General features: G+C 57.5%; 103 protein-coding genes and 1 riboswitch (2 of these 104 cut by a window edge). Of the genes, 62 read left to right on the top strand and 41 right to left on the bottom strand.

Translation table 11 applies throughout. From position 1 onward, the window contains the following. A protein-coding gene (gene msrB, locus KO499_RS14420) for a peptide-methionine (R)-S-oxide reductase MsrB (RefSeq protein WP_215984450.1) crosses the window boundary here: on the top strand, positions 1-12 show its 3' end. 1,200 nt of this gene lie to the left of the window's left edge; the window shows 12 of its 1,212 coding nt (coding positions 1,201-1,212); its start codon lies beyond the left edge, outside the window; it ends in the stop codon at positions 10-12. A gap of 13 nt (positions 13-25) precedes the next feature. Here msrB and KO499_RS14415 read toward each other — a convergent pair whose 3' ends face one another. The 4 genes from KO499_RS14415 to KO499_RS14400 all read right to left on the bottom strand — a co-directional run bounded on the left by KO499_RS14415 (position 26) and on the right by KO499_RS14400 (position 5,982). Then, positions 26-754 carry a 3'-5' exonuclease gene (locus KO499_RS14415; protein WP_215984449.1) on the bottom strand — a complete coding sequence of 243 codons (729 nt, stop codon included), beginning with the start codon at positions 752-754 and terminating at the stop codon, positions 26-28. Further along, positions 747-2,621, bottom strand: coding sequence for a putative nucleotidyltransferase substrate binding domain-containing protein (locus KO499_RS14410; protein WP_215984448.1), 1,875 nt, complete (start codon positions 2,619-2,621; stop codon positions 747-749). Before KO499_RS14410 ends, KO499_RS14415 begins: the two co-directional genes overlap by 8 nt. A 169-nt stretch (positions 2,622-2,790) precedes the next feature. After that, positions 2,791-3,981 carry a hypothetical protein gene (locus KO499_RS14405; protein ID WP_215984447.1) on the bottom strand — a complete coding sequence of 397 codons (1,191 nt, stop codon included), beginning with the start codon at positions 3,979-3,981 and terminating at the stop codon, positions 2,791-2,793. Between the two features lie 24 nt (positions 3,982-4,005). Beyond that, on the bottom strand, positions 4,006-5,982 hold the full coding sequence (locus KO499_RS14400) for a TonB-dependent receptor (protein WP_215984446.1): 1,977 nt from the start codon (positions 5,980-5,982) through the stop codon (positions 4,006-4,008). A gap of 141 nt (positions 5,983-6,123) precedes the next feature. Further along, positions 6,124-6,355: riboswitch (cobalamin riboswitch) on the bottom strand. A gap of 65 nt (positions 6,356-6,420) precedes the next feature. On the opposite strand from KO499_RS14400, the gene KO499_RS14395 reads away from it, so the two are divergent. The 4 genes from KO499_RS14395 to KO499_RS14380 all read left to right on the top strand — a co-directional run bounded on the left by KO499_RS14395 (position 6,421) and on the right by KO499_RS14380 (position 14,422). Next, positions 6,421-7,317 (top strand): cobalamin-binding protein, encoded by an 897-nt coding sequence (locus tag KO499_RS14395; RefSeq protein ID WP_228339960.1) that lies wholly within the window; start codon positions 6,421-6,423, stop codon positions 7,315-7,317. Beyond that, positions 7,304-8,278: a FecCD family ABC transporter permease gene (locus tag KO499_RS14390; RefSeq protein ID WP_215984445.1), complete on the top strand. Its 975-nt coding sequence runs from the start codon at positions 7,304-7,306 to the stop codon at positions 8,276-8,278. The genes KO499_RS14395 and KO499_RS14390 overlap by 14 nt, the downstream gene beginning before the upstream one ends. Then, complete coding sequence (locus KO499_RS14385) at positions 8,278-9,042, top strand: ABC transporter ATP-binding protein (protein ID WP_215984444.1); 765 nt, start codon at positions 8,278-8,280, stop codon at positions 9,040-9,042. Before KO499_RS14390 ends, KO499_RS14385 begins: the two co-directional genes overlap by 1 nt. A gap of 514 nt (positions 9,043-9,556) precedes the next feature. Then, complete coding sequence (locus KO499_RS14380) at positions 9,557-14,422, top strand: autotransporter domain-containing protein (protein WP_215984443.1); 4,866 nt, start codon at positions 9,557-9,559, stop codon at positions 14,420-14,422. Positions 14,423-14,458: 36 nt separating this feature from the next. Here the strand turns inward: KO499_RS14380 and KO499_RS14375 are convergent, their stop codons facing one another. Further along, positions 14,459-15,451 (bottom strand): AraC family transcriptional regulator, encoded by a 993-nt coding sequence (locus KO499_RS14375; protein WP_215984442.1) that lies wholly within the window; start codon positions 15,449-15,451, stop codon positions 14,459-14,461. Positions 15,452-15,606: 155 nt separating this feature from the next. On the opposite strand from KO499_RS14375, the gene KO499_RS14370 reads away from it, so the two are divergent. From KO499_RS14370 to KO499_RS14355, 4 genes are all read left to right on the top strand, one after another. Beyond that, on the top strand, positions 15,607-16,137 hold the full coding sequence (locus KO499_RS14370) for a hypothetical protein (protein ID WP_215984441.1): 531 nt from the start codon (positions 15,607-15,609) through the stop codon (positions 16,135-16,137). 108 nt (positions 16,138-16,245) lie between these two features. Further along, on the top strand, positions 16,246-16,770 hold the full coding sequence (locus tag KO499_RS14365) for a hypothetical protein (RefSeq protein WP_215984440.1): 525 nt from the start codon (positions 16,246-16,248) through the stop codon (positions 16,768-16,770). A 41-nt stretch (positions 16,771-16,811) separates the two neighbouring features. Further along, entirely contained in the window at positions 16,812-18,026 is a 1,215-nt protein-coding gene (locus tag KO499_RS14360) for a serine hydrolase domain-containing protein (protein WP_215984439.1), read from the top strand. A 56-nt stretch (positions 18,027-18,082) separates the two neighbouring features. After that, a complete protein-coding gene (locus KO499_RS14355) occupies positions 18,083-18,955 on the top strand; it encodes a sulfurtransferase (protein WP_215984438.1) in 873 nt (290 codons plus the stop codon). 31 nt (positions 18,956-18,986) lie between these two features. Here KO499_RS14355 and KO499_RS14350 read toward each other — a convergent pair whose 3' ends face one another. Next, complete coding sequence (locus tag KO499_RS14350; RefSeq protein ID WP_215984437.1) at positions 18,987-19,343, bottom strand: hypothetical protein; 357 nt, start codon at positions 19,341-19,343, stop codon at positions 18,987-18,989. A 218-nt stretch (positions 19,344-19,561) separates the two neighbouring features. Between KO499_RS14350 and KO499_RS14345 the strand changes: the two genes are divergently transcribed. Both KO499_RS14345 and KO499_RS14340 read left to right on the top strand, forming a co-directional pair. Next, entirely contained in the window at positions 19,562-20,287 is a 726-nt protein-coding gene (locus tag KO499_RS14345; RefSeq protein WP_215984436.1) for a response regulator, read from the top strand. Continuing rightward, entirely contained in the window at positions 20,284-21,714 is a 1,431-nt protein-coding gene (locus KO499_RS14340) for an ATP-binding protein (protein ID WP_215984435.1), read from the top strand. Before KO499_RS14345 ends, KO499_RS14340 begins: the two co-directional genes overlap by 4 nt. A 6-nt stretch (positions 21,715-21,720) precedes the next feature. Here KO499_RS14340 and KO499_RS14335 read toward each other — a convergent pair whose 3' ends face one another. From KO499_RS14335 to KO499_RS14310, 6 genes are all read right to left on the bottom strand, one after another. After that, the gene (locus tag KO499_RS14335) at positions 21,721-21,951 is read right to left on the bottom strand and encodes a hypothetical protein (RefSeq protein WP_215984434.1); all 231 of its coding nucleotides are present in this window, start codon (positions 21,949-21,951) and stop codon (positions 21,721-21,723) included. Positions 21,952-22,092: 141 nt separating this feature from the next. Continuing rightward, on the bottom strand, positions 22,093-23,505 hold the full coding sequence (locus KO499_RS14330; RefSeq protein ID WP_215984433.1) for an ATP-binding protein: 1,413 nt from the start codon (positions 23,503-23,505) through the stop codon (positions 22,093-22,095). Beyond that, positions 23,502-24,185 (bottom strand): response regulator transcription factor, encoded by a 684-nt coding sequence (locus KO499_RS14325; RefSeq protein WP_215984432.1) that lies wholly within the window; start codon positions 24,183-24,185, stop codon positions 23,502-23,504. The genes KO499_RS14330 and KO499_RS14325 overlap by 4 nt, the downstream gene beginning before the upstream one ends. A 22-nt stretch (positions 24,186-24,207) precedes the next feature. Beyond that, the gene (locus tag KO499_RS14320; RefSeq protein WP_215984431.1) at positions 24,208-25,755 is read right to left on the bottom strand and encodes an ArnT family glycosyltransferase; all 1,548 of its coding nucleotides are present in this window, start codon (positions 25,753-25,755) and stop codon (positions 24,208-24,210) included. After that, the gene (locus KO499_RS14315; protein ID WP_215984430.1) at positions 25,739-26,746 is read right to left on the bottom strand and encodes a glycosyltransferase family 2 protein; all 1,008 of its coding nucleotides are present in this window, start codon (positions 26,744-26,746) and stop codon (positions 25,739-25,741) included. The genes KO499_RS14320 and KO499_RS14315 overlap by 17 nt, the downstream gene beginning before the upstream one ends. Then, a complete protein-coding gene (locus tag KO499_RS14310) occupies positions 26,718-27,131 on the bottom strand; it encodes a GtrA family protein (RefSeq protein ID WP_215984429.1) in 414 nt (137 codons plus the stop codon). Before KO499_RS14310 ends, KO499_RS14315 begins: the two co-directional genes overlap by 29 nt. A gap of 221 nt (positions 27,132-27,352) precedes the next feature. On the opposite strand from KO499_RS14310, the gene KO499_RS14305 reads away from it, so the two are divergent. The 8 genes from KO499_RS14305 (at position 27,353) to KO499_RS14270 (ending at position 36,650) form a co-directional block, all read left to right on the top strand. Further along, positions 27,353-28,063 (top strand): thermostable hemolysin, encoded by a 711-nt coding sequence (locus KO499_RS14305; protein ID WP_215984428.1) that lies wholly within the window; start codon positions 27,353-27,355, stop codon positions 28,061-28,063. Beyond that, positions 28,047-30,233 (top strand): AMP-binding protein, encoded by a 2,187-nt coding sequence (locus KO499_RS14300; RefSeq protein WP_215984427.1) that lies wholly within the window; start codon positions 28,047-28,049, stop codon positions 30,231-30,233. The genes KO499_RS14305 and KO499_RS14300 overlap by 17 nt, the downstream gene beginning before the upstream one ends. Beyond that, positions 30,220-31,002 (top strand): SDR family oxidoreductase, encoded by a 783-nt coding sequence (locus KO499_RS14295; RefSeq protein ID WP_215984426.1) that lies wholly within the window; start codon positions 30,220-30,222, stop codon positions 31,000-31,002. The genes KO499_RS14300 and KO499_RS14295 overlap by 14 nt, the downstream gene beginning before the upstream one ends. Continuing rightward, a complete protein-coding gene (locus KO499_RS14290) occupies positions 30,999-31,619 on the top strand; it encodes a tetratricopeptide repeat protein (RefSeq protein WP_215984425.1) in 621 nt (206 codons plus the stop codon). Before KO499_RS14295 ends, KO499_RS14290 begins: the two co-directional genes overlap by 4 nt. 96 nt (positions 31,620-31,715) lie before the next feature. Further along, positions 31,716-33,218 (top strand): diguanylate cyclase, encoded by a 1,503-nt coding sequence (locus KO499_RS14285; RefSeq protein WP_215984424.1) that lies wholly within the window; start codon positions 31,716-31,718, stop codon positions 33,216-33,218. An 82-nt stretch (positions 33,219-33,300) separates the two neighbouring features. Beyond that, positions 33,301-34,167: an MBL fold metallo-hydrolase gene (locus KO499_RS14280; protein ID WP_215984423.1), complete on the top strand. Its 867-nt coding sequence runs from the start codon at positions 33,301-33,303 to the stop codon at positions 34,165-34,167. An 8-nt stretch (positions 34,168-34,175) separates the two neighbouring features. Next, a complete protein-coding gene (locus KO499_RS14275) occupies positions 34,176-35,909 on the top strand; it encodes a SulP family inorganic anion transporter (protein WP_215984422.1) in 1,734 nt (577 codons plus the stop codon). A gap of 81 nt (positions 35,910-35,990) precedes the next feature. Next, complete coding sequence (locus KO499_RS14270; RefSeq protein WP_215984421.1) at positions 35,991-36,650, top strand: energy-coupling factor ABC transporter permease; 660 nt, start codon at positions 35,991-35,993, stop codon at positions 36,648-36,650. A 12-nt stretch (positions 36,651-36,662) separates the two neighbouring features. Here the strand turns inward: KO499_RS14270 and KO499_RS14265 are convergent, their stop codons facing one another. The 3 genes from KO499_RS14265 to KO499_RS14255 form a co-directional block, all read right to left on the bottom strand. Then, positions 36,663-38,765 (bottom strand): GGDEF and EAL domain-containing protein, encoded by a 2,103-nt coding sequence (locus KO499_RS14265; protein WP_228339959.1) that lies wholly within the window; start codon positions 38,763-38,765, stop codon positions 36,663-36,665. Between the two features lie 277 nt (positions 38,766-39,042). Then, entirely contained in the window at positions 39,043-39,573 is a 531-nt protein-coding gene (locus tag KO499_RS14260; RefSeq protein WP_215984419.1) for a response regulator transcription factor, read from the bottom strand. Beyond that, a complete protein-coding gene (locus tag KO499_RS14255) occupies positions 39,570-40,841 on the bottom strand; it encodes a sensor histidine kinase (RefSeq protein ID WP_215984522.1) in 1,272 nt (423 codons plus the stop codon). The genes KO499_RS14260 and KO499_RS14255 overlap by 4 nt, the downstream gene beginning before the upstream one ends. A 389-nt stretch (positions 40,842-41,230) precedes the next feature. Here KO499_RS14255 and KO499_RS14250 point away from each other — a divergent pair, with 389 nt between their 5' ends. The 4 genes from KO499_RS14250 to arcC are packed head-to-tail and all read left to right on the top strand — an operon-like array spanning position 41,231 to position 45,883. Next, positions 41,231-42,679 carry a YfcC family protein gene (locus KO499_RS14250; protein WP_215984418.1) on the top strand — a complete coding sequence of 483 codons (1,449 nt, stop codon included), beginning with the start codon at positions 41,231-41,233 and terminating at the stop codon, positions 42,677-42,679. 23 nt (positions 42,680-42,702) lie between these two features. Continuing rightward, positions 42,703-43,932, top strand: coding sequence for an arginine deiminase (locus tag KO499_RS14245; protein WP_215984417.1), 1,230 nt, complete (start codon positions 42,703-42,705; stop codon positions 43,930-43,932). 18 nt (positions 43,933-43,950) lie between these two features. Continuing rightward, positions 43,951-44,952 (top strand): ornithine carbamoyltransferase, encoded by a 1,002-nt coding sequence (argF, locus tag KO499_RS14240; RefSeq protein ID WP_215984416.1) that lies wholly within the window; start codon positions 43,951-43,953, stop codon positions 44,950-44,952. Position 44,953: 1 nt separating this feature from the next. Beyond that, on the top strand, positions 44,954-45,883 hold the full coding sequence (arcC, locus tag KO499_RS14235) for a carbamate kinase (protein ID WP_215984415.1): 930 nt from the start codon (positions 44,954-44,956) through the stop codon (positions 45,881-45,883). 196 nt (positions 45,884-46,079) lie between these two features. On the opposite strand, the gene KO499_RS14230 is transcribed toward arcC, so the two are convergent. Beyond that, positions 46,080-46,529: an ion channel gene (locus KO499_RS14230; protein WP_215984414.1), complete on the bottom strand. Its 450-nt coding sequence runs from the start codon at positions 46,527-46,529 to the stop codon at positions 46,080-46,082. 153 nt (positions 46,530-46,682) lie between these two features. Between KO499_RS14230 and KO499_RS14225 the strand changes: the two genes are divergently transcribed. Genes KO499_RS14225 through KO499_RS14205 form a run of 5 tightly spaced genes read left to right on the top strand, consistent with a single transcriptional unit; the run spans position 46,683 to position 55,163 of the window. Beyond that, positions 46,683-47,921, top strand: a complete 1,239-nt coding sequence (locus KO499_RS14225) for an efflux RND transporter periplasmic adaptor subunit (RefSeq protein ID WP_215984413.1) — start codon at positions 46,683-46,685, stop codon at positions 47,919-47,921. Next, the gene (locus KO499_RS14220) at positions 47,918-51,079 is read left to right on the top strand and encodes an efflux RND transporter permease subunit (protein ID WP_215984412.1); all 3,162 of its coding nucleotides are present in this window, start codon (positions 47,918-47,920) and stop codon (positions 51,077-51,079) included. Before KO499_RS14225 ends, KO499_RS14220 begins: the two co-directional genes overlap by 4 nt. Positions 51,080-51,131: 52 nt before the next feature. Continuing rightward, positions 51,132-51,812 carry an ABC transporter ATP-binding protein gene (locus KO499_RS14215; protein ID WP_215984411.1) on the top strand — a complete coding sequence of 227 codons (681 nt, stop codon included), beginning with the start codon at positions 51,132-51,134 and terminating at the stop codon, positions 51,810-51,812. Positions 51,813-51,819: 7 nt separating this feature from the next. Then, complete coding sequence (locus KO499_RS14210) at positions 51,820-54,090, top strand: FtsX-like permease family protein (RefSeq protein WP_323133352.1); 2,271 nt, start codon at positions 51,820-51,822, stop codon at positions 54,088-54,090. Continuing rightward, positions 54,087-55,163, top strand: a complete 1,077-nt coding sequence (locus tag KO499_RS14205; RefSeq protein WP_215984410.1) for a lipocalin-like domain-containing protein — start codon at positions 54,087-54,089, stop codon at positions 55,161-55,163. The genes KO499_RS14210 and KO499_RS14205 overlap by 4 nt, the downstream gene beginning before the upstream one ends. Positions 55,164-55,183: 20 nt before the next feature. Here the strand turns inward: KO499_RS14205 and KO499_RS14200 are convergent, their stop codons facing one another. The 9 genes from KO499_RS14200 to KO499_RS14160 all read right to left on the bottom strand — a co-directional run bounded on the left by KO499_RS14200 (position 55,184) and on the right by KO499_RS14160 (position 63,280). Further along, positions 55,184-56,392, bottom strand: coding sequence for an ammonium transporter (locus tag KO499_RS14200; protein ID WP_215984409.1), 1,209 nt, complete (start codon positions 56,390-56,392; stop codon positions 55,184-55,186). A 223-nt stretch (positions 56,393-56,615) separates the two neighbouring features. Then, entirely contained in the window at positions 56,616-57,533 is a 918-nt protein-coding gene (locus KO499_RS14195) for a flagellar motor protein MotB (RefSeq protein ID WP_215984408.1), read from the bottom strand. A 2-nt stretch (positions 57,534-57,535) separates the two neighbouring features. Then, positions 57,536-58,306: a flagellar motor protein PomA gene (pomA, locus tag KO499_RS14190; protein WP_215984407.1), complete on the bottom strand. Its 771-nt coding sequence runs from the start codon at positions 58,304-58,306 to the stop codon at positions 57,536-57,538. A 69-nt stretch (positions 58,307-58,375) separates the two neighbouring features. Next, positions 58,376-58,795: a YkvA family protein gene (locus KO499_RS14185; protein WP_215984406.1), complete on the bottom strand. Its 420-nt coding sequence runs from the start codon at positions 58,793-58,795 to the stop codon at positions 58,376-58,378. A gap of 73 nt (positions 58,796-58,868) precedes the next feature. Further along, positions 58,869-59,126: a TIGR03643 family protein gene (locus tag KO499_RS14180; RefSeq protein ID WP_215984405.1), complete on the bottom strand. Its 258-nt coding sequence runs from the start codon at positions 59,124-59,126 to the stop codon at positions 58,869-58,871. A 71-nt stretch (positions 59,127-59,197) separates the two neighbouring features. Continuing rightward, entirely contained in the window at positions 59,198-59,791 is a 594-nt protein-coding gene (locus KO499_RS14175; protein ID WP_228339958.1) for a tRNA-uridine aminocarboxypropyltransferase, read from the bottom strand. A 6-nt stretch (positions 59,792-59,797) separates the two neighbouring features. Beyond that, the gene (locus KO499_RS14170; RefSeq protein WP_215984404.1) at positions 59,798-61,444 is read right to left on the bottom strand and encodes a phytoene desaturase family protein; all 1,647 of its coding nucleotides are present in this window, start codon (positions 61,442-61,444) and stop codon (positions 59,798-59,800) included. Next, positions 61,435-61,941 (bottom strand): DUF6231 family protein, encoded by a 507-nt coding sequence (locus KO499_RS14165; protein WP_215984403.1) that lies wholly within the window; start codon positions 61,939-61,941, stop codon positions 61,435-61,437. The genes KO499_RS14170 and KO499_RS14165 overlap by 10 nt, the downstream gene beginning before the upstream one ends. A gap of 13 nt (positions 61,942-61,954) precedes the next feature. Further along, complete coding sequence (locus tag KO499_RS14160) at positions 61,955-63,280, bottom strand: DASH family cryptochrome (protein ID WP_215984402.1); 1,326 nt, start codon at positions 63,278-63,280, stop codon at positions 61,955-61,957. Between the two features lie 165 nt (positions 63,281-63,445). On the opposite strand from KO499_RS14160, the gene KO499_RS14155 reads away from it, so the two are divergent. Both KO499_RS14155 and KO499_RS14150 read left to right on the top strand, forming a co-directional pair. Then, entirely contained in the window at positions 63,446-64,558 is a 1,113-nt protein-coding gene (locus tag KO499_RS14155) for an S-(hydroxymethyl)glutathione dehydrogenase/class III alcohol dehydrogenase (protein WP_215984401.1), read from the top strand. Then, positions 64,558-65,508, top strand: coding sequence for a ketopantoate reductase family protein (locus KO499_RS14150; RefSeq protein WP_215984400.1), 951 nt, complete (start codon positions 64,558-64,560; stop codon positions 65,506-65,508). Before KO499_RS14155 ends, KO499_RS14150 begins: the two co-directional genes overlap by 1 nt. Here KO499_RS14150 and KO499_RS14145 read toward each other — a convergent pair. The 3 genes from KO499_RS14145 to KO499_RS14135 all read right to left on the bottom strand — a co-directional run bounded on the left by KO499_RS14145 (position 65,505) and on the right by KO499_RS14135 (position 68,107). After that, positions 65,505-66,551, bottom strand: a complete 1,047-nt coding sequence (locus tag KO499_RS14145; protein ID WP_215984399.1) for a peptidoglycan -binding protein — start codon at positions 66,549-66,551, stop codon at positions 65,505-65,507. The genes KO499_RS14150 and KO499_RS14145 overlap by 4 nt on opposite strands. After that, positions 66,548-67,276, bottom strand: coding sequence for a flagellar motor protein MotA (locus KO499_RS14140; protein WP_215984398.1), 729 nt, complete (start codon positions 67,274-67,276; stop codon positions 66,548-66,550). The genes KO499_RS14145 and KO499_RS14140 overlap by 4 nt, the downstream gene beginning before the upstream one ends. A 147-nt stretch (positions 67,277-67,423) precedes the next feature. Then, positions 67,424-68,107 carry a type 1 glutamine amidotransferase domain-containing protein gene (locus KO499_RS14135; RefSeq protein ID WP_215984397.1) on the bottom strand — a complete coding sequence of 228 codons (684 nt, stop codon included), beginning with the start codon at positions 68,105-68,107 and terminating at the stop codon, positions 67,424-67,426. Between the two features lie 193 nt (positions 68,108-68,300). Between KO499_RS14135 and KO499_RS14130 the strand changes: the two genes are divergently transcribed. The 5 genes from KO499_RS14130 (at position 68,301) to KO499_RS14110 (ending at position 74,124) form a co-directional block, all read left to right on the top strand. Further along, positions 68,301-69,053 (top strand): substrate-binding periplasmic protein, encoded by a 753-nt coding sequence (locus KO499_RS14130; RefSeq protein ID WP_215984396.1) that lies wholly within the window; start codon positions 68,301-68,303, stop codon positions 69,051-69,053. Next, positions 69,050-70,432 (top strand): ribonuclease J, encoded by a 1,383-nt coding sequence (locus KO499_RS14125; RefSeq protein ID WP_215984395.1) that lies wholly within the window; start codon positions 69,050-69,052, stop codon positions 70,430-70,432. The genes KO499_RS14130 and KO499_RS14125 overlap by 4 nt, the downstream gene beginning before the upstream one ends. A 49-nt stretch (positions 70,433-70,481) precedes the next feature. Beyond that, the gene (locus KO499_RS14120) at positions 70,482-71,237 is read left to right on the top strand and encodes a substrate-binding periplasmic protein (RefSeq protein WP_215984394.1); all 756 of its coding nucleotides are present in this window, start codon (positions 70,482-70,484) and stop codon (positions 71,235-71,237) included. Positions 71,238-71,357: 120 nt separating this feature from the next. Continuing rightward, complete coding sequence (locus KO499_RS14115; protein WP_215984393.1) at positions 71,358-73,625, top strand: putative bifunctional diguanylate cyclase/phosphodiesterase; 2,268 nt, start codon at positions 71,358-71,360, stop codon at positions 73,623-73,625. Positions 73,626-73,695: 70 nt separating this feature from the next. Beyond that, positions 73,696-74,124, top strand: a complete 429-nt coding sequence (locus KO499_RS14110; RefSeq protein WP_215984392.1) for a hotdog fold thioesterase — start codon at positions 73,696-73,698, stop codon at positions 74,122-74,124. 62 nt (positions 74,125-74,186) lie between these two features. Here KO499_RS14110 and KO499_RS14105 read toward each other — a convergent pair whose 3' ends face one another. Both KO499_RS14105 and KO499_RS14100 read right to left on the bottom strand, forming a co-directional pair. Further along, positions 74,187-75,518: an HD-GYP domain-containing protein gene (locus KO499_RS14105; protein ID WP_215984391.1), complete on the bottom strand. Its 1,332-nt coding sequence runs from the start codon at positions 75,516-75,518 to the stop codon at positions 74,187-74,189. Between the two features lie 179 nt (positions 75,519-75,697). Further along, positions 75,698-75,880 (bottom strand): hypothetical protein, encoded by a 183-nt coding sequence (locus KO499_RS14100; RefSeq protein ID WP_215984390.1) that lies wholly within the window; start codon positions 75,878-75,880, stop codon positions 75,698-75,700. On the opposite strand from KO499_RS14100, the gene KO499_RS14095 reads away from it, so the two are divergent. The 3 genes from KO499_RS14095 to KO499_RS14085 all read left to right on the top strand — a co-directional run bounded on the left by KO499_RS14095 (position 75,800) and on the right by KO499_RS14085 (position 77,654). After that, a complete protein-coding gene (locus KO499_RS14095) occupies positions 75,800-76,258 on the top strand; it encodes a YchJ family protein (RefSeq protein WP_266100646.1) in 459 nt (152 codons plus the stop codon). The two genes, KO499_RS14100 and KO499_RS14095, sit on opposite strands and share 81 nt — an antisense overlap. 123 nt (positions 76,259-76,381) lie before the next feature. Next, complete coding sequence (locus tag KO499_RS14090; protein ID WP_215984388.1) at positions 76,382-76,591, top strand: DUF3565 domain-containing protein; 210 nt, start codon at positions 76,382-76,384, stop codon at positions 76,589-76,591. A gap of 49 nt (positions 76,592-76,640) precedes the next feature. Beyond that, positions 76,641-77,654: a DUF2235 domain-containing protein gene (locus KO499_RS14085; RefSeq protein ID WP_215984387.1), complete on the top strand. Its 1,014-nt coding sequence runs from the start codon at positions 76,641-76,643 to the stop codon at positions 77,652-77,654. Here the strand turns inward: KO499_RS14085 and KO499_RS14080 are convergent. After that, on the bottom strand, positions 77,651-78,025 hold the full coding sequence (locus tag KO499_RS14080; protein ID WP_215984386.1) for a thiol-disulfide oxidoreductase DCC family protein: 375 nt from the start codon (positions 78,023-78,025) through the stop codon (positions 77,651-77,653). The two genes, KO499_RS14085 and KO499_RS14080, sit on opposite strands and share 4 nt — an antisense overlap. A gap of 263 nt (positions 78,026-78,288) precedes the next feature. Between KO499_RS14080 and KO499_RS14075 the strand changes: the two genes are divergently transcribed. Then, positions 78,289-79,965: a methyl-accepting chemotaxis protein gene (locus KO499_RS14075; RefSeq protein ID WP_215984385.1), complete on the top strand. Its 1,677-nt coding sequence runs from the start codon at positions 78,289-78,291 to the stop codon at positions 79,963-79,965. On the opposite strand, the gene KO499_RS14070 is transcribed toward KO499_RS14075, so the two are convergent. Next, complete coding sequence (locus KO499_RS14070; protein WP_215984384.1) at positions 79,966-81,141, bottom strand: response regulator; 1,176 nt, start codon at positions 81,139-81,141, stop codon at positions 79,966-79,968. A gap of 154 nt (positions 81,142-81,295) precedes the next feature. On the opposite strand from KO499_RS14070, the gene KO499_RS14065 reads away from it, so the two are divergent. The 10 genes from KO499_RS14065 (at position 81,296) to KO499_RS14020 (ending at position 92,688) form a co-directional block, all read left to right on the top strand. Beyond that, positions 81,296-82,360: a TRAP transporter substrate-binding protein gene (locus KO499_RS14065; protein ID WP_215984383.1), complete on the top strand. Its 1,065-nt coding sequence runs from the start codon at positions 81,296-81,298 to the stop codon at positions 82,358-82,360. 142 nt (positions 82,361-82,502) lie between these two features. Continuing rightward, positions 82,503-83,624: a spermidine/putrescine ABC transporter ATP-binding protein PotA gene (gene potA, locus KO499_RS14060; protein ID WP_215984382.1), complete on the top strand. Its 1,122-nt coding sequence runs from the start codon at positions 82,503-82,505 to the stop codon at positions 83,622-83,624. After that, complete coding sequence (gene potB, locus KO499_RS14055; RefSeq protein ID WP_215984381.1) at positions 83,617-84,474, top strand: spermidine/putrescine ABC transporter permease PotB; 858 nt, start codon at positions 83,617-83,619, stop codon at positions 84,472-84,474. The genes potA and potB overlap by 8 nt, the downstream gene beginning before the upstream one ends. Continuing rightward, entirely contained in the window at positions 84,474-85,244 is a 771-nt protein-coding gene (potC, locus tag KO499_RS14050) for a spermidine/putrescine ABC transporter permease PotC (RefSeq protein WP_215984380.1), read from the top strand. The genes potB and potC overlap by 1 nt, the downstream gene beginning before the upstream one ends. Continuing rightward, on the top strand, positions 85,241-86,281 hold the full coding sequence (locus KO499_RS14045; RefSeq protein ID WP_215984379.1) for an extracellular solute-binding protein: 1,041 nt from the start codon (positions 85,241-85,243) through the stop codon (positions 86,279-86,281). The genes potC and KO499_RS14045 overlap by 4 nt, the downstream gene beginning before the upstream one ends. A gap of 152 nt (positions 86,282-86,433) precedes the next feature. Beyond that, on the top strand, positions 86,434-87,519 hold the full coding sequence (locus KO499_RS14040; protein ID WP_215984378.1) for an extracellular solute-binding protein: 1,086 nt from the start codon (positions 86,434-86,436) through the stop codon (positions 87,517-87,519). Positions 87,520-87,524: 5 nt separating this feature from the next. Beyond that, positions 87,525-88,619 carry an ABC transporter ATP-binding protein gene (locus KO499_RS14035; protein ID WP_215984377.1) on the top strand — a complete coding sequence of 365 codons (1,095 nt, stop codon included), beginning with the start codon at positions 87,525-87,527 and terminating at the stop codon, positions 88,617-88,619. Next, positions 88,616-89,476, top strand: coding sequence for an ABC transporter permease (locus tag KO499_RS14030; protein WP_215984376.1), 861 nt, complete (start codon positions 88,616-88,618; stop codon positions 89,474-89,476). Before KO499_RS14035 ends, KO499_RS14030 begins: the two co-directional genes overlap by 4 nt. A gap of 4 nt (positions 89,477-89,480) precedes the next feature. After that, positions 89,481-90,332 carry an ABC transporter permease gene (locus KO499_RS14025; protein WP_215984375.1) on the top strand — a complete coding sequence of 284 codons (852 nt, stop codon included), beginning with the start codon at positions 89,481-89,483 and terminating at the stop codon, positions 90,330-90,332. 94 nt (positions 90,333-90,426) lie between these two features. Further along, a complete protein-coding gene (locus KO499_RS14020) occupies positions 90,427-92,688 on the top strand; it encodes a GGDEF domain-containing protein (protein WP_215984374.1) in 2,262 nt (753 codons plus the stop codon). 4 nt (positions 92,689-92,692) lie between these two features. Here the strand turns inward: KO499_RS14020 and KO499_RS14015 are convergent, their stop codons facing one another. The 6 genes from KO499_RS14015 to KO499_RS13990 all read right to left on the bottom strand — a co-directional run bounded on the left by KO499_RS14015 (position 92,693) and on the right by KO499_RS13990 (position 97,991). Continuing rightward, positions 92,693-93,136 carry a universal stress protein gene (locus KO499_RS14015; RefSeq protein WP_215984373.1) on the bottom strand — a complete coding sequence of 148 codons (444 nt, stop codon included), beginning with the start codon at positions 93,134-93,136 and terminating at the stop codon, positions 92,693-92,695. 30 nt (positions 93,137-93,166) lie between these two features. Further along, positions 93,167-94,453: a TRAP transporter large permease gene (locus KO499_RS14010; protein WP_215984372.1), complete on the bottom strand. Its 1,287-nt coding sequence runs from the start codon at positions 94,451-94,453 to the stop codon at positions 93,167-93,169. 35 nt (positions 94,454-94,488) lie between these two features. Further along, positions 94,489-95,082, bottom strand: a complete 594-nt coding sequence (locus tag KO499_RS14005) for a TRAP transporter small permease (RefSeq protein WP_215984371.1) — start codon at positions 95,080-95,082, stop codon at positions 94,489-94,491. A gap of 107 nt (positions 95,083-95,189) precedes the next feature. Then, positions 95,190-96,218, bottom strand: coding sequence for a TRAP transporter substrate-binding protein DctP (gene dctP / locus KO499_RS14000; RefSeq protein ID WP_215984370.1), 1,029 nt, complete (start codon positions 96,216-96,218; stop codon positions 95,190-95,192). A 140-nt stretch (positions 96,219-96,358) separates the two neighbouring features. Beyond that, complete coding sequence (locus KO499_RS13995) at positions 96,359-96,898, bottom strand: YqiA/YcfP family alpha/beta fold hydrolase (protein WP_215984369.1); 540 nt, start codon at positions 96,896-96,898, stop codon at positions 96,359-96,361. 100 nt (positions 96,899-96,998) lie between these two features. Then, positions 96,999-97,991 (bottom strand): LLM class flavin-dependent oxidoreductase, encoded by a 993-nt coding sequence (locus KO499_RS13990; protein ID WP_215984368.1) that lies wholly within the window; start codon positions 97,989-97,991, stop codon positions 96,999-97,001. A gap of 252 nt (positions 97,992-98,243) precedes the next feature. On the opposite strand from KO499_RS13990, the gene KO499_RS13985 reads away from it, so the two are divergent. The 5 genes from KO499_RS13985 (at position 98,244) to KO499_RS13965 (ending at position 103,106) form a co-directional block, all read left to right on the top strand. Continuing rightward, the gene (locus KO499_RS13985) at positions 98,244-99,122 is read left to right on the top strand and encodes a hypothetical protein (protein WP_215984367.1); all 879 of its coding nucleotides are present in this window, start codon (positions 98,244-98,246) and stop codon (positions 99,120-99,122) included. 57 nt (positions 99,123-99,179) lie between these two features. After that, on the top strand, positions 99,180-100,583 hold the full coding sequence (locus KO499_RS13980) for an ethanolamine ammonia-lyase subunit EutB (RefSeq protein WP_215984366.1): 1,404 nt from the start codon (positions 99,180-99,182) through the stop codon (positions 100,581-100,583). Continuing rightward, the gene (eutC, locus tag KO499_RS13975; RefSeq protein ID WP_215984365.1) at positions 100,576-101,406 is read left to right on the top strand and encodes an ethanolamine ammonia-lyase subunit EutC; all 831 of its coding nucleotides are present in this window, start codon (positions 100,576-100,578) and stop codon (positions 101,404-101,406) included. Before KO499_RS13980 ends, eutC begins: the two co-directional genes overlap by 8 nt. A 36-nt stretch (positions 101,407-101,442) precedes the next feature. Beyond that, positions 101,443-102,198 carry a putative 4-mercaptohistidine N1-methyltransferase gene (locus tag KO499_RS13970; RefSeq protein ID WP_215984364.1) on the top strand — a complete coding sequence of 252 codons (756 nt, stop codon included), beginning with the start codon at positions 101,443-101,445 and terminating at the stop codon, positions 102,196-102,198. Between the two features lie 167 nt (positions 102,199-102,365). Then, positions 102,366-103,106: a ParA family protein gene (locus tag KO499_RS13965; protein WP_215984363.1), complete on the top strand. Its 741-nt coding sequence runs from the start codon at positions 102,366-102,368 to the stop codon at positions 103,104-103,106. Between the two features lie 15 nt (positions 103,107-103,121). On the opposite strand, the gene KO499_RS13960 is transcribed toward KO499_RS13965, so the two are convergent. Continuing rightward, positions 103,122-103,898 carry a GntR family transcriptional regulator gene (locus tag KO499_RS13960; protein WP_215984362.1) on the bottom strand — a complete coding sequence of 259 codons (777 nt, stop codon included), beginning with the start codon at positions 103,896-103,898 and terminating at the stop codon, positions 103,122-103,124. A 226-nt stretch (positions 103,899-104,124) separates the two neighbouring features. Between KO499_RS13960 and KO499_RS13955 the strand changes: the two genes are divergently transcribed. The 4 genes from KO499_RS13955 to KO499_RS13940 are packed head-to-tail and all read left to right on the top strand — an operon-like array spanning position 104,125 to position 109,893. Next, on the top strand, positions 104,125-104,964 hold the full coding sequence (locus KO499_RS13955; RefSeq protein WP_215984361.1) for a (Fe-S)-binding protein: 840 nt from the start codon (positions 104,125-104,127) through the stop codon (positions 104,962-104,964). Next, positions 104,961-106,412 carry a LutB/LldF family L-lactate oxidation iron-sulfur protein gene (locus KO499_RS13950; protein WP_215984360.1) on the top strand — a complete coding sequence of 484 codons (1,452 nt, stop codon included), beginning with the start codon at positions 104,961-104,963 and terminating at the stop codon, positions 106,410-106,412. Before KO499_RS13955 ends, KO499_RS13950 begins: the two co-directional genes overlap by 4 nt. Continuing rightward, positions 106,409-107,080, top strand: a complete 672-nt coding sequence (locus tag KO499_RS13945) for a LutC/YkgG family protein (protein ID WP_215984359.1) — start codon at positions 106,409-106,411, stop codon at positions 107,078-107,080. Before KO499_RS13950 ends, KO499_RS13945 begins: the two co-directional genes overlap by 4 nt. Then, positions 107,077-109,893: an FAD-binding and (Fe-S)-binding domain-containing protein gene (locus KO499_RS13940; RefSeq protein WP_215984358.1), complete on the top strand. Its 2,817-nt coding sequence runs from the start codon at positions 107,077-107,079 to the stop codon at positions 109,891-109,893. The genes KO499_RS13945 and KO499_RS13940 overlap by 4 nt, the downstream gene beginning before the upstream one ends. Positions 109,894-109,896: 3 nt before the next feature. On the opposite strand, the gene nfsA is transcribed toward KO499_RS13940, so the two are convergent. Further along, complete coding sequence (gene nfsA, locus KO499_RS13935; protein ID WP_215984357.1) at positions 109,897-110,634, bottom strand: oxygen-insensitive NADPH nitroreductase; 738 nt, start codon at positions 110,632-110,634, stop codon at positions 109,897-109,899. Positions 110,635-110,736: 102 nt separating this feature from the next. Continuing rightward, positions 110,737-111,531 carry an enoyl-CoA hydratase-related protein gene (locus tag KO499_RS13930; protein ID WP_215984356.1) on the bottom strand — a complete coding sequence of 265 codons (795 nt, stop codon included), beginning with the start codon at positions 111,529-111,531 and terminating at the stop codon, positions 110,737-110,739. Between the two features lie 250 nt (positions 111,532-111,781). Here KO499_RS13930 and KO499_RS13925 point away from each other — a divergent pair, with 250 nt between their 5' ends. The 4 genes from KO499_RS13925 to KO499_RS13910 form a co-directional block, all read left to right on the top strand. Then, a complete protein-coding gene (locus tag KO499_RS13925; RefSeq protein WP_215984355.1) occupies positions 111,782-112,597 on the top strand; it encodes an ABC transporter ATP-binding protein in 816 nt (271 codons plus the stop codon). After that, entirely contained in the window at positions 112,597-113,475 is an 879-nt protein-coding gene (locus KO499_RS13920; RefSeq protein WP_215984354.1) for a branched-chain amino acid ABC transporter permease, read from the top strand. The genes KO499_RS13925 and KO499_RS13920 overlap by 1 nt, the downstream gene beginning before the upstream one ends. A gap of 1 nt (position 113,476) precedes the next feature. Beyond that, positions 113,477-114,520: a branched-chain amino acid ABC transporter permease gene (locus tag KO499_RS13915; protein WP_215984353.1), complete on the top strand. Its 1,044-nt coding sequence runs from the start codon at positions 113,477-113,479 to the stop codon at positions 114,518-114,520. A 64-nt stretch (positions 114,521-114,584) separates the two neighbouring features. Further along, positions 114,585-115,343, top strand: partial view of an ABC transporter substrate-binding protein gene (locus tag KO499_RS13910; protein WP_215984352.1) — the 5' portion only. 450 nt of this gene lie beyond the right edge of the window; 759 of the gene's 1,209 nt are visible here — the first part of the coding sequence; the start codon lies at positions 114,585-114,587; its stop codon lies off the right edge, out of view.

Raw genomic sequence — 115,343 nt, 5'->3', positions numbered from 1 at the left:
GTGACGCCGTAATCCGGCCGCCATGCTACAGCCACAGATCCGCTATCCGGGTATCCCGACTGAAATGGTGAAGTATCTGGGCCTGTAGCAACTCGGCTGTGGCAATGGCATCAATCAACGCGTTATGGGCTGCGTAGTGAGGCAGTCCATAACGCAGCCTGCTGTCAGCCAGCCGGATGGATACCGGCTTCTTTCCCATCAAGCGCTGCCAGCGAGAAGGTTGGCGATCCGGGTGCAGGAAGGCTTCGATAGCCATGGTATCGAGCACCGGGAACCGGATTCCCTCGCCAAGTCGCCAACGCAGGGCGACATCCAGGAAAGATCGTTCAATATTGCGGTAATGAACTACCGGGATATGACCATTCAGATAGCTGAACAGCTCTTCCAGAATCTTCTCAAGGTCTGGTGCCTTGTCGATATCGCTGTGGGTAATGCCGTGAATCGTCACAGACGTCTGGTGCAACGGCAGCTTCGGGCGAACCACCCAGTGCCGTGCTTCTGTAAGCAGGATGCCGTCCAGCGTGAAGGGTACCAGCCCGATACTCACTATGGAGTGCTGGTTGGCATCAAGACCGGTGGTCTCGAAATCAATGGCTAACAGCCTGACGTCAGAAACCGGGGTGTCGGGTGACGGACATCCGCTCTCGTAAAACGCTTTCAGGATCGGTGATTTACTTTCTCTGGCCAGTGCCTGGTATTGCTCAGGCCAGGGCAAGCTGTGAACGTGCGAATCGTCAGAAGAGGCATCAGACATTGCGGGCCACCTGAGTGTTGTACCGGAATCTCAGGAATTTCTGGGCATTGTTGACGACCTGAAACGCATCCTTCAGATGGCTTCGTTCGAACGGCGACAGATCCTCCGGCCGAACATTGTTGTCTGGTTCCCGATTGGCTTCGATTGCCAGGGCCTGATGCCGGATCCGGACAATGGAAATAAACTCCAGCGCATCACGCAGATTGCCCAGGTCATCGTCCAGAAGAAGCTTGGTGTTGCCAATGGCTTTGAGGCGCTCGAAGGAATTCTGCGCACGGGAACCACACGCCAGGGCGTGGATCCGGATAAGATCCGACAGCGGCGCCGTTCCCCGGCGTTTAAGGTTGAACGTTTTCTGATGTTTACCGTCTTCCTCAAGCACAAAGGTCCGAAAGAAGCCGATGGGAGGCGTACGGTTCAGGGCATTGCGGGCCATCATCGCAAGGAAGCGCTGGCTGGTACTGGCTTTGTCGGCCACCAGGGCCTTCAGCTGCTCTGCGAACTCGGTTTCTCCGTGGATGCCGTCCAGATCGAAGAAAATATTGCTGTTTAACAGTGCCTCAGCCTTCGGGTTCTCGATCCAGTCGGTAAAATAGTCTTTCCAGACCCGCAGTGGTTGCCGCCACTTCTGGTTGGTGGCCATGATGTCGCCGGTACAGTATGTGTAGCCACATTCGGCGAGCCCATCGCTGACAAACTTTGCGAGCGCGAGGAAGTACTCATCGTGCTTCTCGGGCACAAAGCTGTCATCCAGAATCATGGCGTTATCCTGGTCGGTGACGACCAGCTGTTCGTCTCGTGCCATGGAACCAAGGGCCATAAAACAGTAGGGGACAGGAGCTGGCCCCAATTTCTCTTCACCCAGTTCCAGCAGTCGCTGGGTAAAGCTGCGGCCAATACCGGCCATGGCACTGCCGATCATGTGGGAATTGGCGTCTTCGTTCACCATACGAACGAAGCTGTCGCGGACATCCCGGCTGATTCGTTTCAGGCCTTTCTTGTCCTGTTGGTGATAGATATTACTGACCAGATACAGACTGCTCTGGCTTTCGTATTTCACAATATCCGACAGGGCGATCACACCCCGGACTTCATCCCCATCCATCACCGGCAGGTGGTGCACATTGTTGTGCAGCATGGTGAGCATGGCTTCGAAAATGAACAGATTCGAACGAATGGTGATCAGATCTTCAGACATGATCTCACTGATGGGGGTTTCCGAGGCCAGGGCTTCGCTGAGGGCACGGGTTCGCAGATCACGGTCGGTAATAATGCCCTTGAGTAGCGGCTTCTGGCCTTCCTCATCCGTGAGTAACAAGGCAGAAACGCCGTTTTCAGTCATGATCCGGGCGGCTTCCTGCAGCCGGACGGTGCAGGGGGCAGAAATGGGCTCACGGGATATCAGCCGGGTTACCTTGGAGGTCATCAGTTCGTTGGATTTTTCCCGCCGGGAAAGCGCAGAGCGCAGACGACTGCGGTCTTCAATCTCAACAAAGTCGGCGAAGTTGTCATCGTTTTCCCACAGATGCTGGAAGGTCTCGCCTGGTATTTTATACACCAGGGTGTCCTCCAGCGCCTTTGCCGGAAAGCGGACTTTTCTGTTCATCAGCAGGCCGAACTGACCAAAGACCTCACCTTCGCCAATCCGGTTGTACAGCTCGCCGGAACGCCGGTAGATCTCCACAGCGCCACTACGGACATAAAAGAGAAAGCTGCTTGCTGCACCAAACTCCAGGATCTGGGTGCCGGCTTTGAAATAGACCACCTCAATGCTTGCAACCACAGTGTCGAGAAGGTCATCGGCCATCTCGTCAAACGGCTGGTATTGTGCCATGTGATTGCGGATGTCGATGAGCTCGGCCTGCATAAGTCTCCCGGATAATTGGTGGTTGGTATTGTTGACTGGTGAATATAGCAGGGGTGTTGCGGACTAACCATTCGGCCAGCGACTGAGGCGGTATCGAAACAGGGAAGGGCGTTGCCTGAAATCAGGCCGACACAGGCTCCGGGAGCCTGTGTCGGCCTGGTTGGCCTGATCAGAAAGTGTCGTTGATCTCTGCGAAGCTAATGTCTTGCGGCAGCAAGGACGTTTCGATGAAATCAGCCTCGGTGTTGTCGGATATGTTGATAACGCGAATACCCGGATTGTTCACACGGGCATCGGCCAGCCAGAGTCTTCCTTCAGGGCTGAGCTCAATATCGCGGAAGTCCGCGCCGGAATAGCTTCCGACTGTTGTCAGGCTGGATGCACCCTGAGATGGATCAAAGCTTTGCAGGGAGATGGATTGATAACCGGCGTACTCGAGAATATACCCTTTTGTGGCGCTTACGATCACCGCATCACTGATCTGGGTGTTGATATCCTCATCTGCAATCATTGGCGTGATGGAGTAGTTCACCGGATCCACCAGATCGAGGCTGCTTCCAGCTGCTGTCGAGTAGGAGCCAATGTTGTTTACGATGACACCCGTCCCCTCAAGATACTGAATTCCTGATGGATTGGTCCCGATCAACGGAATACCCTTCAGAGCGTCCGTCGCATCGGCGTTGGTTTCGATTTCTGTGTCTGTGGCGGTATCGAATACGGCGACGTACGAGCGATTTGAAGGCTGGTAGCTGCCGTCGAGGCGTTGCAGGGTAATGAACAGCTTGCCATCCACGACGACGCCCGATGAGATGCCCGGAGCCCCGGTGGTGTCAGCAGGAAGATAATCGGACAAATCCAGGGTTTCACCGGTAAAGAACTCGGAAGCCTGAGTTGCCGAAGGATCTACAATCCAGACAGTGTCTTTGTTATACCGAAGAAGGTAGGCCTTGGTTTCGTTGACGAAGACCAGCTGATACGGGTTGGCACTGTCGGTTTCACCCTGAGCCAGGGCGCTTGTCTGCCAAATCTCGGTGGCCGGGTTCTCGATGTCGATCTTCAGCACCTGATCCGCCCCGAACTTTCTGAGCAGGAAGTAGTTCTGGCCGTATCCCTGCACCGAAATGTCGGATATGCCACTAAAGTAACCGCCAGAGGCGGTCATGCCGGAGTCATCAATGGCGGCAAGCTCTACCTCGCCAGAGGCGTAATCATCCGACGCTGTCGCGATAATGCCGACGCGAGTGGTGATGGTAAGGTCGTCAGAGGAAGACGAATCTCCCCCGCAGCCGGCAAGAATCAGGGACAGACCGAGAGATAAGGTAAGCCCTTTGGTCTTGAAATTGGAGATGGGGTACGTCATGGCAATTCCTTTTTTTTAGGGTAGTCAGAAAGTGTGTTTCAGGTTAACGAACCAACTGCGACCAGGTCCCGGGAAGCGGTTGTAATCCTGGTACAGTTCGTCAGAGAGGTTGCGGACTTCCAGAGCAAGCTCGCTTTGACTGCGGTTTTGCCAGATTCGGACCCAGCGTAAGACCGCATTCAAGGTCTTGCGTGGGTCGGCTGGCAGAATGTTGGCTGAGTCGTAGTAGAGCTTGTCGTCGCGCTGATAGGTCAGTTCGAACGTGAAGGGGCGCAGATGCCACTGACTTCCGATCAGCCATGACTCGTGGTAAATGCCGGGGAGTTGCTTCTGGTAGCGCACCCGGTTCGAGTCATCGGTATTTTCGGATTCCTGGAAGGTGGCGTTGCCGAACACGGACCACCAGTCCGCGATCCGGATTGAACCGTCCAGTTCGACACCGTAGATTTCCGCTTCCAGATTCACATAACGGCCAACCCCCCGCGCGTCATAGGTGGCAACGACCGCCGGATCGAGAGTCCGGAAATAGCCGGTGACTTCCGCATGCCCCCAGCCCCGGTCGGTGCGAAGTGACAGGTCGTAATCGAGCGACTCTTCCGGGTTCAGTTCGTCGTTGCCGACGAACAGGCCCTGTTGTCCATAAAGCTCCTGTAGCGTGGGAATTCGGATACTTCTGGCAACGTTGCCTGAAAGGGTCCAGTTGTCCAACACTATATGACTGAGACCCAGTTGCCACCCGGTGTAATCCGAGTTGGCGGTTGTTGACGTGACGTTGCCATCACCTTGCGCCAGGTTGGAATCGTCACGGGTTATGTAGTGGCGCAGCGCGGCCTGAGTTTGCCAGCGTCCATCGTTGGTTCGCCATTGATGACTGAGCGCCGACGCAATCTGCAGGCGGTCCCGGTTGTCTGGTGAGGTCGTGTTGAGCGTATTGATCTGTTTGAAATCAAAGTGACTGACATCGACACTGGTTGTCAGCGTGTGGTTGGCCAGTAACACGCTGACCGTATTGATCAGACCCAACTGACGAGTATCAGTGCTGACGTCGCTGGAGCCCAGGCCCACCCGGCCGGTACGGTTGTCATAGCGTTCGCTGATGTCACCAGCCACAAGGCGGTGGCTTGAGTGCACGGCGCCATCCAGCCAGCCTTGCTCCCGGTAATGAAGCTGCAGGCGAAGGGTTTCGTTGTCGAGGGAGGCGTTATTGTCCCGCCAGTTTTGAATGGTCGGGATTCCCTGCTCGTGGTGACTGTATTGGATCAGGGCGTCAACCTGACTGGTTTCGGAAAGCTCCCGGCCCAGTTTGGCGCTGAAGGAATCCTGTTCGAACTCTGCGTTGCGTCTTGTGGTTGTGCTGCCGTCGTTAGGGTTGAACCAGTCCAGAGCGTTGGGGTATTCGAAGTCGTTATCGCTGGACTGGCGGTCCAGCGATAACCAGTAGTAGACATCGTCGGTGCTGCCGCTTCTGTACAGGCCGGTTTGGAAGGTGTCAAAAGAACCGGCTCCGAGATTGATCCGTGTTGTATCCTCAAGGTCTTTGCCCAGGGTTTCCAGTACAACGGTGCCCCCGATACCGGTTTGCGCCAACTGGGCAGGCGCCCCGCTTGGATAGACCTGGATTCTTTGAATATCGTTAAGCGACAGCTTGCCGAGATCAACACCGCCTGTGACAGGATCGTTCAGAACCATGCCATCCAGAATGACCTGTACCTGACGAGAGGTTGAACCCCGGATCGAAATTGCGGATGAACTGCCAAGGCCCCCGCCCTGACGAATCTGAACGCCGGTCTGACTGCCCAGGACATCAGCGAGGTTGGCGGTTCGGTTGTCGAAGTCGTTACGATCAACAATACGCACAGGCCCGGTGGACTGTGACGGATCAATATCGGCTGCGTTGTTGATACGAGAACTCTCAACCACAATGAATGGCAGTTCGTCTTCCGCGTGCGTCACTGACGTTGTACAGAGCACAAGCATCACGCATAGAGTTTTTCGATACATCGAAGATAAGAACCCGGGCTGCGAAAGCTATAACGTTCAGCCAAAGAAACCGGCTTTGGCTGCGTGAATAGCTACCAAAGGAGGTTTAGCGCCCGTGAATCGAGGCAGCAAACTCCGTGTCTATGGCCCGCCGCCATGCAACACTGATAGCCGGTAGCAGGCCGGTCTCCGGGCTTGCGGCTGACGACATCGTCGGAGTAGGATGCCTTCCCGCAGTGACTTACTGCAGTGGCTGGCTCTGGGCCTGTCCTCTCAAAACCGCTTACCGTTGCGGGGGCAGCGTCGGGATTGCACCGATCTTCCCTGTTTCACTTGTCCTTCATGGCTAAGCTATTCTGCTCAGAGGACAAGCACCTGCTACGGATAGAAATCTCCCGAGAGTTTACGGTTCGGGTTATCTTCAGTCAATCGGACTGCAGGGCAGCGGTTGCCAGTCTCATGACCACACGCACAGGTTTGCATTGCATGGTTTATCGGTTTTTGTTGTTGCTGTTTCTGGGGATGGCTAATGCGTCTGCACAGACGTGCGTGGTTGATGCGATCAACCGCAATGTGTGCCTGACCGAGCCCGCCCAACGGGTTGTTTCTCTCTCTCCGGGGGCAACGGAACTGCTGTTTTCTGCAGGTGCTGGTGAACAAGTGGTTGCGGTGAGCGCCTGGAGCGACTATCCGGCAGAAGCTGAGCAGTTACCGCAGGTTGGAGACAGTAATCGCCTGGACCTGGAGGCCATTGTTGCTCTGGCTCCGGATCTTGTGGTGGCCTGGGTGGATGGCAATTCCCGCAGCCAGATGGACAGGCTGTCTGACCTCGGCATTCCGGTATTCTGGCTTGTGCCGCGGGAGTTCGAAGACATCGCCCTGGCGGTGGAAAATCTTGCGTTGCTGACGGGTTCGCCTGACGTGGGTCGCCAGCGGGCCGAAGCCTTCCGCAATGAGATTGCAAGTCTGCAGGCCAGGAGCGCCAACGCCAGACCGGTGAGCGTGTTCTATCAAATTTGGGAACAGCCGCTGATGACCGTGAATCAGGACGAGTTGATCAGCAAAGCCATCACACTGTGCGGCGGCACCAATGTGTTCGGCGAGCTGCCCCGGCTGGTACCCCGGATCAGCCGGGAAGCGGTTCTGGAGGCGAATCCCGAGGCAATTGTTACCGCCGGGTCATCGGAGGACAGGCAGTGGCTGAAAGCCTGGGAACAGTTCCCGGGACTTGCGGCAGTGGCCGCTGGCAATCTCTTTCTGGAGCCGCCGTCCCTGCTGGCCCGGCCAACGCTGCGAATGGCCGATGGAGCCAGGCATCTATGCCAGACCCTGGAGCAGGCCCGTGCCAATCTCTAGCCCCTACAAGCCTCTGCTCAGCCTCGCTCTGGCAGGCGTTCTGGCGGCTGTGCTTTCCGTCAGCATCGGCAGCACGGCCATGGGTGTTGACGATATCCTGCGGGTTATAGCCGGTAGTGGCACAGAATTGCAGAAAACGCTCATCCTGGAGCTCCGGCTGCCACGCACCCTGAGCGCCTTTGCGACCGGAGGGCTGCTCGCCGTCGCAGGGGCTCTTATGCAGGTGTTACTGCGAAACCCCCTCGCGGATCCATACGTGCTTGGCCTCTCGGGTGGCGCCGCGGTGGGCGCGTTGCTGGCAATGCTGGCCGGCACTGCCGGTTTTCTGGTTTCCGGCTCCGCGTTTGCCGGTGCCATGCTGGCAACCCTGCTGGTGTTTGGTCTGGCCCACGGAAGTGGCAGCTGGACCCCCTCAAGGCTGTTGCTCACCGGTGTGGTGGTGGCCGCTGGCTGGGGTGCCATTATTACTCTGATTCTTTCGATGACACCGGCCAGCCGGTTGCCCGGCATGTTGTACTGGCTGATGGGTGATTTGTCCCACGCCGCCACCCCCTGGCCCGGCCTCGTGATTCTGCTGGTGGTTTGTCTGGTGGTATTTCCCCTCGGACGGGCCTTGAACGTGTTGGCCCGTGGTTCCCTGCAGGCGGCGGCGTTAGGGGTATCGGTTCGGCCCCTGGAGTGGTCGATCTACCTGATGGCCAGCCTGTTGACAGCCACCGCCGTCACCATGGCCGGGTCGGTTGGCTTTGTCGGTCTCGTGGTGCCACACATGCTGCGGCTGGTGCTGGGCAACGACCAGCGGCTGATCCTGCCGGCCTGCGCACTGGCCGGTGGCACGTTGCTGGTGCTGGCGGACACCCTGGCACGGGTGGTCATCGCGCCGGAACAGTTACCCGTTGGTGTGATCACGGCGTTGATCGGTGTTCCAACCTTCCTGTACCTGCTGTACCGGAGCCGATGATGCCGTGCCTGACCACTGAGAAGCTGATCATCGATATCCCCGGCCGTGCGTCCGGCGTGCCCCTGAACCTGACTGTCGAGCCGGGTCAGGTGTGGGGCGTACTTGGCCCCAATGGGGTTGGGAAAACCACCTTGCTGCATACCCTGGCGGGATTGAGGGCGCCCAGTGGCGGGCGCCTGCTGCTCGATGGAATGCCGCTGGTGGATAGTCGACGCAAAAGCGTTTCGCAACAGTTGGGATTGGTGTTTCAGGATCGACAGGATGGTTTCCCGGCAACGGTTCTGGAAACCGCTCTGATCGGTCGCCATCCCTGGTTGTCACCCTGGCAGATGGAAAGTGGCGAGGATCTCGCGCTTGCGGAGCGGGCTCTGGAAGCCCTGGATGTCATCCATCTGAAGGATCGCCTGGTGAGCACGCTTTCCGGCGGCGAACGTCAGCGCGTAGCCATTGCTACCCTGATGACCCAGGAGCCGAAAATCTGGCTGTTGGACGAGCCCACCAATCACCTGGATTTACAGCATCAGACCTCTGTTATGAGGCTGCTGCGCGAGCAGGCCGCCATGGGCCGGGCTGTCTTCATGTGTCTCCATGACCTCAATCTGGCCGCACGCTGGTGCGATCAGATCCTTTTACTCTACTCCGATGGTCAGGCCTGTTGGGGCCCCGCCCGGGACATGCTGGTAACGTCGGCGCTGGAACGCCTGTTTGGTCAGCGCCTGCTTTGTGCCGAGTTGGATGGCTTCCCGGTGTTTGTGCCAGGGTAGCACCGAATCAATACGGAAAGCTGTAATGCCCTTCAGGCAGGAGATATACGATAGTTGTTGCAAAACTTCGCTCCACCAGTGTCAGAGCTTTCTATCCGACGCTCCCGGGGGCGGCTAAGCAGAAAGCATTTCTACGGTGCGAAAGCCATAAAAGTGCGGAAAAATCATAAAAACCGTTACTTGTGGCATGCTTTGCTCGTCGTTATGCTTTTTGTTGACTGCAATAAAGCTATACCTGCTTGTGAGTCCGGAACAACACAGAGTATGGCTTGAACACGCATTATCCCGATGAGGTGTTTCATCATGACAGTGGACGGACAACCGACACCCTTCCTTGTTGCGCGATGCCTCACTGCAGGCCCTCGCACACTCTGGCCCGTGGCGACACCGGGGCGGCAAGCCGGGCGTTGTTTGCGGAAATCCGATAGTCCCCCCGTCACAGCCCCTTCATACTCGTTGCCAAAAAGGCTGACGCCGGATTGTCGGCCAACACACCTTGCAGAGAGCAGTAACCATGAATCATGCCTATCGCGTCGTCTGGAACGAAGCCCTCAACGTCTGGATGGCGGTTGCCGAGATCAGCCGCCGCAAGGGTAAAAGCAAAGCCTCCGTGCTGCTCAGCGGCCTGCTGCTGGGGGCCTCGCCTGCGGGGGCGGTGGATGAAACCTTTACCGCATCTTCCGGGAACTGGTCGGTTGATGGCAACTGGGCGGACGGCTCGGCACCGGTTCCCGCAACGGACCTGCAGCTGATTTTTGACAATACCTCAGCCACGAATCTCGAGACGACCCACGACCTTGGTGGCCTGACGCTGAACAAGCTGACTGTTGTCTCGCCATTCCCGGGTAGCACTTTAATCAGAATCCATGCTGGTGACCCTGCCACCGACAGACTGGTTTTTGACGGTACCGACGCGGAAATCAGGCGTTCTGCGCCTGGCGGCGCTGCTTCCGATACCTGGATTCACACCAAACTAGAGCTCGGTACGACTGCTACGTTTACAGCCGATAATCCCTCATCGGGCGAGACGTGGCTATTGGGTGGCCTGTCCGGAAGCGGTGGCCTGACCGTCACCAACGGCATGATGCTGGGTCTCGGAAAACAGGGCGAAGGGCACTATAGCGGCGACACCACAGTGGAGCCTGGGGGCGAACTGGCAAACAGTGCCACCGCCCCCAATTCCCTCAGTGCCGCGTCCCGCCACATTATTGATGGCACTCTCCGGATGGCTAATTCCGGTGCCATTGGCAGCCTCGAAGGCGCTGGCACTGTACGCCTTCAAAACAACAGAAGCCTGGAAGTCGGTGCCCTGGATACCAACACGCTTTTCTCCGGGGTAATAAGAGAAGATCAATCATTCGCTCCTGGTAGTCTCACCAAAACCGGCACCGGCACCCTGACCCTGACCGGGGCCAACACCTACACCGGCGGCACCACCATCTCTGGCGGCACCCTGCAGATCGGCGACGGCGGCACTTCCGGATCTATTGCCGGCAATGTGGTCAACAACAGCTCACTGGTGTTCAACCGCGCCGATGACTCGACCTTCGCCGGCGCTATCAGCGGTAGCGGCACCGTCGAAAAGCAGGGCTCTGGCACCACCATTCTCACCGGTACCCATACCTATGCTGGCGAAACCCGTATCTCCAACGGCACCCTGTCGGTACGGGATGGGGGCAGTATCAGCCATGGTGCCGCAGGCATGTTCGTGGGCGATACCCTCGGCCAGACCGGTATCCTGGAGATTGGGGCGGGTGGCTCCGTAACGAGTGAGCGCTCCAATATCGGACTCGGGGGCATCGGGGTGGTCCGTGTCGGCGACAGCGGTGCGCAATGGCAGCTGACAGAGCAGCTCTTTCTTGGAATCCTGGGCGAGGGTACCCTGGAGCTCCACGATGGTGGTGACGTGGAGATTGCCAGCGAGCTGAATGTGGGCAATACCCCGGGCAGCACTGGGCAAGTAACGGTGGATGGCGCCGGGTCGGACCTCAAAGCGTCGCAACTGAACCTGGGACGAGATGGAAGCGGTGCCCTGACTCTGGCGCACGGAGGATCGGCTTCAGCAAATGAGGGTAATGGGAGTGTTATTCTAGGGGAGTCTATGGGTGGCAATGGCACCCTGAATTTTGGTGCTTACGACCTGTTGAACCCGACCACCGCCGGCACCCTGGAGGCAGATGCCATCGAGGTTCAGGATGGCTCAGGCACCCTTAATTTCAACCAGACCGACACCCTGACCCTGCCGGCAGATATCCGGAAGGGTGGCTCGATGGGCAGCGGGGTGGTCAGCGTCAACCAGCGCGGCACCGGTACCACCGTTCTCACCGGCACCAATACCGACTGGGGCGACACGACGGTCTCCGACGGCACCCTGCAGGGCAGCACCACCAGCCTGCCGGGCGATATCACCAACAACGCGACCGTGGTCTTCGACCAGGGCGTTGATGGAACCTATGCCGGCACCATGACTGGGACAGGGGAACTGACCAAGCAGGGTGCAGGCATTCTGACCCTGACCGGCACCAACAGCTATACCGGTGATACCACCATCATTGACGGCACCCTGCAGATCGGCGATGGCGGCACCTCAGGTGCCATTGTAGGTAATGTGATCAACAGCAGCTCGCTGGTGTTCAACCGTTCCGATGATTCCACCTTTGCCGGGGATATCAGCGGCACCGGCACTGTCGCCAAGCAAGGCACCGGCATTCTGACCCTGACCGGCACCAACACCTACACCGGCGGCACCACCATCAATGGCGGCGCGCTGCAGATCGGCAACGGTGGCACCTCCGGGTTTATTGCGGGCAATGTGATCAACAGGAGCTCGCTGGTGTTCAACCGGTCTGATGATTCCACCTTTGCCGGTGAAATCAGCGGCACCGGCACCGTATCCCAGACCGGCACCGGCACCACTATTCTTACCGGCACCAACACCTTTGCCGGCGAAACCCGTGTCTCCAACGGCACTCTGGCCGTGCGCGATGGCGGCAGTATCAGCCATGGTGCGGCACGTCTATACGTGGGCGATACCGCCAGCCAGACCGGCACCCTGGAGATCGGGGCGGGCAGCTCCGTGACCAGTGAACGTTCTTATGTCGGTATAAATGGTGGTATCGGGGTGGCCCGTGTCAGTGGTAGCGGCGCGCAATGGCGGCTGACAGAGCATCTTTATGTGGGTGCTTCGGGCGACGGAATCCTGGAGGTCAATGATGGCGGTGAGGTGGATGTTTCCGGCGTAACGTTGGTGGGTAATGGGCCGGGAGGAAGCGGACAGGTAACCGTGGATGGCGCCGGGTCGGTGCTCAGGGCGGAGGGGCTTACGTTGGGCATTTTAGAAAACGGCACCCTGACTCTGGCGAATGGAGGTATTGCCTCAATAAGTGACGGTAGTGCCCGGGTTAAATTAGGGTATAGCGGGAGCGGCCATGGCACCCTGAATTTTGGCGCCTACGACCTGTTGAACCCGACCGCCGCCGGCACCCTGGAGGCAGATAAGATCGAGATTTGGGATGGCTCAGGCACCGTCAATTTCAACCAGACCGACACCCTGACCCTGGCGGCCGATATCGTACAAGGCGGTGGAACGTCCAGCGTGAACCAGCGTGGCACCGGCACCACCATCCTCACGGGGGCCAATTCCTATTCCGGTGACACCACCATCTCCGATGGCACCCTGCTGGTCAACGGATCGCTCGACAACTCCCACATCCTGGTCAATGGCGGTGCCCTCGGTGGCAGCGGGTCGGTGGGTAATGTGACGGTCAACAGCGGTACCGTCACCCCGGGCAACTCCATCGGCACGCTCTCGGTGGGCGGCGACTGGACCCTGGGCACCGGCTCCACCTATCGGGTGGAATTGATTGGCGGCGGCAGTACCGCCGGTACCCACAACGATCTGGTGGATGTGGGCGGTGTCGCCACCATTGACGATGGCGCCCTGATTCATGTGACACCAGAAAATGGCACGGACAACGGGTCGACCACCTATGCAGACGGTGCCCGCTACACCTTGGTTCAGGCTGGAGGCGGCCTGACTGTCAACGGTCAGCAGGCCGTCACCGACGACTACGCCTACCTTAACTTCAGTACCGACCATGACGGTGATGCCTACTATCTGACCAGCAAGCTGCGACCTGTGACTCCTAAACCACCAGAGCCAGAGCCAGAACCGGAACCGGAACCGGAACCGGAACCGGAACCTGAACCTGAACCTGAACCTGAACCTGAACCTGAACCGGAGCCTGAACCGGAGCCGGAACCGGAGCCAGAGCCAGAGCCTGAGCCGGAACCTGAGCCAGAGCCAGAGCCAGAGCCGCCGATTGAGACCTTTGCCCTGGAGGGCATGAACCGCAATCAGACGGTGGCGGCAGACGCGGCGTTTTCCCTGGGAGCCGGGCAGTGGGTGTATGACCGGGTTCTTAATATGAGCGAGGCCCAGGCCATTGTCGCTATGAGCCGGCTGTCCGGAGAAATCCATGCCGGCACCCGCACCCAGCTGGTAACCAGTGCTGAACAGGTGCGCCAGGCGGCCCTGCAGCGCATGCATGCCGCCGGTGATAATGATCGGGGCCTGTGGTTCTCGGTGTTGGGACAGTCCCGGGAGCTGGAGGGGGGAAGCCAAAGCGCGTCCCTGGACATCGACAATTACGGCCTGGTGGTTGGTGTGGACAGTCGGTTGAGCAATGGCTGGCGTCTGGGCCTGTTTGGAGGAGGCAATTCCGGAGAGGTCACCATTGGCAGCCAGGAGGCTGATGGCGACAGCGACACCCTCTACCTGGGAGGGTATGTCAGCAAGCACTGGGATGGGTTCAATCTGAACCTGGGGTTGGGCTATGGCTGGAGCGAGGCCGAGACCGAACGAAGGCAGGTGCTGGGGCAAACCCTGACCGCTGAATACGATGTTAGCAATTTGCTGGCGTTCTCCGAGTTGGGTTACCGGCTGCCGTTCCAGAGCTACTGGCTGGAACCCTATGCTGGTGTGTCCTGGGTATCGCTGAGCAACGACAGCGCGCAGGAGCAGGGCGGCAACGCGGCACTGAGGATCAAGAGCGAGGACAGCGGCACCGGGTTCAGCATTTTGGGCCTGCGTGGCGGCACCGGGGTTCCCCTGGGTGAAGCCAGTATCAACCTCCACGGCTCAGTGGGCTGGAAGTACGCCTTTGCGGACCGGGGGGCTGAAAGCCGCCTGGCCTTTGTAGACGGCGGCAATGCCTTCACCATCCAGGGCACACCCTTGGCTCGCCATACGGCTGAGGTAGAAGTGGGTGCGTCGGTGCAGGTGTCACCGGATTCGACCCTGGGGCTCAGCTATCAGGGCGAGATGGCACGTGATGCTGACAGTCAGGGTGTAAGCCTGGACTGGACGCTTCGTTTCTGAGGCTCGTCTGTCCCCACATGGCAGGGGCGCAACCCGTTATTGGGTCGCCCCTGTTTCCACTAGCCGCAGAGTTTGCCCTGGTGTCTCACCAAAATGGTCCCGATAGGCCTTGGTAAAGTTGCTGACATGGTTGTAGCCCACGGCATGGGCCGCGGCTTTAACGGGTATGCCCTTTTGATGGATCAGTTCCCGTGCATGCCCAAGGCGCTCCCGCCGGAGGAATTCTTTGGGCGAGCACTGCGCAAGCGTATGAAATAATTGGCCCAACTGACGTTTGGAAATGCCGAACCGTTTGCAGATGTCGTCAGTCTTTAGGGGGAGTGCAAGGTGACTGCGAATGTAGGTCTTGAGATCCTCAAAAATGTGCTCTCCCCAGAGTGAAACTGTCTCTTCCTGGTTGGAATCCCTGGTAAGAACGATACGGCTCATCTCAGCGAGTATGGACAGGGATATTCCTTCCAGGGCGAGCTCCTGAAGTGAGTCTGGTCTGCAGGTTTGCGGCGAGAAAATATTGGCCAGAAGGCTGCGCAACCGGGATTGCACGGGGATTTTTCGGCTGACCACCCCGGTTTCCGGAAATGATGAAAAAGCGGCCAGATCGCCGGGCAGTGTGTCCCCCAGCCTATGATGGAATGTAGGGATGTTAACGGTTACGCCAATGTGCCTGACCGTCTGCCCGCCCCTGAGAATAATGCGTGTACCATTGTCCTGAACCCGGAAAAGAAGCCCGGACTGAGGCGTTATCGGGTGCTGCACTCCATCCGGGGTTTCCAGCAGCACCTCGCCCGTCAGTAGCAGAATGCTGCACAGCAGATTGCCGAGTTCAGTTTCGCCTGCATTGCTGTCGATAATGCACTCGTGTTGCACACGGAATTCTGATCGGTAGAGCTGTAGCCCGTCATTGAAGGCAAACATCTGAATGCGACCCAGGCCAGCTCCTTCAGGCAGAGGGAATTCCTGTGCTTCAAAGTCCCAGAGGATCTGGTGGCCGGGAGCGGAAGTTCCTGAAAAACGACGGGTATTGGTCATGAGGAGGGTGTCAGGTTTAGGGAGCCTTTAACGAATAAGATCAGCTAACGCTAACAGATCTACCCTCACGATCAAGCTGAATGATAATGAGACAGAAATGCGTTGTGCCCGAAATTGTGTTTTATTAATGTTGGTGCAAAATCAAAAGGTATCGAATGTTTAAGTACGAAACGCCTCCCTGGGGCGCCAGGTTAATTTGTTTTTCTTATTTTATTGTATCTTTTTGTATGTTGATTGCTTTTTATACTTATAATAATTGGTCTGGTAATTCTCCGGTTATATTTAAGTATGTTTTTTTAATGTTAGGTTTGGTGTTTTTGGTGCCTGCGTTAAAACCTGGAAATTGGAAAGGTTGGGTTTACTTTTCGGCGGACAATAATGGCTTGAGTTTCCCGGCTTCGTTTAATGAGTCTAAAAATAAGTTATCTCTTGGTGTTCCATGGGAAAATGTTGGCATTATAAAGAGTGAAACTTTGTATGGGAACGTAAGAGGAATTTCAATAGAGCTGAAGATCTCTAAAGATGACATTGAGTCACACTTTGGAGAAGTCGATCGTACAAATAAGTTTTTAGGTTTTGATCAAAAAAGAGGCGATTATTTTGTAGTTGCATACGCAAACAATGCGTTTCAACGTGTGTCAAGCGTGGTAGATTCGTTAAATGCAATTAAGCGCCAAAACCTATAACACGCAGGTCAAGCAGAGCTCGTAACGGTTGGTTCGGTTCAGCAGCACGTTTTAGCCAACAATCACACGTCGCTTGGTAAGTTGTTATGCCCTTGATAGGAGCCCGGAATGAGATTCTCGATATTGATAGGCGGTCTGCTTATGGCTTTCGTTGCTGCGGCTGCAGCCGCCGCGCCACCGGACTGTGTCATTGGGAAATATCAAGCCTACACGCAGACGCAGAAAACCTGGCAGGGCAGCGTCACCCAACTGGTTGTGGAGATGGCCCCGGAGTACGAAGACGTAGCTAAGTTGTATCTGGAAAACCAATTGCGATCGGTCGAACGCCGCGAGATTGAGGTGGCGTTCTTCGCCCATGCCGAGCCCGCCAAATTGCGCACACAAATGCCATTGAACAACTGGCTGAGCCTGTCCGAAGCGGACCGTCAGCGCATCGCTTCCGAGAACCAACGGTATGCACAACTCCGCGAGCAGGCTCGTGCCGCCCGCTCCGAGCCCGCACATCCTGACGGTAACGGTCTTCGCGACGTCATGCAGACCGAGGTCATGCAATCTCCTGCCTACAAGAAGCTAATGCAGAGGTATCTTGAGTCCATGAAAGCGGCTGAAGGTATCGAGTGTGCAAAGGCATAGCACCTCAACAAATCCAAATACCATAACAAGGTACCTTCTCAATGACGGGACCCGCACTGACTGCCGGCCTCTCACCGGATCATCTTCAAAACATCGAAGCCCTCCTTGACCGTCGCTATATTCAGCCGGGGAAATTACCCGGTGCCCTGACACTGGTTGCCCGGCGAGGGGAGGTTGCCTATGTGAAAGCTCAGGGGTTGATGGATGTAGAGCGCAACAAGCCGGTTCGCCGGGATACGGTTTTCCGTATTTACTCCATGACCAAGCCGATCACGTCTGTCGCCATGATGCAGCTATATGAGCAGGGGCGGTTCTTGCTGGATGATCCGGTACACAGGTACATTCCTGCCTGGAAAAACCTGCGCGTTTATAAGAGCGGTGTCTATCCCCATTTCCTGACGACACCTGCCTCCAGCGTCATGACCATTCGCGACCTGTTCACGCATATGTCAGGCCTGACCTATGGATTTATGAACCGCACCAACGTTGACGCAGCCTACCGGGAGCTGAAGCTGGATGGCAGCCGGAGTCTGACGTTGGAAACCATGGTTGATCACCTGGCGGAACTGCCGCTGGAGTTCTCACCTGGCACCGCCTGGAACTATTCGGTGAGCACGGATGTCCTGGGGTATCTGGTGCAGTTGCTGGCGGATCAGCCTTTTGATGAATACCTGCGAGAGCATATCTTCGAACCTCTGGACATGCCTGACACTGGCTTCCAGGTTCGTGATGACCAGCTTGACCGTTTCGCCGCCTGTTATCAGTACAAGGCCTGCGATCAGTTCATGCTGCAGGATGATCCGGAAACGTCTTCTTTCCGGCACAAAAGGGCGTTTTTGTCTGGTGGTGGCGGGCTGGTTTCCACCATTGACGATTATTTCCACTTTGCCCAGGCACTTTGTGAGGGCGGCGAGTTTCGGGGGCGGCGGATTATTGGTCGAAAGACTCTGGAATTCATGCGTCGCAACCACCTGCCGGACAATCAGGACCTGCCAGGCCTGTCTGTTGGAGCGTTCAGCGAAACGCCTTATGCCGGGAGCGGGTTTGGCCTCGGCTTTTCGGTAAAGACCGATGTCGCCAAATCCCAGACGAACGGCTCGGTCGGAGAGTATGGCTGGGGTGGTCTGGCGAGCACCAACTTTTTTATCGATCCCGTCGAGGAGTTGGTGATGATCTTCATGACGCAACTGATCCCCTCCTCAACCTACCCGATTCGCCAGGAATTGCGGGCCATTGTGAACGGGGCGTTGGTTTGACCAGCAGGTCCGTGTGATGGTTGTTTTACTCTCATAATTCCAGACCGGAGAACACTATGCATTCCCCCCTTGTGACAACCGACTGGCTGCAGGAAAACCTGGATAACGAACGGTTGGTTCTGGTTGACGCGAGTATGGCCACGGTCATTGGTAAGGCGCCGCTTGTTTATGACCGCCCTGTGTGGATACCGGGTAGCTGCCAGATCGACCTGGAGGGAACGCTTTGCGATACCGGGTCTTCCCAGCTCCACGCGTTTCCGACCGAGGAACAGTTCACGAAAGAAGCCCGCAGACTGGGCATTACACCAGAGAGCCAGGTGGTTCTGTACGATAACCAGGGCATCTATTCAGCACCCCGGGCCTGGTGGATTTTTCGGGCGATGGGCGTCAACCAGGTGTTTGTTCTGGATGGTGGCCTGCCGCAGTGGCTGGCCGAGGGGCGGGATGTTGTCTCTGAGCCGGTTGCCAAGGCCGGCACATCCGGCAGCGTGAGGGGCAACCTTGATTGCAGCCGGGTTCGGGATTCCGCTTACGTTCTTCGGCATCTGGAGGATGAGGGGGTAACCGTCATCGATGCGCGATCCCGTGCGCGCTTCCTGGCAAAGGCTCCAGAACCCCGCCCCGGTGTGCGCGGCGGACATATCCCCCATTCGCTCAACCTGCCGTTTACCGAAGTGCTGGACGGCTACCGGTTCAAGTCTTCCAGTGAGCTGGCCGCGACGTTTGCCGGGCTTGCACCGTCTCTTCAACCCGGTAACGGGCTCCAACTGGTGTTTTCCTGTGGTTCCGGTATCACCGCCTGCATCATTATGCTGGCGGCCGGGCTGGCGGGGTATGACCAGCTGTCGCTGTACGACGGCTCCTGGGCAGACTGGGGCAGCGACGAATCACTGCCCCTGGCGTCCAGCCACTCTCCCTATGGGCCGTAGCCAAAAATTGTCTCCTACTGGCTGTTTGCTATCAGTCCCGGCGTTCGCCGCGAACCGGATGTCCAAATCGGTTGATCTCCTGTTCCCGGATCAGATTCTGTTCGGCATCGCGAAGCTGTATCAGGTAAGTACCATCGGGGGTCTCCTCAACGGCAACCTTCACGCCAGGGCCAAAGCGTTTGAGCGCACGGCCGTAGGCCATGATGCGCATTTCCTCGGTGCTGTACTGCTCGAAATCGGCGCCCATGGGTTTACCCTGGTGGCGATGTTCGTGGTGATGCTCCCGGTCGTCTTTCCTGTAGTCGTCATCTGCAGAGGCAAGCAGAGGCGTAGCGCTGAGCAGGGCGGCGACAGAGAGAGCAGCAATGGTGGTGGTGGTCTTTTTCATGGTTGAACTCCTTGCTAGATGAAACCCATGACGCAGTGTCATGGTTGGTCGGGATCTATTGCAGCAAGGAAACGTCGCAGAATTGTCTCGGCCACCGGCCCAATTTGTCGCAACTTGTCGCAAGCGCCGGAATTGTGATGGTTTTTGACAAGATTGCGCCCAGAGAAGAGAGCGACTCCCCTATAATCGGGGCAGACGATACACACACGGAGTAACGAGTGAGCGACTCTCCCACGGTTCTGGTAGTCGATGATCATCGAGACATTCGCGATCTTGTCGGGCGCTATTTGCAGGAGCACGGCCTGCGGGTGTTGCTGGCGGATGGCGGCGATGCCATGAAGCGCCAGTTGAGACTGCACTCTGTCGACCTTGTTGTTCTGGACATCATGATGCCTGGCGATGATGGCCTCACCCTCTGCCGTTACCTCCGTGAGCACACGGGGCTGCCGGTGATTCTTCTGACCGCCATGAGCGAGGAAACCGACCGCATCGTCGGCCTGGAAATGGGTGCCGACGATTACCTCACCAAACCCTTCAACCCCCGGGAACTGCTGGCCCGTATCAAGGCAGTGATGCGTCGGACCACGGCGCTGCCTCCACAACGCAGTCCTATGGCAGGGCAGTGCCTGAAGTTTGAAGGCTGGACGCTGAATGTTGATCGTCATCAACTGGTTGATCCGGAGGGTGTCGAGGTTTCCCTGAGCACCGCCGAGTACAAGCTGTTGCTTGCTTTTCTGGAGCATGCCGGTCGGGTCTTGTCACGGGATCAACTCATGGATCTGACGCTTGGCAGAGAAGCGGATGCCTTTGACCGCAGTATCGACAACCACGTAAGTCGCTTGCGCCGCAAGATTGATCCGGATGCCCGCAGTCCCAGGCTGATCAAGACTATCTGGGGTGGTGGCTACCAGTGGATTGCATCGGTCGAGGGGGCAGAGCAATGAGGCTCTGGCCCCGGCGAGCCGGCGGACAATTGGCGCTGTTGCTGATTCTGGTGTTGTTGCTGGCACAGATCATCACCATCTTCATCCTGGCGGGCGAGCGCCAGGGAGCCTTGCGCAGTGCCAGCCTTGAGCACGAACTTCAGAGGGTGGCCGATGGTTATACTCTGGCAGATACCACCGATCCCGAACGCCAGCAGCGCATCCTGCGGGCGCTTTCCAGTGCCACCCTTCGGCTTTCTATTGATGCTTTACCCTACCTGTCTGAAGACCGGGCCTTCGGCATGACACGCCGGCTGGCTGAGGAGCTCGGCCTGCCTCCGGAGCAGGTGAGAACCGCCATGGGCTCTGGGGCAGGCGACTGCCTGCCGGATCGGGAGCTGGATCACGATAACCGCCGGGACCATGAGCGACACCACGATGCAGATGATGAACGTCACGAGGATGAGGAACACCGTGACGACGATGAGCATCGGGACGACCGCCATGACTGCCCACCGGTTCTGGGGGTTTCTCTGGAACTGTCTTCCGGGCAGTGGTTTAACGCCTGGGCTCAGCCCCCAGCGCCCTCATGGTTGTGGCTGAAGGCCACGCTGACCAGTGTGGGTATTACCGCCGTGCTGCTGATGTTGACGTTATTGCTGGCAATCCGTCGAATCATGCGCCCGATGAGTGAGTTGAGCCGTGCGGCTCTTGCCTTTGGGCGGGGTGAAAAAGTCTGGATACCGGAAAAGGGGCCGGAGGATGTTCGCGAAGTCACCCGCGCCTTCAACCAGATGCAGGACCAGGTTGGCCGGGCCCAGGAAGACCGTGCCCGGCTGCTGGCGGCCCTGGCCCATGACCTCAGAACCCCTATCACCTCCATGCGGTTGCGGGTGGAAATGCTGCCTGAAGGCGAGGACAGGGACCGTCTACTCGATTCGCTCAGAGAGATGCAGCACCTGGCCGAAGCCACCCTTGATTTCATCCGGGGCAGTACTACCGAACAGCACCGTCGCTATGATCTGGCCACCCTGCTGGACAGTCTTTGCGGAGATCTGCAGGAAATGGGGCTGGCGGTGCACTGCAATGACAGTCCGAGATGCGTTCTGCAGGGGCAGCCGGAAGCCGTCAAACGCGCTCTGCGGAATCTCATCGAGAATGCGGTCAATTACGGTGTGCAGGCGGAGGTGAAACTGGAAACCACAGACAAAGAAGCAGTGATCACCATCGTCGACCAGGGGCCGGGTATTCCCGAAAGCGAACGGGACCGGGTTTTCGAACCCTTCTACCGACTGGAACAATCCCGCAGCCGTGATACCGGCGGCGCTGGTCTCGGCCTGGCGATCGCTCGCACGCTGATTCGAAGCATGGGCGGCGACATTCGTCTTGCTGCCGGTCCGGAAGGTCGCGGATTGCAGGTGTCGGTGACCCTGATCAAAACCGGATAGGGCCTGTCAGAACAGCACTTCCGCTCGTGCAAATCCCAGCGAATCCAGGGTCTCGACGGCTGTATCCAGCGTCAGGTAACTGCACACCTGGTCATCGTCGGAGACCAGGAAAAAACTCTTCCCGTCTATCTCTTTGAAGAGCACAACCCACTTGCTCGCATCGGAAGGGGATCGCACGATCTTTACGGAGTCAACACGGTTGTCTTCCCTGAGTGCTTTAATTTCCTGTTTTTTCATGGCGTTTCGTTCTTGCTAACGTCCCTGACTGGTTCCTGAAAATAGCGATTCCGATGGGCTCCTCCCAAGGGATGTCTATTTTCCCTGTTAAAGGACTACAACTCAATCGCGTTGAGGTAACCTTGTCACTGCTTTTGAGGTCTAGGCCTGCCTGTGCTGTGAAGCAGGGCGAGCCGGAAGCCAGATACTGACACACAGCCCGGATTGGCCATCCGGTCGTTCTCCCAGAGTAAGCTGACCACCATGCAGCTCGGCAATTCTCCGGGCAATGGCAAGGCCCAGGCCCGCACCACCACCGAGGCGCTGATCCAGACGCACAAAACGGCTCAGTGCCCGTTCCCGCTCCCCGGCAGGAATGCCCGGCCCCTGGTCGCAGACAGTGATGTGGTACCCCTCTCCAGAGGGCGTGAGGCGGGTTTCAATGGCTGTATGGTCCGGGCTGTACTGGATGGCATTGGCCAGCAATGATCGCATCAGGGTGTTGATCAGAGCACTGTGGCAACACACAAGGGCTTGTCGGGCATCGTCCTGGAGGACAGGCTCAATGTCCTTTTTCAGGGCCAGTGGTGCCACGTCGGCGATGCTCTGCTCCACAATTGCTGACAGGTTGTGGTATTCGGGCGTGAAATCGGCACCGGAATCGACCCGGTTCAGCAATAACATCTGCTCCACCAGATGCACCATGCGATCGACGGATCGGATCAGATCCTCGTACTGCTCCGGGTTGTCCTCGCAGACTTTTTCCAGATTCAGGCGGAGTGCCGTCAGAGGGGTTCGGAGTTCATGAGCGGCGTCTGCAGAGAAGCGACGTTCCCGCTCCAGGGCCTGGTTGAGGCGCCTGAGCAGACCATTCACTGCCTGCACCAGCCCGGCGACCTCCTTCGGTGCCTGGCGGTCGTCCAGGGGGTGGATGTTTTCCGGTGCCATGTTGCGAACCGGATTCTCAAGTTTCCTCAGGGGCTGGAAGCCAACCTGTATGGATACAAGCACGGCAATTGCGAGCAGAGGAAGTACGACCAGGAAGGGCAGTACGTTGCCCAATGCAATTTCCTGGCTGAGTTCGTCCCTGACATCCTCACGCTGGGCAGTGCGAATCCAGAAGCCGGTCGCGGGATCCCGGAGGGTAAAGGTTCGCCATTGAAAACCCGTTACTTCCTGCCAGCCGAACCCCGGCTCCAGTCCTTGCGAATCATTGGCCCTGAGGGTGTCCAGAATCGGCTCCCTGTCAGGTGACCAGACCTCAAAGGCAATCTTGCGTTCGTATTTGTGGCCTGCTCCGCCCGGCAGAATTTCGTCTTCCTCTTCATCTCCCTGGTAGGCGCTCTCCGGAAGTTGCAGGGTTTTTGCGAGGGTGTGGGACAACTGGTCGGTAGACTGGGTAGAAGAAAGGTGTTCAACCAGCCCCTGGACAATGCGGGTGCTCTGGGCGAGCTCGGCATCAAAAACTTCTTCCAGCTGATGGTCGCTGACGAAGAAGCCCCAGCCGGCTGCAATCAGGGTGATAAAAAAGACGGTACTGGTGATCAGCAGGATCAGTTTGCGGGTCAGGCTCATTCCGGGGAAGCCTCCGCAGCCGCGTTACTGTCGAGCATGTAACCGACCCCGCGAACCGTGCGAATGGTTTGCTTGCCGACACGCCGCCGCAAGTGATGCACATGCACCTCAAGCGCATTGCTCTCGGCGCCCTGTTCCCAGCCGTATAGCTGCTCTTCCAGTCGGCGCCGTGTCGCGACCTGGTCGGGATGGCGCATCAGGTAATGCAGGATCTGGAATTCACTGCGTGGGAGGGCCGTGGTGGTGGTGCCCACCTGAAGCTTGCCTGAGTCTGGATCCAGTATCAGCCTGCCGACTTGCAGACCGGCGGTCCGGACGTTGGAGCCGCGTCGGGTAACGGCCCGGATCCGGGCCTTCAGTTCTGCCATGGCGAAGGGTTTGGTCAGATAATCGTCCGCTCCAGCATTCAGCCCCTGCAGTTTTTCATCCAGATCTGCGCGAGCGGTGAGGATGATAACCGGCGTTTCGACACCCTCGTTGCGGACCTTTTTAACGATATCCAGACCGTCCACCCTGGGCAGTGTCAGATCCAGAATGGCCAGTTCAAAGCTGTCGTTGAGCAGGGCGTTCAGGGCCTGTTGTCCGTCATCCAGCCAGTCGACGGTATTCTGCTCGTCGCGCAGCATGCCCAGCATGGTGTTGGCCAGGTGATGGTCATCTTCTACCAGTAGTATTCGCATCTAGCAGGAATCCGGTTGGTTTTCAGCTCAATGGTCGGTCGTTGGTTGCATTGTAATCGATACCGCCGGTTTTGCTTTTTCGATCCGAGGTGTGGGCGGTGCTTTCAGGCAGGGTTTTCAGCAGGAAAAGGCGATAGCGCCGGTTTTCTTCGATGGGTGCGGTCAGGGCTTCCAGCCGCCGGAGCATCGGTTTATTGCCCTTCGCTACCGCCAGTGCCATGGGTTCTGGCAGGATTCCCTTCTCCAGTCGATGGATAACGACGGCCTCATCAATGGCATGGACTTCGCCCTGGCTATAGAAGCGCGCTGAGTAGGGTGCTTTGTCCAGATACACAAGGTTGTGTGCCGTCATGCCGGGGAGTTGATCGACCCTGGCCACCAGATCCCGTTCGGTTTTCAGTTGCTCAGGGTGAATGGCAATCCAGCCACCGGCAGCGGTTCCTGTCATGGGTATCACCAAGACAGCGGCAAGAGCCGAAGCCGGCACTGGCCGGGTGAACCCATCGGGCCAGAGGCTCGATACCAGTACCGCGAGAAACGGTAGACCCGGAAGCACATAGGTCCAGAGAATATTGCCCGACAGTGTAAAAAAGAGGGCCGGACTCAGCGCGGACGCCAGAACCAGTCCACCAACGCCTTTTTCCCGAGGTTGCCATTGGTGCTGTGGGGTGCGTTTGTGCCAGCGGTTCCTTGCGAATGCGGCAATGGCGATCAGGCCCCATGGAAAACTGGCCGCGATCAGGTACAGCCAGATGGTGCCCCGGGTGAACTCGTGGGCGTTGCCATACAGATCGCCTTGCCAGCTACTGACCAGAAACCGTTTGATGTGCTCTCCCACGATAAAGTAATCTAGAAAGCCGGGTGTTTTCAGCTCGGCCAGGACATACCAGGGAACGGCAATAGCAAGGGTCAGAAGGGACCCGCGCAACCAGGGCAGTAACTGCCAGAGGGTTAGCCAGCGCCGGGTGAGGACAACCCAGAGAGATACCGGTAGCCCGGTCAGCACCAGGGCCAGCGGGCCTTTGGCAAGCAGGCCAATGGCAAGGCCCACGAAAAACAGCCAGCCCCACAGTTCCGGGCCGCCCTGGAGGCGGACAATCAGGCTGGTCAGCACCAGGGTGCAACCCAGGGCGAGGAACGAATCGGTCATGATGGTGCCAGCAGTCAGAAATCCGAGGGCAGTGGTCGCATAGATCAGAGCCGCCCAGAGCCCGGATATTCTGGATGCCTCACTGCCGCGATCGGGGTGCAGGTAGCGACGCAGCTTATAGACCAGAAACACGGTGACAACGCTGGCCAGCCAGGAGGGCAGCCTGCCGGCAAATTCAGTCACGCCGAGCAACCTGAAGGACATTGCCTGCGCCCAGAACGACAGTGGTGGCTTGCCCCAGAATGGCACGCCGTAATCAAACCAGGGTGTTATCCAGTCGCCGGTTTCGGCCATGATGCGGGCTATTTCTGCGTAGCGGGGTTCTGTGGTGTCGGCCAGGGGCAATATGGCCGTCAGGCCAAGCCGTACGGCCATCACCGTAACAAGCAGCCAGAGCAGGGTATTAATGTTTCTGGTCATTACCGGCCACTCGCAGTTGGGGCAGAATTGGTTGGGCGAACTCATCGCTGTCTTCCGCAACAATAAAGACCGGCCGCTGTTTGGTTTCCATGTAGATGCGTCCTACGTATTCCCCCAGTAGCCCGACACAGAGTAGCTGGACGCCAGAGAGGAAGGTGACCATCGCTATCATTGAGGCGTAGCCTGGGGTGGATATGCCCAGAATCAGGGCCCGGAGGACTTCCCAGGTGCCAAAAAGGCCGCCGGCGCCAGCGGCAAGCAGGCCGAGAACGAGGGCAAGGCGCAGGGGGCGGGTCGAGAAAGACGTGATGCCTTCCATGGCCAGATGCATGAGTTTCAGGTAGTTCCACTTGGTTTTGCCTGCCGCTCGCGGATCCCGATCGAATTCGAGAGTCACCGTCGGCATGCCGACCCAGGCGAACATGCCTTTCAGGTAGCGATTGCGCTCGGGTAACCGGTTCAGGGCATCTACCGTGCGGCGGCTCATCAGCCGGAAATCCCCGGTATCGACCGGTATTGACGCGTCACTGATATGGTTGATCAAACGGTAGAACACACTCGCCGTCATGCGCTTCAGCCAGCTCTCACCTGCGCGTGAGCGGCGCTTCATCAACACCACATCGGCCCCTTTCTGCCACGCCTGAACCATGCCGGGTATCAGTTCCGGAGGATCCTGCAGATCCGCGTCCATCAGTATCACCGCATCGCCCCTGGCGTTCTCCAGCCCGGCAGTGACCGCCGCTTCCTTGCCGAAATTCCGAGAAAGCTGGACCACGCGTATGCCGGGCTGGCGATGCCTTGCCCGAAGTAGTTGGGCAACGGAATTGTCATGGCTGCCATCGTCCACGAACAGAAGCTCTACCTTGCCTGTCAGTTGCCGGCATACCAGATCCAGCCGTTTCAGGAGTGTAGGGATAACATCGGCCTCGTTGTGGACCGGAACGATGATGCTGAGCATCGGGTTACTGAACGTTGATTGTCTGTTCTTCATGGAACACGAACCTCCGGGCAAAGAGATAGTTGGCAAAGGCAACCAGGCCGGTCGCAACAAGTTGGGCAGGGGCTACGCCGACACCTGCCGCCAGCAGCAGAGAAAAACCGAGCAGGTTCAGGGCCCAGCTCAATCCTGCTCCAGTGAGATAGCGCGGGAATGCGATTCGATGCGGCAGGTCGGAGCAGAATGCATAGCGATGCTGGGCAACATAGTTCGCCAACAGACCGAGGGTTGCTCCGATGGTTGTTGCGAGCAGGGCGGCCACGCCGAACCCGATCAGAATCAGCATGGCCGACCAATGGAGAAGAGTGGCCGTGCCACCGGCAAGCAGGAAACGGGGCAACCTGTCCCAACTACCTGACCGCAAATTCGGGAGTCTCATACAGCCTCACTTCAGCACCCGGGCGTTTCCGGAGGATTCCGGACCATGGTTGCGCACCTTACTCGGACATTCTTAAGCAAGTCTTAATCGCCCCTGTGGCAAAACCTTAAGGCCGTCTTAAGGTTTTCCGCCCGCCACCTTAAGGCTGATTTAAGACTTCCCTCCTAATCTGGCATACGTGATCAAAGCGCCCGGCAAAGGGGCCAAACTGGAGAGCCCACATGACAGACCCGTTGATGATGTCCACAAGTTGTCCCCCGGATTCCGGGGAGGTGGTTCCGGTTATCCGTTGTGCCGGTCGCTGGTTCAACGAGATCTGCCCGGATACGCCAATGGCCGGGACAGTGGCGGACTTTATTCGCCGCCGCTTCCTGCACGCCTACGGCGCGGAGCCTTCGCTACGTATACCGGCGCTTCTGGCACTGACCACCGCACAAGGAAGCCTGCTGGCGGCGGTGGGAGTGCGTAATGCAGCCCTGGAAAAGCTGTTCCTTGAAGACTACCTCTCGGTGCCGGTGGAGTCGGTGATGCCGGTAACGGGTGTCGAGCGCCACCGGATTGCAGAAATTGCGCACCTCGCCGGCGTTGAGGCCGGCGTCAGTCGCTTCCTGTTTGCTTCTTTGTCGGTCTGGCTGGATAGCGCCGGCTATGACTGGGTGGTGTGCACGGGCACTGATCTGCTGCGCAACAGTTTTCACCGGCTGGGCATTCCCACACAGGTTCTGGCGAAGGCTGATCCTTCCCGATTGCCCGATGATGGTGCCGGCTGGGGACGATACTACGACCATCATCCCGTGGTGATGGCGATCCGGGTCGCTGATGGCATGTCTGCTCTGCGGAGCGCCGGTTTGCTCAGACGGATTCAGTCTGTCGAGGCTGAGAGTGTCGAGGATAAGACGATGTCAGGAGGTTCCTATGGCCACATTGCCTGAACTGCTGGCACGTCAGGCGGCAATCCATCCTTCCCGCACTGCGCTCCGGGGGCCGGAGTCGGCCCTTAGCTACGCCCGGATGATGGAGGCTGCAAGGGCTCTGGCCGATCAGCTCACCCGACGGGGTGTGCGCCGGGCCGGCTTGTGCGGTGACAATTCCGTGGCCTGGATTCTCGCGGATCTGGCCTGTTTACTGGCGGATGTGGTCTGTGTACCGGTGCCGGTGTTTTTCTCGCAGGCCCAGACTGCCCATCTCACTGAGCGGGCGGGTCTGGACTGTCTGTTGTCTGCCGATGCCAGTACGGGCGGTGAACACCTGGGGCACGATGTGTGGTTGCGACACTTGCCGGTTACGGCCGCAGGTGCCTGGATGCCGGAGCAGACCGCGAAGATCACCTTCACTTCTGGCAGTACCGGTACGCCCAAGGGTGTGTGCCTGTCGGTGGCGCAGATGACAGCAACCACTCTCGCCCTGAAGGCGCATTTGGCCGGCGTCGAGCTTGAACGGCACCTGTGCATCCTGCCGCTGGCGACCCTGCTGGAAAACATCGCCGGAGTCTACCTGCCATTGCTGATGGGAAGCACCGTTACCGTCGCGCCCCTGGGGAGTCTCGGCATGACCGGCAGCAGTGGCCTGGAGCTTGATCGGCTGGTGCAGGGTATTCACGAACACCAGCCGCACTCGCTGATTCTGGTGCCGGAACTGGCGATGGCCCTGGTGGCCGCCGCAGAACAACAGCAGTTGAACAGTGATGCTCTGCGTTTTCTGGCCGTTGGCGGCGGCCGGGTCTCATCGGATTTGCTGGCCCGGGGCCGCGCCGCCGGATTACCCCTGTATGAGGGGTATGGGTTGTCGGAGTGCAGTTCGGTGGTGGCTCTGAACGTGCCCGGAAGCGAGCGCGGGGGCGCGGTAGGCAAACCGCTTTCCCATGTTCAGGTGAGGGTGGATAGCCGAGGTCACATTCTGGTTCGCGGCAACACCCACCTCGGTTATCTCGGCGATGAACCTGCCGGTGAGGAGTGGCTGGATACCGGGGACCTGGGCGCACTGGACCCGGCTGGATTCCTGTCTGTAAGCGGACGCGCCAAGAACCTTCTGATTACCAGCTTTGGCCGCAATATCAGCCCCGAGTGGCTGGAGAGTGAACTGACTCAGGCCATAGGGGCTCGTCAGGCGGTGGTGTTTGGCGATGGTGAGCCGAATCCTTCCGCGTTGCTGGTTGTACAGGATGGCCGTTCACCGGAGCAGCTGCGGGCAGGACTCGCCAGGCTCAATGCTGGTTTGCCGGACTATGCCCGTTTGTCAGCGGTGTACATCCGTCGTCAGCCACTGACTCAGGCCGAGGGCTACGTGACCGCGAACGGTCGACCCGTGCGGGATCGGTTCGAGGCCGATCTGCCAGCGCTGCTGGCAGGTGCTTTCCCCATTTTTGCACATCTTTCTGTTTCCCATACCGCTTCTTCAAACCCGCCAGGAGGATCTTTCATGGCATTTTTTGACCGACTGCAGTCCGAGACTGCCGAGGCCCGGGCCCATGTTACCGGTGCTCCGGTGATTGAGGCTATTCGCGAGGGGCGTTTTGACCAAACCGCCTACACCTGGTTCCTGACCCAGGCCTACCATCACGTAAAGCACACCGTGCCTCTGATGATGGCCTGTGGCGGGCGCTTGCCGGAGCGCCTGGAATTTGTTCGCAAGGCATTGGTGGAATATATCGAGGAGGAATACGGCCACCACGAATGGATACTGAATGATCTTGAAGCCTGTGGCGAAGACAAAGAAGCCATCCGTCATGGTGATCCGGATACCTCAATCGAGTTGATGGTGGCGTACCTGTACGACCGGATCAATCGGGGTAACCCGGCGGCGTTCTTCGGTATGGTTCAGGTGCTTGAGGGCACATCGATCGAACTGGCAACCCCGCTGGGCGAAGCCATCCAGAAACAGTTGGGCCTGCCGGATAAGGCCTTCAGTTACCTGTATTCTCATGGTGCCCTGGATCAGGAGCATTTCGAGTTCTTCCGCAATCTGATGAATGACATCACCGACCCCGATGACCAGCAGGCGATTATCCAGGCTGCGCGTATGGTCTATCGACTGTACGGCGACATGCTGCACAGCATTCCTCTGCCGGCCAATCAAAAGGAGCAGCGTCATGAGGCTGCATGACCGGGTATTCCTGTTGTTGGGCGGCACCGGTGGCATTGGCAAGGCGTTGGTGGATCCGCTGGTGATGGCCGGTGCCCGTGTGATTGTCGCCTCGCGGCATCCGGAGCGGCTTGGGCACCGTGAGGGGGTGTCCCCGGTCCATCTGGATCTGGCGGCATCGGATCTCGATCAGCAGCTGGTACGCCTGAACGACGCTTACCCGGATATCGACGGGGTGATCCATTGTGCCGGCCAGAACCGGTTCGCCAGCGTGGGTAATATGGCCATCAGCGAACTGGATGCCCAGATCACCGTCAATCTTCGGTCAGCGATGCTGTTGGCCCGGCATTTTGCACCGCGATTCGAGAAGGCCGGTCAGGGAGCTCTCATCTTTGTGGGCTCCACGTTTGGCAGTATCGGTTTTCCCGGTTACACGGCCTATTGTGCGAGCAAGTTCGGACTGCGCGGGTTCACCGAGGCGTTGCGGCGGGAGCTGGCCGATACCCCGATACAGGTGGTGTATGTGGCGCCCCGGGCTACGGCCACAGATATGAATCCGGAATCGGTGAACGAACTGAACCGGGCGCTCGGTAACACCATGGACGCGCCGGAAGCAGTGGCTGCGCAGATTCTTGCCGCGATGGAGAACGACGACCGTCGGCGCTTCCTGGGATGGCCGGAGAAGCTGTTTGTGGTGATCAACGGCATCCTCCCGAGGGTGGTCGACAAGGCGATGCTGAAACAATTGCCGGTGATCCGGCGGTTCCTGAATTCGGGGGTGTTGTCATGAAACGGGTGCTTCTGCTGGTGTTCTGCCTCGCTGCTCAGCCACTCTGGGCTGGGGCGCTGGAAAGTGAGCTGGCGGATATCCAGCATCGTTGGGCGGAAATTCAGTATCAGCTGCCAGACAATGAAAAAGAGGAAGCCTTTGAGAAGCTGTCCGGTGTCGCGGAACAGTTCGTCGCGCACTATCCGGATCGGGCAGAACCGCTGATCTGGCAAGGTATCGTCCTGAGTACCTACGCGGGGGCCAAGGGTGGCCTGGGTGCGTTGGGGCTGGTCAAGGCGGCCCGGAAGTCATTGGAGGCGGCATTAGCCATTGATCCAGAGACCCTTGAGGGTTCGGCCTATACCTCATTGGGCAGTCTCTACTACCAGGTGCCCGGTTGGCCATTGGGTTTCGGCGATGACGACAAGGCGCGGGAACTTCTGCAAAAGGCACTTGCAATCAATCCTGATGGTCTTGATGCGAACTTCTTTTTTGGCGATTTTCTGCTGGACCAGGGTGAAACGGGCAGGGCCAGAACCTATCTTCAGAAAGTATTGCAAGCGCCGGGCAGGACCGGACGGAGCGTCGCCGATGCCGGTCGGCGGGAAGAGGCCAGAAATCGCCTTCAAGCGCTCTGAATTACTGTTTCCGGGAAGAAGCCCGCTTCCTGTCAGCTTGGGCTACACTCTTATTGATGCAAGGGGGAAATCGTCCGGCAGGAGGATAGGGTGTCCATGGCGGCAAGGTCCGATATTGGGGTGAATGCCAGCTTTTTTCAAAAGCTGGCCTCGGGCGTTCCTGGCGTCCTGTTTATCTATTGGCTGAGCGCCGACGGAGAGTCTCACCGCTGCCCCTACATCAGTGAGCATGTGCAGGGGCTCTTCGGTATCGCCCCCACGGATCTGAATGAAAACGCGGATCCAATTTTTTCGATGATCCATCCGGAAGACTATGATGCCGTCGTGCAGAGTATCCGTGAGTCTTCAGAAACCTTGAGCGTATGGAACTATCGCGCTCGCGTAAGGCTGCAGAGCGGCGGTTACGAGTGGTTTGAAGTTACCTCGGAGCCGGAGCGACAGCCAGATGGCAGTACTCTCTGGTACGGCCAGTTCCACAATATCCAGCATTACAAGAACCTGGAGCAGAGCCTGCGCCAGAGTGAGGCAGAGTTCTCCTTTCAGGCGGGTTTCCAGCGCCTGATTGCACGCCTTTCCACGGAATTCATCAACCTGGGGTTCGGCACCATCGATCAGTGCATTGATGAGCTGCTGAGAACCATCGGGCAATTTTTCCAGGTAGACCGTGCCTTTCTGTTCAGCTTTTCCGAAGACTACGGCGTCATGACCAATACCCATGAATGGTGCAGGGATGGGGTAGAAGGACTGATTGATACTCAGCCGCAGATATCGACAGAGAAGTTTCTCTGGTGGCGAAAACAGATAGAGGGGATGGTCAGTGGCAGTCGGGTGGTGTTTATTGAGGATGTAGACAGGTTGCCCGAGGAAGCGGAATCCGAACGACTCTGGCTTCAGGAACAGGGGGTATCTTCCCTGTTTTCCGTACCCATTCGGGTTCGCGGACGGGTGACCGGATTCTTTGGCGTTGTCTCAATGCGGCGAAGAACCTGGCGACTCGATCAGGCCGATCTGTTGATTATCGTCTCGGGCCTGTTGTCCGGAGCGCTGGAGCGTAATCGCCTGGAAGAAGAATTGCTGAGTCAGTCCATTCGCGACCCGCTGACCGGTCTGCATAACCGTCGTTATCTGATGCCAAGGCTGGATGAGATGCTGGCCCGAAGCAATCGCCGTGGTGAACGCTTTGCTCTGGCCATATTCGATATTGATCACTTCAAGAGCATAAACGACTCCATCGGGCATCTGGGCGGTGATTACGTGCTTCAGCGCTTTGCTGCGATTCTGGTCAGCCATACCCGTTCAATGGATGTGGTGGTTCGCTTTGGAGGTGAAGAGTTCATTGTTGTGTTCAGTGCGCTGGAAAGCACCGATGTGCGGCGTTTCGTAAAGCGCATTCTGGAAGCCGTACAGGAGGAAGCGTTCGTTTTTGATGACGCGGGCATAGAGGTAACGGCAAGCGCGGGTGTGGCCGGGATTGACGAGTTTGTGGATTGCCCCGCTTCGCCCGATGCGCTTATTGCCGCGGCCGATCATCGGCTGTATCTGGCCAAGGAGGCAGGTAGAAACTGTTTCGTCGATGCATCAGGAACATTGCGCATATAAAAAAAGATCATTACACCTCATATTACCAAATGGTATATGCTTATACTTAAAGTGGCATTTGGATCAATCAGAGGTGACCGTGATGAGCAGCCCGATCGTTCAACATTTTTTTGATGAACCCACCAACACCTTCAGTTATGTGGTGCGTGACCCGGACAGCCAGGCCTGCGCCATTCTCGATTCGGTTCTGGATTTTGATTACGCTGCCGGCCGCACCGATGTGCGCTCGGCCGATGAGATAATCGACTATGTCCGCGGCAATGGCCTGACCGTTGAGTGGATTCTGGAAACCCACGTACACGCTGATCACCTGTCGGCCGCGCCCTACCTGCACGATAAGCTGGGCGGCAACACCGGTATTGGTGCCCATATCCGGGACGTTCAGGAGATTTTTGGCAAGGCGTTCAACGCCGGAACAGAATTCCAGCGCGACGGCAGCCAGTTCGACCGACTGTTCAGGGAAGGCGACACCTTTGCCATTGGCGGCCTGGAAGGGCGGGTGCTGCACACCCCCGGCCACACCCCTGCCTGCCTGACCTATGTCATTGAAGATGCCGCATTCGTCGGCGACACCCTGTTCATGCCCGATTACGGCACAGCCCGCTGTGATTTCCCGGGTGGTGACGCCCGCACGCTGTACCAGTCCATCCAGAAGGTACTGTCGCTTCCGGCAGAAACCCGTATTTTCCTGTGTCACGACTACAAGGCGCCGGGCCGGGATGAATATCAGCACATGACCACGGTGTCGGAGCAGCGCGAAGCCAATGTTCATGTCCACGAAGGCATCTCGGAGGAGGAGTTCGTGAAAATGCGAACCGAACGGGACGCCACTCTGGATATGCCACGGCTGATTCTGCCATCGGTCCAGGTCAACATGAGGGCCGGTGAAATGCCACCTGCCGAGGATAACGGTCAGGTTTACCTGAAAGTACCGATTAACCTGTTCTGAGATTCCCGATGAATCTGAAACGTTATCTCCCCGTTCTTCAGTGGGCGCCTCAATACGGGCGGGATCAGGCCACCAGTGATCTGGTTGCTGCGGTCATTGTGACCGTGATGCTTATCCCCCAGTCACTGGCCTACGCGCTGCTGGCGGGATTGCCTGCCCAGGTGGGTCTATACGCCAGCATCCTGCCCCTGGTGATCTACGCCGTGTTTGGAACCAGTCGGACCCTGTCGGTGGGGCCGGTGGCCGTGGCGTCGCTGATGACGGCAGCCGCCCTGTCGCCTCTGGCCGAAGCGGGCACGCCGGAGTACGTTGCTGGTGCGGTCCTGCTGGCAGTGATGTCAGGTCTGATGCTGACACTCATGGGCGTTCTCAGGCTCGGTTTTCTGGCCAATTTCCTGAGCCATCCGGTGATTTCCGGCTTTATCACGGCCTCCGGCATTGTCATTGCGGCCAGCCAGCTGAAGCATATCTTCGGGATTCAGGCCTCCGGTCACAACCTGCTGGAGATCGGTCAGTCCCTGTTGCTGTCGATTGGCGATACCAACCTGGCAACCCTGGCGGTTGGCATGGGTGCACTGGTATTCCTGTTGCTTGCTCGCAAGCACCTGAAGCCGCTCCTGTTGGCGTCAGGCCTGGCGCCGAAGATGGCGGATATCCTGACCAGAACCGCGCCGATTCTGGCAGTTGTAGTGACGACGCTGGTGGCCTGGCAGTTGCAGCTCGATGCCCAGGGTGTGCGACTGGTCGGCGATGTGCCCCGTGGCTTGCCCGAGTTCACTGTGCCGAGCCTGGATGTGGGGTTGTGGCAGCAACTGGCGGTTAGTGCCTTGTTGATCAGTGTTGTGGGTTTTGTGGAATCGGTATCGGTGGGGCAGACGCTGGCCGCCAAGCGGCGCCAACGGATTGACCCGGATCAGGAACTGATTGGCCTGGGGGGTGCCAACCTGGGGGCCGGTTTTTCCGGTGGTATGCCGGTAACCGGCGGTTTTTCGCGGTCTGTAGTGAACTTTGATGCCGGCGCTGAAACTCCGGCCGCTGGCGCCTACGCGGCTGTTGGTATTGCGCTGGCTACCTTGTTCCTGACGCCGGCCATTGCCTATCTGCCCCAGGCCACTCTGGCAGCCACCATCATCGTGGCCGTTATCACGTTGATTGACCTCCCGGCCCTGGGCCGGACCTGGCGTTATTCGCGCACCGATTTCGGTGCCATGCTCGCCACCATTGTGCTGACTCTGGCACACAGCGTTGAGGTGGGCATCATCACCGGGGTCGCCCTTTCTATTGGCTTGTTCCTGTATCGTACCAGCCGTCCCCACAGCGCGGTGGTTGGCAGGGTGCCCGGTACCGAGCATTTTCGCAATGTGCTTCGCCACGATGTGGAGCTGTGCCCGAAGGTGACCTTTTTACGTGTCGATGAAAGTCTGTATTTTGCCAATGCCCGTTTCCTGGAGGAGACGGTGATGGATCTGATGATCCGGGAGCCAGAGTTGACCGATCTTGTGCTGGTTTGCCCGGCGGTGAATCTGGTGGATGCCTCGGCGCTGGAAAGTCTGGAGGCGATCAACGAGCGTATGAAAGATGCAGGGGTCAGACTGCATCTGGCCGAAGTCAAAGGGCCGGTGATGGACAAGTTGAGAGGGACCGATCTGCTTTCCCACCTGGGTGGAGACGTGTTCTTGAGCACCTTTGAAGCCTGGCGGAGCCTGACCGACCTTGGCAAACTCGAGAAACAGGTCGCCTGAGTCATTCAGGTCCGCTTGCACCAGGGGTAGGGCGGGCGATTATGATGTCATTCCCGACCCGGTTACTGCGGTGCGATCATTATGGGCATGACTGAAAACCTTCTATCCACCAGCCAGTGGATCATTACGCTACTGCTTTTTCTGGTGATCCTTGTGCATGCGCTGCGTTCGATAGACTGGCAGGCGTTTCGCAAGGACAACTCACTCCAGCACTCGTTTTTTGGTGCCGCCGTGGTGCTCGGTTTTGTCTGGCAACTGCGGGCGGGCATTTCCCCGGGGCTGGCTATCCATGTTTTCGGTATCACGGTCATAACACTGATGCTGGGGTGGGCGCTGGCGGTGCTGGCGGGTTTGCTGGCCCTGATTATCACGGTCATCACCGGCCGCGAGCCTCTGATGATGTTCGCGGCCAACGGCCTGATCTCCGTGATGGTGCCGGCCATTGTCAGCCACGGCATCATGCTCTGGGAGCGCCGCCGGGATTTCCGGAATTTCTTCGCCTATATCTTTTTCTGCGGCTTTTTCGGGGCGGGTATTGCGGTGGCGGCGGCGGGTATCGTCATGTGCCTGATGCTATGGACCAGCGGCGTTTATACGTTCGACGAGCTGGTGCATGAATACATCCGGTATCTGCCCCTGTTCATGATTCCGGAGGGGTTTGTGAACGGTAGTTTCGTGACCGGCCTGATGGTATTTCATCCGGATCGACTCACGACGCTGGACCAGAGACGGTACCGATAGAGCCAGTCTGGTTCAGATACCCTCGCCGGGGTAAACGGCGGGCTCAAGAAGGTCTTTGGATTTTGCGGACGTCGCTCTTTTCTGCCAGTCATGAGCCCACCCAAGCACTCTGGTCGCCGGCATAGGACGGGCAATGCCGAAGCCCTGCACAAAACTGCATCCCATCTGCCGCAGGACCCGGGCGTGCTCCATGGTTTCTACACCCTCGGCCAGCACCGGGTGGTCGAACCGTTGAGCCAGGAAGATCACACTCTCCACGATGGCATGGTCGTTGGCATCTTCAAGCATGTTGCGAACAAAACTCTGGTCAATCTTGATGATGTCTACCGGAAGAGTGCGCAAATAGGTCAGCGACGAAAAACCGGTGCCAAAATCATCCAGCGCTACCCTCAGGCCAAGGTCCTGACAACGTTGCAGAACATTGCTGGCACGCTGCGTGTCCGCGAGGGCCGTTGATTCGAGAACTTCCAGAGTGATCTGCCCGGGCACAATTTCCGGATGGCTGCGCAGATAGCTTTCCAGATAGTCGGTAAAGCTGTGGTCCATCAGGTGAGCCGGGCTGATGTTGATGCTGATCGTCAGGTTTTCTCCTGCCTGCTTCCAGGTGTTCATCTGATAGATCGCTTCTTTCAATATCCACTGCCCCAGTGGCACCTCCAGGTGACTGTTCTCGACAATGGACAGGAAATCGCGCGGCGAGACCAGACCTTTATCGGGGTGGTTCCAGCGGATCAGCGCTTCAAATCCGAGAAGCTCAAAGTCGCAGAGGCGTACTTGTGGCTGGAAGAAAAGTTCGAATTCCTGGTTTTCCAGTGCCCGAGAGATTTCCATCAACTGGTTGCGTCGGTTCCGGCGATCCTTGTCCAGATCAGGATCAAAAAAGTGGTACTGATTGCGTCCTTTTTCCTTGGCCGAATACATGGCCTGGTCGGCATGGCGAATCAGGCCTTCGGCATCTGACTGGTCTTCCGGGTACCGGGTTATGCCCAGACTGGCTGTCAGGGTGAAGCTTTGTTCCCCGGACGCCAGCGGTTCGCCAATGCAGGCCATGATGCGCCGATAAAGCGGTTCGTGGTTGCCGTCGCCCTGAAGCAGGAGTACGAATTCGTCACCACCGATACGGGCCACAGTGTCGCCGCTGCGCAGTGCCAGGGTCAGCCGTTCAGCGAGAGTGCGCAGGGTATAGTCTCCCGCTGAATGCCCCCAGGTTTCGTTGATTGACTTGAAGCCATCAATATCCAGATAGCACACTGACACGCTGCGATGTTGCCGGTCAGCGTGACAACAGGCGGTGCTCAGTCGTTCTTCCAGCAACTGGCGGTTGGGCAGACCCGTCAGATCATCATAGTTGGCAGCCCGGTTCAGTTCCTTGGCGTGGTTTTTCAGGGCAGTGACATCGGAAAACGCTGCGACATGGTAATACTGTCCTGGCTTTTCCAGATGTACGCGGCTTATCGAGAGCAGTTCCACATACTCGTCGCCGTTCTTCCGGCGGTTCCAGATTTCACCCCGCCAATGATCGGTTTTCTCGATCGTCTGCCACATGGAGCGGTAGTACTCCCGGGAGTGACGGCCGGAACTGAGGATCGACGGGTTCAGACCAAGCACTTCCTGACGGCTATATCCGGTAATTCTCGAAAACGCAGGGTTAGCATCCAGAATCCGGTTGGCCGGGTCGGTGATCAGAATGGCTTCGTGGCTGCGATCGAACATGCTCGCGGCGATGCGCAGGCCCCGTTCGCTGTTTTTTCGGTCCGAAATGTTGTTCAGAATGGCAATAAAGCCCTGTTCACGGCCGATTGGAACGCAGTAGGTATGCACCCAATAGGGTTCACCCGCTTTCGTATAGTAAAGAACCTCCTCTTCAATGACCTCGGCACGACTCAGTTTCTGGTTGATTCGTCGGATGGTTTCAGAGTCTGTATCTGGTCCATACAGGACGTCCTTTGGAAAGCTTCCACGCACGTCCCGAAGCTGATACCCCGTATGTCGTTCGAAGCCGGGGTTCACCCATTCAATGCGGCCTGCATCATCGAGCATCACCACACAGTTGGGTGTCACCGCCGCAACCATGGCAAGGCGTCGGGGATCAATATCCGGGGAAGGGAGAGTCATTGTCGGGGATCTGTGCATGGGAGTCAGGGACTTGAACACCGGTCTGTCAATTTAGGAGCTCCCCTGCTTGAGAGGCCTTGCGAGATCATAAAAGCCAGTCCCGGATTCCCTGCCTTCCACGTTGCCATGACGGCAAGTAACTGGTCAGGCTCTGTGCGGATCCTGAAATCGGGATTGGTGCCACAGCATGCTACTGGAATAACTCTGGAAAACCATGGGTAATAGTGGGGCTGAATTGACGGGGGTCATTTTTTTGCCCGATCGTCATGGGTGTCTGTTAGCGCCAGCGAGAATGTTTCTGGAGTTTTCGTTGCAGGGTGCGGCGATGCATGTTCAGAGCCCGGGCGGTGGCTGAAACGTTACCTTCATTTTCGTTGAGGATCCGCTGAATGTGCTCCCACTCCATTTCTTCAACCGAGGGCGGCTCGGCCCGGAGGTCCGGTGGGGCATCAATGGGCTCGAAGCCGGCCAGCAGTTGGTTGACCGTCACCGGTTTACAGAGGTAATTGACGGCGCCCCGACGCATGGCTTCGACCGCCGTTGCGATGCTGCCATAACCGGTGAGCACCAGGATTTCCAGTTCCGGGCGCATGTCCAGTAGTTCTGGCAGCAATTGCAGGCCACTCTCGCCGGCCAGATTCAGGTCAAGCACGCACCGGTTGACCGGTCCTTCCATCAGGGCGTCTTTTGCTTCCCGATGCCCGTGGGCAAGCCGGGCTTCAATACCCTGGCGGCTGAGTGAACGTTGCAGTATCTGCAAAAAGGCGTCGTCGTCATCAATAAGCAACCAGGCCTGCTGTTCGTTCATGCCTGGACCTCCATTGCACCATTGGTGTCTTCTGAAATGGGCAGATCAATAATGATGGTTGTACCTTTCGCGCTGGCTCGGGCTTTCAGGGTGCCGCCAAGGCGCTGAATGGTGGCGTTGGACAGGAAGAGACCAACTCCGAGACCGCTATCCGAACTGACTATCTGGTCACCGAGCGTACCCTCAGGGGTGGATTCCAGGCCATCGCCATGATCCTCAACAACCAGTTCCAGACGATCGTCGGAACCCTCCCGGGCCGTGACAGCGACCCACGAAGGGCTGGCGGTTACCGCATTGGCGAGTACATTCAGTACAGCCTGATCGAGAGTGGCGTCTACGGCGACCGGGCAGTCCGGTGCCGACTGGTGCCATTCGATTGCGGCCCCTGGCCAGAGCAGTGTGGCGGACTCACGCAATCGTGAAACCCAGTTTCTCGCGGTCAGAATTTCCAGCTGTGCGGTCTTGCCCTGTATGGCCGCTGTGGAGAGCTGTTGAAGATGCCCGCTGCACAAAGCCAGTTGTGTTTCCATCAGCGAAAGATCCTCGGCAACCGGATCGTCGACGGGGACTGCCGATTTCATTTCGTCCACCAGCAGGGTCATGGTGTTCAGCGGTGTGCCGAGCCGGTGAGCGACAGCGGCGGCAGAAAGCCCGAGAGCGATGATCTGCTCGTCACGCAACCGGGTTTCCCTTATCTGGGCAAGCTGTGACTGCTGCTGACGCAGGCGGCGGGCCAGTGCTCCGACGACCAGAAGCAGAATGGCGGCAGTTGTGGCAAAGGTCACCCACATGCCGACAAGGTGCAGCTGAGCCAGATTGGTGCCGTGATGTTCATGGGTAACCGGGGTATGCCAGATCACCAGGGAGGTGTACACGCCCACACCGGCAACGGTTATGGCAATGCTCTGGCCCAGCGGCACAAGCACAATGGCAACGGCAATGGGTAGCAGTAACAGCGAGACCAGAGGATTGGTATAGCCACCGGTCAGGTATAGCCAGGCGCCGATCATAAGCAGATCGACGATCAGTACCAGGCTGACGACCTGTGTTGAACGCGGTGGTCGTCGGGTAAACCACAGCCAGGTGAGGGTGGCCAGCACCCCGTACGCCAAGGGCAGGATCACGGCTTCTGCGTGATGCGCCAGCGCCACCATGGTTTCCGCCACAGCGATCGAAATCAGCTGCAAGGCAACAATAGTCAAGCGCATGCCCAGCAGATAGCGGGCAGCCTGTTGAAGGCCGGTTTGTGAGTGGGTTCGCCATTCCATGGACTGCATTCTAACGGTTTTTCTGCCATCGGTATCCGGGGAATACCCTCATGGGGATGCGGCATTTGGTCTCAGGCACGACGATTGGGTGAGCTTTATGATTGTTGGCATCGAAACGGACAGATCAGGTTGAACTGCAATGGGAGTTGCCCGCTTCTCATAGCCGGCGGGTGACATTGTGCCCCGGGTGGAGCTAATGCCTTCACCCGGGGCTTTTTTTGAGGACGAAAATTGCTCTACCTCAAGTAGCGATATGGCCTGATGAACTAATATCTGGCGCAGGCTGGTCGGAGTCAGTGGTGAGAGAGCATCAAGGACATGCCCTGGCCTACCTCGACGTCCCTTAAGGGGGCTCTGCACTTTGCGATTTTAAGGAAAGGAGGCGCATTGTGAGTGAAGACCAGAATCCGTCAGAAAATCCCGAAAACGATCTTGCTTCTCGATTCCCGACTGCCTACACCATTCTTTTCTGTCTGATCGTTCTGATTGCAGCTCTGACCTGGATCGTTCCGGCCGGGCAATATGAACGGGCAATGAATGAAGAGGTGGGCCGTGAAGTTGCCGTTCCCGGGACCTACCAGACAGTAGACCCCAACCCTCAGGGCTTTGTGGATGTCATGCTGGCGCCAACCGCCGGTTTTTATGATCCGGACAGCTACGTTGCCAATGCCATTGATGTGGCTCTCTTCGTGCTTTTTCTGGGCGGTTTTCTGGGAGTCATGAACGCCACCGGCGCTATTGATACGGGCATTCGCAGTGCCATGCGACATCTTGAAGGCCATGAAATATGGATGATTCCGATCCTGATGACGCTGTTTGCCATCGGTGGCACAACCTATGGCATGGCCGAGGAGACGCTCGCATTTTATGCCATTCTCATTCCGGTGATGATCGCTGCCGGCTATGACGCCGTTACCGGCGTTGCCATCATTCTGATTGGTGCCGGTATTGGTGTGCTGGGTTCGACCATAAATCCGTTTGCCACTGTGATTGCGGCCAATGCTGCGCACATTCCGTTTACCGACGGAATTGTGCTGCGCTTCGTGATCCTGATTGGTGGATTGATTATTTGCGCGGCCTACGTGATGCGTTACGCCCACCGGGTCAGGCAGGATAATTCGCGGTCGGTCGTAGCGAAACAGTGGGCGGCGCACCGCAAGCTGTTCCTGCGAGGACATGAAGAGGGTTTCGAGCACGCCACGCTTACCTCCACTCAGATCATTGCGCTGATTATTTTTGTCCTGACCTTCGCTGTCATGATCTGGGGAGTGTCTTCCCAGGGCTGGTGGATGGCGCGCATGGGGGCTCTGTTCTTTGGTGCGGCAATTGTTATTGGGCTGATTGCCCGTCTGGGCGAGAAAAAGCTCACAGCCAGTTTCGTCGATGGGGCCAGAGATCTGTTGGGTGTCGCACTTGTGGTCGGTTTGGCAAGAGGCATCGTGGTGATCATGGATCAGGGCATGATCGCTGACACGATTCTCCACAGTGCTGAAACCTCTCTCGGAGGCCTGCCTGAGCTGGCGTTCATTAATCTGATGTTCTGGATTGAAGTGGGTATGAGCTTCTTCGTGCCTTCCTCTTCCGGATTGGCGGTGCTTTCGATGCCTATCCTGGCGCCACTGGCCGACTTTGCGAATGTCGGGCGCGATCTGGTTGTCACAGCGTTCCAGTCAGCCAATGGCCTGGTTAACCTCATCAATCCGACCTTTGCCGTGGTTGTCGGTGGTCTCGCCATCGGGCGGGTATCTTACGATCGGTGGATTGCCTTTATCTGGCCGCTGTTGCTGATTCTGACGGTGTTTATCAGCCTGGCCATCAGCATTGGCACTTTTCTTTGATGCCCTGGTAAAAGGAGCCTGGCATGTCCGAACCTACACTTGGTGTTCATTCCGAAACCGGCACTCTGCGGCAGGTTATTGTCTGTCGCCCCGGCCTTGCCCACCGGCGACTGACACCCTCCAATTGCGATGACCTGCTGTTTGATGACGTATTCTGGGTCAAGCAGGCCCAGAAGGACCACGATGTGTTTTCCGGCCTGATGCGGGCCCGGGGCGTCGAGGTGCTGGACGTCAATGACCTGCTGGCAGAGACTCTGGATAGCGCCGAAGGGCGGGCCTGGATCCTGGATCACCGTATTAACTGGAATCAGATCGGTGTCGGCATGGTTTCCGACCTGCGCGCCTGGATGGACCAGTTACCGGGCACCACACTGGCGGAATTCCTGATCGGAGGCCTGGAGGTCGGCGATCTGCCCTTCGATCCGGTGGGGCTGTTTGGCAACCACCTCGGGCGCTATGGCTTTGTGTTGCCGCCGTTACCGAATTTCCTGTTCACCCGGGATAACAGTGCCTGGATTTATGGTGGCGTGACCCTGAACCCCATGTATTGGCCGGCCCGAAAGCCGGAAACCCTCCTGATGGCCGGTATTTACAAGTTCCACCCCAAGTTCGCCGGCAAGGTCAGTGTGCACTGGGGTGACCCGCTGCAGGATCACGGACTGGCCACGCTGGAAGGCGGTGATGTCATGCCGGTGGGCAATGGTGCGGTGTTGGTGGGCATGGGTGAGCGGTCATCACCTCAGGCCATCGGTCAGTTGGCCAAATCCCTGTTTGACAGTGGTGCCGCTGAGCGGGTGGTTGCCTGCCAGATCCCCAAAACCCGTTCCGCCATGCACCTTGATACCGTGTTCACGTTCTGTGGTGGCAACGTAGTCACCACATTCAAGGAGGTGGCGGATGAAATGGTGTGTTACGACCTGCGCCCCGGAGAAGGCAAGAAGCACCTGGCCTTCCGGCAGGATCCGCGCCCGTTGTTTGAGGTCGTGGCCGATGTGCTGGGCTACAAAAAGCTGGAGATAGTGCCAACCGGGGGTGATAGCCCGGCCGAGCGTGAACGGGAGCAGTGGAACGATGGCAACAATGTGTTGGCGCTGAGTCCGGGGGTGGTCATTGGCTATGATCGCAATGACGATACCAACGCCGCCCTTGAGGCCGCAGGTATCGAGGTACTCTCGATACCTGGGGCAGAGCTCGGGCGTGGCCGTGGGGGTGGCCGGTGCATGAGTTGTCCGACGATGCGCGATCCTGTTTAACCGGAAAGGATAACCGTTATGGCTTTCAATCTGAAAAACCGTCATTTTCTGACACTGCGCGACTATACGCCGCGTGAAATCGGTTTTTTGCTCAAACTGGCAGCAGACCTGAAAACAGCGAAATATGCCGGTACCGAAGTACCGAAACTTCAGGGTAAGGATATCGCGCTGATCTTTGAGAAAAACTCCACTCGCACCCGCGTGGGTTTCGAAGTGGCTGCGTTCGATCAGGGTGCCCGGGTGACCTATCTTGGGCCGACTGGCACCCACATCGGCCACAAGGAATCGGTCAAGGATACTGCCCGGGTGCTGGGGCGGGTCTATGATGCCATTGAGTATCGAGGCTTTGGCCAGGCGGTGGTGGAAGAGCTGGCCCAGTATGCTGGCGTGCCGGTCTATAACGGTCTTACCAATGAGTTTCATCCGACCCAGATACTGGCAGATTTCCTGACCATGCAGGAGCATGTGGAAAAGCCTTTGCGTGATATCGCCTACGTATTTATTGGCGATGCCGCTAACAACATGGGCGACAGCCTGCTGATCGGCGGCGTAAAGATGGGGATGGATGTTCGTTTATGTGCTCCCAAAGCCTGCTGGCCGGGACAGGCCATCCAGGATGAGGCCCATGCCATCGCCGCCGAGACCGGCGCCAGGATTACCATCACCGAGGATATCGATGCCGCCGTTGCGGGTGTTGATTTCGTGTACACCGATGTCTGGGTGTCGATGGGGGAAGCCAGGGACAAATGGGCCGAGCGGATCGAGTTGCTGATGCCCTATCAGGTAAACGCGAAGTTGATGGAAAAGACGGGTAATCCGCGGGCACGTTTCATGCACTGCCTGCCGGCGTTTCATTACACTGAAACAACCGTGGGCAAAGAGATCCAGGCCGAGTTCGGTATCGATGCCATGGAAGTGACCGATGAGGTGTTTGAAAGCCCGGCCTCCATTGTCTTTGATCAGGCGGAGAACCGCATGCATACGATCAAGGCGGTCCTCGTCGCCACGCTGGGGAGCTGACATGCTGGTAGTTGCTGCTTTGGGTGGTAACGCCCTGTTGAGACGCGGAGAACCGCTGACCGCAGAGGTTCAGCGTAGCAACGTAAGAACCGCGGCTGCATCGCTGGCGGAGATTGTTCGTGCCGGCCATGATCTGGTGGTGACCCACGGCAACGGTCCGCAGGTGGGTTTGCTGGCTCTTCAGGGCGCCTCCTACAAACCGGAAGAGGCTTACCCGCTGGATGTCCTTGGCGCCGAGACCGAGGGCATGATTGGCTACATGATTGAACAGGAGCTGGAGAATGCGCTCGGGCATGACCGGCCGGTCGCGACTCTGCTGACCCAGATCGTTGTGGACCCGAAAGATCCCGCTTTTGCCAAACCGACCAAGTTCGTCGGACCGGTGTACGAGCGCGAAGAGGCAGAACGCCGGGCCAAAGGTGCGGGCTGGAGTATTGCGCCGGACGGCGACAAGTGGCGTCGAGTCGTACCGTCCCCCAAACCTCTGGAAATACCGGACATGCGCGTTCTGCAGCTGTTGCTGGAGCAGGGCGTGGTTGTGGTCTGCGCCGGTGGCGGCGGGATACCGGTTCTGCGTCTGGAGAATGGCAGTCTGATGGGCATCGAAGCCGTCATCGACAAGGACGCCGCCAGTGCTCTGCTGGCCAGACAGTTGGGTGCGGATGCGTTGCTCCTGCTGACCGATGTGGATGCGGTCTATCGGGATTTCGGCACCGATCAGTCGACACCGATTTCTTCCCTGACCACGGCTGAAGCGCGGGCACTCGATCTGCCTGCCGGCTCCATGGGGCCGAAACTTCTGGCGGCCTGTGAATTTGCGGAGGCCGGCGGGCTAGGCGGCATTGGCAGGCTGCAGGATGCCCTTGCCATCATCCAGGGGACTGCAGGCACTCGTGTGATGGCCGGTTCGGGCGACCGGTATCAGAAATAACATCCAGCCATTGCCATTCCTGGCGTTTTCTCAAACGCTAACCTTGATCACCTTGTGATGGCCACTGATTTCCAGAACGTCGGAGCCCCGGCACAGCGGTAATGAAAACCGCTGCCGGTGTCTTCGTCATTGTGGGACAGCTGGTCGATTTGGTGATGCCTCTCGTGTACTACACTTTGCTTCACAGTCGATGGATCTATCGGGTGGGCCAGAAGCGTTGCATTTCCACAAACAGGAATGAGGCACTCCAGGTTATAAGAACCAGTCCGGCCAATGCTTCGATTCCAGTGAGAAGGCGCAGGATACCGAAGCCTACTATGTCCCCGTAGCCAACGGTGGTGAAGGTGGTGAAGGAGAAGTAGAAGCAGTCGAGCAAGGTGCCATTGAAGTTGCCGGAAAGTTCGCCCCAGCCGTCGGTGTGGTGCATGACATAAAACGCAGTGGCGAAGATCAGGACCTGAAACGTGTGTATGGCAAGGATGCCAAAGACCGAGACAAGCAGGCGAAACTCGTGGTTCTGGCGCATCTTTGAAAGCAGACGGCTTAAAAGGATCAGGGCCTCATGGTGAATCAGAACGGTAACGGCGACGATCAAGCTGTTGATAAGCGCTGCGTTCAGAAAATTGACATGGTGTTCTGCTGCCAAGGCTGAAGGTCTCCGTTGTCTTGAGAGGGCGGTCACTGCGTTAAAATGACGCAGGGCATCAATAATGCGCGATCCGATTCGTTGTTCCGATTGTATAGTAGTCTGAACCTAACAGCCCGAAGGGCTTTATTTACCTTAGCTGGCCAGCAAGCAATGTCCAAACGACTCATCCCCGTATTGATTCTCGCTGTCGGTATTGCCGGCTTCATGATTCTGAAGATGACCCGTCCCGAGCCTGCAGAAGTCACGACCACTGAACGTAGCTGGCGTGTTCAGGTTCAGAAGATCGAACCGGGTACTCATACTCCGGTCCTGCCCTTGTATGGCGAAGTACTGGCGCCGGAGCAACTGACGGTAACGGCAACCCTGGCCGGTCGGATTGGCGCCAGACCGGTGACTGAGGGGCAGCGGGTTAGTGAAGGCGAGCTTCTGGTAGCGCTCGATGATGCCGACATTCAGCCTGCGCTGGCTCAGGCCGAAGCCCAGGTAAAAGACCTCGAAGCCCAGATTCGATCGGAACAGGTGCGTTACCGCAACGATCAGTCAGCGCTGGCCAGCGAGCAGGCCATCCTGGCAAATGCCCGTCGGCAGCTTGAGCGCACAGAGTCGCTGGTTAACCGGAATCTGTCGTCCCGGGAGGCGCTGGAAACGGCAACCGATGTTGCTGCCAGGGCGGAATTGACCGTCAATACCCGGCAACGGGCGATTGATGAGCACCCGGCGCGATTGCAAAGTCTGGAAGCAAAACTGGCCCAGGCGCAAGCGAGCCTGCTCAGTACCCGGCGGGATGCCGGGCGGGCCAGGATGACAGCACCGTTCGAAGGTATCGTTACCGATATTCAGGTGGCCGAGGGTGACCAGGTCAGCCGCAATGAGCCACTGTTGTCGCTTTATCCCGTCGATGGTCTGGAGCTTCGGGCGCGGGTGCCCGAGATGTTTAGGGCCGAGTTGCTGGATGCGCTGGCGCGTGGCAACACCCTGGCGGCCACCAGCGAAGGTGCTCAGCATCGGTTCCGGCTCTCGCGTTTTGCCGGTACCAGCGATCCTTCCGGTACCGAAGCCATTCTTGAGCTGGAGGGTGAAGCCAGGGGATTACGGCCGGGTGGCCTGCTGCCTGTGACTCTGGAGCGAGCGCCGCGTAGCGATACATTGTCGATTCCGTTCAGTGCCCTTTACGGTGCTGACAGCGTATATCTGCTGTCATCTGACGGCCGGATGAAGCGAGTGCGAATAGAGAGGATTGGTGAAGGGCGGGGCAGCAACGGCGAGCGTCGTCTGCTGGTGACCGGTGAAGCCCTGATATCCGGTGCCCAGCTGATTACCACCCACCTGCCGAATGCGGTGACCGGGCTCAAGGTCGATGTGGCTGATTCCGGAGCCATGGCGCAATGACTCGGAAAAAGGGCGTCATCGGCTTCTTTGTCCATCATCGGGTGGCCGCCAACCTGGTGATGCTGGTCATGCTGCTGGGTGGGGTTCTGGCGCTGACTCGCATGAATATCCAGTTCTTTCCCACCTTCGCCCTTGATGTCGTCAGTGTTCGCGTGGTGTGGAGTGGGGCGTCTGCAGAAGACGTGGAGCAGGGCATCACCAACCCCCTGGAGCAACGCCTGCGCAGCGTGGACGGTCTGAAAAAAATGACCTCCACATCGGCCCAGAGTGTGTCCTCCATTACCCTGGAGTTCGAGGAAGGCACCAACCCTATCCAGGCTCTGGACGATGTTCGCCAGCAGGTGGATGAATTCACCAACCTCCCCGCCGAGGCGGAAGAGCCCCAGGTGACCCGGATAGAACGTTATGAACCGGTCGCCCGGTTGTTGGTGTTTGGGGATGTCGATCGTAGCGAGTTACGACAGCTGGCCCACCGTTTTGAGGATGAACTGCTGCAGCGTGGTATCGACAGGGTGTCGATTCGCGGCTTGCCGGAGCAGCAGATCAGCATTGATGTGCCGGTAGAGCGGCTGGAGACACTGGGCCTGTCACTGGACCAGATTGCTGAACGGGTTGCTGCCATCTCACAGGACCTGCCCGCAGGAATGATGGCGCAACAGGATGCCGCCCGGGAACTGCGGGCAGTGGAACAGCGCCGAAGTCCCCAGGAATTCGAGAATATTCCGGTACTCAGTGGACAACGGATCCAGTTGAACCTTGGCGATGTCGCCGTCATCCGGCAGGAGTCCCGCGAGAGCCCGGTAACGTTGGACAAGGACGGCAAGCCTGCCGTTGAGCTGCAATTGCAGCGGTCAGAGAATGGCAACTCGCTGGCGGCGGCCAAGGTTCTGGAGACCTGGCTGGCGGATACCCGGCCGGTATTGCCACCGACGCTGGAACTGGAGGTATACGATGAAACCTGGCAGCTGCTGGACGATCGGATTTCGCTGCTGGTGAAAAACGGGCTGGGCGGTCTGGTGCTGGTGGTGTGCCTGCTTTACCTGTTTCTCCCCGGGCGTGTGGCCATGTGGGTTGCCATCGGTATTCCGACCGCCTTTCTGGCTGCGATGGGGGTGCTCTGGCTGATCGGTGGTTCCATCAACATGATTTCGTTGTTTGCCCTGATTATGGCGCTCGGCGTCATCGTTGATGATGCCATTGTGGTTGGCGAGGATGCAGACGCCCATGCGCGAATGGGGGAGGAGTCGATCTACGCCTCTGAAGGGGCGGCCAAGCGCATGGTATGGCCGGTACTGGCGTCATCCCTTACGACGGTTGCCGCCTTTATGCCTCTGCTGGTGGTTGGTGGCGTCATTGGCAATATCCTCGGTGACATTCCACTGGTAATGATCTGTGTGCTGGTCGCTTCGTTGCTTGAGTGTTTCATCGTGCTGCCGGCTCATCTGCGCCATGCCTTTGTGCCCCGACGCAAACTGAAGAAGGAAGGCTTGGAACCGAAAAAGCCAGGTCCTGTCGAGCGCTTTCGTCAGGGTTTCGAGCGACGATTTGATCAGTTCCGTGAGGGCAGATTCCGGCGTTTTTCCCGGTTCAGCCTCAAGCATCGTGGTGCCACGGTGGCCAGCGCACTGGCCCTGGCCATTGTGACCGTCGGTCTGCTGGCCGGGGGGCGGCTTGGTTTTAACTTTTTTCCGACACCGGAGCCGTCGGTGTTCTACGCCAACGCCAGCTTTGTTGCCGGCACCGACCGCGGCACGGTAGACGACTTCCTGAGCCAGATGCAGCGGACGCTCAATGAAACCGAAGAGGCGCTGGGCGGTGATTTCATTCTCCATGCTGTGACCACCCGTGGCGCCACTCAGGGTGCCGAGGGCAGTTCTCGCAGTGGAGACGAGCTGGGATCAATGATGATTGAGCTGGAGCCCTCAGACCGTCGCACCGTGCGCAATCCGCAGTTCATCACTGAGTGGCGCAGCCGACTGGAGACACCGGCCGGGTTGGATAACCTCACGATTTCTGAACGCCAGGCGGGGCCGCCGGGCCGGGATGTCAACGTCCGGCTGACCGGTGAGGATGCCGAGCGACTGAAGCAGGCTGCCGAGGAACTGGGCCAGGCACTTTCCACACTGCCAGGCGTGCTCGATGTGGAAGATGACATGCCCTGGGGGCGGGAGCAGCTGATATACCAGGTCAGTGCCTATGGTGAGGCGCTGGGATTGACCACGTCAGACCTCGGGCGTCAGCTCAGAGCGGCCTTTGATGGTCGGATTGCCCAGATCTACCAGGATGGCCGTGATGAAGTCGAGGTCCGGGTGCAGTTGCCCCGGGATCAGCGTGAGAGGCTGTCGACCCTTTCACGTATCACGGTCCGGGTTCCGGATGGTCGTTTTGTGCCGCTGACCCAGGTGATGAATCTGGATCACCGCCAGGGCTTCCAGGCCTTGCGTCACGCTGAAGGCCGATTGGCGGTTGAGGTAACCTCCGGGCTGAACACTCGGGTAAGTACCACGGATCAGGTTCTTACCAGTCTGGAAGCCGAGGCTCTGCCCGATATTGCCAGCCGCTACAACGTGCGCTACAGCTTCGAAGGAAGGGCTGCCGATCAGCGGGAGACACTGGGTGACATGCAGACCGGGCTGGTTATTGGCCTGGCGCTGATGTACGTGGTGCTCGCCTGGGTGTTCGCCTCCTGGAGTCTGCCGCTGATTGTGATGGCCATCATTCCGTTTGCCCTGGTGGGCGCGTTGCTGGGCCACTGGTTGATGGGGTTACAGCTGACCATCCTCTCGCTGTTTGGCCTTTTCGGACTTTCCGGGATTGTGGTCAATAACGCCATTATTCTCGTCGCCTTCTACAACCAGCAACGGAAAAAAGGGCTGAGTATTACCGATGCCCTCAATGAAGCCGCAGTGCAGAGAGTTCGGGCGGTCATGCTGACATCATTGACGACGATTGGCGGTCTGCTGCCGCTGTTGTTCGAGACTTCCCTGCAGGCTCAGTTTCTGATTCCGATGGCTACCTCGATTGCCTTTGGTCTGGGGCTTTCGACCCTGCTGGTATTACTGGTCATTCCGGCGCTTTTGTCCTGGCTGGAACAGTTCCGGGAATGGCGTGCAGAGCGGCGTGGCTCAATGGCCGGTCCCATCGGCGCTCCGGACTGATCAGTGAGCCGTTGAAGCGATTGGTCAAACTCAAGCAGACAGGAAGGATACAGTGGACTCTTTGCTTTCGGCCCGGGGCCTGAACAAGCAGTTTGTCAGTGGTGGTGAGCCAGTGTCAGTACTCACGGATCTTTCTCTGGAACTTGCCAGAGGTGAGTCTCTGGCTCTGACCGGTCGCTCAGGTTCCGGGAAAAGCACCCTGCTGAACATTCTGTGTGGCCTTGAAACACCGGATGCAGGCCGAGTGGAGGTGCTGGGAGAGAGCTTCGACAGCCAAAGGCCGGAAGCCGGGGGCAAAACCGGCACGCGCTGGGGCAATCTGCGCCGTCAGCAGATCGGTGTGGTATTCCAGGAAGCCAACCTGATGCCTGCCCTGTCCCTGCTGGATAATGTCCGTCTGCGGGCCCGGCTTGCCGGCCATGAACAGCGCAACTGTCAGGACTGGCTTGAACGGCTGGGCATTGGCGAGCTTGCGGCCCGGTATCCGGACCAGATATCCGGTGGTCAGCGCCAGCGGGCTGCTCTGGCCATGGTGTTTGCCATGAAACCCGCCCTGATTCTGGCCGATGAACCCACTGGCAGCCTTGATCGTCATACCGCAGGGGCTGTTATCGGACAGTTGTTCGAGTTGCAGGCCCGCCATGGCTGCGGCCTGATCCTTGCTACCCACGATCCGGAGCTGGCCGCCCGCTGCAGCCAGCATCTGGATCTCGGGCATCGGCCTGAAGTCTGAGTTCCCTGTGATTCTTCCGGCCGCCCTGTTCAGCCACTATCGCCGCCACCCACTTCAGCTGCTGGCGCTTGCCGCCATGATTGTCCTGGCAACCATGCTCTGGACCGGGGTCCATCACCTGACCAGCCAGGCCCGGGTGAGTCTCGACCAGAGCGAGTCGGCGGTGGCTGAGCGCCAGCAGGTAAAGCGCACAGACGGCGATCGTGTTTCAGTGGCTGACTTTGTCGAACTCAGGCGCCGGGGCCTGTGCGTGATGCCCTGGATGGAAGTGGCCGATCCGGATGCCGGACGGTTGGTTGGCGTCGATCCCCTGGCCGCCGGATGCTTTGGCGATCCTGGTCAGGACCAGGAGCCCTGGCAGCGGGAGCTGGATGGCCGGCCTTTCATGGACATCGCTGAAGCGGCTGAACTGGCCGGTCAGCACGGAAGTGCACTGTCTTTACTGGTGTCGGATGCGCACAGTGCGGCTGACCTCCCTTCAGGCTACCAGTTGGCGCCTTTCCGGGTTGGCCCTGAGACCGGAGAGCTGGGCGACAGTTTCCTGCTCAATCTGGATGCGCTGGGCGTTCTTGTGCTTTTGATTACCGCTCTGCTGGTACGCAGTGTCTATCTGCTCGGGTTGGCCCAGCGCCGCGACAGTTTTGCCCTGCTACATCGGTTTGGTGTTTCCAGGGGGCGTATCAACGGCCTGCTGGTGGTTGAAATCCTGCTGTTGGGCCTGGTGTGCATTGTGCCCGGGATCTGGCTTGGCCGCTGGCTGGCCATCGGCCTTGGCAGTGGTTTCGGGCGGGCGCTGGAAGGACTGTTTGATCAGCCCCTGTACGCCGGGCAGGGAGGAGGCTGGCTGAAGCCGATGGTGACTATGCAGGCGGTGGTTCTGGTGGCTTGCCTGACAGACGTCCTTCGGCCGCTGGGCCGGCGGCTCTCAGGAGGCAGCCGCGGGTTTGCCGGGCTGTTGTTGCTGATGTTGATCACCGGTCTTGCCTGGTCGGTTTGGGCGTCCGCCCTGGTCTGGCTTTTCATGGCCGTGGCCATGGTGTTCGTAGCGGCCGGGGCTCTGGCGCCAATGCTGATTTCCCGGCTCGCCGACGGGCAGGCCGGGCGTGACAAGGATCCACTGGCACGCTGGCGCCACCGGGAGCTGTCGGTGCTGGCCCGGCGCCTGGCCTTGCCATTGGTGGCCCTGCAGTTTGCCCTGGCTATGGTGTTGGCTGTTCAGGCCCTGGTCACTACCTTCGAGAGCACCTTCGACCGATGGCTGGCGCAACGGCTCGCGGCCGGTTATTACATTGAGGTGCCCGACGCTGTGGATCCGGGGCCAGTACTGGACTGGCTGTCGGAGCAGCAGGCGCTGGCATCCTCCGGGGTGTGGCATCAGGTGGTTCGGGGGGAGGCAACGCTGATGGGCACCGCCGGCAAGCAGGATACGGTTGTGGATGTGTTTGCGCTGGGTCCTGTTGGTCCTCTGGTGACCGGATGGCAACTGTTTGAATCCGTTGCCGAGCCCTGGCAGCGGCTGCGTCAGGGCCAGGGTCTGATGGTCAATGAGCAGCTCGCCCGGCGCCATGGAATTAACCCGGGCGCGACCTTGCCGGTGCAACTGGGTGGCGGGAGGTTAGATCTTCCGGTACTGGCGATCTACCCTGACTACGGGCGTCCTGCCGGTGAAATTCTGTTGGATGTTGCTGTGTTGCCGCCGGGTTTTGTTCCCGATTTCCAGAGCCTGTCGATATCGCCCGGGACCTTCTCTATTGAGGCGATCAAAGGCCAGTTGGAGCAGATGTGGCAGGTTGACGAAGTCGTCGTCCGGGACAATCGGGCCATTGAAGCGCTGGCTTCTGCCATCTTTGATCAGACCTTTCTGCTGACCCGGGCCATGACAGCCCTGACCCTGATACTGGCAGCGATTGCCTTACTGATGATGGGCTGGGTGTTTTTCTCCACCCGGGCCTGGTACTTCGGTCTGCTGGTGGTGTGGGGGCTTTCACGTCGACAGGCTTCAGCACAGCTGACACGCCTGGCAGTCGCCCTGACCAGCATGATTGCAGTGCTGGCTTTACCGCTGGGAATCTGGCTGACCTGGGTGCTGGTGCATCGTATCAACCCGCTGGCGTTTGGCTGGTCCCTGCCGATGGCCGTTTATCCGCCGTTCTGGGCAGAACTTGGGGTGCTGAGCCTGCTGGTCGGCTTCAGTATTGCGCTCCTGATGCACCGGCAGCTGCAAGTTCAGGCTTCCGCTCCGGCGAGCGCCAGTGCGCTGGCAGGAGGTGAACGATGAGGCGGCGTTTCTGGCTGTTTCTGGTCGCTGCGTTGGCGGGCTGCTCGGAACCACAGCAAGAAGCCGGGTTTGCCGGCCTGGCCGGTGTCTCGGAGAGTGATTCGGGGGTGGCGTTCCTGCAGCCTGGCCCCGGTGACCGCCTGACCTTTCCCGAAGATTTCGGGCCTCATCCGCAACACCGCATAGAGTGGTGGTACCTGACTGCCAACCTGAAGACTGAAGAGGGAGAGCCTCTGGGCCTGCAATGGACCCAGTTTCGCCAGGCAATCACACCGCGGCTGGCCGACGCTGAGCCTCCTGAGCCCGGCACCTGGCCTCTGGAAGCGGCCTGGATGGCCCACGCTGCCGTGAGCTTTGATAGCCAGCATTACTTTGGCGAGAGGCTGGCCCGAGGCGATGTTGGTCATGCCGGTGCCCGGGCAGAGCCACTGGCTGTGTGGCTGGATGACTGGCAGCTTGAGGCATCCGGTAATGACGCGTGGCAGTTGCAGGTGGCGGCCGATGGCTGGTCCTATGACCTGACCCTGCGGATCAACGGCAAACCCGTTGCGCACGGCGACAATGGGTTCAGTGCCAAGGCCGCCGATGGCAAGGGGTCCATGTATTTCAGTCTGGTGAACCTGCAGATAGACGGCACGGTTACTCTGGGCGATCAGGCGCTGGCGGTGACCGGACGGGGCTGGTTCGACCGGGAGTGGAGCAGCCAGTTTCTCAAAGCCGGGCAGCAGGGTTGGGATTGGTTTGCGCTGCACCTGGAGTCCGGAGACAAACTGATGGCCTTCCAGCTACGGGAAGAAGAGGGTGATTTTCGTGCCGGTACCTGGATTCCAGTCCATGGTGAGCCGATGTCGCTTGGCGCCGATCAGCTCAGGATGTCGCCATTAACGACCAGTGAGGGGTATCCGCGTAGGTGGCAACTGGCGGTGCCAGACGTCGGTCTGAATCTGGACGTGGCCGCGCCCCCGGGGGACTATCGGAATACCGGGCTCTACCCCTACTGGGAAAGCCCGGTCTCCGTATCCGGCAGCCATGGCGGGGTGGGCTACATGGAGCTGACCGGATACGGTGACTGAACCCCGGCCAGACCGAGTGGCTATTCGACGGCGTTGGCACCAATGCGGTGAATGCTGAGGTCGGCTCCGTTGAACTCTTCCTCTTCTGTCAGGCGCACGCCGGACACCGCATTGATAATTCCATACACAGCCAATCCACCGGCGAAAGCGACGACAACCCCGGCGATGGAACCGATGATCTGGGACATCAGGCTGACGCCGCCCAGGCCGCCAAGTGCTTCCTGGCCGAATATGCCGCAGGCAATAGCACCCCAGACGCCACACACACCGTGCAGCGGCCAGACACCCAGGACATCGTCCAGGCGTTCGATTTTTGCCTGGGCCCACTCAAACAGATAGACAAAGATGGCGCCGGCTACGCCACCGGTGATCAGAGCGCCAACCGGATGCATCAGATCAGAACCGGCACATACGGCTACCAGGCCTGCCAGAGGGCCGTTGTGGATGAAACCCGGATCTTTGCGGCCCAGCAGCATGGAAACCAGAATGCCGCCCACCATGGCCATCAGACTGTTGACGGCTACCAGGCCGCTGATGCCGTCCAGGGTCTGGGCAGACATCACGTTGAAACCGAACCAGCCAACGGTCAGGATCCAGGCGCCGAGGGCCAGGAACGGAATATTCGAAGGAGCAAAGGCGATAACTTTTCCATTACGGTAGCGCCCTTTCCGGGCTCCCAGGATAAGCACGGCTGCCAGAGCGATCCAGCCACCGACCGCATGCACCACAACGGAGCCGGCGAAGTCGTGGAAAGATGCACCAAACTGGTTCTCAAGCCAGCCCTGGAAACCGTAGTTGCCGTTCCAGATCATGCCTTCAAAGAACGGGTAAACGAAAGCCACGATCAGGCCGGAGGCAATCAGCATTGGATAGAATCTGGCGCGCTCGGCAATGCCACCGGAGACGATGGCGGGAATAGCGGCTGCGAAGGTCATCAGGAAGAAAAACTTCACCAGATCATAGCCGTTGGCAGCGGTCAGTTCGGCGGCGTCACTCATGAAATGGCTGCCGTAAGCGATGTAATAGCCAATAAAGAAATAGGCCACAGCGGAGATGCCGAAGTCGGTCATGATCTTGACCAGCGCATTGACCTGATTCTTGTGACGAACGGTGCCTACTTCAAGAAAGGCAAAGCCGGCGTGCATGGCCAGGACCATGATGGCGCCGATGAGGATAAACAGCGTGTTGGCGCTCTCTGTCAGGGTGTGCACTGCACTCGTGATGTCCACGGGGTTTCGCTCCTGATATTGTGTATCAGGCCTCTGATGGGCCCTTTTTGTTGGGTTGTGCATTCATGAGGTGCAGGATAAGCAAGATGTGTTCCAAAATAATGCACATTAAGAGTGGTTGGCAGGTTAGCGAGGTATGGCGAAGGGGTAACAGGTTCTTTGGTGAGATTATTGCACTAGATATGTGCGATATTTGAGCCGGCGCACCAATCTGGTGTGAGCTCTACCAGCTGATTTCGCCTGACGTGGCAGTGCTGGATTCGATGTCCAGGGGCGACTGCTCGTCGTCGGATTCCGAGTGGATAAGCTCCCGAAGCCGGATTTCCTGCTCCTGCAGCGGACCGGAAAGGTCGATGATGATTTCGACTCGGCGGTTCTTTGCACGATTGTCGGCGGAGCTGTTGGGCACCCTGGGCTGGGTATCGGCGAGCCCTGTAACCGACAGACGGGTAGGTTCTACCTGGTCTCGTGCTACCAGAACGTTGGCCACGGCTGCTGCGCGGGCGGCGGAGAGATCCCAGTTGCTGTAGAACCGGTCGGTACGGATGGGAATGTTGTCGGTGTGACCCTCAATGGTGAGATCACCCGGAATACCCTGAATGACCTCGGCCATGTCCAGCAGCAGGCCTTCGAATTCCCAGGTCAGCTGGGCCGACCCGGAAGGGAAGGAGCCTTTTTCTTCCACCCGGATCACGATGTGCCTCTGGTCTTCACTGACATTGATGCGGCCGTCAGTAATGGCAGGCTCCAGAACCTGCAGAATCTCGTCCATGGTCTCCTGCATCTGCTCGTCCATCGCGGATTCTACCGCCGCATCGGTCGGGCTTTTCAGAGTCTGAAGTTCGGGATTCTCTTCAGTGGTGGTCTGTTTCACTTCGTTGATCACGGTGGGCTCCGGTGGAGCCGGGGAAAACTTGTCGAATATCGGGCTGGTGCCTTTTGGAATTTCCAGAGACGGCACGTCGCGCTGCACACCGAAAGCTTTGGAGAGTTCGCCGGCAATCTGCTTGAATTTCTGGGCGTCGATTTCCGAGAAGGACAGCAGTAGCACGAAGAAGCACATCAGCAGGGACATAAGATCGGCGAAGGTGACAACCCACGCCGGAATCCCCGGTTTTTCTTCTTCAGGCAATTCGTCCATGGTCAGGCGCCTTCGGCTTCAGCCACTTTCTCGCGTTCCTTGGGCGGCAGATAACTTGAGAGCATCTGCTCAATGATGCGGGGGTTTGTGCCTTCCTGGATGGCCACGAGAGCGTCGATGTACAGCGATTGCATCCGGGCTTCTTCCGTCATTCGGAGGGATAACTTGTCCGCAATCGGTGTGGCAAACATCGTCGCAATCATAGCGCCGTAAAGAGTTGTCAGAAGAGCGACCGCCATGGCGGGACCGATGGATTTCGGATCCTCCATGTTTGACAGCATCTGAACCAGACCTATCAGGGTTCCAATCATGCCCATGGCCGGTGCAACGTCTGCCATGGCCGTGAAGACTTTGGCGCCGGATCGGTTGTGGTCAAGGGTCATCAGGCGCTCTTTGTTCAGAAGCTCCTTGATCGTTTTGCCGTCCTGTCCGTCTACCAGCATCTGAATACCCTGGGCAAGAAACGGACTGCTTATCTCCCGGCCCTCAAGACCCAGAACGCCTTCTTTCCGGGCCACGTTGGCAATCTCTACCAGCTCTTCGATGCTGGCCTGAGTTTCCGGCAATTTGAACTTGAAGGCCCGGACCGCTGCTTTGAAGGCTCCAAGGAATTGGCCAACACTGAATTTGGCCAACACCACGAACATGGTGCCCCCGACAACGATCAACAGGGATGCGGGGTTGATGAAAACCGTTGGCGAAACACCAAGAATAATGGCGGACGCAATAAGCAGCGTTGCGCCAGCAAGGCCGATGAGGGTGGCTAAATCCACAGCAACTCCAAGTAAGATGCAGGTGTTTCGATAGCAGGGGCGAGAGAATACCGTCAGTTCAGAATTTAATCAATTGGCGCTGACCTGGTTTTCGCGTTCTTCCTTCTCCTCTACCCATGCAGCATAGCGGAGTAGATCAGACTCCACCAATTTCAGACACATAGCGACGACGCCGGCGTCGTCCAGAAACCCGAAGCCGAGAATCAGATCCGGTATGACATCGATAGGGTTGAGGACATACAGCAGAGCCCCGGCAATGGCTGCGATGCTTTTCCAGGGCACGTTTCGGTAGTTGCCATTCCAGTAATCCCTGATCATGGAAAACATGAGCTTGATATCGGTACTGAAGCGGGCCAGCTTGCCGCTGCCTTTCACTTTGTCTTCAATCTTGCGCTGGCGTTCCAGCAGCTTTTCCAGGTCTGCCGGATTTACCTTGCCGGCCTCGGCATCCAGCTGCTTCCGGGCATTTTTCTGGTTGAACAGTGGCATGGACGGCGTTCCTTGATTGGTTAATGCCTTGATATCATCGCGCAGCCCCGACCAAATTCCAATGGCAAGGCCGCTATCGATGCTTGTACTGGGTTGGGCAATACCCCCTGGTGATCCCTGCAGGTCGGAGTTCACGGTGTTTTGTGTCGCGGCCGCTCACCCGTTTGCGCCAGAGCCGGAAACTGGCGGCTTTCAGTTCCCGACGCATGACTCTGATGACATCCTTTTCCCTGAGGCCGTACAGGTCCTCAATCGCCTCGAAGGGAGTGCGATCCTCCCAGGCCATTTCGATGATGCGGGAGAGGTCTGCAGGGCTGAATTCTTCGGGCATGGGCTGCTCCTGGTTGCAATTGTGTGTCAGGAGCTTACGTCCGGAAACGAGGGTCGTCTCACCGGGTGGTGTTACTGGTAGTGTTTGTGCAGTCGGGTCGGGATCTGGGCAAGCTGTCTGGTCACCAGCGCGTGCAGGGCGGTGGTGATCGGGCGGGTATCCAGTTCCGGTTCAATCACGTTCAGCAGATAGGCCACCGCTTCGGCTGTCGCGAGCTTGTGTTCCCCTGGCGCCTTGCGGATGGCGTAGGCGGAAGCCGGAGGGTGAGAGAAGTGAAAACGGGGCAGTGCGGCCAGTGTCGGATTCTGGTGCAGGATCCGGGCGGCCTTGCGCCAGGTGCCATCCAGTACTATCCAGTGACGGATGTGGCTCAGATCCGCCGATTCGAGCGCGCAGCTGCCCGGGCCGGGGAACAGCAGCGCCGAGCCCGGGGCGTGGACTTCTGTATCAAAGCCGGCCTGGCGGAACTCGGCCGGTGTCTCGCCGTGGACTACCTGTAACCGGGCAAGACACCGGGACAGGATGCGAACCGTGCCCTTTGCGTGACCGATCTCGCCCGGGTGCTGGAGCACGGACACCGGGGTGCTGTTCAACACCGGTGCGCAGGTGTCGCACACGCAGATATTGGGATGCACGTGGCAGGCGGGGCAGATTGGCCTGGGCAACGCCTGTTACCCCACGAATATGCGTTTTGCCAACCCGGCGCCGCGCCAGCCCCGAATGGCAAGGGTGCTGACCAGACCACCAATCATGGCACCTACGACACCACAGGTAAGGATGTCCTGACCGGTGAGATAGAGCCCGGGAATGTCGGTTTTCGGCTTCAGCCAGTCCTGTTCGAAACGCTCGGGGTTGTGATCCAGGCCGTACAGTTCGCCCCGCCCATAGCGGCAGAACCACGCGGTGGAGAGTGGCGTGGAGGTCTCGACGTAATCCACCTTGCCCCGAAGTTGAGGCAGCTTTTCATACATGACGTCGAGCAACTGGTCGGTGATCTTCTGTTTCAGGGTCTCATAGTCTTCGCCGCGCTTGCCCCAGATGGTGTCCTGCCAGGGCTCGAACATCTCCCAGGTGGTGGGCGCTACAATCTCGATGGTGGAGGTGCCCGGCCAGCGATTCTGGTAGTCCGGGTCCTTGGCCGCCGGGAAGGAAATGTACACGACCGGGAAATCCGTGTGTTCCGGGTCGTCCATGAATTGCTGCACGTTGCCATCGTGGTCGGCACTGGGGTAGATCCAGAAATTGGTTCTGGGCAGACCCAGTTCGTCGGGCGTGCCCTTCAGGCCGATGTACAGGCCGATGTGGGGCATGGACGGTATGATGTGCCGGCGTTTGCTTTCATACCCGACCTTCCTGGCGACGTCCGGCGGAAGCAGCTTTTCAAAGGTATTGATCACGCCCGCATTGCTGATCACCAGCGGTGCGCGGATGTCTTCACCATCGGCCATACGCACACCGGTCGCCTTGCCTTTTTCGATCAGGATGTCGGTAACGTCGGCGTAGGTGAACACTTCACCGCCCGGCTTCTGGATAACAGGGATTATCGTGTTCGCGATTTCTGATGCCCCGCCAACGGGATAAAAACCACCGTACAGGTAGTGTTTGGCAATCAGGGCGTGGACCATGAAACTGGACTGTCTGGGGGTGACGCCGCAATCGCCCCACTGACCTGTGATCGCGCCGATCAGTTCCTGATTGTCAGTCAGTTCACTCAGAACCTCCCACGTGGTCTTGTTGAAGCAGTCCGGCAAGGCAACATCCAGCCCTTTGTTAACAATGGAACTGAGCAGGCCGGGCGTCAGCTTGGAGAGTGTGTACCACTGCATGCCATCGGCCACTTTGCCCAGCAGTTTCAGGTACTGGTCGATAGCGTCCTGTTCGTCGGGAAAGGCCTGCAACAGAGAGAGACGCAGGCCTTCCCGGCCGGCTCGCAGGTTGATCACCTTATCGCCAAGGAAGAACCGGTCGTAGTTCTCATCCATGGGAGCCCATTCCAGCTTGCCGTCGGTAATGTAGTCGAACAGCCTGCGGCCAAGGGTGTGAGAAGAGCCCATATCGCCGATGTAGTGAACACCAACGTCCCATTCATACCCGTTGCGGGCGTAGCTATGGGTATAGCCTCCGGCGGTGTAATGCTGTTCCAGCACCAGCACCTTCTTGCCGGCTTTTGCCAGGCACGCAGCCGTGGTCAGGCCGCCAATGCCGGAGCCGATCACGATGGCGTCATAGGGACCTTTCAGGCGACTGGCCCGGTATCGGGTGCCGATTCGAAGAGTACTGGGTTTGAGTTTTCTGGAAGACGGACTGTTCACCACCATGCTTTTCCCCACATTTCCGGATTGGCCCATTTCTCTGGATTGTTCCAGGCGCGTTTATGGTTGTAAGTATCCAGATTGTAGGTGTAGAGCGTGAGTACGCCGTTATCATTTTCCAACTCTGCATGACGCCGGAAACCGAGGCCAATGAAATCGGTAAATGCCCAGTCCGGCGTTTCACCCACCAGTACTGCAATCTGGTGGGTGCCGTAGTTCCTGAGCTGACCCAGCAGCAGTGCGCCTTCACCGTGGGGCAGGTGTTCAAGCGTGTCGGTGATCAGTGCAAGGTCTGCGACCCGATCCAGAAACAGACTGGCATTCGGATCGGCGGTGTCCAGAGTACGGACGTTGACCCCGTCCTGGTGTTCCTGCCAGATCCGGGACATTTCGGTGGCCAGAGCGCCGCAGCTCAGCAGGCTGGCGGGAGAGCTGGTGTCGATGATGCGGGCCAGGGTTTCCCGCGCTGTGCTGGTGTTTTCGTTGTTCGTCATAGTGCTCATGGCTGTGTGCCTTTTACAACAGGGGCCAGTCTGCCGCATCTACTGTGTGTAATCCCACGGGCTGTTCCGCGTGTCCGCCCCAACGATCTACAAAGGTGCCAACAGGGTCGTATTGTTGCGTCTGCTTGTCGAGGTTGAACTGCCGCAGGCCTCGGGGGTCCGCGCCTACGCCAGCCAGGTACTGCCAGTTGCCGTAGTTGCTCCCCACATCATAGTCGATCAGCTGTTCTTCAAACCACGCTGCCCCGTAACGCCAGTCCAAGCCCAGTTCATTGATAAAACAGCTTGCTACCAGCTGCCTGGCCCGATTGCTCATGTAGCCGGTTTCCCGCAGCTGGTTCATGGCTGCGTTCACGATCGGATATTCCGTGTTGCCGTGACACCAGGCCTGGAAACGGTGGCCGTAGAAGGTGCCGTGTCGGTGCTTGCGCTGGACGCCATCCCGGCGAAACAGGCTGGCGCCATGTTTCAGAGCGTACCAGTAGAAGTACTCGCGCCAGAGCAGCTCAAACCACAGCCAGTAAGTGGACTCGTTCCTGGTCTCGCTGGCTTCGTACTCGGTGATGGTTTCCGCCACTTCGCGGACCGAAACACAGCCGTTGGCCAGCCAGGGCGAGAATTTGGAGGAGGCATCCCAGCTGTCCAGGGCATTTCGGGTCTCTTTGTAGCGATCAATGCTGTGATTGTCGTAGACAAACGCCTGCAGTCGCTTCAGGCCTGTGGCTTCACCGCCCACGAACTGTAACGGGTGCACGGGCTCCGATATGCGCGGGCAGGCGCCCCGGTTGTCCTCTGGGAAGCCCGGCGGCGGGGGTAAGGCGGTAAGCGTGCGAATCCTGAGCCGTTCTGAGCAGCGTTCACCGGTTTTCTCTACCTGTTTGCGGAATTGTGAGAAGGTTTCCGGCAGATCCTGCAAGGCCATCGGCAGCGAACCCTCGGTAAACAGACTGAGGGTTTCGAATTGCTGAAACAGGGTGTCTGGCAATTGTTCCTTGAGAGTTTGCCATTGACTGGCCTCCCGGGTACCGGGTAACCGCGAGCGGATTACCCGGCCAATTTGGTACGCATGGACCAGTGCCGGAATCACCGTCTCCGGTTCGCCATAGGCAATGTGCAGGCGCTGTCCCAGTGGTCTCAGGCTTCGCTCCAGTGCCATCAGGCTTTGCCAAAGGAAACGCCACCGATGATCCCCCATGGATTTACTCTGCAGAGGTCCGGGCGAGAACCAGCGCGGATCCACCACATACACGCACAGCAGCATGTCGGATTTCGACGCAGCCAGCAGCGTGCTGTTATCGTGCAGGCGAAGATCCCGCGTAAACCAGTAAAGCGTGCGCAACGTTATGGCTCCTCAACCTTTTGATTCTGCCTTCTAGATACGCTCAAGATTCAGAAAAGATTTTGAGCAACATGGTTATCACCAAGTCGAGTAGAATGATTCAAACACGTGAGGGCTGAAATGTCGCCGCCCGTTAACAGCGACCGAGTAATCAAGGAGCCGAAAGTGATCAAATCCCGTGCCGCGGTGGCCTTCGAAGCCAACAAGCCGCTCGAAATCGTTGAAGTTGATGTTGCTCCGCCCCAGGAAGGTGAGGTTCTGGTGCGCATTGTGGCCACCGGCGTTTGTCATACCGATGCCTACACTCTGTCGGGAGCCGATCCGGAAGGCCTTTTTCCGACCATTCTAGGTCACGAAGGCGGTGGCATTGTGGAGGCGGTTGGGCCAGGCGTGAAGAACCTCGAAGTGGGCGATCATGTGATCCCCTTGTATACCGCCGAATGCGGGGAGTGCAAATTCTGCACCTCTGGCAAGACCAACCTGTGCGGCGCCGTGCGTGCAACCCAGGGTAAAGGTGTGATGCCGGACGGCACCTCCCGTTTTTCCTACAAGGGTGAACCGCTATATCACTACATGGGTTGCTCTACGTTTTCCGAGTACACGGTGCTGCCGGAAATTTCCCTGGCCAGGATTCCCAAGGAAGCGCCTCTGGACAAGGTCTGTCTGCTCGGCTGTGGCGTGACGACCGGCATTGGTGCCGTGCTGAACACCGCCAAGGTTGAAGAAGGCGCTACCGTGGCCATTTTTGGTCTCGGCGGCATCGGCCTGGCGGCGATCATTGGTGCAAAAATGGCCAAGGCTGGCCGGATCATCGGTGTTGACATTAACCCGGGTAAATTCGACATCGCAAAACAGCTGGGCGCCACTGACGTAGTGAATCCCAACGACTACGACAAGCCGATCCAGGAAGTGATCGTCGAGATGACCGACGGTGGTGCCGATTACACCTTCGAATGCGTGGGTAACGTGAAACTGATGCGTGCAGCGCTTGAGGCCTGTCACAAAGGCTGGGGCGAATCCACCATCATTGGTGTTGCCGGAGCCGGTGAGGAAATCAGCACCCGACCGTTCCAGCTGGTTACCGGTCGGGTATGGCGTGGTTCGGCCTTTGGTGGAGTGAAAGGTCGCACCGAGCTGCCGGGTTACGTTGAAAAGGCCGGGAAGGGTGAGATTCCGCTGGATGTGTTCATTACCCATGAAATGCCTCTGGAAGACATCAACAAGGCGTTTGACCTGATGCATGAGGGCAAGAGCATCCGGACGGTTATTCATTTCTGATGGCCAGCAAGCTCAGATTGTTGATCGTTGGCGCAGGCGGCATCGGTGGCTACTACGCCGCCCGCCTGTTGCATGCCGGACACGACCTTGTTCTCACCGCGCGCGGTGCACACCTGGAGGCGCTGCGGGAACGTGGTCTGACGGTCCAGTACGGGGAGGAGGTCTGGTCGTTTCCGGTTCAGGCAATGGATCATTCGGGGGTGGTCTCCCGTTACCGGCCGGATGATTTTGATGTCGTTGTCGTCACCCTCAAATCCACAGCAAAGGAGGCAATGCTGGAGGAGTTGGGACCCTGGCTCGGCCACGGCAAGGTGCCTGTATTGTCACTGCAGAACGGAGTGGATAATGAGCCTGCCCTGGCATCGCTTCTGGGGGAACAGCGGATTCTGGGTGGCCTGGCGGTGAGAATCGGTGGGCACATTGTTCAGCCGGGGGTGGTTGAAGCGGAAGGGCCTGCGCAAATTGTCATGGGTGAATGGCCGCTGGCCGCAGCGCTGGATGCACGTCGCCCGTTGTTGCTGCAATTACAGACCGAACTCGAAGCGGCCGGTATTCCGACAACCGTTTCTGACAACATCCGGTACGAGCTCTGGCGCAAGCTGGTGATCAACAACGGCGTAAACCCGCTCTCGGCCCTGACCGGACTGGATACCCGGAGTCTGACTCATCATCCGGAGTTCCAGAAGATGGTTCACGGCATGATGGCGGAAACGGTGGCCGCGTCGAAAGCCGACGACGTCAATCTCGGACCCGAAGATCTGGACGAAATGTTCGATCTGATCAGTAACTTCAATGCCATCAAGACCTCCATGCTGGTCGACAAGGAAAAAGGCCGGCCCCTGGAACTCGACAGTATCGCCGGTGCAGTGCTGCGCCGCTGTGACCGTTTGGGCATAGAGGCTCCTTACACCATGACGGTCAATGCCTTGCTGTCTCACTCTCGGGACTAACGATCCGTCAGCTTCAGCTCAATCCGCCGGTTTTTTTGCAGTGCTTCCGCTGAGGTGCCTTCCGCCACCGGGAAGAACTCGCCAAACCCGGCGGCCGCCATGCGCCGATCCGGGACACCCTGGCCGGCAAGGTAGCGAACCACGGCAACGGCGCGGGCAGTGGACAGCTCCCAGTTGGAGGGGAACCTCGGGGTATTGATGGGCAGGATGTCAGTGTGACCGTCGATCCTCAGGATCCAGTCGACGTCGTCGGGTATTCTGGCGGAGACATCCAGCAGGATGTTCGCCAGTTTATCCAGCTCCTGCCGGCCTGCTTCGCCCAGCTCGGCAGAACCCGAGGCGAACAGAAGCTCGGACGGCAGCAGGAATCGATCACCGACGATCCGGACATTCTCATTACCGGCGAGAATATCCCGCAGTCGGGCAAAGAATTCCGACTGGTACTGTTCCAGCTGGTTAACGCGCTCGGCCAGCAGGGTATTGAGCCGTCGGCTGACCTGCTCCAGTTCCTGCTCTTTGTCCGCCGTCATCTGTTCCTGCAATTCCAGCGCTGAGGCGATCTGCCTGAGCTGTTCCCGCAATGAGGCGATCTGATTGGACAATCGCAGGATCATTGCCTGCTGGCTGGCGGACATCTCGTCTTTCTCATCAACGGATGCTTCCAGATTTGCCAGTCGTTCCGTCTGGGCTTCAGCCATGGCAGTCTGACGCATCAGTTGCTCGCGGGTGGATTCCAGCTGGTTCACCAGAGCGTCGTTGCGGTTCAGGCTGGCGCTGTAGTCATCCTGCAGACTGGCCATCTGGTTTTCCAGCGCGTCGGTCTTGCTCTGCTCAAGACCCAGAAGTTCCGATAACTCGGTCAGCTGGGCATTGAGCTGTGCCAGTTGGGTATCCCGGTCTGACAGGGTCTGGGAAAGGTAAAGCTGGCTGACCACGTACACCAGCAGCATGAAGATCACCAGCATTAACAGGGCGGAGAGCGCATCCACGTACCCTGGCCAGACGTTGGTGGTGCTTCGGCTTCGGCGCCTGGATCCGATCATGACAGGTCTTTCTCGTCGTCAACCCGATCTACCAGATTGGTAACGCCTGTGAGCCACTCTTCCAGGCCATCGTAGAAGCGGTTCTGGGCATGACCGGCCTGGATATCGAGGAAGCCGAGAATCAGTGAGCCGCCCAGGCCAAGCAGGGAAGAACTGAACGCCGTACCCATGCCCTCAAGAGGCGTAAGCAGGCCTTTCTGGAGCTCCGCAAACACCTTCCCGAAATCTTTCTGGCTCATATCCAGGCCGGTAATAACCTGGCCGACCGAGTTGATGGTGCCCAGCAGCCCCCAGAAGGTGCCCAGCAACCCGAGAAATACCAGCAGGCTGATGAAGTAGCGGGTGATCTCCCGCTGTTCATCCATGCGGGAATGAATGCCGTCGAGCACGGTTCTCAGTGACAGGGTTGAGAGGGTAAACCGGTCCCGCTTGGCGTCTTCCCCCAATTGGCGGGCCAGAGGCTTGAGCAGTCGGGGTTCCTGTACCACGGAGAGTCCCGCGTGGCCGGTGCGGAACTGTGCGATCCACTTCAGTTCCGGAAACAGGACAAATACCTGCCGGTAAGTGAGTGCAATACCAACGATCAGAACCCCGACGATCAGCAGATTGAACACCCAGTTGGCCATAAAGGCGGAGATCAGGGGTTTGTGGATCAGGGCGCCGACGATGACGACCACGCCGAGGAACAGCGTCATCCAGAAAAGCGTGTGTTTCGGGTTGCTCATAGCGTTGGCCAGCTTTTTTGAGATATTCCTCAAAACGTTAGCACAGATATGAGACGCTGTTGTGAACGGTAAAGGAAGTTTAATCGAAGGGTTTCGTGACTGACGGGACCGGATGAGAGCACTCATCCGGTCCCGGGATTTCTCGGGTCAGGCTTCCTGGAGAGCCTGTACCACGGCCTTTGCGGCACCCTCCGATGAGGCTGGGTTCTGACCGGTGATCAACTTGCCGTCCACCACAATGTGCGGTGCCCAGTCGTCACCCCGGGTGTAGGTGGCTGTATTGGCTTTCAGCATGTCTTCGAGGAGGAAGGGGACGACGCCGCTCAGGCCTACCGCGTCTTCCTCGCTGTTGCTGAACCCAGTCACATTTCGACCACCAACAATGTTCTGGCCCGGCTTTACCTCCACATTCTTGAACACGGCGGGCGCATGGCAGACCGCGCCAATGATCTTGTCCTGTTCATAGGTGCTTTTGATCAAGGCAACGGACTTGTCGTCGTTGACCAGGTCCCAAAGCGGGCCGTGACCACCCGGATAAAAAATGGCGTCGTACCCGTTCATGTTCACATCGGTCAGTTTTTTGGTGCTGGCAAGAGACTCCTTGGCGTGGGCATCCTGTTGGAATCGACGGGTGGTTTCGGTGAGTGCTTCTTCCGTCTCGCTGTTCGGGTCTACGGGTGGCTGACCACCCTTGGGCGACGCGATGGTGATGTCAGCACCCGCATCCCGGAACACGTAATAGGGCGCGGTGAACTCTTCGAGCCAGAAGCCGGTCTTGTGGCCAGTGTCGCCCATCTGGTCATGGGAAGTTAGAACCATCAGAATTTTCATGGTGTACGTCCTTTTGCATTGACGAGTGAATGGCACTTCTTGACGGGTCTGGAACAGAACCTTGTGTCATGGGTGACCAAATTCAACCGTGAGTACGTAATCCAGACTGTTGTGGATCTTGAACCGTCTATACTGGAGACTGATGATCAGACTGTATGAAAACGCCACGAGTTCTCAGACAAGGATTACAGGAATGCGCGTGCTTATAGCCGCCCTTCTGACAGCATTGATGTCCCCGGTCTCAGCCCAGCAGGGTACGGAAACCGTGGAGGCACTGACCGTTACCGTAGGCGTTAGCCATGCGCCACCCTACTGGATTGTTCAGGGGCACGAGCGAGCTGGCCTGTACGTGGAGATCTTCGAGGCCATAGCCGATCGGCTGGGGTGGGACGTTCGCTACCGGGAAGCGCCATTCAGGCGGATCTTGAGGATGGTCCAGCAGGGCGAGGTCGATGTCATGCTTGGCCCTACCCAGACCGAAGACAAAGCCAATCTAATGGAATTCGTGGCGCCTGCGTTTCCTCCTGAACGACGGCTGTTTTTCTATCTGAACGAAGAGCACAGTATTCAGCGCTATGCCGATCTTCATGACAGAGTGGTTGGGGTGCTTGAGGGCGCGTCTTATTTTTCCCGGTTTGACCATGATGAAGAGCTGCTCAAAGAACCGGCGCCCCGTTACGAAAACCTGATGCTGATGATGGAGAAGGGCCGGGTGGATGTTGTCATCGCGCCAGAGCTAGTCGGTTTGTACGTCGTTAAAAGGCTTGGACTGGACGCTAAAGTCTCACCGTTCTTTATGCCGGGTGAGCGCTCCTACATCGCAGTGGCAAAGAACTCGCCCGCGATTCAGTACGCGGACGATATCCGGGCCGCATTGAAATTGATTGAACTGGAAGGCATACACGAGGACCTGGTGTTGAAGTATATGGACCGGAACGCGGAATGATTCCCGAAGAGCCTGATCTGTGGTTTTTACCGCTGGGTGGCACCGGCGAAATCGGTATGAATCTCAACCTCTACGGGCACAATGGTGCCTGGTTGATGGTGGATTGTGGGGTTACTTTCCCAAAGCCCGGGCGTATGGCTGCCGATGGCACAGTGCATCATCGGGGTGAGCCTCCGGTGCAGATGGCCGATCCGGCCTTCATTGCCGACCGCCGTGACCGCCTGACAGGACTGGTTATCACCCATGCCCATGAAGACCACGTCGGGGCTGTGCCCTATCTCTGGCCTCTGTTGCAGTGCCCGATATACACCAGCCGGTTCACCGCCGAAATTCTGCGCCGCAAACTGGCAGAGTTCGATCTGCTGCACAGGGTGCCAATTATCGAAGTGGAAGCCGGGCAGAGTAAGCAGATCGGCCCGTTCAGTGTTCAATGGCTGGCGTTGACGCACTCCATTCCGGATCCGAACGCACTGATGATTCGCACTCCTGCCGGCAACATTTTCCACAGCGGAGACTGGAAGCTGGATGAGCAACCACTGGTGGGGCATGGCTATTCTGTCAAAACCTTTACCGACCTGGCACAAGAGGGTGTGAACGCAATGGTATGCGATTCCACCAACGCCACCGTGTCTGGTCATTCGGTGTCAGAGGCGGCCCTGCGTGCAGGGCTCCTTCAGGCAGTCCGTTCCGCCGAGGGGCGTGTGGTGGTTACCTGTTTTGGCAGCAACATTGCCAGGCTGCATACCCTGGCCTCGGTCGCACGGGAGACAGGACGTTACATGGGGTTGTTGGGGCGGTCCCTGATCAATATGAGTGGCGCGGCCAGGGCGGCCGGTCTGTGGGATTCGGCAGATCAGTTAATCAATTCGTCCCATCTGGGTTACCTGCCCCGGGCGGAAGTCCTGGCAGTGGCAACGGGCAGTCAGGGTGAACCGAGGACGGCGTTGCGCCGGTTGGCGGCTGGCAGTCACCCGGATTTCGAACTGGAGGCGGGCGATACGGTTATCTTCAGCGCCCGCGCCATCCCTGGCAACGAGGAACTCATCGAGGCGTTAATCACCAGGCTGAAGGCGCTGGGCGTCAAAGTCATTACCGCCGAGGACGCGGAATTGCCAATCCATGCCTCAGGCCATCCAGCCCAGGAAGAGCTGGAGTTGATGTACCGATGGGTCAGACCCGCCATTGCCATCCCGGTTCATGGGGAGGCTGAGCATATGGAAACCCATGCGGACATAGCTAAGGCAACGGGCGTACCCCGTGCTATGGTGGGTCGAAATGGTGATCTTTTCATGGTCCGGCCTGTCCCGGGTATACGTCGCCAGATCGCTGAAACCGGCCGTTTGGGCTGGCAGAAAGAGGTTCTTGTCAGAGTTGAATAAATCATTCGCGTCTACAGCGGGCAAACCCTTTGTCTTTTTGGTTGCCCTAATGTTTCAGGCGACTGCGGCTGCCTTGCCGGCCACCTCATGCACTACGCTGACGGTAAGCGGAAACCCTGAATACCCACCGTTGCTTTGGCGGGATGATGATCGTCCGGGATACCTCATTGGTGCGGTACCTGCGTTGCTGGAGGAAATCACTGAGCCCCTTGGCGTAACCATTGAAGTGAGAGACATCGGCTCCTGGGCCCGGGTCCAGCGCATGGCGCGCCAGGGTGACATTGACCTGGTGGCGGGGGCGTTCATTACCTCGGAGCGCATTGGTTATCTGGACTATCTGCTGCCTCCGATTACGTATATGCCGACGGCTGTTTGGGTTCCCTCGGGCCAGGAGTTTGTCTACCGGCACTGGCCGGATTTGTTGGGCAAGCGCGGCAGTACATTGATTAACAACAGTTTTGGTCAGAATTTTGACCGATATGCGGACAAGAACCTGAACATTGAAGGGGTGAGGTCAATTGAGCAATCCTTCCAGATGGCGCTGGTGGATCGGGTGGATTACGTGCTTTATGAAGTTTTGCAAGGAGAGGTGAAGCTGGAGTACCTTGGTCTTGCTGACGAGTTTGTTGCCCTGGAAACCCCGATTAGTCGTGAAGGTCTGTTTTTCGCCTTTTCCAAGGCATCGTCCTGCAACTCCTTCGAACTCAGGGAGTTGATTGCCGACGCTCTGTATAAACTGGTGAACTCGGGTCGGGTCGATGAATTGATCAGGCAGTACAAAACGATCTACAACGACGCATCGTGACAAGACCGCCCCGGTCGTAGCCACGTGGGCTATAGTAGGAGGGCAATTGAACACCAGTAATGGCTTGTCAGCAGGTTTGGCTGGCAAAAAGAAGTACTGCTGGGAAGGAGCCCTCAGGCGATGGTAGACGCAGTTACCCGGGATCAGCAAGAGTTTGTTTACAGACTGGCTCTGAGCCTTGCCCGGTCGACCATTGACCAACTGGATGGCAGTATCCACAAGTTCCTTTCCGAGCTTGGACACCGGCTCCGGGCAGATCGGTCTTATCTGATCATGTTCGACGACGCCACACAGACCATCTCCATAACCCATGAAGCCTGTTTGAATGGCGCGCCACCTCAGCGAGATGCTATCAAGCATACGCCTATGGCGCGTTTTCCCTGGCTCCTGGACCAGCTTCAGCGCTTCCCGGTTCTGGTGATCCCCGAGGTAGAGCAACTGCCGCATGCGGCGGAAGAAGAGAAACTGGAATTCCGTCGCGAAAGCATCCGAAGCCTGATGCTCGTTGGCTTGCAGCTAGAGGGGGAGAATCGCGGCATACTGGGTTTTGATTTTCTTGACTTGCCTACCACACGGGATCCAGAGACCGAACGGTTTCTCCTGCAGATTGCTGATGTCCTTGGGGCCTCGGTGCACCGACAGATCCTCGCCAGCAGTAATGTGCGCTTCGAGAACAGTCTTTACCGCTATTCCGAGCAGTTTCCCGGGGTCATATTCCAGTTCAGGGTATACCCTGACGGGCGGGCGACCTTTCCGTTTATCAGCGACAAAGTAAGCGATATGTTTGGGCTGACTGCGGATATGCTTCAGCCGGATGCGAGGCCTTTGCTGGATCTGATCGATGAACAGGACAAGGCATCTTTCTCGGAAAAGGTCGATGAATCGCGCAGTCAGATGACACCGTTCGAAACCCATTTCAGGGCCCTGAGACACGACGGTTCCACGGCCTGGATGGAAGCGCGATCGATGCCGGCCCGATTGGCCGATGACAGCATCATCTGGCACGGTTATTTCTATGATGTGACCGACAGGAAACGTTCCGAATCCGAAATCGAGCAGCTGGCGTTCTATGATGCCTTGACCGGTTTGCCGAACCGTCGTTTGCTCAGAGACCGCCTGGCGCAGGCGTTGAACAGTAGTACCCGAGACCAGAGCCACGGAGCCCTGGCCTTTATCGATCTTGATAACTTCAAGAACATCAATGATTCGGCAGGTCATCTGATTGGCGATGAGCTGTTGATACAGGTCGGGCAAAGGTTGCAGCAGACGGTTCGTGAATGGGATACGGTTGCCCGGCTCGGTGGGGATGAATTTGTTCTTGTTCTGAAGGGGTTTCCGACCGAAACGCCCAGTGCAGCAGCCTGTGTGGACAAGGTCTGCGAAAAAGTGCGGAGCGCCTTGAACGAACCCTATTGTCTCAATGGCATCGAATACACAGGGACCCCGAGCATTGGCGTCACCCTGTTCTTTGATCATGATACTTCGCTCGAAGAGCTACTGGGCCAGGCTGATATGGCAATGTTTCGCGCCAAAGAGGATGGCCGAAACTGTATCCGTTTCTATGACTCGATGATGCAGAAGAAGGTGTCTGAGCGGCTGGCCATGGAATCCGACCTTCGGTTGGCCGTGCGTAAGAAGCAGTTGGAAGTCCACTACCAGGTTCTGGTAGACCAGAATGGCCAGCCAGTAGGCGCCGAAGCACTCCTGCGGTGGTGCTGTCCGGGGCGCGGCATGGTGTCTCCCGCTGAGTTCATTCCTCTTGCGGAGGAGACCGGTCTTATCGAATCGATTGGCTATTGGGTGCTGGAAGAAGTCCTTTCACGGATTTCCAGCTGGAAAACGCTGAACAGCCCATTGGCCAAACTTCCGGTATCGGTCAACGTGAGTGCAAGGCAGTTCCATCTGCCCTCGTTCTGCTCCACTGTGATGGCGCTGCTAAGAAAAACCGGAGCCTCTCCAAGAAACCTGAAGGTGGAAATTACCGAAAGTGCGCTGGCTTACGATCTTGAACTGGTGGAAGAGACCCTTGGTATCCTGAGAAGCATGGGCATCAGGATCTCGTTAGACGATTTCGGCACGGGCTATTCATCCCTTGGTTATCTCAAACGTCTCTCGTTGGACGAACTTAAGATTGATCAGGGGTTTGTACGGGACATCCTGGATGATCCGAATGACGCTGCCATTGCAGAGACCATTCTGGCCCTTGCCTCGGCACTCAGGCTTTCAGCCGTAGCGGAGGGTGTGGAAACGAAAGGGCAGCTGGACCGGCTCGTCAGAATGGGGTGCACCCGGTTTCAGGGCTACTATTTCAGTCGGCCACTGCCTGCACAGGAGTTTGAGAGGTTCATCGAGAAAGCCGGACGAGACCGCCAAAGAAGGGCTTGGTAGTTCGTATCCTATCTGTATAAACTGGGTCCTGCCTTTTCCTACTTCAAATAACATCGAGAGCAGTATCTCTATGGCAATCTGGACCCATACCCCGAATCTTGAACACCTTGCCAACGCCAGCGCAAACACCGCGGTCAGCCACATGGGTATTGAATACCTTGAAATTGGGGATGACTATGTGAAAGGGCGTATGCCTGTTGATGAACGTACGGTCCAGCCGTTCGGCATATTGCACGGGGGGGCATCCGTCCTGTTGGCGGAAACCCTCGGCAGTATGGCGGCCAACTGCTGTCTGAAAGATCCGGAAACGGTGGCGGTTGGACTGGATATCAACGCCAACCACATTCGGCCGGTTTCGAAGGGCTGGGTGTACGGTACAGCAAGAGCCATACACATAGGCAGTGCGACTCAGGTCTGGGAAATCCTGCTTGAAAATGAAGCCGGTAAAACCACCTGTATTTCCCGGTTGACCATGGCGGTGACCAAGCGGCCCGGGTGATGGCTCCGGGTTTTGCTCAATGTTGGCTGCGCACCCGGAGACAGTGATTTGCGCCCCCTTTTCTATGGAGCAGAGGGGGGCGGGGATGGCTTGGTGACGATCAGTCCCTGTTCAACAAAGTCCTGAAGCCTGATGTCATAAGTGCCCTCCGGAACCTCCTTCGCAATGCAGTAGACCCTACCCGCCGCGTCCTCCGGGGAGGCCATCAAATCAACGACACGGTTCGGAGGCATGATGGTTTTGTCGGACTCTCTGACCAGCAGAACGCGGGGCTTAAGCTTGTGGGTCGGATCACTCTCCACAACAATCCCGACCTCGCCATTCACCATTTCAACAATTGAGCCTGGCGGGTATATGCCGATGAGCTGGATGAACTCATCGGCCAGTTCGGCGTCGAACTGAGTGCCGCGATGCTTGTGAATAATCTCCAGGGCGTGCATGGAGGCGCGGCCTTTGTCGTAAACACGATCACTGGTGATGGCATCGTAAGTATCCACCAGACCAATAATCTTGGCGAAATAGGGAATCTGATGCGCTTCCAGGCCACGCGGGTAACCTGAGCCGTCCATTCGTTCATGGTGGCTGAAAGCAACGTCGACGGCAGTGTTGAGTGAATGGCTGGTGCCCATGAGAATCGTGCGGCCGTGTGTTGTGTGGTGTCGCATCAACTCGAATTCGTTGGGGGTCAGGGCTCCCGGTTTGTTCAGTATTTCATCCGGAATCTTTGTTTTGCCAACGTCGTGCAACAATCCGCAAAGGGCGAGTGTTTCAATTTCACCTTGCAAGAGCCCCAGATGTTTACCGAAAGCGGCGGACAGTATGGCGACATTGATGCAGTGTTCGGCGGTGTATTCGTCCTGATTTTTGATTTTGGTAAGCAGCATTAGGGCGTTTTCGTTTCTAAGCACGCTCTCAACGCATCCCTTTACTACTTTGCGGGCCTTGTTGATGTCCAGCGTACGGCCCACCCTGAGGCCTGACATGATCGATTTTGCCGTCTCCTGAGCCTCTTCAAACCGAACCTTGCCGGCGATCATTTCACGGCCAGTATCGACCTTGTTGATGTAGGTTACCCGCTTGCGTGGCACTTTGGCGCCCTGGGCAGCCGGTTCGGGGGCGGGTTTGGACTTGAAGCGTCGCAGCAGTCCGGACAGTCGTTTGTTGCCGTTGCGTTTCTCACGAACGGAGTGCGCCTTCTGGATTCGTCCCTCAATGAAAACGAAATCGCACTGGGCCCGAAGCGCATCCAGCTCTGACGGATCCTTGATGACAAACCCCTGAATCAGAAAACTTGTTTCCTCCCAGGGACGATCCAGGCGGGTAACGTGCATACCAAGGGCAAGCTCCGATACATCCACCTGGGTTTCGATAATCTCCTGATGCCCTGCTTTCATCACGTGACCCCGTTTTTTCTGCACCATCTTGACGCAGTTTGGTGCGGATTGGGTGGTCTGAATTGAAAAATTTGGTTAATTCGTGTTCGTTTGGTGTGTCGGCGACGCTTGAGAAAGCATAGTTCATGCGCTGGCCGGTCACACGAATGACAAGGGGTGTTATCGCAGCGATAGCCTGGTCAAACGGGCTCAACAAAAGCGCGATAAACCGTGCGCCAGAGCAATGCCTGCTTGATGTTGATACACTGCCGGGCCACGACCGCAACTGAAACAGACGTTTGATGAATCTTCAGCCTGAACATCAGAACTGCCCCTGCGGGCACGGTAAAACCTACGCTGAATGCTGTCAGCCACTTCATCATGGTCAGCCTGCGTCATCTCCTGAGGCTCTGATGCGTTCCCGATACGCGGCATTCGTTCTGGGGCTTGCGGACTACCTGCGGGCAACCTGGCATGACAGTACACGGCCAGAGACGCTGTCACTGGAAGACTCGCCCGACTGGACGTTGTTGCAGATTCTGAATTCAGACCAGACCGGCGATACCGGGTCGGTTCATTTTCGTGCGATCTACCGAGTGGGCAGTGGCTGGGGGTTTCTCGAAGAAAACTCCCGGTTTGTCCGGGAACAGGGTCGCTGGTATTACCTGCAAGGCGAGACCAGCGAGGGCCAGTTAAAGCCCGGTCGCAATGATCCCTGTCCCTGTGGCAGCGGCAGAAAGTACAAGGCCTGCTGCCTGTAGGCAGGAGTTACTCAAAGGCCGGATCATGGCTGAACTTGAACTCCGGCAAGCCCCGGGAAATGTTCACGGCGACCGGTATGTGACCGGCCCGGTGTTACCCGCCCAGAGACCAACAGAGGCCCGATGAAACAACCCATCACCGGCTACCACAAGGACGAAGACAATCACTGGGTTGCCCAGTTGGCGTGTGGGCACAACCAGCATGTTCGCCACACACCGCCCTGGGTGAATCGGCCCTGGGTAGTGACGGAAGCAGGTCGGGCATCGATGCTCGGGTTTGAACTTGATTGCCGGAAATGTGAGGAGGATGCAGCGCCGGATGAGAGGCCCTGAGCTATACTGTGGTTAAAATATGACCACCTGTCTGGCAAGGAAGTTTGCCATGGTAAAGCGCCTGGTTGTCTGTGCTGACGGCACATGGAATCGTCCCGAAGAGGATCTGCAGAAAGATGTTCCCACCAATGTTCTGAGAGTTGCCAGAGCCATTCGCCCCATGGCGTCTGATGGTCGGCCCCAGCATGTATTTTACGACTGGGGCATCGGCTCATACCACAATGCTGTGGTCGGCGGTGTGACCGGGCAGGGCATCCACAAGAACATCATGGATGCCTACCGCTATATTGTTCAGAACTTTGCACCGGACACCGATATTTACCTGTTTGGTTTCAGCCGCGGCGCCTACACAGTACGTTCTCTTTGTGGATTGATTTACAACTGCGGGATTCTCAAGCGGCCTGATGCCCGGCTGATCCAGCAGGCCTTTGAACACTACAAAAAAGCAGGGGCCGCCTGGGCGCCGTCGGGCACCGAATCGGTAAAATTCCGCAAACAGTATAGCTACGAGTCCAGAGAGATCCGGTTCGTGGGGGCCTGGGATACCGTCGGTGCTCTGGGGGTGCCCTTTTCGCTGATGGGGCTGTTTGACCGCAAAGATGAGTTCTACGACACCAAGCTGGGCAGCAATGTCCGAATTGCCCGCCACGCGCTGGCCATTGATGAACGACGGGAAGATTTTGAACCAACCCTATGGGAACCGAAAGAGGGTCTTGATCTGCAGCAGGTCTGGTTCGCTGGTTCCCATAGCGATATCGGTGGAGGTTACCCGGCAGACGAAAAGGGTCTGCTGGCGTCCGACATCGCCCTTGACTGGATGGCGGGGCAGGCCAGGGATGCCGGCCTTGATCTGGAAGAACACCTGCAAACGGGGGTCACTCCGAGTCCCCGAGCCAAACTGCATAATTCACGCCGTCATATCTTTCGGTTTTCCAGACCGCTGGTCCGAAATCTGAAACCGAAAAACATTGAAACGATGATCCATACCTCCGTGGCGGAACGATGGCGGCTTGATGCCGGTTATCGCCCGCCCAACCTGCAAGAAATCGGTGTGATGGACTAGGTTGTCCGGTTGTCGCCAAGAGCACATGCGTATTTGCGTGCAAAGCGCTTGTCGGCCCAGGTCCCGTAGATGCGCGAAGCAATCTGGGTAATGCCGGGCCAAAGCAGGGGCTTGAACAGGAAACCGAAAGGCGTGTGGGACCAGGCGCGAACATTCGCAGGCAGGCCGATGACCCACTGCCCGGTCGGGGTCATCAGATGCAGGCGTTTCAGGAACATTTCACGGCTTGGCAACTCGGCGCTGCCGTCACGCTGCTGGTGAATATCTGCAAACACCAGGTTACCTCGCTGAAGTTTGCGTAGCGTGTTGATCTCTCTCGTGCATAAAGGGCATTGGCCATCATAAAACAGGGTGTCGTAGTGGGGTTCCATTGGGTCCTCCAGGGGCCAGACTCATTTCCCGTATACGACACTTCACTGCTTTTCGGATGTCTTTCGTTCGGTCGCCCCTCAAGACAACCAGGTTACGGCCGATACGCTATATAACTAAAACAATGGCGGAAGAACCGGTTGTTCAAAGGGGTACGGGCGTGGTGACGCGTCTGTTTCATTTCTTTTTAACAAACTGGAACAGATCATTTGCCAAGGTCTGTGGATAATCCGCATCAACAGCTACTTCCTGGGAGTCCGGTGTAATGAATATTCTGAGTCGGTTGAAAATAAGAACCCGTCTGCTCGTATCCGTAATGGTCCCGGTACTCCTGACCGCAGCAACCATAGCCTGGATTACGGTCAGTCAGATTCAGGCAGCTGGTGAAGCCGAGTTAAAGCGGCTTGAAAGCAATCTTCTGGATGCGCGGAAGGCAGGTCTGAAGAGTTTGATTGATGCCGCAGAAGCCGTGGTTCTGGAAGCCAAGAACGATCCATCGATGACCGACGAGGAAGCGAAGGAGGCAGCCGCGTCGCGTCTGCGTTCCATCCGCTTTGATCAAACCAACTATGTATTTGCCTATACCCGCGACGTTTATAACCTGGCCTATGCGCCAGACCCTTCCAAAGAGGGGCCGACCAATAATTCGACGCTGAAACGCCTGGTGGGGGATCTCTTTGCTGCAGCGGGTAAAGACGGCTTTTACGGTTACGACTGGATGAACCCGGCTTCCGGCAACGAAGAACCCAAGATGTCCTATTCCACCATTATCCCCGACTGGGACTGGATGATTGGTGCCGGTGTCTATATTACGGACATCGACCGGCAGGTGGCGGCCACCCGAGAGGACATAGAATCCGGTGTCGCCGAAACACTGGGTTTTATCCTTCTGGTAACGATTGTGGTCGTTGTGATTGCCCTTGTGATCGGTATTTTTGTCGGTCGCAGTGTGACCAGGCCGCTGAATGACGTCAGTAACATGATGCAGGAGATTGCCGACGGCGAGGGCGATCTGCGCCATCGTCTGCCAGATGAGGGCAATGACGAACTGGCTGAACTCGGCCGGCGCTTTAACGCCTTTGTCATCAAAATCCAGAACACCATGCGCGAAGTGGGTGCGACCACGGATCAGGTTGCTTCGGCGGCGGAAGAGCTGAGCCGGGTCGCCAGTGAGACCCGGGCATCGGTTCAGGAGCAGGGCTCCGAGACCGACCAGATTGCCTCGGCGATCAACGAAATGGCTGCAACCATTCAGCAGATTTCGGGCAATGCCAATGAGGTTGAGAGTGCAGCTTCGGACGCCGATCGCATGGCCCGTGACGGTGGCGAAACCATCAGCAGTGCCCAGGGTGCGGTGAACAAGCTCTCTGAGGAAATGGAAGACACCGCCTCAAGTATCAATGCCTTGGCAGAAAAGTCTGATGAAATCCAGCAGGTGCTTGACGTCATTCATGCGGTAACCGAGCAAACCAACCTGCTGGCATTGAACGCGGCGATTGAAGCGGCGAGGGCTGGCGAGCATGGTCGTGGGTTCTCTGTCGTTGCTGATGAGGTTCGTCAGCTCGCGAAACGCAGTGCTGAATCCGCCGACCAGATCCGCACCATGATCGATGGCTTTGTCACCGAATCCCGGGCGTCTGTTGAGCGGATGAGTCAGTCTCGCACGCGGTCAACCGAGACCGTGGAGCGGATAAATCATGCCACCGCGGCGCTCAGAACGATCGAAGCATCGGTTGGCCAGATTCATGATCAGGTCACGCAGATTGCGACAGCCTCGGAGCAACAGAGTCAGGTTGCCGAGGAAATCAATCAGAACGTTGTACGCATCGTGGATGCTGCGCAGCGAAGCGATACCGGCGTGACCCAGACCAACGAAGCCAGTCACGAGCTGGCGCGTCTTGGCGAGAGTCTCCGGGAATTGGTAGGGCAGTTTAAGGTCTGATCAGTCTGCCGCGGTTGTGTTGAGCAGTTCGCGTAATCTGCGGGAGCGTTTCGCTCTCGCGCAGACCGTTGCCGTCAGATAATCGGCATCAAAAGGCTTCAGGATATAGTCGTCACCACCGAGTGCGACACTCAGGGTTTTCTCGTCCGGATGAGTTTGTGAGGTGAGGAATACGATGGGGATCGCATCGAACTGCCGGTCCTCCCTCAGAATCGCGGCAAGTTCGGTTCCAGAGACCTCGGGCATCATGATGTCGAGAATAATGACGTCAGGTTTGGTCTCGCGGGCGACACCTAGGGCTTTCAGGGGTTCCTCAGAGGCGTGCACCTCAAGCCCGACCTGCTCCAGCTGGATCTTTGCGGCCTGCAGTGCGATGGGGTCATCATCGACAATCAGTACGCGGTATTTTGGTGTGTTTTTGCGTTCGGCAAACTCGTGGGCAATGTCCATCAACTGGCGTTTGCTGATTGGTTTGACGATGTAGCGGGACGCACCGGCCCTGAGTGCTGCGAGCCGCGTTTCCATTTCATCGTGTATCGAGAGAAACACGACCGCGGGCATTCGCCCGAGCCTGTTTCTCAATTGTCTGATGATGTCCGGGCCTGCCGCCATATTTTGGCCGAAGGCGACGTCCATAATGATCATGTCCGGTCTGGATAAGGTCTCGAAAATGTCAAGATAGACCGATGACGAAAAGAAGACTTCGGCGTCAAACCCGGCCTCAAGTAGCCAGGTAAGCATTTCCTGGGCGACCAGTTCATCGTCCTCCACGATGTGGATCTTGCGGGTTCCTGTTCGGGATGGCTCAGTTGTCTCTGGCGTCGGATGCATATCACAGTCGCGCATTGTGCCGACCAGTTGCAGCATCATGTGTTTCTTGGTGATGGTGTCCAGTGGGTGGGTGTACCAGTGCTCGGCGAGCGACAGAAGCTGCTTGGCCGCCACTGACACACAATCCAGCCCGAGAGAACCGGACGAGCCGGCCAGTTTGTGAACTTCCTGGGAGAGCAGTGTCAGAGTCGAGGTCATGGTGTCGAGCTCAGAGGGCTCGCCTCGAAAGGGAATCGACTCTATGAGGGCTTCCAGGCGCTGGAACGTTTCAGGCATTTTTTCAACGTATGCGTCCCTGAGAGCCTGCAGTTGCGCTCGCAGCTGGGAAAGATCCTTTTCTGGCATTAGCGTTGTACCGATTCTCCGAGAACAATAACCTTCCTGAACAGTAGTAAAAAAAAGACAAACATGCCAGCATTTGGCCTTTTATAGCCGGGCAAGCTAAGATTCGGTGGTTAAGAAAATCACTGCATAACAACGAAATAGAGGTTCAACAACAATGACCCGTTTGCTTAAAGCATTAATGGCGTCGGTGCTGCTTCTGACGAGCAGCGTCAGCTTCGCCGAAGACACTTATACTTTGCGCCTTGCGCAAACCTGGGGGCCCAACTCTCCGATACTGGGAGAGACTGTTCAACACATGGCGGACATGGCGAAAACCATGTCAGACGGGCGACTGCAGATTCGCATTGATCCGTCCAACAAACACAAGGCGCCCTTCGGCATTTTTGATCTGGTGCGCAATGGTCAGTATGACATGGGGCATACCGCGTCATACTATTACAAGGGCTCGATCCCCAATGCCATGTACTTCACCACCATTCCCTTTGGCCTGATTGCGCCTGAGATGTACGCCTGGTTCTATCATGGCGAAGGCATGGAGCTGATGCAGAAGGTGTATGAGCCCTACGGTATGCTGTCCTTCCCGGGAGGCAATACCGGCAACCAGATGGGTGGCTGGTTCCGCAAGGAGATCAACTCTCTAGAGGACCTTCAGGGCCTGAAGATGCGTACCCCAGGGTTTGCCGGTGAGGTGATGTCTGAACTGGGCGTTGCAGTCACCAACCTGCCGCCGGGTGAACTCTACACAGCCCTTGAGCGTGGCACTGTAGATGCCGTTGAGTGGGTTGGACCGGCTCTGGATTTCCAGATGGGTTTCCATCAGATCGCCAACTATTACTATTCAGGCTGGCAGGAGCCGGGAGCCGAGGTTCAGTTCCTCGTGAACAAGAAAACCTGGGATAGCCTGCCCAAAGACCTTCAGGAAATACTGCGGGTTTCGATGCGGATTTCAGCCTATGACATGTATATCCAGAGCACCCACCAGAGCGGTGTGGCCTGGGATCGCATGAAAGAAGACTATCCGGATGTCACCCATAAGGTATTCCCGCCGGAAGTCATCGATGCCCTGCGCACCACGACCAACAGGCTCCTTGCTGAGGCTGCCGAGGAAGATGAGCTGGCGAAGGAGATCATTCAGTCCCAGCGTGACTACCTCAAGCAGGTACGTCAGTGGACCAACATTTCAGACAAGGCCTACCTGAACAGCGTGGCCGAGGACTGAATTCTGAAAAAGGCGTTCTGAAGGTCTGAAGGCCGGAGCGCCATATCAGACGAGAGGCACCGGGGCTGGATAAACTCCGGTGCCTCTTTCTGTTTGTGTCGGTTTCTGGAAAAATAGGCCGCTCATTCTTTGGGCAGCGCCGATGAAACAGACACTGCTATCTCTGACCAATCTTTCCAAGCAATTCGGTGGCAAAACAGTACTTGACGGTCTGGATCTTGAGATCTTCGACGGCGAGTTCATTACTCTGTTGGGGCCGTCAGGTTGCGGTAAAACCACTTTGTTGCGCCTGATGGCAGGTTTTGAACATCCTGACGAGGGTAAGATCACCCTGGCGGGCGATGATCTCACGCACACCGCCCCGGAACACCGGCCACTGAATACCGTATTTCAGCATTACGCCTTGTTTCCCCATATGTCGGTATTCGACAACGTGGCTTATGGCCTGAAAATGGAGAAGCGTCCCAAAGACGAGATTCGTCAGCGTGTCGATGAAGCGCTTGCCATGGTTCAGTTGCAGGATTTCGCCCGTCGTAAACCCCATCAGCTTTCCGGTGGGCAGCAGCAACGGGTTGCGATTGCCCGTGCCGTGGTCAAACGGCCGCGTCTGTTGCTGCTGGATGAACCACTGTCTGCTCTGGACTACAAGCTGCGCCGAACCATGCAGGTAGAGCTCAAACGACTGCAGCGGGAGCTGGGGATCACCTTTGTTTTCGTGACCCACGATCAGGAAGAGGCGCTGTCGATGTCCGATCGTGTGGTTGTGCTCAAAGATGGCCTGGTACAGCAATTGGGAACACCCCGGGAGGTCTATGAGCGGCCGGCCAATCTGTTTACGGCCCGTTTTGTGGGCGAGACCAACTTTTTTCCGGGAACGGTGGATTCGGTTCAGGATGGTTTTATTTCGGTGGATGTTTTTGGGCTCAAACGAACCCTGCGCCGTCCGGATTTCCCTGTGCACGAAAAGCAGAGTTTGCACGTGCTGCTTCGACCGGAGGATATCCGGGTTCTGGAACCGGATAATGCGCAGGGTGTTGCAGGCAAGGTTGTCGAACGCAACTATAAAGGGAGTACTCTGGATTCGGTGATCAATCTCGACGACGGCACCGAAGTTCTGGCCAGTGAATTTTTTGACGAGGATGACCCTGCCTTTGATTATCGGCTCGGAGAACCGGTCAAAGTGAGCTGGGTTGATGGCTGGGAGTGGCTGCTTCCCCAGGAAGCCGGCCAGGGTGGCGACGCGGATCTGTCGACCGATGCGTAGCGTTATGCAGCAGCCGTTCAAAACGGCTGTCCTGATCCTGGTCTGGGGCTGGCTGTTGTTCCTGGTGTTGGCACCGAACCTGCTGGTGGTGGGTGCCAGTGTGATGACCCGGGATCCGGTTTCGTTTCTGTCCCTGCCCCTGAATCTTGATGCCTATGGGCAGCTGTTTGATCCCCTGTACCTGGAAGTATTCCTGCACTCGTTGTACATGGCCGGAATGACTACCCTGGTATGCCTGCTGATTGGCTATCCTTTTGCCTGGGCGTTGTCCAGGGTGGGCAGGCAGAGGCAACTGATATTGATCTTTCTTCTGATCGTACCCTTCTGGACCAACTCCCTGGTGCGGACGTACGCTCTCAAGCTGATCCTGGCCACCAACGGTTTGCTCAACAGCGCGTTAATGTCGGTGGGGCTGATCGACGAGCCTCTGCAGCTGCTCTATACCGAAGGGGCGGTCATTATTGGTCTGGTGTATCTGTTGCTGCCGTTCATGATCCTGCCGCTGTATTCGGTGTTCGAGGATCTCAAGCAGGAAATTCTGCTGGCCTCCCATGATCTGGGTGCCGGCCGGTTGTCCACCTTTGTTCATGTGATTGTTCCACTTACGTTGCCGGGCGTTCTGGCTGGTGTGATGCTGGTTTTGCTACCAGCCATGGGGCTCTTTTTTGTCCCGGATATTCTCGGTGGTTCCCGCAATCTGCTGGTGGGGAATGTCATCAAGAACCAGTTCCTCGATGCCCGTAACTGGCCCTTTGGTGCTGCGGCCAGCATCGTTCTCACGGTGACCATGGCGCTACTTATATTTGCGCACCGGTTGAGCAAGCAGCGTATCGGCGAAGAGGGCGCGTGATGACTCAATGGCTACCCCGCACCTACCTGACCCTCATCTACATCCTGCTTTATGTGCCTGTCGTGGTGCTCGTGGTGTTCTCGTTCAATGAATCGCGTACAGGCTATGCCTGGGGTGGGCTCAGCCTGCGCTGGTATGAGGCGCTTTTCAATAACCGGGCCATGGTAAACGCCATCTGGAATTCCCTTTGGCTTGCCCTGTCTGCGGCAACTGTGTCTACAGTGATTGGCGCCCTGACGGCTTTGGCTCTGCATCGTTACAGGTTTCGAGGCAAAAAACTGCTCAACGGAATGCTGTTTGTGGTGATGATGTCACCGGAGATTGTGCTGGCCATTTCGCTACTGGCCCTGTTTCTGCTGGTGGGGTTGCAGCTCGGGTACGTATCCCTGCTGTTGGCCCATGTAACTTTTTGCCTGCCCTTTGTGGTAATCACGGTGCTGGCCCGTTTAAGCGGCTTTGACGATAGCCTGCCTGAAGCGGCACGGGACCTTGGTGCTTCGGATTTTACCATGACCCGAACCGTGCTGATTCCGGTGATCATGCCGGCGTTGCTGGCAGGCTGGCTGCTGGGGTTTACCCTGTCACTCGATGATGTCGTGGTCAGTACCTTCGTCAGCGGGCCCAGTTACGAAATCCTTCCTTTACGCATCTACTCGATGGTGCGTGTGGGTCTGAAGCCGGAAGTGAATGCCCTGGGCGCACTGTTGCTCGTGTTTTCACTGGTTATGCTGATGTTGTCTCAATGGATTCTGATAAGGAGTAAACGATGAAGAAACTGGCACTGGCCGGCATGCTGGCAGTGGGATTAACGGGTTGCAGTTCCGAGGAACCTCAGGTTCTCAACCTCTATAACTGGTCAGAGTACATGCCCCAGGAAGTGCTTGACCGGTTTACCGAGGAAACCGGCGTTCAGGTGGTCTACACCACCTATGATAGCAACGAAGCGATGTATGCCCGTCTGAAGCTGCTGGATGACAGCGCAGCCTATGACCTTGCGGTGCCGTCAACATACTATGTCAGCAAGATGCGTCAGGAAGGCCTGCTGCTGCCGATTGATCGCAGCAAAATCGAGGGCTTCGATAACCTGGATCCGGAGCTGGTCAATCTGGATATCGATCCCGAGAACAAATTCTCGGTTCCCTATCTCTGGGGCACTACCGGTCTGGCGGTCGACGCTTCTGATATCGAAGGTGAACCTGTGACGGCCTGGGAGGATCTTTGGGACGATCGCTTTGATGGCAGGGTAATGCTCACTAACGACATGCGGGAAGTCTTTCACGTTGGCCTGCGGGTGCTGGGATACTCTGGGAACAGTACCAACCCGGATGAAATCGAAGCAGCCTATGAAAAGCTCTCCGAGCTGATGCCTTCGGTACGCACCTTTAACTCGGATGCACCTCGCATGCCGTACCTTGAAGGCGAGACTGATGTCGGCATGATCTGGAACGGTGAGGCGGTGATGGCCAAGGACACGATGGCGTCTCTTGACTACGTCTATCCGGAGGAAGGCATCATCGCCTGGCTCGACAGCTTCGTGATTCCAAAGAACGCCAAAAACCCTGAAGCCGCCCATCAGTTCATCAGTTTTGTGCTCCAGCCTGAGATTTCCGCACTGATCAGCGAGGAAATCGGGTATGCCACACCGAACCTGGCGGCGCGGGCACTTCTGCCGGACGAAGTCGCGAACAACCGGGCAAGCTATCCGAATGCCACGGATATGATCAACGCGGAGTTTCAGACCGACATTGGTGACGACGCTCTGCAGGTATATGCCAAATACTGGGAAATGCTGAAGTCCGGGCGTTAAATGCTCTGGTACTTCATGGCATGAGTGAATACGGAGGCTGCGGTCTCCGTTTTTTTTGACCGGGGTTTCACAAAACTGTAATACATGGTGTATAACTTTCTGATAACCAATGGTTAGCAAACTTCTGAACTTGCCATCAGTAAGGACACGTTATGATCAAGCCCTCACGTTTGATACGGAACCACGCATTGTTGCTGTCTGCAGCGCTTGCCACTGCAGGCTTCTCGGGGAGCGCTCTGGCTGAAGAGCTGCGCCTGATCACCTGGGGTGGCTATGCCCCGGACGATGTTGTTGCCCAGTTTGAGGAAGAAACCGGCATCGATGTGCAGGTCACGCTGTCCAACAACGAAGATATGATTTCCAAACTTCGTGCCACCGGTGGTGCCGGGTTTGATCTGGCCCAACCGAGCCAGGACCGCATCGTTGGTGTCCAGCGCCAGTTCAATATTTATAAGCCCATCGATTTCAGTCGCGTGAACACGGATCAGCTGCAGTCATCGATGGTCAAGGCCACTCAGGATTCCACCGAGCTGGATGGCAAGTATTACGGGGTACCCTCGGTTTGGGGTACCAGCGGTCTGATTGTCCACAATGATGTGGCGGATACGGTGACCGACTACACCGATCTTTGTGACGCCGGCGTTGAAGGCCAGGTCAGCTATCGACTCAAGCGGCCAACCCTGATCGGCTTTGCCTTCGCTATGGGCATGGATCCGTTTGCGGCCTATTCTGATCGCGATGCCTACCAGGACATCATGACAAAAGTGGAAAGCAAACTGATTGACTGCAAGAGCAATGTGAAAACCTACTGGACCGGTGGTGATCAATTGCTGTCTCTGCTGCGCACAGGTGAGGTGAAAGCGGCTATGGCGTGGGATGCCGGTGGCTGGAAGCTGAATGCCGAGAACCCTGATATCGGATTTGTTGCTCCGGAATCCGGAGCACTGGGTTGGATTGATACCTTCGCCATCCCCCGTCGCAGTGAGAATGAAGAGGCCGCCTACAAATGGATCAATTTTGTAATGCAGCCGGAAATTGCCGCCCGTATCACCAATGCGTCGGGCAACTTTACCGCCTCCAAGGGTGCGGACGAGTTTGTGAAGGCGGATCTGCGGGACGCCTATCGAGACAGTTTCAATGACGCTGCGATCAGTAATATCAAATGGTATCCGCCGGTGCCGCCGGGACTGGAAACCATGGAAGGGCAGGTGCTGGACCGCGTCCAGGCAGCGAACTGATTCATATGGGAATGGATTCAGACCTTTTTTGTGAGGGGTTGGTCCGCCGTTTTGGCAATAATGCCGCGGTGGATCATGTATCCTTTGACGTGCCTGCGGGCACGTTTTTCTCCATTCTGGGCCCCTCAGGCTGCGGCAAGACGACCCTTTTACGAATGCTGGCCGGATTCGATAAACCTGACGACGGGAATATCCATATTCGCGGGCAGCGCATGAACGATGTGCCTCCGAACCACCGGCCGGTGAATATGGTCTTTCAGCATCTGGCCCTGTTTCCCACCATGTCCGTGGGTGACAATATCGGGTACGGCCTGAAGCGGCGCAAGATTCCGCTGGCAGAGCGCCGGAAGCGAACCGCACGGGTACTGGAACAGGTTGGCCTGCCAGATCTTGAACACCGTAACCCACAGGAGTTATCCGGTGGCCAGCGGCAGCGGGTGGCTCTGGCTCGCTGCCTGGTGCTGGAGCCCACGCTCCTGCTGCTGGATGAACCCCTCGGCGCCCTCGACCTGAAACTCCGTGAGCAGATGAAGGTGGAACTCAAACACCTCCAGAAGCAGTTCGGGACCACCTTCGTGTATATCACCCATGACCAATCGGAAGCCATGGTGATGTCGGATCAGGTCGCCGTCATGCGGGATGGCCGGTTTGATCAGGTGGCGCCGCCGGAGGAGCTATACCGGGAGCCGGAAACCCCCTTTGTGGCCGGCTTTGTTGGCGACAATAATCGCCTTTCGGGGGAGTTGTTGGCCGTTAGGGACAATCTGGCGGACGTTCGCCTGGATGACGGTACCCTGGTCCAGGGCAGGGTGGCATCGGACAATCTGAAGCGTGGTCAGAGAGCCGAGCTCTACATCCGTCCTGAGTCGCTCGTGCTCTCGGGGGATGCCCTCAATTCGGGTTATTCGGCGATGCAGGCCACTGTGCGTACCACTCTGTTTGACGGCGCCAATAGCCGGGTCGAGGCAGAGTGTGGCGGTCAGCCAGTCTATGCCCGGCTGCCGCAGGATGGGTCGGCGCCGAGACTGTCTGCCGATTCATCAATCCGGCTGGCCTGGAACCCGACTCTTGCCAGGGTCTTTGGAGCCGACAGCCTGTGAAGTCGTCTGTCAGCCGTTTATCTCTCTGGTTGTTGCTCACACCTTTCCTGCTATGGATCGTGTTGCTGGTGCTCTTGCCTCATCTGCAGATGCTCCGGGTCTCGTTCCAGGTCCGGGAAAGCTGGGACACCATTGCCTGGGGGGTTGAGCAGTATCAGAACTTCTTCACCGAGTCCTACTACTGGCGAACGTTTGTCCGTACCGGGGTGATGTCACTGTTCACCACCTTCCTGACCCTGCTGATTGCCTTCCCCATTGCCTGGTACATTGCCCGCCTTGCGCGCGGCCGGTCAAAGGGAATTCTGTTTCTGGCCTGTCTGATTCCTTTCTGGGCCAGTGAGTTAGTGCGTACTTACGGCTGGATGATTCTGTTGCGCGAGAGCGGCCTGTTCAGTTCCTGGCTTCAGGCTCTTGGTTGGGCGGATGGCCCCGTGGAGATGCTCTACAACGATGTCGCGGTGATCGTCGGGCTGGTCTACAACGGGCTCTTGTTCATGGTGGTTCCGCTGGTTACAACCCTGGACGGTATGGATGAGAACCTTGTCGAGGCTGGCTATGATCTGGGCGGTGGGCACGGAACGGTGCTGCGCGAGATTGTCGTTCCCTGGGCGATGCCGGGCATCGTGTCTGGCTGTATTGTTGTGTTCATGCTGACCCTCGGCAGCTACCTGACGCCAATATTGATGGGCGGCAAGGACAGCGCCTGGTTTACTGAACAGATATTCACGCAGTTCATCACCCGCTTCAACTGGGAGCAGGGCGCGGCACTTGGCGTTCTGTTACTGGTGCTGTCTTCGGTTATTGTCTGGTTGGGGCTGAAGATCTCAGGCCAGTCGTTGCGTAAGGTCATGGGGTGAGATCATGATTCGCTCGGTTCCCCGGTCCCGCCTGTTTGATGGTTTATATCTGGCCTATCTGGTGGCATTTTTTGTTTACCTGGCGCTGCCCCTTCTGGTTACGGCGGTTTTTGCGTTCAACGATGCGCCGTTTCCCTCCCTGCCCTGGAAGGGCTTTTCTCTGGACTGGTTCTTTGCCGATGGCAGTGAAGGGCGCACCGGACTGTTCCATGATGATGGCCTTCTTACTGCACTCTGGGTCAGTGGCAAGATCGCCTTCTGGGTGACACTGGTAAGCGTGGCTCTGGGGTGCGTCAATGCCGTTCTGTTTGAACGGGTGCAGTTTCGTGGCAAGGAATTTCTGTATCTGTTTATGTTGCTGCCGCTGGTGATTCCCGGTGTCATTTTGGGGGTGTCCATTCTGGTGTTCTACAGTGGCATGGCCAATGATGTGTCCGCGGCCTGGGGCATCGAACTGGATCTGTTCCGGCCTGGTATGACCCTGGTGGTGATGGGGCAGGTAGCCTTCATCGCGACCCTGAGCACCTTGGTGATCGCCGCCCGTCTGAGAAAATTTGACCCCCAACTGGAAGAAGCTGCTCTGAATCTGGGCGCTACGCCACTGGTGGCATGGTTTACCGTTACGTTGCCTTGGCTTTTGCCATCCATTTTCGGAGCCGCTGCCATGGCATTTCTGATGTCCTTTGAGAACTTCAATACCACCGTTATGCTCACGGGCAGTGATACGCCCTTGACGGTGGCCCTGTTCAACCGCCTTCGGGAGGGGTCAACGCCTGTGCTCAACGCGGTGGCGCTTATGCTGATGGTCGGTTCTGCCTTGTTGGCACTGCTGGTGATGGGGCGTTCTTCACGCTGACCGGGTGGCGCCGCGATGACATGAGTGTCCGGAATTCCCGGGGACTGGGCTATAATCAGATCTGGTTTCACAAAAACGCAGGTTTCCCATTCTGATGCCGCTGATTAGCCTGCTACGTCTGCTTACAGTGCTGTTTCTGGCACTTGCAACTCCAGCGCTGGCCCATGGCACATCGCAGCCAGTAACTCAGGGATGGGAGTATCGCTGGGGTGATTCGCCCTTCAATGCCGCTGGGGTGCCAGAATGGGTGTTGGAGGAAGCGCCCGAAAAATGGAGAAGCATTGGTTTTCCCTCCAATCCACCCGGCCGGGATGGCCGTGAAAATATCTGGTTTCGGGTAACTCTTCCTGTTGGCGATTGGCAAGAACCGGTCCTGTACATTTTCAGCGTTGATCTGATCGTCCAGGTCTGGGTCGATGGCGAAAACATATACCAGTACGGAGCGTTCGATAACCAGGGGCGGGGCAAGTTTGAAGGCTGGCCCTGGCATAGTGTTGTGTTGCCAGAGAATTACCGGGGCAAGCCAGTGTATTTCCGGGTGTTCTCCAACTATACGGACATCGGCCTATGGGGTGAAATCTCCATTATGGATCACCCCGATCTCGTAGTGTATGTCCTGAGAAATTCCCTGGAAGCCCTGGTGATCGCAGGGTTTGCCACGTTGATTGCCTTGCTGTCTGTGATTTTTGCGCTGCTGCAGACAGAAAAGAGAACCTTTGCCAGCCTCTCCCTGTTCACCATCGCCTCCGCTTTGATGCTGGTTTCCGAAAGCCAGGCGAGTTTGCTGATTGCCTACAAGCCCTTGATGTGGGACTTCCTCGCCGCAGGCTCCTATTACGTGCTTCCGGTGGCCATGGCCCTGTTGCTGGAACAATGGTTGGCCAGTCATCGCCCCTGGGTGATCAACCTGATCTGGAAAGTCCATCTTGTGTACCTGGCTGGGGCAATGCTTGGCGCCCTGACTGGCGTGTTTGATTTATCGTCGACGTTTCCGCCCTTTGATGCCTTGTTTCTCGCCTCTCTGATCATCATCTTTGCCGTGGTGCTGCGCAGTATCCGTCTTATGCTGCTGGAACAGAAGATTCTGTTCCTGGCTTTCGGTTTTTTCTGTGCGCTGTTGATTGCGGATATGGCCGTGGCTCACGGGGTGATTCCCTGGATGCGGGTTCCTGTCAGTTGGGGGATGCTGCTTTTTTCTCTGGCAGTGGTGATTATTTCATTGTGGCACTACGCGCGGACACAAGAGGCACTCAAGCGATTGAACGTGTCACTGGAAGAACAGGTTGCTGAACGTACCGAGAAAGCCGAGGCTCTGGCTCGCCGCGAGCAGTCCAGGGTACGGATGCTGACCTTTGAAAACGAGAAGAACCGTATTCTGAGCGATGTGATAACCGAGTTGCAGGACTGCCTGGGACTCACGCAGGCCTTCACGTTGCTGGTCAGGGCGTTTCCGCATCTTTGCAGCCCTCTTGAGGGCGCATTTTATCTGCGGAGCCCGGATGACCGGTACTATCGGGAGTCAATCTGGGGGTTCGACAGCCCGACTTCGCTACCTGAATTGTTGGAGGTCAGCGCTGGCCTCCCCACACCCTCGAAACTGCCGGAACTCAAACCGTGGCAGGGTACTGAAGGCGAAGCGCAAGACATTGATTGTGGCACTCTGTGTTTCTGGCTGACGGTGGAATCCGCCAGCGAAGGCAATGTTACCGAGGGTATTTTGCTGCTAGAGGGTGGTGACGTCTTCGGAAAGGTAGCGTCCGAGTATAGTGCGGCACGCTTGTTTTCGGTACTGGAACAGGCAGTTCAAAGAATCAGTATCACGCTCTCAAGCATTGCTCTTCGGGAAGAGCTGCATAAGTTTTCCTACGAGGATGCTCTCACCGGATTGAAAAACCGTCGCTACTTCGATCAGCTGTTTCAGCATGAAGGTGCGGTTGCACAGCGCAACGGCTTGCCGCTTTCATTGCTGATCGTCGACATCGATCACTTCAAGCGGTTCAATGATACTCACGGTCATGAAGCCGGGGATCATGCCCTGAAGATAGTTGCGGGCATTCTCCAGAAGGCATTCCGGGAGAGTGACATTGTATGCCGGTATGGCGGTGAAGAATTTGTAGCTGTTATGCCGGGAGCGGCATCGGATGCCGCCAGGGACAAAGCCAACCAGCTCTGTGCCGCAGTCAGGGAGGTGCCGATTGTCTATCGGGGTCGGGATCTTGGGGTGTTGACGGTTTCTGTGGGTGTTGCCAGCTGGGCTGGCAGTGACGAGGAGCCGATACAGATCCTGACGTTGGCCGACAAGGCGCTCTATCGCGCCAAGGAAGCCGGCCGCAATCGGGTCGAACCGTCCGATTAGACGGTCATACCACCAGAACCGGGCATTTGGCGTGGGTTGCCACCCGGTGGGAAACACTTCCGAGGAACATACCGTCCTTGTCGCTATTGGTGCCTTTGGTGCCTACGACGATCAGGTCTGCTTCCTTCTCCTGAGCAAACTTTATGATCACCTTGGAAGGCTTGCCGGCTTTAACAAAGCCCCGCACCTTGGTAGCGCCATGGTCTTTTGCCACTTCCTTGGCGTGATTGACGACACCCTTCGCATACTCTGAAAGTACCTTGTCGGGAATATCCATATCTGCGGGCCGCCCGATCGAGAGTGACGCCTCGAACAGGCTGTGGTGCTTGTATACGCAGATAATAAAAATCTCGACGTCAGGAATAAGTTTCTGAAGATCAATGGCCTTGTCCAGCGCCTTGAGTGACGTTTTGGAGCCGTCCACCGCGACCAGGATTCTTTTAAACATGGTTTTCTCCTTAAGATTCCGGTCCGTTCATCAATCTCTGAAGGCCACGTCACGCAGGAACAGGGCGATGTCCGGGAAGGCGATAATCAGGCCTGCTGCTGCAATAAGCATGAAGATAAACGGTGGCGTTCCTCTGATCACTTCAAGGTAAGGACGTTTGAAGATGGCTATTGCCGTGAATATGTCGCAGCCGAATGGTGGCGTGGCGGAACCAATAGCCACCTGCAGGGTGATCAGTACCCCGACCAGAACAGGATCGAGCCCGGTGGATTCGATGGCCGGTGCAAAGATCGGTGTCAGCACCAGAATGACCACAATGGGGTCTACGAACATACAGGCGATGAAAAAAGCAACACAGATCGCGACCAATACCCCGACCGGGCCGGCTTCATTTACGCCAACCGCCTCGAGAATTGCCTGAGGAATCTGGGCAAAGGAAATGATCCAGGAAAACCCGTTGCCGACGGCAACGAGAATAAACACCACCGCGGTAATCAGGCCCGTTGATTTGGCAATCTTGTAGATATCGTTCAGTTTCAGGGAACGGAAAACGACGAACTCCAGCAAGAACGCATAGAGTACGCACACCGCGGCTGCTTCGGTAGGGCTGAAGATGCCGCCGTAGATGCCGCCAACGATAATCACAGGGAACATCAGAGGCCAGAGAGCGTCTCTGACAGACAGAGCCCGTTGTCCCCAGGTCGCCTTTTCCTCGGTCGGCACGTCATTCTTGTAGGCGTAGATCAGGCAGTAGATCGAAAACATGACCAGAATCATGAGGCCGGGCCCGACACCGGCGATGAACAGCTCTGCAATGGAGGTCTCCGAAATGACCCCGTAGATAATCATGCCGATGCTGGGAGGAATCAGGAAGGCGATATCACTGGCGTTGATAATCAGTGCCAGGGTAAAGGGATCCGAGTAGCCTGCTTTCAGCATTTTGGGGCGTAGCGGAGAGCCCACAGCCACAACGGTAGCCTGAGTTGAACCGGAAACCGCGCCAAACAGAGTACAGGAAGTGGCGGTACTGATAGCAAGGCCGCCCTTCACATGGCCGATGAAGGCCATAACCATATTGATCAGCCGGTCGGCAGACTGGCCACGGGTCATGATGTCCGCGGCAAGAATAAACATGGGAACAGCAATCAGGGAGGCGGGTCGGATGCCGCCCATCATTTGCTGGATGAACGTGCCCATCTGGCCGAAGCCATCAAACATCATTACAAATCCGACCACAGCGCCAGTGATCAGCGGAACCATCATCGGGAAGCCCAGCAGCAGCAACCCGATCATGATCAACATCATTATAGTTGCCATGATTTCTTATCCTTCCTTAACGTCAGCTGCAGGGTTCATACTTCCGATTCAGTATCCGCGTAGCCGTCCACGACCCCGGTCGAGAGGTACACGTCCTTGCTGGTGAAATTCTTGATGGCCGTCAGGAAATACTGAATGCCGGTAATGGCAAAGCCGACCGGTGCCCAGATATAGATCCACCAGATTTCAAAGCCCAGAGCTGGCAGGATACGGCCCCGACTGTGCAGGGTCTGGATGTACTCGAAGGAGTAATAACAGAGAAATAGCATGACCACGGACGTGAACAGGGCGATGAAAATCATCAGCACCTTCCGTCCCTTGGTCGGTACGGCATCGTAGATGGCGGACATTCGTATATGTCGGCCGTGCCGGGCGGCATACCCGATACCTGCGAACGTAATCAGGATGATCAGGATTCGATTGATTTCGCCGGAAAAGAACAGGCCTTCGCCAAACACGAAGCGGGCAATGACGTTCACGCAGGTGTTCACGGCCATGAGAATGACGCCCATCGCCAGCATGACAGCTTCAACCTTGCTGATCCAGACGTCGATTGTTCCCAGAAATCCGGGCAGGCCGGACTCGTAGATGCCGGTATCGTCTTCAAGATCCGGAGAATTCTCGGACATGGGGTCTGCTCCAGAGAATGTCGCTCCCGACCGGTAGGAAGCAGCGGCGGGGCGGGATTAGCACAACGTCCCGCCGGCAGGTGCCGGCGGGAGAGGTGACTTCAGTTTCAGTTTTTCTGAACGTTTTCCAGGTCTTCCTTGAACTGGTTCAACAGTTCTTCACCGCTTTCGCCAGTCATTTCGATGAACTTCTCTTCCACCTGAGGCGCACGGGCCTTGAACGCTTCGATCTGCTCGTCATTCAGGCGAGTAACCGTAACGTCATCGCTGGCTTTCTGGATTTTGGCGAGGGCTTCATCGGCCAGTCCGTCAATGTGAACAATGATTTCTTCAAATGCGAAGTCAGCCGCATCCTGAACCAGCTTCTTGTCTTCGTCTGACAGGCCGCTGTAGAAATCCTGGTTGGCCATCATGGCTGTGGTGAACCAGCCGTGTTTGGTGAAAACAAGGTTCGGGGAGACTTCATACAAGCCGCCGGACTCGATCCAGAAGATCGGGTTTTCCTGGCCCTGGATCATATTGGTTTGCAGGGCACCGTATACTTCGCCCCAGGGCAGCGGGGTCGGTGTAGCGCCAAAGGCCGAGTAGGTTTCAGACAGAAGTGGGTTGGTCATGACCCGGATTTTCTTGTTGCTGAAGTCCGCAGGCTCGGTAACGGGCTCGTCAACCGTAACAACCATTTCCCCTTCCGGGTACATCTTCAGAAGCTCAAGACCTTTCTCGGAGTATAGCTCGGGGAAGTCTTCGTTGATTGCATCACTGGACCGGAAGAACTCGATAACCGTATCCATGTCAGTGGGCATGAGGTAGGGGATAAAGAAAATCTGGGCTTCCGGGATCAGAGAGCCGGTAAAGCCGGGAGACTGGTTAACAAAGTTCAGGATGCCAGCCTGGGTCTGTTCCATGATGTCATCAGATTCGCCCAACTCGCCGAAGCGGTATACCTGCAGGGTGTGATCGGAATTTTCCTCGATGTATTCCTTGAACTTGTATGCGAACACATCCTGAACGTCACCTTCATACTCTTCGTGGGCATACCGCCAGTTAGCGGCATTCACGGAGTTTGCTGCGGTCATGGCCGCAAATGCGAACGCTGAAATTCCGGCCAGTTTCTTGACCTTACTCATCCTGCTCATCGGGTTTTCTCCGTTCGTTTTTTTCATGAAGTGTATTGTTTCGTTATTAAAGACTGGCAAAACAAAGTGGTTTTCGCAAGAAAATGGCCAAAACAATAACGGCAGGAGTGGCGTTTTCCGGGTTTTGCAAGTTCATGAAATTATGGTCTATTCATGTTCGCAAGGCAGGTTTGGAGAAAAATCCGGAACTCGCTGACAACCCGTTCGAGGCTGTTTTCCAGTCGGTGACCGTCGGGAAGGATCAGGATCGGAAGGCCCTGTTCGCGCGCCAGATCGAGCACAGGAATCACCGGCACCACGTCGTCATCCCAACCGTGGATGATCTGACAGTGCCGAGCCCGGATGAGCGGACTGGATTGCGGGTATCTGGCCATTGCCAGGGCTGGCGCCAGCATAAAACAGCCCAGGGTCGGGGTTTCGGTGCTTGTCTGGGCACACACCCAGCCCCCCATGCTGGAGCCGGCAAGAATGGTCTTGCCCGGGCTGGCATCGTATTTCGTCATGGCCTCGCGCATCTGTGCAAGACGGGTAGCAGGATCTTTGGTGCTTCGGTGGTCAATCGCATGGGCCTGAACGTTCGCGAAGCGTTCGGCCTCCTGTTTCATCGCCTGAACTTTGGTGCTGCCAGGCCCGCTTTCCAGGCCGTGTGAGAGAAAAACGTGAATCGGGGAATCAGTCATTAGGCCGTTGGCTCCCGTTCTGAAGACTGTTGTCCCCGAATGATGGGCAGCCGTACCGATTCTGTCCAGCGCGCCGAATTCGGCGTGCTGGAAAAGGCCACTACGAGGTTCTGGTCTGATTCAGGATGTCCAGGGCGTGTCGGCGTTTGCCGGGGTCGTAGATATCGACGGTGAACATCAGCTCATCAATCTCAACGGTTGAGAGAATCTGTTCAAGCTGTTCCCGCAGGGAAGCCGCATCGCCCAGTAACTGCAACCCGAGAAAATCCTTTACGCTGGCTTGCTCGCCGGCATTCCACAGGCCTTCCATTGAATGTACCGGAGGTTTCATCCAGAGCGGCTGGCCCCGGAACAATGCGAGGATACGCTGGTAGCTGGTTGTCGCCAGATACCTTGCCTCTGCCATGGAGTCGGCCGGAACGGCCGGTAGTGCCAGCATGGAGTAGGGGGTTTGGAGCTGTTCCGAGGGCTGGAAACTGTCTCGATAGACTCTCAGTGCCTCCCGGTACAACCGTGGTGCGAAGTGTCCTGCAAAGGCGTAGGGCAGACCCCGCACGGCGGCAAGCTGAGCGCTGTAGAGGCTTGAGCCCAATAGCCAGATGGGCACGTTTGTGTCAGCTCCGGGAATGGCTTTGATGGGCTGGCCGGGCTGAAGCGGGCCGAGCAATGACTGCAGTCGGGCTATCTCTTCCGGGAACTGTTCCGCGCCCAGACCATCCCGCCTGAGGGCTCGGGCAGTTACAGGATCTGTGCCGGGTGCCCGGCCCAGGCCAAGATCAATGCGTCCCGGATACAGGCTTTCCAGGGTTCCGAACTGTTCGGCAATGACCAGTGGCGGATGGTTGGGCAGCATGACACCGCCGGAACCGACCCGGATAGTCTCTGTTTGGCCTGCGATATGCCCGACAAGGAGTGAGGTGGCGGAGCTGCTGATGCCTTCCATATTGTGATGCTCGGCCAGCCAGAACCGTTTGAAACCAAGCCTTTCAGCCCGTTGGGCATAGGCCACGCTATTGGCCAGCGTGGTGCCTACCGAGTCGCCCTCGCGAACAGAGGCCAGTTCGAGAAGTGAGTATTCAGGACAGTCAGGCATGGAGCTCCCGGTGCAAAAGTGGAATGCGCGAGGTAGCAAACATGGTGTCGGCAGGCGCCTGTTTCAAGATGAGCCGGAACCGGGTTCAGAGATCGATCCCGATCAGCGGATTATGCGGTTTCAAGCGGCCGGTGCAAATACCGACGATTCTCATGGCGTTGGGGTGCTCAGTTCAGTGGCAGGCGCGCATTCGTGTGATTTCTGCGATAGCATTTACGGCCCCTTCAGCCTTCATGTTTTTCGAGTGTTGTCATGCGACTGATCCTGAGCCGAAAGGGATTCGATTCTTCTGCCGGCGGTTGTCCCAGTCCGGTTTTAACGGATGGGTCCCTGTGTGTATTGCCCATTCCGGACCCTCAGTCCCGAATCCGCTATGACGATGTTCTTTTCAAAAACCGCAGATTGGGCAAGATCGTCAGGGATCTTACGGGGGGGCGGATTCGTGGCCGGCATGGTGCGCACCTGGATCCGGACCTGGTGGCTGATGCCTATCCGCGTGAAGCAGGTTGGCGGCCGGTATTGGGTCAGACCGGTGCTGCACAGGGGCATCTTCGGAATCAGGGGGTTGCGGCGGGTGACCTGTTTCTGTTTTTCGGGGTGTTCAGACACGCCGAAATGCATGATCGCTGCTGGCGGTTTGTGCCTGGATCACGTCCTTTCCATGCCATTTGGGGCTGGCTGCATGTTGGTGGTGTTCATGCCATTGACCAGCTGCCACCGGATGCCTTGCCGTGGGCGAGGTATCATCCACACTTCCACGGCCAACCGGACACCGGCAACACGCTCTATGAGTCTTCTTCTGGCGGCCAGTGGCCTGTCGGAACGCACATCTTCCCTGGAAGTGGTGTTTTTCCGAAGCTCCGGGATGATCTGATACTGTCCGATCCGCAAAGCCGCCTGCCCACCCGGTGGCGCCTGCCCTCGGCGTTCTATCCCGGTGAAGATCGTCAGCCCCTGAGTTATCACGGCAACCAGAACCGTTGGGCTCTGAGCGAGCCATGTTGCTATCTGAACTGCGCCGCCCGGGGCCAGGAATTCGTGCTCGACCTGAAGGCCTATCCTGACCTGACTGACTGGCTCGCCGGTTTGCTCAGAGTCGGGCGGGCCGATGAGAAACTCGCCGGTTATTGATCTGTCCGGGTGATAATCACTTAAGATAATAGAATAACGGGTCGCAGGGAGAGGGCAATGTATCGGTACAGTCTGGGTGATAGGCGCTGGCAGTTTGCCACGCTGGCTGAGTTGATGGCCAAAGCCACGCCGGCACGGTCCGGTGACCGGCTGGCAGGCCTCATCGCGCACACCGCCGAGGAGCGAGTGGTGGCCCAGATGGCGCTGGCGGACTTGCCGTTGAAGACCTTTCTGACCGAAGCGCTTATCCCCTACGAGCAGGATGAAGTAACCCGGCTGATCCTGGATGACCATGATCCCGTGGCGTTTGAGCCTGTCTCTCATCTGACCGTCGGCGATTTCCGGAACTGGCTGCTCAGCGATCTAGCCACGCCAGAGATGCTTGTGAGAGTCCGGGCGGGGATTACCCCGGAGATGGCTGCGGCTGTGTCCAAGATCATGCGCAACCAGGACCTGATTCTGGTGGCGGCCAAATGCCGGGTTCAGACCGCTTTTCGCAGCACTATCGGCTTGCCAGGCAGGATGTCTACCCGGCTCCAGCCCAACCACCCTACCGACGACATTACCGGCATAGCGGCCAGCATTCTGGATGGTTTGCTCTACGGCAGTGGCGATGCGGTTATCGGGATCAATCCTGCCACAGACAATGTGGCCCAGAGTGTCCGGCTTTTGCAATTGATGGACGAGGTGATGCACACCTACGACATTCCCACCCAGTCCTGCGTGCTGACCCATGTGACCAATACCCTGGAAGCCATCGAGCAGAACGCTCCGGTGGATCTGGTGTTTCAGTCCATTGGTGGTACCGAAGCCACCAACCGCAGCTTCGGCTTCGATCTTGCAACCCTCGCCGAGGCCCGTGATGCAGCCCTTTCGCTCAAGCGCGGTACCGCCGGCAATAACGTGATGTATTTCGAAACCGGTCAGGGCAGTGCACTGTCTGCGGATGCCCACCACGGGGTGGATCAGCAGACCTGCGAAGCCCGGGCCTATGCCGTGGCCCGCAAGTTCGAGCCACTGCTGGTGAACACCGTGGTGGGCTTCATCGGCCCGGAATACCTGTTTGATGGCAAGGAGATTACGCGGGCCGGACTGGAGGATCATTTCTGTGGAAAGTTGCTGGGCCTGCCCATGGGCTGTGACATCTGCTACACCAACCACGCCGAGGCGGATCAGAATGATATGGACAATCTGCTTACCTTGCTTGGCGTAGCCGGCTGTAATTTCATCATGGGCATACCCGGCTCGGATGACATTATGCTGAACTACCAGACCACATCCTTCCACGATGCCCTGTACCTGCGCCGGGTCCTGAATAAACGACCGGCGCCGGAATTCGAACAATGGCTGACGAAGATGCAGATTTTCCGGGATACCGAAGGCAAGGTGCCTGCGGAGGGCTTGCCCGAGGCCTTCCGGGAAAGCCTGGCCCGTTTACCGGAGGGGCCGGGTCATGACTGAGCACCAACCGGTTGTAACCGAGAATCCATGGCGTCGGCTGTCGGCCTGGACCGATGCCCGTATTGGACTGGGGCGCGCGGGCGTAAGCTTGCCCACCCGGGAAATGCTGGCGTTTCAGTTGGCCCATGCGCAGGCAAGGGATGCGGTGCATCTGGCGTTGGATACGGAGCGTCTGATGGCGGATCTCAGTGATCTTTCCGGACGCAAACCAGTCCTGTTAAAGCATGCCCCGATTCATCTGCAAAGCCAGGCGGTGGACCGATTGACCTACCTGCAGCGCCCGGACCTTGGGCGCAGGCTCAGCCAGCCGTCTTGTGATGCGCTGGATCGCTTAGGCCATACCGGTGAGTCGCCCGTCGATCTCTCCCTGGTGATTGCTGACGGCCTATCGTCTTATGGCGTGCAGCAAAATGCCGTTGCTTTTCTGGATGCGCTGCTGACTGACCTTGAGTCTGATGATCAGTCCTGGGAATTGGCGCCACTCGTTGCTGTCTCCCAGGGCCGGGTTGCCGTTGGTGACGACATTGGCCAGAGACTCAATGCCCGTTGCGTGATTGTGCTGATCGGCGAGCGCCCCGGCCTGAGTTCGCCGGACAGTCTCGGGCTTTACCTGACCTGGGCGCCGGGGAGCGGGCTGACTGATGCCAGTCGGAACTGTATATCCAACATCCGGCCGGCGGGACTGTCTGCAGAAGAAGCAAGCCGGCGGCTGATGTATCTGCTCCGGGAGGCCCGTCAAAAAAAGCTGTCCGGGGTGTCGCTCAAGGATCGGTCAGAAGAACCTGTCATTGATCAGGGGATCGGAAACTTCCTGCTACGCTAAAGATAGCCGCTGAATCATTTATGAAAGGAGAATCCTTTGCAGCAAAGCGCGTTCTATGAAAATGACACCACCCTTGCCCAGTACCTGGAGTTTCACTTTGGCGAGCGGTGGCATGGCGAGGCCAACTTCCCGAAGGCTCTGGCCAATGCGGCCATGGTTGCCATGGACGGCCGGCCCCTGGAACGCGCGTTGGATATTGGCTGCGCTGTTGGTCGCACCAGTTTTGAGCTGGCCCGGCACTTCGGGCATGTGGATGGCATCGATTATTCCAACGCTTTCGTGAGTAAGTGTCAGGAGATGGCCCGGGACAAGCGCGTGCGCTATGCCCGCCCTGAGGAGGGTGCGCTGGTTAGCCTGGAGGAGAGAACTCTGGAATCTCTGGGCTTGGAAGAGACCGCCGAAAGGGTGGCGTTTCACCAGGGCGATGCCTGCGATCTGCAGCCTCAGTTCAGTGGCTACGATCTGGTGCTGGCGGGCAACCTGATTGATCGGCTATACCAGCCTTCGCTGTTTCTGGAGACGATTCACGAGCGGATCAACGAGCTCGGGTTGCTGGTGATTGCCTCGCCCTACACCTGGCTCGAGGAGTACACGCCGAAGGAGCATTGGGTTGGCGGGGTAACCAGGAATGGTGAGGATTTTTCGACCTTTGACGGTCTCAAGGAGATGCTGGCGCCTCACTTCCGACTGTTGTTTGAACCCCGCAGTCTGCCGTTTGTCATTCGGGAGACCAGGAACAAATTCCAGCACAGTTTTTCCGAGCTTACCGTTTGGGAAAAAGTGAGACAGTAGGAGTCTGGGGTAATTATGGATAGCCTCCGGGCTGTCATCAAACTGTCACCGGAAAAGCCTAACCTGAGCCTCTATCAGGACGACATGCATTGTGTTGTGCATCGTGTGAATGCTTTAACCGGGGACTTCCCCGGTTTTTTTATGCCTGAATTAAAGGATCTGACAGGATGAGAGTCATTGCGTTTTATAGCCTGAAGGGGGGAGTGGGCAAGACCTCCGCGGCGGTGAATATCGCTTACCTTGCGAGCCAGGCAGGTTATTCAACCCTGCTCTGGGATCTTGACCCCCAGGGAGCATCCAGCTGGTATCTGGCCGGTGCCGATCGGGTCAAGGGCCACAAGTTGTCTCAGTTACTGAAAGGTAAAACGCCCATTGCCGAATTTATTCATGAGAGTGGCTATGACAACCTGGATTTCATCCCTTCGCACACCAGCTTCCGAAACATGGATGTGAAACTGGATCAGGAAGACGGCAGCAATCTGATTAAACAATGGCTGGCACCACTCTCTGAAGAAACCAGTCTTGTGGTTCTTGATTGCCCGCCTTCATTGTCGAGACTCTCCGAACAGGTGCTCAAGGCCGCAGACGAGGTGTTTGTGCCGGTCATTCCAACCTGGCTTTCCCTGAACAGCTGGAAGCAGTTGCTGGAGTTTGCAAAGGACAAAAAACTGAAGCCGGGCAAGCTGCACCCGTTCTATTCCATGGCGGATCGCAGGAAAGGGCTGCACCGGGAACTGATAAATTCGCAGGATGACGTTATGCCTAAAGGCCTGAAAACGATCATCCCGAATGCCAGTGTGGTTGAGAAAATGGGAGAGGAGGGCACGCCGGTGGAGTTGCTTGCCCCCGGCTCCGTCGCAGCGGATGCCTATCGCCGGCTATGGCTCGAGATTCATCGCCTGCTTTGACCACCAGTGATGGGTTCAGCCCCGTGAAAGCTTGTCCCTTCGCTGTGAGCGCTCCAGCCGGCGGTGGCTTTCGTTTCGCTCTGAAAGCACCTTCTGGACATAAAGGATGTGCTTGCCGGCGAGCTCCCGGGCCTCTTCTGCCCGTCCCCCGGTGATCGCTTCAAACAGCATTCGATGTTGCTCTACCAGTCCCTGGCGAGCTTCTGCTTCCTTCTGGTACATGCCGTCGATGTTGGTCACAACGTTACTTTTCAGCATATTGAACAGATTGCGGATGGTGTGCAGCAAAATAACGTTGTGGCTGGCCTCGGCAATCGCCAGGTGGAAACGGGCATCGGCCGCGCCCTCAGCCTCCAGGTTCCGGTCAGTGTCCGTGCTGTAGCAGGCCTGAAGCTCCTCATAAGCCGCTTTCAGGTGGGCCTTGTCCAGCTCCGTAGCTCTTAATGCCGCGTAATAGGCGCAGTCTGCTTCCAGGGTTCGCCGGAATTCCAGCAGGTCCCGTTGCGCTTCGGGCCGGTTTTCCAGCAGGGGAATCAGTGGGTCGCTGAAGCTGCCGCCCAGAGATTCTGTCACGAAATTGCCGCCACCCTGACGGCTCACCAGCAGACCTCTGGCAGTCAGACGCTGAATAGCCTCCCGCAGTGATGGCCGGGATACCCCGAATTGCTCGGACAGCACCCGCTCGGGAGGTAGTCGTTCGCCCGGTTGCAGGGTGCCCTCCAGAATCATGGTTTCCAGTTGCTCCACGATGGTATCCGCCAGTCTCCGGGGTGCGATGTGTCCGATGCCCATTGCAATTCGACTCGTTGAAGGAAATAAAAATATTGGTATTACCAATACCACAGGCAGTCTCAAAGGCCAAGCCCGGAACGACTAGATGGCTTATAGAAGGGCGGTCATCGCTGAAAATCTTTGACATTCACTGGCCGTCTCGAATAACGTATCTTATTGCCAGTGTAAATTGGTATTACCAATTATAACAATCTGTCGGTTTGAAACCGAATTGAGGCAGAAGCCAATGAGCGAACTGTTTTACGATGCCGCACCGAACGCCACTCGTGTGGCACCCGGGCGTAAACCACAACGGGTATACCCGGATAAACCGGAAGCGGTCACGCTGTTCGGGACCTGTGTAGTCGATCTGTTTTTCCCGGAAGCGGGGTTGGACGCCATTCGCCTGCTTGAGCGAGAGGGCATCCGTGTGGAGTTCCCCCAGGAACAGAGCTGTTGTGGTCAGCCCGCCTGGACCTCGGGCTACCGGGAGGAAGCCCGGGCGGTGGCCCGCGCCCAGCTGGATATTCTGGATCGTTCGGGGTTGCCGGTGGTGGTTCCGTCAGGCTCCTGCGCCGGCATGTTCCGGCATCACTATCAGGCACTTTTTGCCGACCAGCCCGACATGCTCAAGCGGGTGCAGGCGCTGGCCGAGCGCACCTTCGAACTGACCGAATTCCTGCTGTACGTCTGCAAGGTTCAGCTGACGGATAATGGCGCGCCCCGGAAGATCGCCCTGCATACTTCCTGCTCTGCCCGCCGGGAAATGAATACCCACCTGCACGCCCGCGAGCTTCTGAAGCAGCTTGGCAGGGTGGAGCGGGTTGATCATGACCACGAGAGTGAATGTTGCGGATTTGGTGGCACTTTCTCTGTGCGAATGCCGGAAGTCTCCGGCGCCATGGTGAAAGACAAGACCCGTTCTTTGCTGGATTCCGGTGCGATTGAAATGGTCACTGCCGATGGTGGCTGCCTGATGAACATCAACGGCTCTCTGGAAAAACAACGGGAAGCCTTCCGCGGCCGGCATCTGGCCAGTTTCCTCTGGGAACGGAGTAACGTCCCCGGCAAAGGAGGCGTTGCATGAGTCGGCGCATTCCGGTCACTGAGCTGACTCCGGATTTCAGGGGCCGTGCTGAAGAAGCGCTGGCAGACGGGCAATTGCGCAACAATTTCCGTGTTGCGATGGATTCGTTGATGTCCAAGCGTGCCAACGCGTTTCAGGACGCTGACGAACGTGAAGGCCTGCGGGAGCTTGGGAATCGCATCAAGGCCGGCGCTCTGTCCCATCTGCCGGATCTGCTGGAACAGCTCGAACAGACGCTGACAGCCAACGGTGTCAAGGTGCACTGGGCCGAGACGCTTGAGGAAGCCAATACCCTGGTGCACGGCATCATCGAGGCGCGACAAGGTCGTCAGGTGGTGAAAGGCAAGTCCATGGTCAGCGAAGAGATGGAAATGAACGACTACCTGGCGGAGCGGGGCATCGAATGCCTGGAATCCGACATGGGGGAGTACATTGTCCAGCTCGATAACGAGAAGCCCTCCCACATCATCATGCCGGCGATTCACAAGAACGCCCGGCAGGTGTCAAAGCTGTTCCACGACAAGCTCGGCGAGCCGGAAACCGAAGACGTCAATCAGCTGATTCAGGTCGGTCGGCGGACCCTTCGCCAGAAATTCATGGACGCGGATGTGGGAGTTTCCGGTGTCAACTTCGCCATCGCTGAAACCGGCACGTTGTTACTGGTCGAGAACGAAGGCAACGGCCGCATGAGTACCACGGTGCCGCCGGTTCATATCGCGGTGACGGGAATTGAAAAAGTGGTCGCCAACCTTCGGGACGTGGTGCCGCTGGTATCCCTGCTGACCCGTTCGGCTCTTGGTCAGCCCATCACCACCTACGTGAATCTGATCTCCGGCCCTCGTAAACCAGACGAGCTGGATGGCCCGGAGGAGGTGCATCTGGTGCTGCTGGATAACGGCCGCAGCGGCGCTTTCGCCGATGCCCAGATGCGTCAGACACTCAACTGTATCCGCTGTGGCGCCTGTATGAATCATTGTCCGGTTTATACGCGGGTGGGTGGCCACACCTATGGTGAAGTCTATCCGGGGCCCATCGGCAAGATCATTACACCACACATGGCGGGGCTGGATAACGTCCCTGATCATCCCAGTGCCTCGTCGCTGTGCGGTGCCTGTGGCGACGTCTGCCCGGTCAAGATCCCGATCCCCGAACTGTTACAGCGGTTGCGCCAGGAAAATGTGAAGAGCCCCGAGCAGCCGCAACAGGTAAAAGGTGGCGGCGCCAAGTTCTCCCGGACGGAGCGCTGGATCTGGCGCGGATGGCAGACACTGAACACCCGGCCGACGCTGTATCGGAGTTTTCTGTGGGCGGCTACCCGTTTCCGGGCGTTGTCGCCAAAAAAGGCTGGTCCCTGGACCGAGAATCACAGTGCGCCCGTGCCGGCTCGCAGGTCCCTGCACGACCTGGCGGCAGAGCACCTCAATCAGAAGGGAGGCCGGCCGTCATGAGTGCCCGTGCGAACATCCTCGGTAAGTTGAGAAACAGTCTGGCAGGCACAACGCCCCGCCCGGATGAGTTTGATGAACGTCTGGTGACCGAGCCCTGGCGTTATGCGTCGGAAAACCGGATTACCCGTTTGCGTAGTCTGATGGAAGCGGTTCAGACTGAAGTACATCTTTGTTGCTCTGACAACTGGCCGGAACTTGTGGCCGGGCTGTTGGCGGAACGGGGCATCACCAACCTGTTGTGCGCGCCCGGGAAAGAACATGGCCGGGCGTTGCAGACGCATTTTGAGGCGACCGAACAGAATGTCCGGCTGATGGCCTATGATCGGCCGGTGGAGGCCTGGAAAGAAGAACTGTTCCGGAACGTTGATGCGAGCCTGACCGGCACGGTGGGCGGCATCGCCGCAACCGGAACACTGGTGCTCTGGCCTGATCGCCATGAACCCCGGCTGATGAGCCTTGTGCCGCCAGTGCATATCGCCCTGCTCAAGGCCAGTGAGATTCACGACAATCTGTACGACATGATGGTGGCCCAGGATTGGGCGGCCGGGCTGCCCACCAACGTTTTGCTGGTCTCCGGCCCGTCCAAGACCGCAGATATTGAACAAGTGCTGGCCTATGGTGCCCACGGTCCCCGTGAGCTCATTGTGCTGGTTCTGGAGGATGTATGAGCTTTTCTTCAGCGGTGCTGGCAGAGATCCGGCAATGTATTCCGGATAACCGGGTTTTTGATGACCCGGTTTCCACCCTCGCCTTTGGAACCGATGCCAGTTTCTATCGGCTGATACCCAAGGTTGTGGTGCGCGTTCAGGACGAAGGCGAGGTGATTGATCTTCTGGCGCTGGCCCGTAAACACCAGGTGCCCGTGACGTTCCGGGCCGCCGGTACCAGCCTCTCGGGCCAGGCGATCAGCGACTCCATTCTGATCGTGCTGGGTGATCAGTGGAACGGCCATGACATCCGCGCCGAGGGCCGTCAGATTCGACTTCAGCCCGGCGTCATCGGTGCCCAGGCCAATGCCTGGCTGGCGTCCCGCGGCTACAAGATCGGACCGGATCCTGCCTCCATCAACGCCTGCAAGATTGGCGGCATCGTTGCCAACAATGCCAGTGGCATGTGCTGTGGCACCGCCCAGAATAGCTATCACACTCTGGCCGGTATGCGCCTGGTACTGGCAGACGGGACAGTGCTGGATACCGAGGATGCAGAGAGCGTGTCGGCGTTTCGCGACAGTCATGGTGAGTTGCTGACGGCTCTGGAAACACTGGCCAGCAGTACCCGGCAAAATCCTGAGCTGGCGGAGCGTATCCGTCACAAATACCGGTTGAAGAACACCACAGGGTTGTCTCTGAATGCCCTGGTGGACTTCAAGGATCCGATCGACATCCTCACGCACCTGATGGTGGGCTCGGAAGGCACGCTCGGTTTTGTCAGCGCAGTCACCTACAACACGGTACCTGAGTACCCTGACAAGGCGACGGCTCTGCTGGTGTTCCGGGATGCGACGAGCTGCTGCCGCGCGGCGTCCGTGCTCCGGTCACAGCCGGTGGCTGCAGTGGAGTTGCTGGACCGTCGCAGTCTCCGCTCGGTGCAGGACAAGCCCGGCTTGCCGGACTGGATTCACGGGCTGTCGGAAGACGCCTGTGCGCTGCTGGTGGAGACCCGGGCAGCAAGCTCTGACGTTCTCGATGAACAGCTGGCTCGCATTGGTGAGGCGCTGGCGGAATTTCCGCTGGAACAGCAGGTGGACTTTACCCGGGATGCCCGCGTTTCCGATCAGCTCTGGGCGATTCGTAAAGGCACCTTCCCGGCAGTGGGCGCGGTACGGCCGAATGGCACCACGGTTATCATCGAGGATGTGACTTTTCCCATCGAGCAGCTTGCAGAGGGGGTTACCCGCCTGCAGGCACTGTTCGTAAAACATGGCTATCACGACGCCATCATTTTCGGTCATGCCCTTGAGGGCAACCTGCACTTTGTGTTCCCCCAGGGGTTCGGTGATGCCGATGAAGTCGCCCGATACCAGGCGTTTATGGATGACGTGGCGCAACTGGTCGCGGTGGAGTTCGGCGGTTCGCTGAAGGCTGAACATGGCACCGGGCGCAACATGGCGCCCTTCGTCGAGCTGGAGTGGGGGCACGACGCCTGGCAGTTGATGTGGCAGATCAAGCGGTTGCTGGACCCTGACAACCTGCTGAATCCGGATGTGGTGCTGTCGGAGGATCCGCAGATTCACCTCAAGAATCTGAAGCCCCTGCCGGAAGCCGATCCTCTGGTGGACAAATGCATTGAATGTGGCTTCTGCGAGCCGGTCTGCCCCTCCGAAGGGCTCACATTGTCGCCGAGGCAACGTATCGTGCTCTGGCGGGACATTCAGGCCCGCCGGCGGGCCGGCGAGGACACCGGAGCACTGGAAGAGGCGTATCAGTACCACGGCCTGGATACCTGTGCGGCCACCGGTCTTTGTGCCCAGCGATGTCCTGTGGGCATCAATACCGGTGATCTGGTGCGTAAACTGCGCAGTGAGAAAGCCACCGGCCAGAGCGTTGCCAATCAGTTGGCCCGGCATTTTGCAGGTGCGCTCAAGGCGACCCGGTTTGTTCTTGCTGGCGCATCCACCGCTGAACGTTTGCTCGGGGCGCCATTGTTAACCCGTCTGAGCGCCGGGATTCGTAAAGTCTCTGGCGGTCGGGTGGCCCAATGGGATCCGAGTCTGCCCCAGCCGGTGCGTTTTGTTGCGCCCGCCCAGCCCGCTTCAGGCGATGGCAGGCCCAGGGTGGTTTATCTGGCCGCCTGTGTGTCCCGGACCATGGGCCCGGCCCGGGGTGACAAGGCACAGGAGCCGTTGATTGATGTGACTCGACGGTTGCTGGAAAAAGCCGGATACCAGGTGGTGTATCCGGATTCCGTCGACAGCCTGTGTTGTGGTCAGCCCTTTGCTTCCAAAGGCTATCCGGAGCAAGCCGCCAATAAAAGAAATGAACTGATTTCGGCGCTGTTGAGGGCCAGCCGGAACGGCGTGGATCCGATCTACTGCGACACCAGTCCCTGTACCCTGCAGATTCGGGAAGCAGCTGCTGAGGCTGGCCTGAAGGTTTTCGATCCCGTGAAGTTCATCCGCGAGCATCTGCTGGAGCGCCTGCACTTTGAGCCTGAACAGACATCGCTTGCGGTGCATGTAACCTGCAGTACCCAACATCTGGGTGAAGCTCAGGGTCTGATTGATATTGCCCGGCGCTGTAGCACGAAGGTTGTTGTGCCTGAGGGTATTCACTGCTGTGGCTTTGCCGGCGACAAGGGCTTTAACGTACCGGAACTGAATGCCCATGCCCTGCAAACCCTGGCTGGGCAGACCGCCGGGTGCGAGGAAGGGATATCCACCAGTCGCACCTGCGAGATTGGCCTCAGCCGGCATAGCGGGATTGATTATCACGGCCTGGTGTACCTGGTAGACCGGGTCACCAGGTCGCGAGCAACCGGGTAGCGGTTATTTCATCTCGAAGCCGCACTTGCTCAGGAAGTCGCGCATGTGCGGACGCAGCTTCGAGGTGAACAGCGGCTTGAGCTGTTCGGACCAGGTGGTGTCCTTGTTGCCGCCGGTCCGCTCCCGGTAGTAGTCATTCATGGTTTGATCGAAGCCGGCGACCAGTTCATCGTCCATTTCATCGGTATAGAAATCTTCCCTGAGAACTGCCTCGACCGGCAGCCTGGGCTTGACCTCCGGGTTCTGGTCCGGGTAGCCCAGACACATGCCGAAGACCGGGTACACATGTTCCGGCAACCGGAGGATCTCACTGATCTGTGCCGGGTTGTTGCGTATGCCGCCGATGTAACACAGGCCCAGCCCTTCGGATTCCGCCGCAACAGCAACGTTCTGCGCCATCAGGCTGGCGTCTATGGTGGCAACCAGTAACTGCTCGGTCATCCCCCGGATCACCTCGGCTCCGGCCCGATCCGCGGCAGCGGTTGAGCGTTTCATATCCGCGCAGAACACCAGGAAATCAGAGCAGTCGGCGATGTAGTTCTGGCCACCGGCCAGCTCCGCGATCTTCTGGCGGTTGTCCGGATTGACCACATGGATGACCGAATAGGCCTGCACGTGGTTCGAGGTGGCGGCGCTCTGGCCGGCACGGATCAGTTCTCTGAGCAGTTCGTGAGGAATTTTTTCCCCGGTGAATTTACGGATAGAGCGGTGGGACTTCAGTAGTTCTATGGTTGGATTCATGTCGGCTCGCAAACAGTTCAGGCCTGAGGCCAGAAAGAGATGAAAGGGAGAAGATTACGATTTTTCTCTGTACGAACGCAAAAGCCGACGTCATCCATTGGGTCATTGGCCATGAAATACGGGTGGACGCTTTGCGAGAAACGCAGACACGCCTTCGGCAAAATCCTCCGTACGGGTCATATCAAGGAAGGCCGCCTTTTCTGCTTCCATATGGGCTGCCAGCTGGTTGCCGTTGGCCCGGTCGGTTAGTTGGCGGAAGGCGCCAAAGGCCCGGGTTGGTCCCGCGGTGACCTTTGCTATGACGCTGTTCAGCAGGCTTTCATAGGCGCCCGCCGGGGCCAGCTCGGTGACCATGCCCCAGTCTCGGGCTTCTGCAGCGCTGAGAGTGCGTCCCAGCAACATCAGTTGCGCTGCCCGACCGGCGCCGAGTTTGCGGGCCAGAAACCAGCTGCCGCCACAATCCGGAACTGCGCCAATGCCATTGTAGGCGACGAGGAATTTGGTGTCTTCGTGAGCCACCACCAGATCAGCCATCAGGGCGAGGCTCATGCCGGCGCCAGCAGCGACGCCATGCACCGCGGCGATCACCGGGGCATCCATGCTGCGCAGAAGAAGGATGGCCGGATTTACCGCATCCAGAATGGTGCTGATGGTTTTGCCAGCCTGCCCGGAGGTTCCGGCCATGCTGGAGACATCACCGCCTGCCATAAAGGCACGACCCGCACCGGTGAGGACAATACAACGTACTCCTGACCGGGTTTTCAGGTCCTGAACAGCAGCAAGAAAGGCTTGTGCCAGAGGTACATTAATCGCGTTCAGTGCTTCAGGCCGGTTGAACGTCAGCGTTGCCGCCCCGGTTTCAGAATCAAATTCGGTGGTAACCAGAGTGTCTGTCATGGTTGCTTTTCCTCCCGTTTCGGCAGGCCTGAAGACCAGGGTTCTGCGTGCTCATTGTTATTTTCTGTCTGGTATCAGGGTAGAGAAGTTTGCCTAATGTTGCCTGAATGAACTACGTTTAATCCGGATCGGGGTTAACCCCGGCGATAAGAAAAAACAAAAATTAGAATCATCTTCGGGCGTGAGATGGGTATTCACAGGGTGTGTTCACTGGCCTGTGTGCCCGGCGTCAGGGGTGCCGGGAGGTAACGTGAGCATCCTAGAGATAAGCAACCTTTCTCTGTCGTTTGGTGGTGTACGGGCGTTGCAGAACGTCAGTTTCCGTGTGCCAGAGAACACCGTAACAACCATTATCGGCCCGAACGGTGCCGGTAAGACCTCGCTTTTCAACTGCATCTCCGGTTTTTACAAACCGCAGCAGGGAACCATCCGATACCAGGAGCAGCTACTTCCGGGGAGTGTCAAACCGCCCAGGCGAGCGGCACTTGGACTGGCCCGAACCTTCCAGAATATTGCCCTGTTCCGGGGTATGACCGTGCTCGATAACATCAAGCTGGGCGCTCATGTCCATATGAAAAGCGGCCTGCTCAGTGCGCTGGCCTATTTTGGCCCGGCCCGGCGTGAGGAGATGGCCGTCCGCAAGGAAGTGGAGGAGCGGATTATCGATTTTCTGGAAATTGATCATATCCGACGCCAGCCTGTGGCGAACCTCTCTTACGGCCTGCAGAAACGGGTTGAGCTGGCCCGGGCGTTGGCTATGCAACCCAAGGTGTTGATGCTGGACGAGCCGGTGGCCGGCATGAACCGGGAAGAAAAAGAGGACATGGCCCGCTTTATTCTCGACATTCGGGAAGAGTGGGGCGTCACGGTACTGATGGTTGAACACGATATGGGCATGGTGATGGATATCTCAGACCATATTGCCGTGCTGAACTTTGGTCAGGTGATTACCGAAGGTCTGCCGCAGGACGTGCAGAACAACCCTGAAGTCATCAAGGCGTACCTCGGCAACAGCGATATCGACAGCCTGCGCAAGAAGCTCAATGCCGAGGAGGAGGCCGCCTGATGGATTGGTTGTTCTTCGGTGAAATCAGTCTGGCCGGGCTGGCGATGGGCGGGCTGTATGCGCTGATCGCCCTCGGCTTTGTGATCATCTACAAGGCAACGAGGGTCATCAACTTCGCCATTGGCGAGATCATGATGTTTGCGGCCTACCTGTTCCTGGCATTTGCCGGTGGTATGGAAATGTCACCATGGATTGCCCTGCCGCTGGCAGTCATTGGCGGCAGTATTCTTGGTGGCGTGATCGAGAAGACCATGATCAGGCCGATGTTGGGGGAGTCGCCGATTTCCGTCGTGATGGTGACGATCGGTATCGCCAGTATCCTGGTAGGTCTGGTGGAATTCATCTGGACGGCTGACCCTCAGCTGTTGCCCAATTTCCTGCCTCGCGAGCCGGTCTTTATTGGTGAATTGTACCTGGCGCCCAAAATTGCCTACGGCTTCCTGATTGCTTCTGTCCTGTTGATCATCTACCTGCTTTATTTCCGGTTCTCCAGGGGTGGCGTGGCTCTGAGGGCAACCGCGTCGGATCAGGCGGCGGCCTATTCCATGGGCATCAATGTGCGCCGGGTATTCAACATGGCGTGGGTGTTTGGCTCCCTTGCCGCATCGCTGGCTGGTGTGCTGGTAGCAGCCACCGGTGGGCTCAGTCCGCAATTCGGGATCATCGGCCTGAGTGTCCTGGTGGTGGTGATTGTCGGGGGGCTGGACAGCATTCTCGGTGCCCTGGTGGCTGGTGTGTTCATCGGCTGGCTGGAGACAGTGGCGGGCGCCTATCTGGGAGGCGAGTACCGGATGCCGGCGACGTTTCTGGTGCTGGCGGTAATCCTGGTGATCCGTCCTTATGGCCTTTTTGGCACCCACGAAATAGAGCGAGTGTAAGATGCGCATCGGTGACGCAAAACAGAGTTATGAGGCCGATGAGGCAATCTGGACCAGCCCGACCCAGAAGGTTTGGCTGGGGCTTTTCCTGCTGATTCTTCTGATATTCCCTTTCATTGTGGACTCCTATCTGCTGTACCTGGGGTGTCTTGTTGGCATTGCCGTTATCAGTACCACCGGTCTTAACATCCTGACCGGTTTTACCGGGTTGATTTCCCTGGGGCAGGCCGGGTTCATGGGTGTCGGTGCGTACACTGTTGCCTGGCTGTCGATCAATACCGCCCTGCCATTCCCGGTGACACTGGTGCTGGCTGGCCTTATGGCCGCCGCCGTCGGCATTCTGGTCGGCCTGCCCTCGCTTCGCGTCAAAGGCCTGTATCTGGCCATTGCTACCCTGGCGGCGAGTGTATTCCTGCATTTCATCTTCGCCGAGTGGGAAGCGGTTACCGGGGGAATGGGCGGTCTGAGCCTGGAGCCTGCACACCTGTTCGGGATGAAGTTCCAGAGTGATTTCATGATGTATTTCATCATTGTGCCATTGGCAGTGCTGATGGTGCTGGCAGCCCGTAACGTGTTCAGGACCCGGATTGGCCGCGCCTTTATCGCTATTCGTGACCGGGATATTTCCGCGGAGATCCTGGGGATTAACCTGCTGCGCTACAAACTGATGTCGTTCGCGCTCAGCTCGTTTTATGCCGGGGTGGCGGGCGGGCTGTTCGCTTATTTCTACCGCGTGGTTACGCCCGAGAGCTTTCCGCTCTCGATGTCCATTTTCTATCTGGCGGCGGTCATCGTGGGCGGTATGGGCAATCTGCTTGGGGGCATTCTCGGCGCGGCCTTCATGACTCTGGTACCGGAAGCCCTGAAACTGCTGACTGCCGCGCTGACCCCTTTCTATCCCAACGCTCCGGTGTTCATGTCGCCGATGCTGGAAATCATTTTTGGTGCCCTGATCGTCGGTTTTCTGATATTCGAGCCCCATGGCCTGGCGGAGATCTGGCACCGTATCCGCCGTTTCTTCCGGCTGTGGCCGTTTCGGAATTGATCGTGTTTGAGCAAGCTTTTTAACCGTGCAACACCAACAACAAGAAGCAGCAAGGAGAAGAAACATGTTCAGAAACATCCTCGAAAAAGGTCGCCGGCTTGCCGGGCTTGGTAGCCTGGTCGCTGCGCTGACAGTCGCCGCCCCAGCGATTGCACAGGATAAGGAGCCCATCGTGTTTGGCGGCTCCATACCGCTCTCCGGCGTCTTCGCCTTCGCCGGAATTCATATCCACGCGGGTCTGACTGACTACACCAGCTGGATCAACAGCCAGGGAGGCATCAATGGACACCCGGTGGAATATGTCATGGAAGATACCGCCTACGAGGTGGACCGTTCGGTCGCGGCCTTCAAGAAGATCTCCGGGAGCAGTTCCCCGGCCACTTATTACGGTGACAGCACCGGCTTTATGAAGGCCATTGCCTCGGAGCTGAACAGCCAGGGCAACACGCTGATGAGTGGCGCGTCGTTCGCAACCGTGCTGACCGACAACGAAAACTATCCGTACCAGTTCATTCCCGGGCCCAACTACAGTCAGATGTTCGGGATCATCCTGGAATATATTGCCTCTCAGGGTGAGGGCGGGGACATGCCGAATGTGGCGTTTGTCTACAGCGATACCGAATTTGGCAAGGACCCGATAGAAAACGGCAAAGCCCGTGCCGCCGAGCTGGGCATCGAAGTGGTTGAAGAAATTGTCACCAAGCCCGGTAGCGTGGACGTATCTGCCGAGGTGTTGAAGCTGCGCCGGGTGCGTCCGGATTACGTGGTGTTCCACGGCTACGTGCTGTCACCGATCAACGAGTTCATGGTGCAGATGCGCCAG

Origin of the sequence: Marinobacter sp. F3R08 (assembly GCF_018860425.1) — a bacterium.
Classification (GTDB): Bacteria; Pseudomonadota; Gammaproteobacteria; order Pseudomonadales; family Oleiphilaceae; genus Marinobacter.
This window is presented reverse-complemented; position numbering and strand designations above follow the sequence as displayed.

Excerpts from the sequence above, each read along its gene's own strand:
- KO499_RS14415 (WP_215984449.1), bottom strand. The coding sequence starts at position 754 with ATGTCTGATGCCTCTTCTGACGATTCGCACGTTCACAGCTTGCCCTGG.
- KO499_RS14410 (WP_215984448.1), bottom strand. The coding sequence starts at position 2,621 with ATGCAGGCCGAGCTCATCGACATCCGCAATCACATGGCACAATACCAG.
- KO499_RS14405 (WP_215984447.1), bottom strand. The coding sequence starts at position 3,981 with ATGACGTACCCCATCTCCAATTTCAAGACCAAAGGGCTTACCTTATCT.
- KO499_RS14400 (WP_215984446.1), bottom strand. The coding sequence starts at position 5,982 with ATGTATCGAAAAACTCTATGCGTGATGCTTGTGCTCTGTACAACGTCA.
- KO499_RS14395 (WP_228339960.1), top strand. The coding sequence starts at position 6,421 with ATGACCACACGCACAGGTTTGCATTGCATGGTTTATCGGTTTTTGTTG.
- KO499_RS14385 (WP_215984444.1), top strand. The coding sequence starts at position 8,278 with ATGCCGTGCCTGACCACTGAGAAGCTGATCATCGATATCCCCGGCCGT.
- KO499_RS14380 (WP_215984443.1), top strand. The coding sequence starts at position 9,557 with ATGAATCATGCCTATCGCGTCGTCTGGAACGAAGCCCTCAACGTCTGG.
- KO499_RS14375 (WP_215984442.1), bottom strand. The coding sequence starts at position 15,451 with ATGACCAATACCCGTCGTTTTTCAGGAACTTCCGCTCCCGGCCACCAG.
- KO499_RS14370 (WP_215984441.1), top strand. The coding sequence starts at position 15,607 with ATGTTTAAGTACGAAACGCCTCCCTGGGGCGCCAGGTTAATTTGTTTT.
- KO499_RS14365 (WP_215984440.1), top strand. The coding sequence starts at position 16,246 with ATGAGATTCTCGATATTGATAGGCGGTCTGCTTATGGCTTTCGTTGCT.
- KO499_RS14360 (WP_215984439.1), top strand. The coding sequence starts at position 16,812 with ATGACGGGACCCGCACTGACTGCCGGCCTCTCACCGGATCATCTTCAA.
- KO499_RS14355 (WP_215984438.1), top strand. The coding sequence starts at position 18,083 with ATGCATTCCCCCCTTGTGACAACCGACTGGCTGCAGGAAAACCTGGAT.
- KO499_RS14350 (WP_215984437.1), bottom strand. The coding sequence starts at position 19,343 with ATGAAAAAGACCACCACCACCATTGCTGCTCTCTCTGTCGCCGCCCTG.
- KO499_RS14340 (WP_215984435.1), top strand. The coding sequence starts at position 20,284 with ATGAGGCTCTGGCCCCGGCGAGCCGGCGGACAATTGGCGCTGTTGCTG.
- KO499_RS14335 (WP_215984434.1), bottom strand. The coding sequence starts at position 21,951 with ATGAAAAAACAGGAAATTAAAGCACTCAGGGAAGACAACCGTGTTGAC.
- KO499_RS14330 (WP_215984433.1), bottom strand. The coding sequence starts at position 23,505 with ATGAGCCTGACCCGCAAACTGATCCTGCTGATCACCAGTACCGTCTTT.
- KO499_RS14325 (WP_215984432.1), bottom strand. The coding sequence starts at position 24,185 with ATGCGAATACTACTGGTAGAAGATGACCATCACCTGGCCAACACCATG.
- KO499_RS14320 (WP_215984431.1), bottom strand. The coding sequence starts at position 25,755 with ATGACCAGAAACATTAATACCCTGCTCTGGCTGCTTGTTACGGTGATG.
- KO499_RS14315 (WP_215984430.1), bottom strand. The coding sequence starts at position 26,746 with ATGAAGAACAGACAATCAACGTTCAGTAACCCGATGCTCAGCATCATC.
- KO499_RS14310 (WP_215984429.1), bottom strand. The coding sequence starts at position 27,131 with ATGAGACTCCCGAATTTGCGGTCAGGTAGTTGGGACAGGTTGCCCCGT.
- KO499_RS14305 (WP_215984428.1), top strand. The coding sequence starts at position 27,353 with ATGACAGACCCGTTGATGATGTCCACAAGTTGTCCCCCGGATTCCGGG.
- KO499_RS14300 (WP_215984427.1), top strand. The coding sequence starts at position 28,047 with ATGGCCACATTGCCTGAACTGCTGGCACGTCAGGCGGCAATCCATCCT.
- KO499_RS14295 (WP_215984426.1), top strand. The coding sequence starts at position 30,220 with ATGAGGCTGCATGACCGGGTATTCCTGTTGTTGGGCGGCACCGGTGGC.
- KO499_RS14290 (WP_215984425.1), top strand. The coding sequence starts at position 30,999 with ATGAAACGGGTGCTTCTGCTGGTGTTCTGCCTCGCTGCTCAGCCACTC.
- KO499_RS14285 (WP_215984424.1), top strand. The coding sequence starts at position 31,716 with ATGGCGGCAAGGTCCGATATTGGGGTGAATGCCAGCTTTTTTCAAAAG.
- KO499_RS14280 (WP_215984423.1), top strand. The coding sequence starts at position 33,301 with ATGAGCAGCCCGATCGTTCAACATTTTTTTGATGAACCCACCAACACC.
- KO499_RS14275 (WP_215984422.1), top strand. The coding sequence starts at position 34,176 with ATGAATCTGAAACGTTATCTCCCCGTTCTTCAGTGGGCGCCTCAATAC.
- KO499_RS14270 (WP_215984421.1), top strand. The coding sequence starts at position 35,991 with ATGGGCATGACTGAAAACCTTCTATCCACCAGCCAGTGGATCATTACG.
- KO499_RS14265 (WP_228339959.1), bottom strand. The coding sequence starts at position 38,765 with ATGACTCTCCCTTCCCCGGATATTGATCCCCGACGCCTTGCCATGGTT.
- KO499_RS14260 (WP_215984419.1), bottom strand. The coding sequence starts at position 39,573 with ATGAACGAACAGCAGGCCTGGTTGCTTATTGATGACGACGACGCCTTT.
- KO499_RS14255 (WP_215984522.1), bottom strand. The coding sequence starts at position 40,841 with ATGGAATGGCGAACCCACTCACAAACCGGCCTTCAACAGGCTGCCCGC.
- KO499_RS14245 (WP_215984417.1), top strand. The coding sequence starts at position 42,703 with ATGTCCGAACCTACACTTGGTGTTCATTCCGAAACCGGCACTCTGCGG.
- argF (WP_215984416.1), top strand. The coding sequence starts at position 43,951 with ATGGCTTTCAATCTGAAAAACCGTCATTTTCTGACACTGCGCGACTAT.
- arcC (WP_215984415.1), top strand. The coding sequence starts at position 44,954 with ATGCTGGTAGTTGCTGCTTTGGGTGGTAACGCCCTGTTGAGACGCGGA.
- KO499_RS14225 (WP_215984413.1), top strand. The coding sequence starts at position 46,683 with ATGTCCAAACGACTCATCCCCGTATTGATTCTCGCTGTCGGTATTGCC.
- KO499_RS14220 (WP_215984412.1), top strand. The coding sequence starts at position 47,918 with ATGACTCGGAAAAAGGGCGTCATCGGCTTCTTTGTCCATCATCGGGTG.
- KO499_RS14205 (WP_215984410.1), top strand. The coding sequence starts at position 54,087 with ATGAGGCGGCGTTTCTGGCTGTTTCTGGTCGCTGCGTTGGCGGGCTGC.
- KO499_RS14195 (WP_215984408.1), bottom strand. The coding sequence starts at position 57,533 with ATGGACGAATTGCCTGAAGAAGAAAAACCGGGGATTCCGGCGTGGGTT.
- KO499_RS14185 (WP_215984406.1), bottom strand. The coding sequence starts at position 58,795 with ATGCCACTGTTCAACCAGAAAAATGCCCGGAAGCAGCTGGATGCCGAG.
- KO499_RS14180 (WP_215984405.1), bottom strand. The coding sequence starts at position 59,126 with ATGCCCGAAGAATTCAGCCCTGCAGACCTCTCCCGCATCATCGAAATG.
- KO499_RS14170 (WP_215984404.1), bottom strand. The coding sequence starts at position 61,444 with ATGGTGGTGAACAGTCCGTCTTCCAGAAAACTCAAACCCAGTACTCTT.
- KO499_RS14165 (WP_215984403.1), bottom strand. The coding sequence starts at position 61,941 with ATGAGCACTATGACGAACAACGAAAACACCAGCACAGCGCGGGAAACC.
- KO499_RS14150 (WP_215984400.1), top strand. The coding sequence starts at position 64,558 with ATGGCCAGCAAGCTCAGATTGTTGATCGTTGGCGCAGGCGGCATCGGT.
- KO499_RS14145 (WP_215984399.1), bottom strand. The coding sequence starts at position 66,551 with ATGATCGGATCCAGGCGCCGAAGCCGAAGCACCACCAACGTCTGGCCA.
- KO499_RS14140 (WP_215984398.1), bottom strand. The coding sequence starts at position 67,276 with ATGAGCAACCCGAAACACACGCTTTTCTGGATGACGCTGTTCCTCGGC.
- KO499_RS14135 (WP_215984397.1), bottom strand. The coding sequence starts at position 68,107 with ATGAAAATTCTGATGGTTCTAACTTCCCATGACCAGATGGGCGACACT.
- KO499_RS14130 (WP_215984396.1), top strand. The coding sequence starts at position 68,301 with ATGCGCGTGCTTATAGCCGCCCTTCTGACAGCATTGATGTCCCCGGTC.
- KO499_RS14125 (WP_215984395.1), top strand. The coding sequence starts at position 69,050 with ATGATTCCCGAAGAGCCTGATCTGTGGTTTTTACCGCTGGGTGGCACC.
- KO499_RS14120 (WP_215984394.1), top strand. The coding sequence starts at position 70,482 with ATGTTTCAGGCGACTGCGGCTGCCTTGCCGGCCACCTCATGCACTACG.
- KO499_RS14115 (WP_215984393.1), top strand. The coding sequence starts at position 71,358 with ATGGTAGACGCAGTTACCCGGGATCAGCAAGAGTTTGTTTACAGACTG.
- KO499_RS14110 (WP_215984392.1), top strand. The coding sequence starts at position 73,696 with ATGGCAATCTGGACCCATACCCCGAATCTTGAACACCTTGCCAACGCC.
- KO499_RS14105 (WP_215984391.1), bottom strand. The coding sequence starts at position 75,518 with ATGAAAGCAGGGCATCAGGAGATTATCGAAACCCAGGTGGATGTATCG.
- KO499_RS14095 (WP_266100646.1), top strand. The coding sequence starts at position 75,800 with ATGAATCTTCAGCCTGAACATCAGAACTGCCCCTGCGGGCACGGTAAA.
- KO499_RS14100 (WP_215984390.1), bottom strand. The coding sequence starts at position 75,880 with ATGATGAAGTGGCTGACAGCATTCAGCGTAGGTTTTACCGTGCCCGCA.
- KO499_RS14090 (WP_215984388.1), top strand. The coding sequence starts at position 76,382 with ATGAAACAACCCATCACCGGCTACCACAAGGACGAAGACAATCACTGG.
- KO499_RS14085 (WP_215984387.1), top strand. The coding sequence starts at position 76,641 with ATGGTAAAGCGCCTGGTTGTCTGTGCTGACGGCACATGGAATCGTCCC.
- KO499_RS14080 (WP_215984386.1), bottom strand. The coding sequence starts at position 78,025 with ATGGAACCCCACTACGACACCCTGTTTTATGATGGCCAATGCCCTTTA.
- KO499_RS14075 (WP_215984385.1), top strand. The coding sequence starts at position 78,289 with ATGAATATTCTGAGTCGGTTGAAAATAAGAACCCGTCTGCTCGTATCC.
- KO499_RS14070 (WP_215984384.1), bottom strand. The coding sequence starts at position 81,141 with ATGCCAGAAAAGGATCTTTCCCAGCTGCGAGCGCAACTGCAGGCTCTC.
- KO499_RS14065 (WP_215984383.1), top strand. The coding sequence starts at position 81,296 with ATGACCCGTTTGCTTAAAGCATTAATGGCGTCGGTGCTGCTTCTGACG.
- potA (WP_215984382.1), top strand. The coding sequence starts at position 82,503 with ATGAAACAGACACTGCTATCTCTGACCAATCTTTCCAAGCAATTCGGT.
- potB (WP_215984381.1), top strand. The coding sequence starts at position 83,617 with ATGCGTAGCGTTATGCAGCAGCCGTTCAAAACGGCTGTCCTGATCCTG.
- potC (WP_215984380.1), top strand. The coding sequence starts at position 84,474 with ATGACTCAATGGCTACCCCGCACCTACCTGACCCTCATCTACATCCTG.
- KO499_RS14045 (WP_215984379.1), top strand. The coding sequence starts at position 85,241 with ATGAAGAAACTGGCACTGGCCGGCATGCTGGCAGTGGGATTAACGGGT.
- KO499_RS14040 (WP_215984378.1), top strand. The coding sequence starts at position 86,434 with ATGATCAAGCCCTCACGTTTGATACGGAACCACGCATTGTTGCTGTCT.
- KO499_RS14035 (WP_215984377.1), top strand. The coding sequence starts at position 87,525 with ATGGGAATGGATTCAGACCTTTTTTGTGAGGGGTTGGTCCGCCGTTTT.
- KO499_RS14025 (WP_215984375.1), top strand. The coding sequence starts at position 89,481 with ATGATTCGCTCGGTTCCCCGGTCCCGCCTGTTTGATGGTTTATATCTG.
- KO499_RS14020 (WP_215984374.1), top strand. The coding sequence starts at position 90,427 with ATGCCGCTGATTAGCCTGCTACGTCTGCTTACAGTGCTGTTTCTGGCA.
- KO499_RS14015 (WP_215984373.1), bottom strand. The coding sequence starts at position 93,136 with ATGTTTAAAAGAATCCTGGTCGCGGTGGACGGCTCCAAAACGTCACTC.
- KO499_RS14010 (WP_215984372.1), bottom strand. The coding sequence starts at position 94,453 with ATGGCAACTATAATGATGTTGATCATGATCGGGTTGCTGCTGCTGGGC.
- KO499_RS14005 (WP_215984371.1), bottom strand. The coding sequence starts at position 95,082 with ATGTCCGAGAATTCTCCGGATCTTGAAGACGATACCGGCATCTACGAG.
- dctP (WP_215984370.1), bottom strand. The coding sequence starts at position 96,218 with ATGAGCAGGATGAGTAAGGTCAAGAAACTGGCCGGAATTTCAGCGTTC.
- KO499_RS13995 (WP_215984369.1), bottom strand. The coding sequence starts at position 96,898 with ATGACTGATTCCCCGATTCACGTTTTTCTCTCACACGGCCTGGAAAGC.
- KO499_RS13990 (WP_215984368.1), bottom strand. The coding sequence starts at position 97,991 with ATGCCTGACTGTCCTGAATACTCACTTCTCGAACTGGCCTCTGTTCGC.
- KO499_RS13985 (WP_215984367.1), top strand. The coding sequence starts at position 98,244 with ATGCGACTGATCCTGAGCCGAAAGGGATTCGATTCTTCTGCCGGCGGT.
- KO499_RS13980 (WP_215984366.1), top strand. The coding sequence starts at position 99,180 with ATGTATCGGTACAGTCTGGGTGATAGGCGCTGGCAGTTTGCCACGCTG.
- eutC (WP_215984365.1), top strand. The coding sequence starts at position 100,576 with ATGACTGAGCACCAACCGGTTGTAACCGAGAATCCATGGCGTCGGCTG.
- KO499_RS13965 (WP_215984363.1), top strand. The coding sequence starts at position 102,366 with ATGAGAGTCATTGCGTTTTATAGCCTGAAGGGGGGAGTGGGCAAGACC.
- KO499_RS13960 (WP_215984362.1), bottom strand. The coding sequence starts at position 103,898 with ATGGGCATCGGACACATCGCACCCCGGAGACTGGCGGATACCATCGTG.
- KO499_RS13955 (WP_215984361.1), top strand. The coding sequence starts at position 104,125 with ATGAGCGAACTGTTTTACGATGCCGCACCGAACGCCACTCGTGTGGCA.
- KO499_RS13950 (WP_215984360.1), top strand. The coding sequence starts at position 104,961 with ATGAGTCGGCGCATTCCGGTCACTGAGCTGACTCCGGATTTCAGGGGC.
- KO499_RS13945 (WP_215984359.1), top strand. The coding sequence starts at position 106,409 with ATGAGTGCCCGTGCGAACATCCTCGGTAAGTTGAGAAACAGTCTGGCA.
- KO499_RS13940 (WP_215984358.1), top strand. The coding sequence starts at position 107,077 with ATGAGCTTTTCTTCAGCGGTGCTGGCAGAGATCCGGCAATGTATTCCG.
- nfsA (WP_215984357.1), bottom strand. The coding sequence starts at position 110,634 with ATGAATCCAACCATAGAACTACTGAAGTCCCACCGCTCTATCCGTAAA.
- KO499_RS13930 (WP_215984356.1), bottom strand. The coding sequence starts at position 111,531 with ATGACAGACACTCTGGTTACCACCGAATTTGATTCTGAAACCGGGGCG.
- KO499_RS13920 (WP_215984354.1), top strand. The coding sequence starts at position 112,597 with ATGGATTGGTTGTTCTTCGGTGAAATCAGTCTGGCCGGGCTGGCGATG.
- KO499_RS13915 (WP_215984353.1), top strand. The coding sequence starts at position 113,477 with ATGCGCATCGGTGACGCAAAACAGAGTTATGAGGCCGATGAGGCAATC.